General features: G+C 60.6%; 81 protein-coding genes, 1 tRNA gene, 1 other RNA gene and 1 riboswitch (1 of these 84 running past the window's edge). Of the genes, 35 read left to right on the forward strand and 48 right to left on the reverse strand.

Annotated features, from left to right (window positions below):
* Positions 1–416 precede the first annotated feature (416 nt).
* Entirely contained in the window at positions 417–797 is a 381-nt protein-coding gene (locus tag LVD11_RS01450; protein ID WP_237055228.1) for a SirB2 family protein, read from the forward strand.
* A 221-nt stretch (positions 798–1,018) separates the two neighbouring features.
* Entirely contained in the window at positions 1,019–2,044 is a 1,026-nt protein-coding gene (locus tag LVD11_RS01455; protein ID WP_237055230.1) for a zinc-binding alcohol dehydrogenase family protein, read from the forward strand.
* A 79-nt stretch (positions 2,045–2,123) separates the two neighbouring features.
* Here LVD11_RS01455 and LVD11_RS01460 read toward each other — a convergent pair whose 3' ends face one another.
* The 20 genes from LVD11_RS01460 to rlmE all read right to left on the reverse strand — a co-directional run bounded on the left by LVD11_RS01460 (position 2,124) and on the right by rlmE (position 54,328).
* Positions 2,124–7,310, reverse strand: coding sequence for a flagellar motor protein MotB (locus LVD11_RS01460; RefSeq protein WP_237055232.1), 5,187 nt, complete (start codon positions 7,308–7,310; stop codon positions 2,124–2,126).
* A gap of 8 nt (positions 7,311–7,318) precedes the next feature.
* Positions 7,319–17,767: an isopeptide-forming domain-containing fimbrial protein gene (locus LVD11_RS01465; RefSeq protein ID WP_237055235.1), complete on the reverse strand. Its 10,449-nt coding sequence runs from the start codon at positions 17,765–17,767 to the stop codon at positions 7,319–7,321.
* A gap of 431 nt (positions 17,768–18,198) precedes the next feature.
* Complete coding sequence (locus LVD11_RS01470; protein WP_237055232.1) at positions 18,199–23,385, reverse strand: flagellar motor protein MotB; 5,187 nt, start codon at positions 23,383–23,385, stop codon at positions 18,199–18,201.
* Between the two features lie 8 nt (positions 23,386–23,393).
* Positions 23,394–36,380, reverse strand: a complete 12,987-nt coding sequence (locus LVD11_RS01475; protein ID WP_237055237.1) for an isopeptide-forming domain-containing fimbrial protein — start codon at positions 36,378–36,380, stop codon at positions 23,394–23,396.
* Between the two features lie 398 nt (positions 36,381–36,778).
* On the reverse strand, positions 36,779–38,152 hold the full coding sequence (locus tag LVD11_RS01480) for an AgmX/PglI C-terminal domain-containing protein (protein WP_237055239.1): 1,374 nt from the start codon (positions 38,150–38,152) through the stop codon (positions 36,779–36,781).
* A 9-nt stretch (positions 38,153–38,161) separates the two neighbouring features.
* A complete protein-coding gene (locus LVD11_RS01485) occupies positions 38,162–38,656 on the reverse strand; it encodes an ExbD/TolR family protein (protein WP_237055241.1) in 495 nt (164 codons plus the stop codon).
* Between the two features lie 59 nt (positions 38,657–38,715).
* A complete protein-coding gene (locus tag LVD11_RS01490; RefSeq protein ID WP_237055243.1) occupies positions 38,716–39,309 on the reverse strand; it encodes an ExbD/TolR family protein in 594 nt (197 codons plus the stop codon).
* Positions 39,309–40,109 carry a MotA/TolQ/ExbB proton channel family protein gene (locus LVD11_RS01495; RefSeq protein ID WP_237055245.1) on the reverse strand — a complete coding sequence of 267 codons (801 nt, stop codon included), beginning with the start codon at positions 40,107–40,109 and terminating at the stop codon, positions 39,309–39,311. Before LVD11_RS01495 ends, LVD11_RS01490 begins: the two co-directional genes overlap by 1 nt.
* A gap of 86 nt (positions 40,110–40,195) precedes the next feature.
* Entirely contained in the window at positions 40,196–40,510 is a 315-nt protein-coding gene (locus LVD11_RS01500) for a hypothetical protein (protein WP_237055247.1), read from the reverse strand.
* Positions 40,507–41,103, reverse strand: a complete 597-nt coding sequence (locus LVD11_RS01505) for a tetratricopeptide repeat protein (protein ID WP_237055249.1) — start codon at positions 41,101–41,103, stop codon at positions 40,507–40,509. Before LVD11_RS01505 ends, LVD11_RS01500 begins: the two co-directional genes overlap by 4 nt.
* 58 nt (positions 41,104–41,161) lie before the next feature.
* A complete protein-coding gene (locus LVD11_RS01510; protein WP_237055251.1) occupies positions 41,162–44,419 on the reverse strand; it encodes a tetratricopeptide repeat protein in 3,258 nt (1,085 codons plus the stop codon).
* Between the two features lie 41 nt (positions 44,420–44,460).
* Positions 44,461–46,506 (reverse strand): tetratricopeptide repeat protein, encoded by a 2,046-nt coding sequence (locus LVD11_RS01515; RefSeq protein WP_237055253.1) that lies wholly within the window; start codon positions 46,504–46,506, stop codon positions 44,461–44,463.
* Positions 46,507–46,508: 2 nt separating this feature from the next.
* Entirely contained in the window at positions 46,509–47,018 is a 510-nt protein-coding gene (locus LVD11_RS01520; RefSeq protein WP_237055256.1) for a hypothetical protein, read from the reverse strand.
* Between the two features lie 662 nt (positions 47,019–47,680).
* Positions 47,681–47,766, reverse strand: a tRNA-Leu gene (locus LVD11_RS01525).
* Positions 47,767–47,782: 16 nt separating this feature from the next.
* Positions 47,783–48,229 (reverse strand): preprotein translocase subunit SecG, encoded by a 447-nt coding sequence (gene secG / locus LVD11_RS01530; protein WP_237055257.1) that lies wholly within the window; start codon positions 48,227–48,229, stop codon positions 47,783–47,785.
* 76 nt (positions 48,230–48,305) lie between these two features.
* Positions 48,306–49,046 carry a triose-phosphate isomerase gene (gene tpiA / locus LVD11_RS01535; RefSeq protein WP_237055259.1) on the reverse strand — a complete coding sequence of 247 codons (741 nt, stop codon included), beginning with the start codon at positions 49,044–49,046 and terminating at the stop codon, positions 48,306–48,308.
* Positions 49,047–49,152: 106 nt separating this feature from the next.
* Positions 49,153–50,505: a phosphoglucosamine mutase gene (glmM, locus tag LVD11_RS01540; protein WP_237055261.1), complete on the reverse strand. Its 1,353-nt coding sequence runs from the start codon at positions 50,503–50,505 to the stop codon at positions 49,153–49,155.
* A gap of 43 nt (positions 50,506–50,548) precedes the next feature.
* Positions 50,549–51,397: a dihydropteroate synthase gene (gene folP / locus LVD11_RS01545; RefSeq protein ID WP_237055263.1), complete on the reverse strand. Its 849-nt coding sequence runs from the start codon at positions 51,395–51,397 to the stop codon at positions 50,549–50,551.
* A 100-nt stretch (positions 51,398–51,497) separates the two neighbouring features.
* Entirely contained in the window at positions 51,498–53,417 is a 1,920-nt protein-coding gene (gene ftsH / locus LVD11_RS01550) for an ATP-dependent zinc metalloprotease FtsH (protein ID WP_237055266.1), read from the reverse strand.
* Between the two features lie 284 nt (positions 53,418–53,701).
* Complete coding sequence (gene rlmE / locus LVD11_RS01555) at positions 53,702–54,328, reverse strand: 23S rRNA (uridine(2552)-2'-O)-methyltransferase RlmE (protein ID WP_237055269.1); 627 nt, start codon at positions 54,326–54,328, stop codon at positions 53,702–53,704.
* A gap of 147 nt (positions 54,329–54,475) precedes the next feature.
* On the opposite strand from rlmE, the gene yhbY reads away from it, so the two are divergent.
* Positions 54,476–54,778 (forward strand): ribosome assembly RNA-binding protein YhbY, encoded by a 303-nt coding sequence (yhbY, locus tag LVD11_RS01560; protein ID WP_237055271.1) that lies wholly within the window; start codon positions 54,476–54,478, stop codon positions 54,776–54,778.
* A gap of 10 nt (positions 54,779–54,788) precedes the next feature.
* Here yhbY and LVD11_RS01565 read toward each other — a convergent pair whose 3' ends face one another.
* The 10 genes from LVD11_RS01565 to moaA all read right to left on the reverse strand — a co-directional run bounded on the left by LVD11_RS01565 (position 54,789) and on the right by moaA (position 63,634).
* Entirely contained in the window at positions 54,789–55,181 is a 393-nt protein-coding gene (locus LVD11_RS01565; protein ID WP_237055274.1) for an SET domain-containing protein, read from the reverse strand.
* A gap of 2 nt (positions 55,182–55,183) precedes the next feature.
* Complete coding sequence (locus LVD11_RS01570; RefSeq protein WP_237055276.1) at positions 55,184–56,794, reverse strand: S41 family peptidase; 1,611 nt, start codon at positions 56,792–56,794, stop codon at positions 55,184–55,186.
* 52 nt (positions 56,795–56,846) lie between these two features.
* A complete protein-coding gene (pntB, locus tag LVD11_RS01575) occupies positions 56,847–58,235 on the reverse strand; it encodes a Re/Si-specific NAD(P)(+) transhydrogenase subunit beta (RefSeq protein ID WP_237055278.1) in 1,389 nt (462 codons plus the stop codon).
* An 18-nt stretch (positions 58,236–58,253) separates the two neighbouring features.
* The gene (locus tag LVD11_RS01580) at positions 58,254–59,804 is read right to left on the reverse strand and encodes a Re/Si-specific NAD(P)(+) transhydrogenase subunit alpha (RefSeq protein WP_237055280.1); all 1,551 of its coding nucleotides are present in this window, start codon (positions 59,802–59,804) and stop codon (positions 58,254–58,256) included.
* Positions 59,805–60,246: 442 nt separating this feature from the next.
* On the reverse strand, positions 60,247–60,702 hold the full coding sequence (moaE, locus tag LVD11_RS01585; protein ID WP_237055282.1) for a molybdopterin synthase catalytic subunit MoaE: 456 nt from the start codon (positions 60,700–60,702) through the stop codon (positions 60,247–60,249).
* Between the two features lie 2 nt (positions 60,703–60,704).
* A complete protein-coding gene (moaD, locus tag LVD11_RS01590) occupies positions 60,705–60,953 on the reverse strand; it encodes a molybdopterin converting factor subunit 1 (RefSeq protein WP_237055284.1) in 249 nt (82 codons plus the stop codon).
* Complete coding sequence (gene moaC / locus LVD11_RS01595) at positions 60,953–61,462, reverse strand: cyclic pyranopterin monophosphate synthase MoaC (RefSeq protein ID WP_237055286.1); 510 nt, start codon at positions 61,460–61,462, stop codon at positions 60,953–60,955. The genes moaD and moaC overlap by 1 nt, the downstream gene beginning before the upstream one ends.
* A gap of 4 nt (positions 61,463–61,466) precedes the next feature.
* Positions 61,467–62,009, reverse strand: a complete 543-nt coding sequence (gene moaB, locus LVD11_RS01600; RefSeq protein ID WP_237055288.1) for a molybdenum cofactor biosynthesis protein B — start codon at positions 62,007–62,009, stop codon at positions 61,467–61,469.
* Positions 62,002–62,655 carry a molybdenum cofactor guanylyltransferase gene (gene mobA, locus LVD11_RS01605; protein WP_237055290.1) on the reverse strand — a complete coding sequence of 218 codons (654 nt, stop codon included), beginning with the start codon at positions 62,653–62,655 and terminating at the stop codon, positions 62,002–62,004. The genes moaB and mobA overlap by 8 nt, the downstream gene beginning before the upstream one ends.
* Before the next feature lie 10 nt (positions 62,656–62,665).
* Positions 62,666–63,634: a GTP 3',8-cyclase MoaA gene (moaA, locus tag LVD11_RS01610; RefSeq protein WP_237055292.1), complete on the reverse strand. Its 969-nt coding sequence runs from the start codon at positions 63,632–63,634 to the stop codon at positions 62,666–62,668.
* A riboswitch (molybdenum cofactor riboswitch) is annotated at positions 63,623–63,848 on the reverse strand. Its footprint overlaps the gene before it by 12 nt.
* 643 nt (positions 63,849–64,491) lie before the next feature.
* On the opposite strand from moaA, the gene LVD11_RS01615 reads away from it, so the two are divergent.
* From LVD11_RS01615 to LVD11_RS01650, 8 genes are all read left to right on the forward strand, one after another.
* Positions 64,492–65,076 carry an ANTAR domain-containing response regulator gene (locus LVD11_RS01615; protein WP_237055294.1) on the forward strand — a complete coding sequence of 195 codons (585 nt, stop codon included), beginning with the start codon at positions 64,492–64,494 and terminating at the stop codon, positions 65,074–65,076.
* Positions 65,073–66,164: a CmpA/NrtA family ABC transporter substrate-binding protein gene (locus LVD11_RS01620; RefSeq protein WP_237055296.1), complete on the forward strand. Its 1,092-nt coding sequence runs from the start codon at positions 65,073–65,075 to the stop codon at positions 66,162–66,164. The genes LVD11_RS01615 and LVD11_RS01620 overlap by 4 nt, the downstream gene beginning before the upstream one ends.
* A gap of 381 nt (positions 66,165–66,545) precedes the next feature.
* On the forward strand, positions 66,546–69,071 hold the full coding sequence (gene nirB, locus LVD11_RS01625) for a nitrite reductase large subunit NirB (RefSeq protein ID WP_237055298.1): 2,526 nt from the start codon (positions 66,546–66,548) through the stop codon (positions 69,069–69,071).
* Positions 69,072–69,165: 94 nt separating this feature from the next.
* The gene (nirD, locus tag LVD11_RS01630) at positions 69,166–69,561 is read left to right on the forward strand and encodes a nitrite reductase small subunit NirD (protein ID WP_237055301.1); all 396 of its coding nucleotides are present in this window, start codon (positions 69,166–69,168) and stop codon (positions 69,559–69,561) included.
* 2 nt (positions 69,562–69,563) lie between these two features.
* Entirely contained in the window at positions 69,564–72,242 is a 2,679-nt protein-coding gene (locus LVD11_RS01635) for a nitrate reductase (RefSeq protein ID WP_237055303.1), read from the forward strand.
* 85 nt (positions 72,243–72,327) lie between these two features.
* A complete protein-coding gene (moeA, locus tag LVD11_RS01640) occupies positions 72,328–73,584 on the forward strand; it encodes a molybdopterin molybdotransferase MoeA (protein ID WP_237055304.1) in 1,257 nt (418 codons plus the stop codon).
* A gap of 19 nt (positions 73,585–73,603) precedes the next feature.
* Complete coding sequence (locus LVD11_RS01645; protein WP_237055306.1) at positions 73,604–74,014, forward strand: VOC family protein; 411 nt, start codon at positions 73,604–73,606, stop codon at positions 74,012–74,014.
* Positions 74,015–74,120: 106 nt separating this feature from the next.
* On the forward strand, positions 74,121–74,846 hold the full coding sequence (locus tag LVD11_RS01650) for a dienelactone hydrolase family protein (protein WP_237055308.1): 726 nt from the start codon (positions 74,121–74,123) through the stop codon (positions 74,844–74,846).
* Positions 74,847–74,869: 23 nt separating this feature from the next.
* On the opposite strand, the gene soxR is transcribed toward LVD11_RS01650, so the two are convergent.
* Both soxR and LVD11_RS16875 read right to left on the reverse strand, forming a co-directional pair.
* Positions 74,870–75,328: a redox-sensitive transcriptional activator SoxR gene (soxR, locus tag LVD11_RS01655; protein ID WP_237055310.1), complete on the reverse strand. Its 459-nt coding sequence runs from the start codon at positions 75,326–75,328 to the stop codon at positions 74,870–74,872.
* A gap of 298 nt (positions 75,329–75,626) precedes the next feature.
* Complete coding sequence (locus LVD11_RS16875) at positions 75,627–75,755, reverse strand: hypothetical protein (RefSeq protein ID WP_255775199.1); 129 nt, start codon at positions 75,753–75,755, stop codon at positions 75,627–75,629.
* A gap of 15 nt (positions 75,756–75,770) precedes the next feature.
* Here LVD11_RS16875 and LVD11_RS01660 point away from each other — a divergent pair, with 15 nt between their 5' ends.
* The gene (locus LVD11_RS01660) at positions 75,771–76,727 is read left to right on the forward strand and encodes an ABC transporter ATP-binding protein (RefSeq protein WP_237055312.1); all 957 of its coding nucleotides are present in this window, start codon (positions 75,771–75,773) and stop codon (positions 76,725–76,727) included.
* Positions 76,724–77,485, forward strand: a complete 762-nt coding sequence (locus tag LVD11_RS01665; RefSeq protein WP_237055314.1) for an ABC transporter permease — start codon at positions 76,724–76,726, stop codon at positions 77,483–77,485. Before LVD11_RS01660 ends, LVD11_RS01665 begins: the two co-directional genes overlap by 4 nt.
* Before the next feature lie 51 nt (positions 77,486–77,536).
* Here the strand turns inward: LVD11_RS01665 and LVD11_RS01670 are convergent, their stop codons facing one another.
* The 4 genes from LVD11_RS01670 to LVD11_RS01685 are packed head-to-tail and all read right to left on the reverse strand — an operon-like array spanning position 77,537 to position 81,470.
* Positions 77,537–78,448, reverse strand: a complete 912-nt coding sequence (locus LVD11_RS01670) for an MBL fold metallo-hydrolase (protein WP_237055316.1) — start codon at positions 78,446–78,448, stop codon at positions 77,537–77,539.
* Positions 78,441–79,343, reverse strand: coding sequence for a glycerophosphodiester phosphodiesterase family protein (locus LVD11_RS01675; RefSeq protein WP_237055318.1), 903 nt, complete (start codon positions 79,341–79,343; stop codon positions 78,441–78,443). Before LVD11_RS01675 ends, LVD11_RS01670 begins: the two co-directional genes overlap by 8 nt.
* Positions 79,344–79,398: 55 nt before the next feature.
* A complete protein-coding gene (locus LVD11_RS01680; RefSeq protein ID WP_237055319.1) occupies positions 79,399–80,064 on the reverse strand; it encodes a vWA domain-containing protein in 666 nt (221 codons plus the stop codon).
* Complete coding sequence (locus LVD11_RS01685) at positions 80,061–81,470, reverse strand: hypothetical protein (RefSeq protein WP_237055320.1); 1,410 nt, start codon at positions 81,468–81,470, stop codon at positions 80,061–80,063. Before LVD11_RS01685 ends, LVD11_RS01680 begins: the two co-directional genes overlap by 4 nt.
* 641 nt (positions 81,471–82,111) lie before the next feature.
* On the opposite strand from LVD11_RS01685, the gene LVD11_RS01690 reads away from it, so the two are divergent.
* The 9 genes from LVD11_RS01690 to LVD11_RS01730 all read left to right on the forward strand — a co-directional run bounded on the left by LVD11_RS01690 (position 82,112) and on the right by LVD11_RS01730 (position 90,032).
* Complete coding sequence (locus tag LVD11_RS01690) at positions 82,112–82,714, forward strand: helix-turn-helix transcriptional regulator (protein ID WP_237055321.1); 603 nt, start codon at positions 82,112–82,114, stop codon at positions 82,712–82,714.
* Complete coding sequence (locus LVD11_RS01695) at positions 82,711–83,157, forward strand: CsgE family curli-type amyloid fiber assembly protein (RefSeq protein ID WP_237055322.1); 447 nt, start codon at positions 82,711–82,713, stop codon at positions 83,155–83,157. The genes LVD11_RS01690 and LVD11_RS01695 overlap by 4 nt, the downstream gene beginning before the upstream one ends.
* Complete coding sequence (locus tag LVD11_RS01700; protein WP_237055323.1) at positions 83,157–83,576, forward strand: curli assembly protein CsgF; 420 nt, start codon at positions 83,157–83,159, stop codon at positions 83,574–83,576. Before LVD11_RS01695 ends, LVD11_RS01700 begins: the two co-directional genes overlap by 1 nt.
* Before the next feature lie 64 nt (positions 83,577–83,640).
* Positions 83,641–84,510, forward strand: coding sequence for a CsgG/HfaB family protein (locus LVD11_RS01705; RefSeq protein ID WP_237055325.1), 870 nt, complete (start codon positions 83,641–83,643; stop codon positions 84,508–84,510).
* A gap of 46 nt (positions 84,511–84,556) precedes the next feature.
* Complete coding sequence (locus LVD11_RS01710; protein WP_237055326.1) at positions 84,557–85,123, forward strand: hypothetical protein; 567 nt, start codon at positions 84,557–84,559, stop codon at positions 85,121–85,123.
* Positions 85,124–85,151: 28 nt separating this feature from the next.
* The gene (locus LVD11_RS01715) at positions 85,152–86,045 is read left to right on the forward strand and encodes a hypothetical protein (RefSeq protein WP_237055327.1); all 894 of its coding nucleotides are present in this window, start codon (positions 85,152–85,154) and stop codon (positions 86,043–86,045) included.
* A 567-nt stretch (positions 86,046–86,612) separates the two neighbouring features.
* Positions 86,613–87,497 (forward strand): hypothetical protein, encoded by an 885-nt coding sequence (locus tag LVD11_RS01720; protein ID WP_237055328.1) that lies wholly within the window; start codon positions 86,613–86,615, stop codon positions 87,495–87,497.
* Positions 87,498–87,637: 140 nt separating this feature from the next.
* Positions 87,638–88,513 carry a hypothetical protein gene (locus tag LVD11_RS01725; protein ID WP_237055329.1) on the forward strand — a complete coding sequence of 292 codons (876 nt, stop codon included), beginning with the start codon at positions 87,638–87,640 and terminating at the stop codon, positions 88,511–88,513.
* Positions 88,514–89,156: 643 nt separating this feature from the next.
* The gene (locus LVD11_RS01730) at positions 89,157–90,032 is read left to right on the forward strand and encodes a hypothetical protein (protein ID WP_237055330.1); all 876 of its coding nucleotides are present in this window, start codon (positions 89,157–89,159) and stop codon (positions 90,030–90,032) included.
* A 68-nt stretch (positions 90,033–90,100) separates the two neighbouring features.
* Here LVD11_RS01730 and greA read toward each other — a convergent pair whose 3' ends face one another.
* The 6 genes from greA to dapB form a co-directional block, all read right to left on the reverse strand.
* Positions 90,101–90,577: a transcription elongation factor GreA gene (greA, locus tag LVD11_RS01735; protein WP_237055332.1), complete on the reverse strand. Its 477-nt coding sequence runs from the start codon at positions 90,575–90,577 to the stop codon at positions 90,101–90,103.
* Positions 90,578–90,688: 111 nt separating this feature from the next.
* The gene (carB, locus tag LVD11_RS01740; RefSeq protein ID WP_237055333.1) at positions 90,689–93,919 is read right to left on the reverse strand and encodes a carbamoyl-phosphate synthase large subunit; all 3,231 of its coding nucleotides are present in this window, start codon (positions 93,917–93,919) and stop codon (positions 90,689–90,691) included.
* Between the two features lie 99 nt (positions 93,920–94,018).
* Positions 94,019–95,176, reverse strand: a complete 1,158-nt coding sequence (carA, locus tag LVD11_RS01745; RefSeq protein WP_237055789.1) for a glutamine-hydrolyzing carbamoyl-phosphate synthase small subunit — start codon at positions 95,174–95,176, stop codon at positions 94,019–94,021.
* 380 nt (positions 95,177–95,556) lie between these two features.
* The gene (locus LVD11_RS01750) at positions 95,557–96,153 is read right to left on the reverse strand and encodes a YfiR family protein (protein WP_237055334.1); all 597 of its coding nucleotides are present in this window, start codon (positions 96,151–96,153) and stop codon (positions 95,557–95,559) included.
* 186 nt (positions 96,154–96,339) lie between these two features.
* On the reverse strand, positions 96,340–97,764 hold the full coding sequence (gene rimK / locus LVD11_RS01755; protein WP_439651254.1) for a 30S ribosomal protein S6--L-glutamate ligase: 1,425 nt from the start codon (positions 97,762–97,764) through the stop codon (positions 96,340–96,342).
* A gap of 46 nt (positions 97,765–97,810) precedes the next feature.
* A complete protein-coding gene (dapB, locus tag LVD11_RS01765) occupies positions 97,811–98,635 on the reverse strand; it encodes a 4-hydroxy-tetrahydrodipicolinate reductase (protein ID WP_237055335.1) in 825 nt (274 codons plus the stop codon).
* Between the two features lie 108 nt (positions 98,636–98,743).
* On the opposite strand from dapB, the gene LVD11_RS01770 reads away from it, so the two are divergent.
* A complete protein-coding gene (locus LVD11_RS01770) occupies positions 98,744–99,088 on the forward strand; it encodes a TraR/DksA family transcriptional regulator (RefSeq protein ID WP_237055337.1) in 345 nt (114 codons plus the stop codon).
* Between the two features lie 74 nt (positions 99,089–99,162).
* Positions 99,163–99,603: a hypothetical protein gene (locus LVD11_RS01775; RefSeq protein ID WP_237055339.1), complete on the forward strand. Its 441-nt coding sequence runs from the start codon at positions 99,163–99,165 to the stop codon at positions 99,601–99,603.
* A gap of 65 nt (positions 99,604–99,668) precedes the next feature.
* On the opposite strand, the gene dnaJ is transcribed toward LVD11_RS01775, so the two are convergent.
* From dnaJ to grpE, 3 genes are all read right to left on the reverse strand, one after another.
* Positions 99,669–100,793: a molecular chaperone DnaJ gene (gene dnaJ / locus LVD11_RS01780; protein ID WP_237055341.1), complete on the reverse strand. Its 1,125-nt coding sequence runs from the start codon at positions 100,791–100,793 to the stop codon at positions 99,669–99,671.
* 120 nt (positions 100,794–100,913) lie between these two features.
* On the reverse strand, positions 100,914–102,848 hold the full coding sequence (gene dnaK / locus LVD11_RS01785; RefSeq protein WP_237055343.1) for a molecular chaperone DnaK: 1,935 nt from the start codon (positions 102,846–102,848) through the stop codon (positions 100,914–100,916).
* Positions 102,849–103,021: 173 nt separating this feature from the next.
* Complete coding sequence (grpE, locus tag LVD11_RS01790; RefSeq protein ID WP_237055346.1) at positions 103,022–103,669, reverse strand: nucleotide exchange factor GrpE; 648 nt, start codon at positions 103,667–103,669, stop codon at positions 103,022–103,024.
* A 276-nt stretch (positions 103,670–103,945) separates the two neighbouring features.
* On the opposite strand from grpE, the gene recN reads away from it, so the two are divergent.
* Entirely contained in the window at positions 103,946–105,613 is a 1,668-nt protein-coding gene (gene recN / locus LVD11_RS01795; protein ID WP_237055348.1) for a DNA repair protein RecN, read from the forward strand.
* A 139-nt stretch (positions 105,614–105,752) separates the two neighbouring features.
* A complete protein-coding gene (locus LVD11_RS01800; protein WP_237055349.1) occupies positions 105,753–106,346 on the forward strand; it encodes a 1-acyl-sn-glycerol-3-phosphate acyltransferase in 594 nt (197 codons plus the stop codon).
* 71 nt (positions 106,347–106,417) lie between these two features.
* Here the strand turns inward: LVD11_RS01800 and fur are convergent, their stop codons facing one another.
* Complete coding sequence (gene fur, locus LVD11_RS01805; RefSeq protein ID WP_237055350.1) at positions 106,418–106,834, reverse strand: ferric iron uptake transcriptional regulator; 417 nt, start codon at positions 106,832–106,834, stop codon at positions 106,418–106,420.
* A gap of 325 nt (positions 106,835–107,159) precedes the next feature.
* On the opposite strand from fur, the gene LVD11_RS01810 reads away from it, so the two are divergent.
* On the forward strand, positions 107,160–107,507 hold the full coding sequence (locus LVD11_RS01810) for an outer membrane protein assembly factor BamE (protein ID WP_237055351.1): 348 nt from the start codon (positions 107,160–107,162) through the stop codon (positions 107,505–107,507).
* Positions 107,508–107,561: 54 nt separating this feature from the next.
* Here LVD11_RS01810 and LVD11_RS01815 read toward each other — a convergent pair whose 3' ends face one another.
* A complete protein-coding gene (locus LVD11_RS01815; protein ID WP_237055353.1) occupies positions 107,562–107,906 on the reverse strand; it encodes an RnfH family protein in 345 nt (114 codons plus the stop codon).
* Positions 107,903–108,343 carry a type II toxin-antitoxin system RatA family toxin gene (locus LVD11_RS01820; protein ID WP_237055792.1) on the reverse strand — a complete coding sequence of 147 codons (441 nt, stop codon included), beginning with the start codon at positions 108,341–108,343 and terminating at the stop codon, positions 107,903–107,905. Before LVD11_RS01820 ends, LVD11_RS01815 begins: the two co-directional genes overlap by 4 nt.
* Before the next feature lie 188 nt (positions 108,344–108,531).
* On the opposite strand from LVD11_RS01820, the gene LVD11_RS01825 reads away from it, so the two are divergent.
* The 8 genes from LVD11_RS01825 to LVD11_RS01860 form a co-directional block, all read left to right on the forward strand.
* Positions 108,532–109,950: a sodium-dependent transporter gene (locus LVD11_RS01825; protein WP_237055355.1), complete on the forward strand. Its 1,419-nt coding sequence runs from the start codon at positions 108,532–108,534 to the stop codon at positions 109,948–109,950.
* 22 nt (positions 109,951–109,972) lie between these two features.
* Positions 109,973–110,452 (forward strand): SsrA-binding protein SmpB, encoded by a 480-nt coding sequence (smpB, locus tag LVD11_RS01830; protein ID WP_237055357.1) that lies wholly within the window; start codon positions 109,973–109,975, stop codon positions 110,450–110,452.
* Between the two features lie 43 nt (positions 110,453–110,495).
* A complete protein-coding gene (locus LVD11_RS01835; RefSeq protein WP_237055359.1) occupies positions 110,496–111,848 on the forward strand; it encodes a sodium-dependent transporter in 1,353 nt (450 codons plus the stop codon).
* Between the two features lie 133 nt (positions 111,849–111,981).
* Positions 111,982–112,371: a transfer-messenger RNA gene (ssrA, locus tag LVD11_RS01840) on the forward strand.
* 187 nt (positions 112,372–112,558) lie between these two features.
* On the forward strand, positions 112,559–113,794 hold the full coding sequence (locus LVD11_RS01845; protein WP_237055362.1) for a tyrosine-type recombinase/integrase: 1,236 nt from the start codon (positions 112,559–112,561) through the stop codon (positions 113,792–113,794).
* 60 nt (positions 113,795–113,854) lie between these two features.
* The gene (locus LVD11_RS01850) at positions 113,855–114,685 is read left to right on the forward strand and encodes a hypothetical protein (RefSeq protein WP_237055363.1); all 831 of its coding nucleotides are present in this window, start codon (positions 113,855–113,857) and stop codon (positions 114,683–114,685) included.
* 131 nt (positions 114,686–114,816) lie between these two features.
* Positions 114,817–115,038: a helix-turn-helix transcriptional regulator gene (locus LVD11_RS01855; RefSeq protein WP_237055365.1), complete on the forward strand. Its 222-nt coding sequence runs from the start codon at positions 114,817–114,819 to the stop codon at positions 115,036–115,038.
* A 10-nt stretch (positions 115,039–115,048) separates the two neighbouring features.
* Positions 115,049–115,343: the 5' portion of a hypothetical protein gene (locus LVD11_RS01860; RefSeq protein WP_237055367.1), read on the forward strand. The gene runs 62 nt beyond the window's last position; 295 of the gene's 357 nt are visible here — the first part of the coding sequence; it begins with the start codon at positions 115,049–115,051; its stop codon lies off the right edge, out of view.

Consider the following 115,343-nt stretch of genomic DNA (forward strand, 5'->3'; position numbering starts at 1 on the left):
GCAGTCATTGCAGCAGAAGTGGCAGCTCCGTGTCACGGACAGGCGCAGGTAATAAAACCAGCGGCCACAGCTATCTTTTCACATTGAGCGCCTTTCCAGGGTCGGGAAGCCAACGATGTTCCTACGTGACCCTGGCGGCCTTTCCGGCCACGGTTTCCACTTCACCCCGTGGAAACCGCTCGGACTGCGGGTCCCGGTGCCTAGACTGTTGCCAGTGTATCATTGCAACGGCTCGCTGCCCGGCACACCGCAATGAATGGCACGGCCGGTACCGAAGGGGAGCTTGGAGCACAAGAAAGCGAGAAGGCTTCGCTTCTCTGTCAAGAGGCTCCCACACGGGTATAATGGGCGCCAATGTATCATGGCCTGGAGCCCGGAGCTGTCCAGTGCCAAACCGTTCAAAACCTGGCTGACGGATGATTTACACTGCCCTCAAAACACTGCACGTCTCGCTCGCGGTACTGTCTTTCAGCGGCTTCCTGTTACGGACTGGCGGGCAGTTTGCAGGCCAGGCCTGGGCCAGTGGAAAGGCGGCGCGCACCCTGCCCCACATATTCGACACCGCCCTGCTGATTTCAGCGCTTTTTTTGCTGTACGTGCACCAGTGGCTTCCACTGGAGCAACCCTGGCTGAAGGCCAAAATGGGCGGACTGTTGCTTTATATATTCTTCGGCGCCGCCACCCTAAGGGTCGCCCGCGATAACGGACAGCGCCTGCTCGCCGCAGTATGTGCCTGCACAGCATTTGCATACATGGTATCGGTAGCGATCAGTAAATCGCCGCTTCCTTTCGGATAGGGATGCGAATTCGGTAGATCAGCCAGGGCCGCTGCCCGCCTTACGAAGCCCTGCCCGGCTGCCACCGGGCGCTCGCTAACCACTGGAATGCCGGACCTCACGGCGCTAACCTGATGGCTGCCGGACGATGGGCGAGCCAAGGGAGAAGGGCCGACACGGGCCAGTGACTTTCCCTCCCAGCGGCGACCGCCCACATACCAGCCAGAAAGGAAGCAGCGCCAGTGAAAGCGATCGGGTTGTACCAGTACCTGCCAATTGAAAATGAGAAATCACTTGTCGACGTCTACCTGGATCGACCGCGCCCCGGGTCCCGCGATCTGCTGGTCGCGGTACAGGCGATTGCCGTCAACCCGGTGGACACCAAGGTGCGGGCCCCGCAAACAGGGGCCGTGAAACCGTCGGAAACACCGCACATTCTCGGCTGGGACGCCGCCGGGGAGGTGATTGATACCGGCGAGGAAGTGGAGGGCTTCCGCCCCGGGGACCGGGTGTATTACGCCGGCGACATCACCCGGCCCGGCTGCTACAGCGAGATGCACCTGGTGGACGAGCGACTCGCCGGACACCTGCCCGAAACTCTCGACTTCACCTCCGCAGCCGCACTGCCCCTGACCGGCCTGACCGCCTGGGAGGCGCTGTTCGAGCGCCTGGGGATTTCCACCACCGGCGAGGACGCCGGCAAAAGCATCCTGGTCATCGGCGGCGCCGGTGGAGTGGGCTCCATCGCCGTCCAGCTGGCGCGGCACGTAGCCCGCCTGAAGGTAATTGCGTCAGCGTCGCGCACCAAGTCCAGCATCTGGGCCAAGAAACTTGGTGCCCACCATATCGTCAACCATCGTCACGCCCTCGACCGCGAACTGCAGGAACACGGCTTCGATACGGTGGATTACATCCTCTGCCTTAACGACACCGATCAGCACTGGCAGGCAATGGCCAGTGCCGTTGCGCCCCAGGGACATATTTGCAGCATCGTGGACAACCGCGAACCACTGGCCCTCAACCAGCTGAAGCGCAAGAGCGCCAGCTTCGCCTGGGAATTCATGTTCACCCGCTCCATGTACCGCACAGCGGACATGCACCGCCAGGGTCAAATTCTCGGCCGGATAGCACGGCTGGTGGATGAGGGGGTGCTGAAAACGACGGTGAATCAGGTATTGGAGCCAATCAACGCCGCCAACCTGCGCCGGGCCCACGCCCAGATTGAAGCCGGGAGCACCATCGGGAAAATTGTTCTGGCGGGGTGGTAGCCGGGCCAGGCACCCGCGCTTCACTGCAAGTGGCTGGCCAACCAGGGGAAGCAGGGAGGGTCCCGCGGGACCCGCCCCCTCAGAGCTTGCCGATCACGTTGATAAAGAACCCCTGGCTGTCGTAATCCAGTTGCGTCAGGTCATCCGAGAAGTCCGTGAAGTTGTAGCCCGCACCTACCTTCAGGTGCTTGCCAACATGCCGGTAGATTCCCAGCAATGCACCACTGCGACGGTCCTGCGCATCCGGAAGGTCCAGCATCCGGCCCTCGATCAACAGGTCCCACTCGTTCACGAAGTGCCAGTCCGCACGCAACACATACAGGCTCGCACGACTGTCGAAGAACTCCGGCTCCTGCCGGTCCTGGCTCAGCTGGCCCAGACGGTAAGCGTACTTGGCTCCCAGGGTCCAGCGCCGGGTCAGGTCGTAACTCGCGTCCAACGAGAAGATGTGGCTCTTCTGGACATACTCCGCCGCCGTGTTCTCCACCGTTACCTGACCGGCGGTGGGCACGTTGTAGAAGTAGGTGTACTTCAGCAGCGTGTTCAGCCGGTCATTGGCCACCGGACGGTAGGCATAACCCATTACCGCCTCGGTGAACTTGCCGTCGTAGAACTGTCCCTGGGAGCTCTTGCTGTCGGAGTAGTTCAGCTTGCCCACCACGCGCCAGTCCGGGTTGAGCTGGTAGCTGGCATTGTTCTTCAGCAGCCAGGTCTGGCGCTCGGACTCGGTCACCGTATCCGCATCCACCGGGGTTTCCATGGTGTCGGTACGGTATTCCACGGCCGAGGACAGGCGCACAGCCTCGGTGCTGTAACCCACGTTGGCACCCACGGCGCGGCGCTCGGTCTGGGCACCGGTGCGCGGGTCCTCCAGCGTGCCCGCCTCCATGCTGGTGCCGTAATGCCAGCGGTCGCTCGGGGCCAGCTCCATGCCCAGGGCGTGGGTCAGGCCGGTGGAGACATCCCCGTGGGTGTAGCGCTCCTCGCCGTAGACGCTCAGGCTGTCGGAGTAGCGGCTGCGGAAGCCACTGGCCATGTTGCCCTTGCGTGCCCGCACGCCGGTATCGGTGCGCTCGTTGTCGAGGGTGTAGTTCAGGTAGACGTTGGTGCGATCGCTGACCAGGTAATCGGTACCCAGGCGCGCCGCAGTGCCGGTATCCCCCTCGGACAGTTCACTGTCCAGGGTCAGGCGCTCGCTCACGCGGTAGGCGCCGCCGAAGCCGACGCGGTTGTTTTCATCCCGGTTACCGGTCACTTCCATGGTGCGCTGCACGAAGCCGAACGCGCTCCAGTCGGCACCGGAGTTGTAGGCCGCTTCCACCGCCACATCGGTGCGGTCACCCTGGGTCTGGGTCGGCGCCACCACCGGCGAGTAGTCCTCCCGGGTGTCGGCGCGACCACCGGTGGTCACCCGCCATTTTTCGTTGATGCGATACCCCACGGACAGGTCCACAGCGGAGGTCTGCAGGCCGTATTCCTGCTCGCGCTGGTCCGCCTTCACACCCACATCGAAGCGCTCGCCGATGGGCAGGTTGGCACTGGCACCGCTCTGGGTGGTGTCCTGGTTCACCAACTGGCCCGGCGCGGCGAAGCCCGCCTCGCGCTCCTGGTGGTAGAAGGTTCCGGTACCCCGCGCTCCTTCGAACACATCCCCCAGGTGCAGGCTGCCCTCAACCTTGTTGGCGGCAGCCTGGGGGTCCGGGTTCAGCGCGTCGATATCGCTGAAGCCGTCGCTGCCCGACTGGTTGAAGCTGAAGCCGCCATCGAGGGAGGACACGCTGTCGAGGTTGCTGCCCTCGCTGGTGGCGGACTCGATCTTGATCCAGCTGCCGGCGCTGGCCCGCAGGGTCAGGTCAACACCCTGCAGGGAGGACTCGTTGCCCTCTTCATCCTGCTGGGTGCCGCTCACGCCCAGTTTCACGTGGTCCCCCAGCCAGTAGTGGGCACGACCACCCACCGCCAGGGTATCGAGTTCCTCGAAGCCCGGGGTGTATTCGTAGCGGGTCACCAGGTACTGGGGATTGCCGTTGTAGGAACCGTCCTGGATCAGCAGGTTGTCATTGGCAATGGCTGACAGTGGGCGGTTCAGCAGGATACGCCCCTGGATATAGTCCACGTCGTAGTCGATCACCGGGGTCAGGTTCTTGACCCCCAGTACCAGGCCGGAGTCCTTGTCCCGCACCTCGACCCGCACCCGCTCGGAGCCGGCGAGGATATCCTGGTGGCGCAGGAAGTAGAGCGAGCCACCGGTACCGCGGAACTCATCGCGACCGGCGACGGTGCCCGGCTCGGCACTGAAGCCGTCGATCTCGAAGCGTTTCTCGCCGAAGCTGGTGACGTCGTCGGTTTCGTAGTGGGCATTGGCACCGTAGAGCGCGCGGTCGACATGGGCCAGCTCATTGTCGGTGTAGGAGGCCTTGAAGTTACCCCACATGCCGTAGTCATCGTACTTGGACAGCTTGATGTAGAACTTGCCGGAGGTCGGTGCATCTTCCACCACCGTGGAGTCGTCACCGAAGGTCGGGTAATAAAGGTCCGAGTCCAGCCGGCGGAACAGCGCGTCCGGGGACTTCTCCATAAAGTTGGAGAACAGCTCATCCACCGGGCCTTCCTCGGTATCGGCACTGGCGGACAGGTTCCAGCCCTCACCGAAGTCGCCGCTGGTGTAGAACGCCAGGCGGCCGTCGTAACTCACCGAGTTGTCGTAGTGGGTCTCGTCACCGGTGACCAGCGCCGCCGGGCCGTTGGTATCATCGATACCGATGGTCAGGTCGGCAATGCCCACGGTGAACCAGTCGTTGCGGCGGAAGCGCAGGTCGCGCAGGAACAGCTCGCCGTTACCCTGCTCATCCAGTACCGCTACTTCCACGGTGTGCAGGCCGCGGGTAAAGATTTCCTCGGCCACGAACTCGCCGCTGTCACTGACCGGCACCGGGCGCCCCGCCACCCACACGGTGTGGTCTTCGGGGATCTGCGCACCGTTCACCAGCACCGAGTTGCCGTTCAGCGGGATACCCTGCCGGGCCAGGCGGTTTTCACCGTAGCCCACCAGCAGTTCTTCCTCCGGGTCGGCTTCCTGCTGTGGCGGATCCAGCCGGTCCACCAGCCACAGGGTCTGGGGCCGGGTCTCGTCATAACGCCCGTCCTCGTCGTAGACACGCAGCAGGTACTGGAGCTTTTTCAGCGGCGCCTCGAACGCCTCCATGTCGGCACTCCAGGTGCCGCGGCCGTCGACATCCAGCGGCACCACGGCCACCGGCTCGTCACGCACGGACTGCTCTTCCTCGAACACGCGCACTTCCGCGCGCTCGATAAAGGCGGGATAGTTGGTGTAGCTCTTGAACTCGACGCGGCTGTCGTCCACCTCGGTTTCCGGGTCATCGGCGTAGCGCACGGTAGTGGGCCAGGCGCTGACGTTGAGCCGCGGCGTCATTTTCTGGTTGTCGAAGCGGAACTGGATATTGGCCTGTTCCAGCGCCAGGTCGGTACAGCGCTGCAGGTCCGCAGAGTTACGATAGGGATCGTACTCGGGGCTGCCGTCGACGGTGATGCGCATCAGGTTGAGGGCGTACGGGTTGTTGGCCTGCGCCTCGCGGTCGATACGCTCGATGGCCAGGCGATCCTGTTCCGCCAACACCGCCAGCTCGTCGTAGAGCACCTGCACTTCCACACGGGCGCCACCCATCTCAATAAAGCCGGTGGACACCACATCGTCGGACTGCACGTAGCCGCGCCCCTCGAACGCCACCTGTTCACCGGTGAGGCCGAGGCGCTGCTGCACCTGCTCCATCACCCGCCGCGCGCGGGCACGGGACAGGCCCACGTCATCGCCATAGACCATCGCCTCACGGCGCTCCATGCGCTCGTTATCGGTGTAACCAACGAAGCTGACACGCACATTGGCCTTGTCGGCCACCTCGCCCATCACACTGCGGATCGCCGCCAGCTGGCCGTCGGAGATCACCGGGTCGCCCTGCTCGAAGCGGATCGTGGGCAGTGTGGTATTGGGGGACTCGTGGGCAATGGTGATGGTCTCGGCGCCGGCATTCTCCGGGCAGGCCTGGATGCCGTCACCGGTGGTTTCCATCAGGTCGTCGTACCAGAACTCCACTTCCACCCGGCGGTTCAGGGCACGGCCCTTGGCGGTATCGTTGGCGGCAACTGGCTGACTGGCGCCCTTGCCGGTGAAGGTCACCGCGTAACCGGGCAGGCCCAGCGCATCGCGCACCGCCAGCGCCACCCGTCGCGCTTCCGCCTGCGACAGGGCCATCTGGTTTTCATAAAGTGCCGCCGGGCCTTCCGGCAGGGCCTGGCCGTCGGTGTGACCGACAAAGTGCACAACCAGGTTCTTGCGGTCGGCCATCTGCGCGCGCACTTCGCGGATACGGCGCACAAACGCCTCGGGCAGGTCCACCTGGCCCGGCTCCCAGCGCAGCGGCGAGACCAGGTTCTTGATGCGCGCACGCTGGTCGCTGCCGTCGGCGTAACGCAGCCGGCACACGGTCTCCTGACGGCACACCTTGATGCGGTTCAGGTCCAGCGCCTGGGCGCGGGCCATTTCCGCCTGCGCCGCTTCGTCCAGCTCGTCGTAGGACAGACGCACTTCCACCCGGCGGTTCTGCGCCCGCCCCACACTGGTGATGTTTTCCACTGCCGGCTCGGCATCGCCAAGGCCTTCATAACTGACCGCGTCCTCCGGCAGGTCCAGTGACAGCTGCATAAACTCCGCCACCAACCTCGCCCGCGCGCGGGACAGCTCCTCCTTGTCCAGGTACTCCGCCAGTTCCTGCTGGCTCAGCGAGCCGGCATCGGTATGACCGACAAAGTGCAGGCGCAGGTTGTGGACCTCGCCGAGGGTATCGAGCTTCTCACGGAGAGCGGCAACCGCTTCCTCGCCGACTTCGTCATCGACGTTTTCATACACCAGCGGGCCGATCACATTTTCCTCGACCACCGGCTCCATCGCCTCCACGAACATCGAGGCATCCTGCACCCACTGGCGCCGGGGCTGCCCCAGCGTCATGGTCTCGGTATTGTTGCCCACCGGCTGCTCGGTGTACTCCGCGGTGCTTTCCACATCCGTGGTCAGGCCCGGAACCTGTTTCCACACTTCCCACCAGGCCGGTTCGGTCACCGGTGCAGGCTCCACGGCCGGTTGCACTTCCCCGGCGCTGTCCTGCGCCTGCAGCGGGATCGTCGCCAGCGCGGCAAAGGCCAGTGCCAGCGGGCGCAACGGAAGGCCGGCCCCTGCGCTTTTCTTATTCATAGAGGACATTACTCCCATCCTCCTGTTCCCTCGCCTTTGCCCGGGGGCGCACCGCGCCGCCAGAATACCTCGGTTTCAATGGTCAGTTCGTAGTCGCCGTACTCGGCCGCCCACGCCTCGGCCACCTGCGCCTTGATCGCCTGCAGGCGACGCTCTACCAGCGCGGGATCCTCGTTCTCGGCCAGGTAGGACAGGCGTAGCACCGATGGCGCCTCTGCCAGTTTTTCCAGCAGCAGTTCCGTGCGCGAGTGCCACTGCGGGCGCAGCTCGGTGGTCTGCGGCTCGAACACCGCCTCGGCCAGGTCCAGGCGCACTACCCGGTGCAGGCTGGTGCCGAAGTTGAACTTGATCATCTTGCCCCGCGTGGCGCGCTGCACCCGCGGGTTCTCTGTCGTGAGACGATAACCGCTCGGCAGGCTCCGATCGTCGAGCTTCAGCACAAAGTTGGAACCGCGATCCTGGTTCGGCACCACCGCACAGGTGATATGGAAGCGGCCGTGGGCATCGGTGGTGGCATTGAGGCCGGTGGCCGTCACCACCCGTGCACCGGGTACACCGCCCTCACCGGCATCCTGGTAGCCGTTCATGTTCTTGTCGTCGTATACCTTGCCGATCACATCGGTACAGTCGAAGGTCGGGTCGGGGATCACCCGCACCGTGGCCGAGGCCTCGCCGGACAACTGCTGGCCGGACAGGCCATTGAACAGCCGCGCCCGGTTGACGTACTCGCCCTCGCCCACACCGGAACCAACCACCAGTAACAGCTTGGCCGTACGGGTCTGCTCCGGATCCACACGCAGGCCAGACCAGCTGAGCTGCAGCCCGTTAACCTCCGGCTCAATCGCCTCGCCATCGACGCGGGCCGACCCGGCGATGTACTTGAAGCCCGCCGGGAAGAAGTCCACCAGCTGCAGGTCCGTCAGCGGCACCCCGGTGGTGTTGCTGAAGGTGATGGTGTACGGCACCAGCTGGCTGCGGGTGACGTTCAGCATCGCCGCCGTCTTGGTGATCGACACGGCACCTTCCAGCTGCGGGTCGATCGCGATGTGGTTGTTGAACAGCTGGCTCTCACCCGGGATGCGGTTGTCGTCCAGCGTCAGGCGCAGGTAGTAGTCCGTCTCCGGGCTGCGTGCATCGATATCCAGCGCTGGCAGTGCCGCCGAGGCCTGCGCCTCACAGTAATCCGCCGTACCCGGAATGGTGTCCGCACCACTACCCAGGCAGGCCGCCACATCGAAGCCCGCGGTGTCCACATTGGTCTGCGGCGGGATGATCGCCGACTCGCCGGCAACATAGCCATCCCCCGGCATCTCCACCTGGATCAGGTAGTCGGCATTCGCCGGGCAACCGGCACTGCTGAAGTTCAGGTCAAACTTGTAGTAACCACCGGACAGGGTCACCTGGCCCTGCTGTTTCGGGTCGTCGAAGCAGCTGTCCGGAAGTTCCGCCCCTGAAGAGGCGCGCAGCATGGTAACCACGGCACCGGACACTGGCACACGCAGCACGGAATCGTAGATCACCCCGTTAGGTGTCAGCGGCAGGTTGAGGTCCTGGGGGCTGGAACCGGATGCCACAAAAATCTCGCTGATCTGCTGGGGACCGTCGGTGAAGTCCGAGTCCGCATTGCCCAGCGAAGCGGTATTGGAACCTGCATTGGGAGCTATGTAACGGAGTTCATAGCCGCTACCGTCGATATCGTTGGGTACCAGGCCACTGAGCTGGAAATAGCCATCCTCATCACTCTGCACAGTCTCCAGCAGGGCATTGTTCCGGTAGAGCTCTACCGTCCAGTTAGGCAACAGCTCTTCGTCGGTATCGGGCTCCCCGTCAAAGTCCACATCCCGCCAGAGGTAACCTGCAAGGTTCGCCGTTCCAGGCGTACCACCGACATCGATCGCGGCACTGGCTTCCTCGCGACTGGCGGGATCATTCCACTCCACGAAAGCGGTGTTGAGGACCGTGCTGCCGATCTCCAGCTCCGCACCCAGCTGGGCGCGGAAACGCAGGATCGCAGAGTCGCCCGCCGCCAGATCACCGTAGGCGGTGCCGAAATCGGCGGTGATTACAGAACCATTCACACTGATACCCGCAGCCTGTCCATCCAGTGCTGCGGAACCTTCAACATAGGTGAGTACGCCGTCGCCCGCTGCCAACAGGTCATCGGTGATGACGACATTGCTGGCCGGTACCGTACTGATATTGGTCACACGCACCAGGTACTCGAGCGTGGCGCCGGCCTCGGCGGCACCGCCACCGACCACGGCGACTTCCTTGGTGATGGACAGCTGCTGCGCATCTCCAACCACTATCTCGGTGGGCTGGGCACCGTTGGAGGGACTCCCATCGGCGTCGGTCAGTGTAAGCGGCAGGTCATCGGCGGTGACCTCGCCCTGGTTACTGATGACCGTCCCTGCCGGGGTACCGCCATTAACGGTCACATCGAAGGTCACGGTAACCGTCTCATCCACGGCGAGAACTGCCCCATCGGAGGGCAGCGCCACCCCGCCGGCCAGCGGCAGCGTTGTCGCCAGCGGATCCACCTGAACGGCATTGACTTCAAGGGAACCCGTCACGTAAGTGGTATTGGCCGGCAGTTCATCCGTCAACACGACACCGGTCGCATCCACGCCGCCGATATTGGTGACGGTGATGGTATAGGTCAGGGTGTCGAGCGGATCGAGGATTCCCGCCGTAGTGAGATCCTCCGAAATGGCTACAGTCTTCTGGGTGCGCAGCGACGCAACCTGGCCAACTGCGTCGACAGTGGGGTCATCCACGGTAGTGGTGGACGGGTCGTCGGACGGGGTTTCCGACGACGAGCCGCTCCCCGCACCTCCGCCGTTGAGGAAACCCTGGTTGGAAATCAGGGTACCCTCGTTGACGTCATTGATGATCACATCGAAGGTGACCACTGCCGCACCATTACCGGAGCCGGTGGGGTCTGCCAGCAACACGCCGTCCGCCTCGCCGGGGGAACTGACGGGCATTCCGGCGGCCAGTGCCGTGGTGCCGCCCGCATCTGCCACCACGGCCCCGTTCAGGGTGGTGGAGCCGGCGACATAGGTTGTGTTGGCCGGCACCTGGTCGCGCAGCACCATATCGATGGCGTCCTCGCCACCGATATTGGTCACGGTGAGCGTGTAGCGCAGGGTTTCGCCCGGCAGCAGTACCTCCGGGTCTGCGGTGAGATCCTGCGAGGTTTTTTCCACCTCGAACAATGGCTCAGAACTGATCAGGGTTTCGGTCGGATCCTCGGTGCCACCAATCGCGGGGTCATCGCTCACACCGAAGACCTCGCCAGAAAGGCTCAACTCTGCCTGGTTCAGCACCACGGTGCCGCTGGTGATTACCGGCGCGAGGGTGGCCTCAAAAACCACGGTCACCGTGTCATTGGCCTGGCCGGCAGCATCGATCTGCAGGTTGTTGACTTCCAGCAGCCCGGTACCCTTGGCCCCGCCATCAGCGGTGACAGTTATCGCACCGCTTGATGTCTGTGCATTGCTAATGGAATTCGGCTCAAACATCGCCGTCGCATTGAGGCGATCCAGTTCATCCACAAGGGTGAAATCGCTCAGCGGCACATCACTGATGTTCTGGATCTCGAGCGTATATCGCAGTGTGTCGCCGGGACTGGCGGTAGCACCAGACTGGCCGGTAGTCACATTGAACACCGTCTTGCGGGTCTCCAGCACCGCCCCTTCGACGACAATTTCGTGGCTGTCTTCGTGGTCCACCACACCCGGCGTACCGTCGGTAAGCTGGCGCTGGTAGGCGAAGCGCTCGGAAGAGGATGCGCCGGCACTGAACCACTGGGTGGCGCCGGCAATATTCACCAGGGTACTGTTGTGAATGTTGTCTTCATCCAGGGCCACCTGGTAAGCCAGGGTCAGTCGATCTCCAGGCGCCAGGGCGTCATCGGTTTGCAGCGTCGCGGAGAACTCACAGGTCGGGGTACCGGCCGCAAAGTTCACGGCAAAATCACCCGCCGCCAGGGCAATGGTAGACCCATCCGCTTTCTGGATTGCCGCCGTCTGGATGACGGGCTGGGTATCGCACATGCCACCCGGAGTCGGGTTGGGCAGCCAGTCGGTCAGGGTCACGTTCCATGCGCTGGACGCACCGGTGTTCTCCACGGTCAGGGTGAAGTTTTCCGGTGTGCTGACACTGATCGATGGGGGACCGGTCTTTTCCACCACCAGTTCCGGGTGAACGATGGTCACCGGGTTCGCATCCGCGCCGGTGCTGGCATCGTCACCCAGGCGCGCGGAGCCATTGTCGTAGTCGTACCACGCGTGGTTTACAAACGGTTCGGTGCGGGCCTGGTTGGTTGCGCTATTCAGTACTTCGACGGTAACCAGGACCTCGACCTGCTCTCCGGCAGCAATATCAATACCACCACTGTTATCAACGAGCACCAGGCTGTCAGCGGTGCCGGTATTGGTGAGGGCGACACCCCCCAGGGTAGCGGAAACGAAGCCCAGGTCGACACCGGTTGCCGACAGGTCATCATGAACGCGTACATCCTGCAGCGCCACATCGACCGGGACCTCAGGTACGGTAATCGTGTAAGTCAGCTGTTCACCGATGGCGACGGTATCCTGGGCCGTGGACTTGCCCAGCACGCCCGGCACCGGTGTGGTCAGATCGAATGTCGCCACCTCGGAGGGGCCGTACTCCTCGCGCCAGCCCACGCTGCTGTTGGCCGGCGGCAGGGCATTATCGAAGGAATAATAACGCTGTACCTGTGCGGTGTTGGTGAGTGTGATACCCGCACCCAGGTCGCTGTCACCCGTCACCTCGTAGACTACGCGCAGGGTCTCGCCCGGGTTGATCGCAGCGTTGGTCGCCGGGTCGAAGTCCCAGGTCACCGCGCCTGTGGCCGGGTCAAACGTCGGCGTCACCGCAACGTTCGTACCGCTACCGACCAGCGTCGCACTGACGGCCGTGACGCCGCCCTGGCGCAGGCCCACCGGCAGCGTGTCAACCAACACCGTGTCGTAAGCCGGTGCGGCGCCGTTGTTGGTGATATCGACGGTATAGGTGGCGGTCTCGCCAGCCTGGATGACGGTGTCGCCGTCAACGGAGGTCACCCCGGCTTTGCTCACTGCCAGCAACGGCTGCAGCGCGCTCACTGTCTCACTGGCGGTCAGCGGGGCTGCCGGGACACCGCCCACCGGATAGTTCAGGGTCACGGTATTTGTCAGTGACTGGGTGGTGGGCTCCTGGCTCAGCACATCGCCGTTCTGTACCCGCGCGCGGTAGACGATCGTCAGGTAGTCGTTGGCGGGGTCCCCGTCCACTGGGTTGGTCACCTCGTCCAGCGTCCAGGTCACCGTGCGCAGGTCCGCGCTTACATCGGGTGCGGGCAAGGTCGCGGGCGACGTGCCGAAGTAGTCGGCGCTGACCATCTCCACAAAAGCCATGCCCTCAGGGAGGCTGTCACTGAGTACCAGGTCGTTGTGGGTGCCTTCCACCAGGGCCAGCGTCAGGGCATATTCGACGGTGTCACCCACACGGAGATTGCCATCGCCGTTCCAGCTGTCGCCGGTGGCTGCCTTGGTCAGGTCGATGCTGTAGTCGACCCCCAGACCGCTCTGTGCCCCGGTGCAATAGATGTTGGGTGCAGTGATATTCGGGCAGCCGTCCCCTGTGCGCTCGCGATTGCCCGCGAAGGTACCATCCAGCGAGGTCCAGTCTGCCAACGCACTGTTGACGATATCCTGCGCGGTGATGGTATCCACGGTCACCCGGTAGGTCAGCTCCAGCACACTGCCCGCCGGAATCGCCAGTGAGGTATCACCGTTCTCCCGGCCCCAGGTAAGTGTGTCCCCGCTAACCTGCGGTGCACTGTTGAAGCCGGCCACCGCGCCGCCATCGAGGGTTACACTGACAGAGCCATCGATAAAGCTCAGCTCCGCCGGCAGCGTGTCGGCGATATTGGTATCGAAGGCCGTTGAAGTCCCGCTATTGGTGAGGGTCAGGGTGTATTCGAGCTCGTCGCCACTCGCCGCCGGCTGGCCGGGATTGGTGATGTTGGCGACGTCCTTCGCCATCGCCAGGTCCGGCTCCACCACGGTGAACTCCACCGGGGTGCTGCTGCCCCCATCGACCTCCACGCCTCCCGACTGGTAGGTGTAGGAGGCAGAATTGCCTACCGGCGCGATACCGGCATTGACGTTCTGGGTGTTCGCCACCCAGGTGGTGAGGGTGATCACCGCCTGCTGGCCGGCGGGAATGGCGCCGATGGCCCAACTCAGTTCCTGGCCGTTCTGGCTGGGAGCGACACCGAGCGCGCTGCCATCCAGTGCCACGGTGGCATCGACATACTGCAGTGCCGGATCGAGCAGGTCGGTGACGGTCACCCCGCTCAGCTCCGCGTTCACCGGCGTGCCCGGTACGGTGATGGTATACACCACTTCCTCGCCGATGGTCGCCTCGGATACCGACACGGATTTGGTGGGGGCTGCCACCTCGAAGCTGTTGGTCATCCATACGCTGTCGGACGCCACCGGATTGATGGCGATGTACTCGCGCGCATTGGCACTGTCCAGGGTCTCCCGCGACCAGTAGGCGTCGAGGCTGGCCATGTTGGACCAGACCTGGTCCGGTGCGAGATCGGTATGGAAGCCGGTGCTGTAGCCTACCGTCACACAGCTGGATGCCTCCAGCGGGACATCCAGCGTAAATACCATGCTGCCATCCCGGGCGGCGGGTGCGGTGTAGGTGTAATCAGCTGCAGCCAGGGCCGCGCCATCAATGGCCACGGTCACGCTATTGATGGATGTTTCATCCAGCTCCGCCGGCAGGTCGTCGGCCAGTTGTACTCCATAGGCCGGAGCATCGCCGACGTTACAGGCCTGCAGGGTGAAATCCATGGTGTCGTTGGCAAGATCCACCACGTAGGCCGTGGCCGCTGACTGGCCATCGCCAATGGTGGCACCATCATCCGGCACCACTACCCCGGTTTTCGTGAGTTCGGTGATCTGCGGCTGCAGCACTTCCACACTGGCCCCGTCGGGCGCGGTCGTAGTGACAGTCCCATCGGCGAAGGTGTAGCCGAGGGTAGCCTGGTTGTTGAGGATGGCGCTGGTCGGCGTCGGCGCCGGCTCCTCCGCGGCACCGTGCTGCACCCGCGCGCGATACACGATCACGAACTGGTCATCGGACGGATCATTGTTCGCGGTGTTGGTGATATCACCGAGGATCCAGGTCAGGGTGCCGGTCTGGTCCGCCGAGGGAACATCAGTTGCCGGGATGTCCGCATGACTGAACACACCGTTGCTCGTATACGGGGCACTGGTAACGCCGTTGATGCTGACCACCTCGACAAATGCGAGGCCCGGGTCCAGGACATCGGTAACGGTCACATCCCGTGTCACCCCCTCAGGCAGGGTCAGGGTCAGCTGGTAGGTGATGGTGTCACCGGCACGGGCATTGGTATCGGCGGTGGTGGCGATGCCGCTGTTCCAGGTGTCATCGACCACCGTCTTGGCAATGCTGGTGGTGTCGATGCTGCCCAGGGTGCTGCTTGCGGTGATGAAGTAATCGTTCAGCGACGTCTCGTTCGGGGCGCCACTGCCGGTCCGCTCCTCGATATCGGCACCGTCGAGGGAGGTCCAGTCGACCAGTACGCTATTCACCAGGTCACTACCGTCGACGCCACTGACATTGACCCGGTAGACCAGTGTCAGGGTTTCGCCCACCGGAACATCCAGATTCTGGTCCCCGTTGACGCGCCCCCAGGTCAGCACGCTGCCACTGATCCCGGGATCTACAGATGTCGTGGTGCCGCCGAGGGTAATCTGGGCGGACCCCGATTCCGGTGCCAGCCCCGCGGGCAGGATGTCAGTGATGGATACGTCGTGGGCCGTCGAGCTGCCTACGTTCGCCAGCTCAATGGTGTATTCGAGCGTATCGCCGCCTTGCGCAGGGGTGCTGCCGCCACGGGTGACATTGGTCACTGTCTTGAGGGCAGTCAGGTCGGGCTCCACGATCGTCACGGCGGGTGCCGAGTCTTCTGTCCCGGCATTGTCAGTCTGGGGGCCACCCTGGGTGCGGCTGTACGTGTAACTGGCCGTATTGACGAAGGGCGCGGACGTTTCCTGGTTGTCGATCTGGTTGTTCAGCCGCACCTGCAGTGTGACCAGCGCTTGCTCGTTTGCGGGTATATCGAGCCCGGTCACGGTCTCTTCCAGCACCAGGTCGGTGGCAGTGCCGGTGTTGGCAAGGGGATAGGTGGTACCGCCGACAAGGGCGGTGGCCCCGATGAACTCGAGGTTGGGCGGCAGGCTATCGAGCACATGCACATCATACAGCGGTGCGCCGACAAGGGTGCTCGGGACGGTGATGGTATATTCAAACACCTCACCAATGGCGACGCTGGTGTCCGCCGGGCCGTCCTTGATCAGTCGGCCGGGTGAAATGATGGTGATATCGGTCGGGTTCGCCGTTTCCCCCTGGGGATCCGCCTGGTTGACCACACCATCTGCATCGTTGGGATCATCACTGACCGCGGACAGGGAATTCCCGCCGGTATCTGCGTCTGCGGCTTCCAGCTGGGCCTGGTTACTGACCACCTCGCCATTCGTCAGCGAGCCCAGCGTATTTACCTCAAAAGCCACCTCGATAGACGAGAGCGTGGTGCCGGGAAGCACATCCAGATCCCCGGTGATGGAGAGCAGGCCCGAGCCATCAAAAGCACAGGTGGCAGCGGCGGGACAGGTGGCCTGGTCGACGGTAGCGGAAGCCAGGTCAAACTTGGTCGGGTCCAGCTGGTCCGTGATCTGCGCGTTATAAATATCCTGGTCCAGGTTAAACAACCGCAACCGGTAGCGCAGCCGGTCACCGGGCGCAGCGGTCACCGTCGGGGTTTCTCCGGTGGTGACGTTACTGACGGTCTTCTCGAAGTAGTAACCGGACAGGGCGGCCTCAATCGTTGCCGCATCCTGTTCGTCATCGGTGCCCACGGTGCCATCAGTGCGCTGCCCCACATAACCGACGCGACTGCTATTGGCCGTTGAATCGTTGTACCAGGCGACCGCCGCGGCAACATTTGTCAGCTGGTCCCCGTTCGCAGGCGGGTCGCCCGCCGGCGAGTCCAGCTGGCTGCTGTAGGTAATCGCCAGTATTTCGTTCGGCGCCAGCCCACCCGCCGGATCCAGCAACTCCAGGGTCAGGAGGCCGGACGCCGGATCGTAACCTACCAGGTAGTCGGTGCTCTCTGTCAGCGCGACACCGGCCTTGGTCACCGTAATAGGTGCTGTTGTTGGATCGAACTCCCGCATTCCGAGCGGCAGCTCGTCTTCTACTGCGATATTCCAGGCCGGTGCACCGCCAACGTTCTGCACGTTCAGGGTGAATTCCGGCGTATCCGCAAAGTTGACCGCTGTGGCGCTGGTACTCTTGTTCATCACCAGCTCAGGACTGGAGATGCTCAGCAACTGGGCGATACCGTTTTCACCCGGCAGCGGATCGTACCGGGTACCGTCAATCACCCGGGCAAACTCCCACTCCGCAACGTTGGTAAACGGCTTGCCGATCTCATTGATCCCGGATTCATCCAGCACCACTTCGATTTCGAAGTGCACCTGGGCGCCCGCAGGCAGCAGGGAGGGATTGCGGATCTCGAAAGTCAGTACGCCCGGGTCATTGGGGTTGCCGCTGTTGCTGACGGAATAGTCCCCTGGTGACATCTCTGTCGTGGCACCGGTCGTATCTTCGTAATAAGCCCTGATATCCAGCAGGCTCAGGTCCACACCCAGGGTGCCGATAGACAGGTCATCCCAGATTCTGATGGAATCGATATCATTCAGTGAACCGGCCGTCTCCAGGACTGTGCCATTAACGGGATCATAGAGCACCGGCACATCGAGGGTGTAGACGAATGGAACCCCAATAGTGACCGATGAAATCGGGTTACCGTTCAGGTCCTCGGCCTGTTTCTCGATCTTCTCTACTGGAATCACGAGATTCTGGCACCCCTCGCGAACAGAGCTGAAGTCCGAACCGTTCACCGCCCACACGGAGACGCTGCCGTCGACATTGGCACAGGCGAAGTTGCCCCCGTAGCAGACACTGTCGAAAACGACCAGGGTGCCGGCAGGGGCGCCGGCAAAGTTCAGGGTCGAATTCAGCGGGGTATCGCAACTGAAGTTCTTGATTGTGCAGGAGCGATCGATGGAAAGCTGATCGTCCGGCGCCATGGTGCGGTTGGTGCCGTCCGTAGTGGTTTCAAAGGGGCCATCGATTACACAGCCTTCAGGGGTGCCCGGGCTGCCAGGCACCGTCTCGAAATCCGATACCTTGAATGAATCTGCCAACACCACCTGGCTGAAAGGCAGGGACACCAGCATAGCCAGCATCAGGGGCGAGCCGACACGCGACAGCAAGGAGCTGCAACTGCGGAAAAACCCTGCAAGCCCTTTATTCAGAGATTTCAGTCCCATTACTTCTGACATCATCGTTTCTTTCAGCCGCCACTGGAGTGTCTACTTTTTGCCCGCCCGCTCCCTGCAAAGGAAATTGGACGGACACTGCCCGGTTTTCGGACATTATCGGGGGAAGAAAAAACTGGCCGTGAAACAGGTCTAAATTACCCCGCCCAAGACAAATTTTTTTGAGGATTGCCAAGCAGTTCTCAAAGACACTTCAGGCGCTTTCTTAAGGAAACAAAGGCCTCAGGGCGAACAAAACTTATCCATTGCGAACAAGATTCATACGACCTCACAGGAAAGGAACCTGAAACCAGGTTTGCCTCCTGGCAGGAAGGGACAAGAAGGAATGAAGGTAACCCGATTCCAGGAGCTACGGGAAGGCGTAGCGTGAACGAGAAAAGCTGGTAGCCTGGCCAACCAGGGGAAGCAGGGAGGGTCCCGCGGGACCCGCCCCCTCAGAGCTTGCCGATCACGTTGATAAAGAACCCCTGGCTGTCGTAATCCAGTTGCGTCAGGTCATCCGAGAAGTCCGTGAAGTTGTAGCCCGCACCTACCTTCAGGTGCTTGCCAACATGCCGGTAGATTCCCAGCAATGCACCACTGCGACGGTCCTGCGCATCCGGAAGGTCCAGCATCCGGCCCTCGATCAACAGGTCCCACTCGTTCACGAAGTGCCAGTCCGCACGCAACACATACAGGCTCGCACGACTGTCGAAGAACTCCGGCTCCTGCCGGTCCTGGCTCAGCTGGCCCAGACGGTAAGCGTACTTGGCTCCCAGGGTCCAGCGCCGGGTCAGGTCGTAACTCGCGTCCAACGAGAAGATGTGGCTCTTCTGGACATACTCCGCCGCCGTGTTCTCCACCGTTACCTGACCGGCGGTGGGCACGTTGTAGAAGTAGGTGTACTTCAGCAGCGTGTTCAGCCGGTCATTGGCCACCGGACGGTAGGCATAACCCATTACCGCCTCGGTGAACTTGCCGTCGTAGAACTGTCCCTGGGAGCTCTTGCTGTCGGAGTAGTTCAGCTTGCCCACCACGCGCCAGTCCGGGTTGAGCTGGTAGCTGGCATTGTTCTTCAGCAGCCAGGTCTGGCGCTCGGACTCGGTCACCGTATCCGCATCCACCGGGGTTTCCATGGTGTCGGTACGGTATTCCACGGCCGAGGACAGGCGCACAGCCTCGGTGCTGTAACCCACGTTGGCACCCACGGCGCGGCGCTCGGTCTGGGCACCGGTGCGCGGGTCCTCCAGCGTGCCCGCCTCCATGCTGGTGCCGTAATGCCAGCGGTCGCTCGGGGCCAGCTCCATGCCCAGGGCGTGGGTCAGGCCGGTGGAGACATCCCCGTGGGTGTAGCGCTCCTCGCCGTAGACGCTCAGGCTGTCGGAGTAGCGGCTGCGGAAGCCACTGGCCATGTTGCCCTTGCGTGCCCGCACGCCGGTATCGGTGCGCTCGTTGTCGAGGGTGTAGTTCAGGTAGACGTTGGTGCGATCGCTGACCAGGTAATCGGTACCCAGGCGCGCCGCAGTGCCGGTATCCCCCTCGGACAGTTCACTGTCCAGGGTCAGGCGCTCGCTCACGCGGTAGGCGCCGCCGAAGCCGACGCGGTTGTTTTCATCCCGGTTACCGGTCACTTCCATGGTGCGCTGCACGAAGCCGAACGCGCTCCAGTCGGCACCGGAGTTGTAGGCCGCTTCCACCGCCACATCGGTGCGGTCACCCTGGGTCTGGGTCGGCGCCACCACCGGCGAGTAGTCCTCCCGGGTGTCGGCGCGACCACCGGTGGTCACCCGCCATTTTTCGTTGATGCGATACCCCACGGACAGGTCCACAGCGGAGGTCTGCAGGCCGTATTCCTGCTCGCGCTGGTCCGCCTTCACACCCACATCGAAGCGCTCGCCGATGGGCAGGTTGGCACTGGCACCGCTCTGGGTGGTGTCCTGGTTCACCAACTGGCCCGGCGCGGCGAAGCCCGCCTCGCGCTCCTGGTGGTAGAAGGTTCCGGTACCCCGCGCTCCTTCGAACACATCCCCCAGGTGCAGGCTGCCCTCAACCTTGTTGGCGGCAGCCTGGGGGTCCGGGTTCAGCGCGTCGATATCGCTGAAGCCGTCGCTGCCCGACTGGTTGAAGCTGAAGCCGCCATCGAGGGAGGACACGCTGTCGAGGTTGCTGCCCTCGCTGGTGGCGGACTCGATCTTGATCCAGCTGCCGGCGCTGGCCCGCAGGGTCAGGTCAACACCCTGCAGGGAGGACTCGTTGCCCTCTTCATCCTGCTGGGTGCCGCTCACGCCCAGTTTCACGTGGTCCCCCAGCCAGTAGTGGGCACGACCACCCACCGCCAGGGTATCGAGTTCCTCGAAGCCCGGGGTGTATTCGTAGCGGGTCACCAGGTACTGGGGATTGCCGTTGTAGGAACCGTCCTGGATCAGCAGGTTGTCATTGGCAATGGCTGACAGTGGGCGGTTCAGCAGGATACGCCCCTGGATATAGTCCACGTCGTAGTCGATCACCGGGGTCAGGTTCTTGACCCCCAGTACCAGGCCGGAGTCCTTGTCCCGCACCTCGACCCGCACCCGCTCGGAGCCGGCGAGGATATCCTGGTGGCGCAGGAAGTAGAGCGAGCCACCGGTACCGCGGAACTCATCGCGACCGGCGACGGTGCCCGGCTCGGCACTGAAGCCGTCGATCTCGAAGCGTTTCTCGCCGAAGCTGGTGACGTCGTCGGTTTCGTAGTGGGCATTGGCACCGTAGAGCGCGCGGTCGACATGGGCCAGCTCATTGTCGGTGTAGGAGGCCTTGAAGTTACCCCACATGCCGTAGTCATCGTACTTGGACAGCTTGATGTAGAACTTGCCGGAGGTCGGTGCATCTTCCACCACCGTGGAGTCGTCACCGAAGGTCGGGTAATAAAGGTCCGAGTCCAGCCGGCGGAACAGCGCGTCCGGGGACTTCTCCATAAAGTTGGAGAACAGCTCATCCACCGGGCCTTCCTCGGTATCGGCACTGGCGGACAGGTTCCAGCCCTCACCGAAGTCGCCGCTGGTGTAGAACGCCAGGCGGCCGTCGTAACTCACCGAGTTGTCGTAGTGGGTCTCGTCACCGGTGACCAGCGCCGCCGGGCCGTTGGTATCATCGATACCGATGGTCAGGTCGGCAATGCCCACGGTGAACCAGTCGTTGCGGCGGAAGCGCAGGTCGCGCAGGAACAGCTCGCCGTTACCCTGCTCATCCAGTACCGCTACTTCCACGGTGTGCAGGCCGCGGGTAAAGATTTCCTCGGCCACGAACTCGCCGCTGTCACTGACCGGCACCGGGCGCCCCGCCACCCACACGGTGTGGTCTTCGGGGATCTGCGCACCGTTCACCAGCACCGAGTTGCCGTTCAGCGGGATACCCTGCCGGGCCAGGCGGTTTTCACCGTAGCCCACCAGCAGTTCTTCCTCCGGGTCGGCTTCCTGCTGTGGCGGATCCAGCCGGTCCACCAGCCACAGGGTCTGGGGCCGGGTCTCGTCATAACGCCCGTCCTCGTCGTAGACACGCAGCAGGTACTGGAGCTTTTTCAGCGGCGCCTCGAACGCCTCCATGTCGGCACTCCAGGTGCCGCGGCCGTCGACATCCAGCGGCACCACGGCCACCGGCTCGTCACGCACGGACTGCTCTTCCTCGAACACGCGCACTTCCGCGCGCTCGATAAAGGCGGGATAGTTGGTGTAGCTCTTGAACTCGACGCGGCTGTCGTCCACCTCGGTTTCCGGGTCATCGGCGTAGCGCACGGTAGTGGGCCAGGCGCTGACGTTGAGCCGCGGCGTCATTTTCTGGTTGTCGAAGCGGAACTGGATATTGGCCTGTTCCAGCGCCAGGTCGGTACAGCGCTGCAGGTCCGCAGAGTTACGATAGGGATCGTACTCGGGGCTGCCGTCGACGGTGATGCGCATCAGGTTGAGGGCGTACGGGTTGTTGGCCTGCGCCTCGCGGTCGATACGCTCGATGGCCAGGCGATCCTGTTCCGCCAACACCGCCAGCTCGTCGTAGAGCACCTGCACTTCCACACGGGCGCCACCCATCTCAATAAAGCCGGTGGACACCACATCGTCGGACTGCACGTAGCCGCGCCCCTCGAACGCCACCTGTTCACCGGTGAGGCCGAGGCGCTGCTGCACCTGCTCCATCACCCGCCGCGCGCGGGCACGGGACAGGCCCACGTCATCGCCATAGACCATCGCCTCACGGCGCTCCATGCGCTCGTTATCGGTGTAACCAACGAAGCTGACACGCACATTGGCCTTGTCGGCCACCTCGCCCATCACACTGCGGATCGCCGCCAGCTGGCCGTCGGAGATCACCGGGTCGCCCTGCTCGAAGCGGATCGTGGGCAGTGTGGTATTGGGGGACTCGTGGGCAATGGTGATGGTCTCGGCGCCGGCATTCTCCGGGCAGGCCTGGATGCCGTCACCGGTGGTTTCCATCAGGTCGTCGTACCAGAACTCCACTTCCACCCGGCGGTTCAGGGCACGGCCCTTGGCGGTATCGTTGGCGGCAACTGGCTGACTGGCGCCCTTGCCGGTGAAGGTCACCGCGTAACCGGGCAGGCCCAGCGCATCGCGCACCGCCAGCGCCACCCGTCGCGCTTCCGCCTGCGACAGGGCCATCTGGTTTTCATAAAGTGCCGCCGGGCCTTCCGGCAGGGCCTGGCCGTCGGTGTGACCGACAAAGTGCACAACCAGGTTCTTGCGGTCGGCCATCTGCGCGCGCACTTCGCGGATACGGCGCACAAACGCCTCGGGCAGGTCCACCTGGCCCGGCTCCCAGCGCAGCGGCGAGACCAGGTTCTTGATGCGCGCACGCTGGTCGCTGCCGTCGGCGTAACGCAGCCGGCACACGGTCTCCTGACGGCACACCTTGATGCGGTTCAGGTCCAGCGCCTGGGCGCGGGCCATTTCCGCCTGCGCCGCTTCGTCCAGCTCGTCGTAGGACAGACGCACTTCCACCCGGCGGTTCTGCGCCCGCCCCACACTGGTGATGTTTTCCACTGCCGGCTCGGCATCGCCAAGGCCTTCATAACTGACCGCGTCCTCCGGCAGGTCCAGTGACAGCTGCATAAACTCCGCCACCAACCTCGCCCGCGCGCGGGACAGCTCCTCCTTGTCCAGGTACTCCGCCAGTTCCTGCTGGCTCAGCGAGCCGGCATCGGTATGACCGACAAAGTGCAGGCGCAGGTTGTGGACCTCGCCGAGGGTATCGAGCTTCTCACGGAGAGCGGCAACCGCTTCCTCGCCGACTTCGTCATCGACGTTTTCATACACCAGCGGGCCGATCACATTTTCCTCGACCACCGGCTCCATCGCCTCCACGAACATCGAGGCATCCTGCACCCACTGGCGCCGGGGCTGCCCCAGCGTCATGGTCTCGGTATTGTTGCCCACCGGCTGCTCGGTGTACTCCGCGGTGCTTTCCACATCCGTGGTCAGGCCCGGAACCTGTTTCCACACTTCCCACCAGGCCGGTTCGGTCACCGGTGCAGGCTCCACGGCCGGTTGCACTTCCCCGGCGCTGTCCTGCGCCTGCAGCGGGATCGTCGCCAGCGCGGCAAAGGCCAGTGCCAGCGGGCGCAACGGAAGGCCGGCCCCTGCGCTTTTCTTATTCATAGAGGACATTACTCCCATCCTCCTGTTCCCTCGCCTTTGCCCGGGGGCGCACCGCGCCGCCAGAATACCTCGGTTTCAATGGTCAGTTCGTAGTCGCCGTACTCGGCCGCCCACGCCTCGGCCACCTGCGCCTTGATCGCCTGCAGGCGACGCTCTACCAGCGCGGGATCCTCGTTCTCGGCCAGGTAGGACAGGCGTAGCACCGATGGCGCCTCTGCCAGTTTTTCCAGCAGCAGTTCCGTGCGCGAGTGCCACTGCGGGCGCAGCTCGGTGGTCTGCGGCTCGAACACCGCCTCGGCCAGGTCCAGGCGCACTACCCGGTGCAGGCTGGTGCCGAAGTTGAACTTGATCATCTTGCCCCGCGTGGCGCGCTGCACCCGCGGGTTCTCTGTCGTGAGACGATAACCGCTCGGCAGGCTCCGATCGTCGAGCTTCAGCACAAAGTTGGAACCGCGATCCTGGTTCGGCACCACCGCACAGGTGATATGGAAGCGGCCGTGGGCATCGGTGGTGGCATTGAGGCCGGTGGCCGTCACCACCCGTGCACCGGGTACACCGCCCTCACCGGCATCCTGGTAGCCGTTCATGTTCTTGTCGTCGTATACCTTGCCGATCACATCGGTACAGTCGAAGGTCGGGTCGGGGATCACCCGCACCGTGGCCGAGGCCTCGCCGGACAACTGCTGGCCGGACAGGCCATTGAACAGCCGCGCCCGGTTGACGTACTCGCCCTCGCCCACACCGGAACCAACCACCAGTAACAGCTTGGCCGTACGGGTCTGCTCCGGATCCACACGCAGGCCAGACCAGCTGAGCTGCAGCCCGTTAACCTCCGGCTCAATCGCCTCGCCATCGACGCGGGCCGACCCGGCGATGTACTTGAAGCCCGCCGGGAAGAAGTCCACCAGCTGCAGGTCCGTCAGCGGCACCCCGGTGGTGTTGCTGAAGGTGATGGTGTACGGCACCAGCTGGCTGCGGGTGACGTTCAGCATCGCCGCCGTCTTGGTGATCGACACGGCACCTTCCAGCTGCGGGTCGATCGCGATGTGGTTGTTGAACAGCTGGCTCTCACCCGGGATGCGGTTGTCGTCCAGCGTCAGGCGCAGGTAGTAGTCCGTCTCCGGGCTGCGTGCATCGATATCCAGCGCTGGCAGTGCCGCCGAGGCCTGCGCCTCACAGTAATCCGCCGTACCCGGAATGGTGTCCGCACCACTACCCAGGCAGGCCGCCACATCGAAGCCCGCGGTGTCCACATTGGTCTGCGGCGGGATGATCGCCGACTCGCCGGCAACATAGCCATCCCCCGGCATCTCCACCTGGATCAGGTAGTCGGCATTCGCCGGGCAACCGGCACTGCTGAAGTTCAGGTCAAACTTGTAGTAACCACCGGACAGGGTCACCTGGCCCTGCTGTTTCGGGTCGTCGAAGCAGCTGTCCGGAAGTTCCGCCCCTGAAGAGGCGCGCAGCATGGTAACCACGGCACCGGACACTGGCACACGCAGCACGGAATCGTAGATCACCCCGTTAGGTGTCAGCGGCAGGTTGAGGTCCTGGGGGCTGGAACCGGATGCCACAAAAATCTCGCTGATCTGCTGGGGACCGTCGGTGAAGTCCGAGTCCGCATTGCCCAGCGAAGCGGTATTGGAACCTGCATTGGGAGCTATGTAGCGGAGCTCATAACCGGCACCGCCGGCGCCATTGGGCACCAGGCCATCAAATATGAAGAATCCATCTTCATCGCTTTGCAGTGTCTCCTGCATGGCGTCATTGAAATAGAGCTCCACTGTCCAGCCGGGCAACAATGGCTCTTCGGCATCCCGCTGGCCATTGAAATTGGTATCGCGCCACAGGTAGCCGGCAAGGTTGGCGATTCCCGGCGTGCCGCCCACATCGATGGTTACACTGGCCTGCTCGGCCAAAGCAGGATCATTCCAGTTCACCATGGCGGTATTCACAACCGTGTAACCGGTTTCGAGTTCTGCCCCCAGATCTGCCTGGAAGCGCAGCGTCGCGGAATCACCAGCCGCGAGGTCGCCGGAGGTTGCACCAAAGTCGGCGGTGATAACGGAACCATTCACGGAGATGCCCGCCGGCTGGCCATTGAGCAAGGCGGAGTCCGCAACGTAAGTCAGCACACCCTCACCTGCTGTGAGCAGGTCATCGGCAATGACCACGTGGCTTGCCGGAACCGCGCTTATATTGGTCACGCGCACCAGGTACTCCAGCCTCGCCCCGGCTTCGGCCGCGCCGCCACCCACCACGGCGACTTCCTTGGTGATCGAGAGCTGCTGCGCATCCCCCACCACCACATCAGTCGGCTGGGCGCCGTTGGTCGGGTTACCATCGGCGTCAGTCAATGTCCCTGGCAGTTCCACCGTGGCTACGCTGCCCTGGTTACGGATCACGGTCCCTGTCGCGGTACCGACATCGACCGTCACATCAAAGACGATGGTGGCAGCCTGCCCGGAGCTGATCACGCCCTCGGCCACACCGGGCAGGGGCGGGGTCAGGTCTCTTGAGGAAATTGGCAGGCCTGTGGCCAGACGCGCTTCACCGCCAACGTTGTCGCTAACCACAATGCCATTCAGCGTGGTGCTGCCGGCCACGTAGGTGGTATTGGCCGGGATCAGGTCAGTCAGCTCGGCTTCGGTGGCATCCACGCCGCCTATGTTCTTGACGGTAATGGTGTAGCGCAGTGAATCTCCGGGATCGACAATACCCGCAGTGAGATTATCTTCCGAGATTGCCACACTCTTCTGCACCACCAAGAGTGGCACATCACCGACAATATCGATTGTCGGGTCCAGCGGTGCATCGGTGCCTGGATCATCGGAAGGCACCTCCTCGAAGGCACCGCTGGCAGCACCCTCGCCATTCAGGAAACCCTGGTTGGAGATGATGGTGCCGTCATTGACGTCATTGATGATCACGTCAAAGGTGATTAACGCTTCACCAGCGCCAGATCCGGTCGGGTCGGCAAGCAACGTCCCCTCCCCCGATCCCGGCGAAGCGACCGACATCCCGAGTGCCAGGGGCGAGGAGCCGCTCACATCTGCTGCCGCCGCGCCGTTCAGTGTGGTGGAATTCGCCACATAAGTAGTGTTGGCAGGCACCTGGTCCCGCAACAGTGCCTCGCCGGTATCCTCGTCGCCGGTATTCCGCACCCGCAGGGTGTAGCGCAAGGTATCTCCGGCCAGCAGTAGGTCTGCATCACCGCTGATATCCACTGAGGTTTTCTCAACCACCAGGTCCGGAGCGGATTCGATCACTACCCGGGTCGGATCCTCGTCACCCGCTACGTTGGGATCATCCGTGCCGTTCACATTCGGGTCATCACTGTCGACCGGTTCCTGCCCCGGCAGCAGTGCCCGGGCCTGGTTCAGTACCTCTGTGCCATTGTCGATAACTGGAGCCAGGCTTACCTGGTAAACCACTTCGACCTGGTCTGCACCGGACCCCTGCGCGCCCAACACCAGGTCGCGCAGGTCCAGCATGCCGCTGCCTGCAGAACCACCTGCAGCACTGGTATTGGACGTATCCGCTCCTGCGGGGAAGCTGACCAGTTTCAGGGAACCCGCTTGGTACCGCGCGTTCGCATTGAGCCGATCCAGGTCGTCAGTGATTCCTACCTCACTGATATCCAGGCCACCGAGGTTGCGCAAAACCAGTGTGTACTGCAGTACATCGCCAGGATTCGCCGTGACAGCAGGACTCTCACCACGGGTAATATTCTCCACCACCTTGGCAAAGGCCACATTAGGCACCGCGGCAACAGTGGTGAATGCATCCTCATGATCCAGTAGACCGGGAGTTCCGTCAGTGGGGGCCGGCCGGGTGTACTCACGCGCATCCGGGGCGGCACTGTCCCAGCTGTACCAGCGCTCAACGCCGGCGACATTAACCAGGTCGGCACCATCCTGCGTATCGGCATCCAGGAATACGCCATAGCTCAAGCGCAGGTGGTGATTCGCTGGCACCATTGCATTGCTGCCAGCCGTGGCAATGGTCAATACACAGGTCGCCTCGTCAAAGGCCGTAGTGAAGTCAGTACCTGGGGCCAGCGAGACCAGCGGGCTGCCACCGGCATCCACAATTTCCGCCACGACGTTTTCCGGTGGCGTCTCGCACATACCGCCCGGATCCGGGCTCGGCAGAATATCGGTGATATTGATACCCCAGGCCGGGCCGGTCCCGGCATTGTGCACATCGAGCACGAAAGTCCCCGGCAGGCCTGACTGCACACTGGCCGGGCCCGACTTGTCCAGTGTCAGTGCAGTGGGCTCGACCACTGTCATTTCGGCGGTGGTGTTACCACCACCGGTGCCCTGCCCCGCGGCAGCGTTGTCGTTCTCGAAGTTATAGCGATAAGTGGCGCTATTGGTGAAGGCCAGGCCATCCACATTGGGTGGGCTGCTGTCGCGCAGGCGCACGATCACATCGATGACTGCAGTCTCGTTGGCCGGCACATCGATACCGTTGGCGATATCCTCGATCACCAGGTCAGTTGCCGAGCCGGTATTCACCGGCGAGAAATTCGCGCTGCCAGACACCTTCACTGCCTCGACAAATACCAGGTCCGCTGAAGAAGCACCCAGGTCCAGGAGCACCCGCACGTCGTTCAGGGCGGCGCCCTGGCCGGTACCCGGGATAGTGACCCGATAGGCAAAAGGCTCACCAATCGAGGCATTCGGCTGGGTGTTCTCGATCAGCAGGTCCTCGGCACTGGGAGTATTGAACTGGATGCCGACAGGTGCGGTGGGACCGTAATCCTCGCGCATGTCGACATCAACTGACAGTCCGGACAGAACCGGCAGCTCATCATCATCCAGCGAGTAATACACCTCGGCGTAAGCCCCATTCTGGATCGACAACCCGGCACCCAGGTTGCCATCTGCCTCCACCCGATAGGTTATCTGCAGTGATTCACCGGGTGCGATGGCATAACCGGAGCCTTCGCCAAAGTCCCAGGTTACTTCACCGGTAGCGGCATCATAGGCAGGCGCCAGGTTAGCGGCGGCGGCTCCATTTACACTGGTTGACTGCACGGTGACACCACCCTGCCGCAGCCCCACCGGGATAAGGTCCCGGAAGACCAGGTCATAGGCTGGCGCTGAGCCGTTATTGGTGACGGTAGCGGTATAGTCGACGGTGTCGCCGGGCGCCAGGGTGGCACCATCGGCCGGGCTGGAGGTAACAGCCACAGCCAGGTCCGGCTGCAGCAGGTCCAGTGTTTCACCGTCGGTGAGGCTATCGCTGCCACCAGTGATATCACGGGTAAAGTCGACGTTGTTGTCGAGCGGCGTGCTATTGGCCGGCCAGGGATGAACGTCCTGGTTCAGCACCCGCGCACGGTAGCGGATGACGAATTCATCATTGGCTGCATCGTTATCACCGGCATTTACCAGGTCCGCGACATTCCAGCTAACGGTGGTCGGGCCGGCCAGGGGATCGCCGCTCTGGACCGGCTCGCCGATATCGCTATGGCTGAAGGGCGCAGCCGCAGCAAACGGTGCACTGGTATCACCATTCACCGCCAGGGTGCCGGCGAACACCATGCCCTGTGGCAGGGTATCAGTGAGTACGGCATTCGGGTGACTACCCTCCTGCAGGCTGACGCGCAACTCATACTCCGCCAGGTCACCCACACGCAGCTGGCTGTCGGCGGCGTTGAAACTGTCACTGATGCGGTTCTTGGCAAGCAAGCTGTCATTGGCGGCGGGAAGGCTGGCCAGCTCACCACCGATTAAGTAATCATTCAGCGCCGGGGAACCAGTGCCATTGCGCTCATAGGGCCCGCTGTTATCGTCGTCGAGGCTGGTCCATTCGATGCGGCTGGTGCTGGTGAGGTCAGCCAGCGCGAGAACGGAATCCGTCACCCGTACATCATAGAACAGCTGTGCGGTCGAACCGGAAGCGATATCCAGGTCGCTGTTGCCCGGATCCCAGGTAAGCTGCTGGGGCACAGCGACTCCGTCACCGGTCACCACCGGATCGGCCAGGCCTGCACCGGCAAAAGAGGCAGAGCCACTGACATACTCCAGGCCCGGGGACAGCTGCTCGCTTACCCGCAGGTCCAGTGCATCGGCGCTGTTTGCACCACCCGCTTCGCTGATATCGAGTGTCAGCCGCAGGATATCACCGGCATCCGGCGCGCTGCCGGGACTGGTCTGGTTGCCGATGTTTTTTGCCAGCGCCAGTGCCGGCTCGATGATGGTGAGCGAACTCGAATTTCCTGCACCACCATCAATGGCGGGACCACCATCGAACTCGGCATAGGTATAACTGGCCACGTTTTGGAAGCTGTATCCGGCCTGGGCGGTGCTGTTATTGGCCACCCGGGCGCGAATCTCAATCTGGGCCTGTGTCCCGGCGGGCAACAGGCCAATTCGCAGGTCCAGGCGATTGCCGCTGGTATTGCTGTCATCCAGAGCCAAACCGTTGCCGCTGATTTCAGTAACGCTGGTGATTTCCAGCGCGGGATCCAGGGTATCGGTAATCACCAGGTCATAAATGGCCGAGGCACTGTCGCTGGCCGGCACCAACAGCTGGTATACAACCTCTTCGCCCACCACCGCAGTGCCGTCTCCCGGCTGCAGCAGGATTTTCTGCAGCGGGTCCACACTCGTGGGAGCAGTATTCATCTGGTAGGGCAAGGGTACAACCACCGGGCTGTACTGCTGCGCATTGCGGGGCGGCAGGGACCAGTATTCATCCACCGTAAAGGTATTGATCCAGTTCTGCCCACCGCCCACATCGGGATAGAAACCGATATCGTAGTCAATCTCCAGGCACTGCCCCGGGTCGACGGCGGTATCCAGTGCGAAGATCATGTCATCGCCCCGTGCAGCCGGGGCGGTATAACTGTAATCGGCGGGATCGAGAGATATACCAGCGATGCGCAGATCCAGGTTTTCGATCGAGGCCTCGTCCATCTCCATCGGCAGATCGTCAGTCAACTGCAGGCCATAAGCCGGTGCGTCACCGGCATTACACGCCCGCAGCTGGAACCGCATGACTTCGTTGGCCAGGTCCATAACCACGTATGGGCTACTGCGCCCATCGCGATCAATCTTTTCCAGGCTATCAAGCAGGGGCTGCACCACCGTAACCGTGGCGCTGCTCTCGAGCCGTGGGTCGCTCGCCGGCGGGTTGCCGCTTGCGTCGGTGTAGGTCAGGCTCGCGGTATTGGTCAGTGGGGTGCTGGCCGCATGCGGGATACCATTGTTCTCGGTGACACGTGCCACATACTCGATTACCAGAGGAGTCGCGGTACCCAGCTCCCGCGTGATATCCCCCAGGTTCCATTCGAGTGTCCCTGTAGCACCGGGCGCGGGAACTGCTGCAGCGGGGATATCGGTATAACTGTAACCACCTCCGGCACTGTACGGGGCCGTATCGTCACCGTTGATGGTAAAGGATTCCAGGGTGAGTCCTGCGGGCAGGACGTCCGTAACGCTCACCGCATTGGTTGTACCGGGCTGAGCATTTACCTGAAGCTGATAAGTCGCAGTATCCCCCACCCGCAGGATGCTGTCGGCGGGATCATCGTAGCTGTCGGCGACTACCCGTTTTTCCAGGCCGGTATTGTCTTCAGTATTGAGCGGGGCTTCGGCCGGACCCGCACAGTAATCGTTGGGAGCACTGGTAATCGGGCAACCAATGCCGTGGCGCTCGTAAACCGTGTCGTTGGACTCGCTGTCATCGAGCGATGTCCAGTCCAGCAGGACACTGTTGACCACCGGTTGGCCAAAGACAGACTCCACAGTGGCCCGGTACGTCAGCTGCAGGGTGCTGCCAAGCGGCAGGTCGAGGCTATTGTCACCGTTATCACGGCCCCAGTTGAGTGGGCCACCGGGCGCACCCGCAGGCACGGGCTCGAAGCCAGCTACCGGATTGCCATCGACAGTGGCCGTGGGTGTGAAGCTGCCATCAAGCTGGACTTCCGGCGGCAGATCGTCGACCAGATTGAGGTCAAATGCATCCGCCGTCGATTCACTGTGGGTTACGGTAACGACATACTCCAGCACATCGCCGCCCTGTGCCAGGCCGGGGGCGCCAGTGGTATTGGTCACGGTCTTGGTGATCACAAGCCGCGGCTCGACCGCAGTAACAACCGGGGTATTGTCCGCAAGGTTTCGGGTTGCCCCAGTTTCACCATCCAGGTAAGTCAGGTTGGCGGAATTCTGCAGCGAGTCCCCCGCATCGGCGGAGACGATCTCGTTATCGACCCGGGCGAAATAAGTAATGCGAATGGCCGGTTCAATGGCGTTACCCGCTGTATCATTTTCACTCCCGGTCTCAACCTCGCCGATATCCCAGGTGACATTGCCAGAGGAATTATTACCAGGATGGCTGTTGAATGCGGCCTCTGCCGGTGCCTGCCCGTTGATTGCGTCAATCCCGACAAATTCGTAAGCAATGTCATAATCGGCATTGTGTGTCAGCACATAGCTTGCCGAGCCTGTGCCCAACTGATCCGTCAGCGTGACGCTTTCACTGATCCCTTCCGGAAAGCGCACCTCAACCTGGAACTGTTTGTGAGCCCCGATCGTCGGAACGACTGTGGGGGAAAGATCGGACTTGGACAATACCAGTTGCGGCACCTCAGCCTGAGCTGCGGCGGTGGTTTCATGGTCATTGGTCACATCGCCGGCATTGGGCAGAACGCCGATTCGCATACCGTCGGCGGCACCATCCTCGCCAATTTGACCAGCCGGGTTCAGCGCGACATTCCTCGACGGCAGTGACTGCCAGCGACCCTCGGCGGTGTTGTCGAGAATTTCATGGGGCGCTACATCCTGTTCGACCTGGATGTCGAATGTGAAGCTCCTGCGCTCCCCGGGAGGGATCGAATAGCCGCCGCTCGCCGGGCTCCAGCTGAATATCGGCGCATTGTTCCCTACCGTTGTGGTGTCAGTGTTCTCGGGCGGATCCGCACCGCCAATATTTCCAAGAAAAATTAGCCTGCTGTCAGTCAGGTCGTCCAGTACCTGGAGGTTATAGGCGGTCGCAGAACCGGTATTTTCTGCAGTGACCGTCACTGTCAGTACATCATCAGCATCGGCTTCCGACACGGAAAAGGACTTGGTCAGTGTGACCGCCGGCTCCAGGATCTCTACTTCGTGGGCCGCAAACGGAACGACCACCAGGTTTCCTGCCCGGTCGATATAGCGCGCGTCTGCTACCGTGCCACTACCGCCGTTGACCAGGACATCGCCATCATTCGTAAACTGGCTATTTTCGATACGGGCGACGAATTCAATCTGGAAATCAAACAGGCTACCGGAAACCATCGTCACTTCCTGGTCTCCGAAATCCCACTCCACATAGTCGTTGCTGCCGGTGCTGGTACAGGTGGGCGTAATCTCCCCCCCGGGAATAAAGCCCGCCACATCGTATGGGGCGGCATCCAGGTCAACAACCGGAGCATCAACACAGCGCATCCCGGCTGGCAGCTCATCCCGAATAATAAAGTTACGTAATTTGGCGGCGGGAACCTGCGTAGTCAGCTGGTAGTGGATTTCCTCGCCGACAACCGCAGTATCTCGTCCGGACCCACTTGCCGCACTGTTTGAGAGCGCCAGCGCTGCCTTGGGTTGCGCCTGGACTTCGATAATGCGCATCTGCGCCTCGGCGTCGGCAGAGCGATAGTGGCGGGCACGACCGATCTCCGGTGTGCCATCGGCAAGGCCGTCATTGTCAGAGTCACTATCGATCCCTGGAACATTCTGATTCCCTGAATCCCCTTCCAGGCTGTCGTAACGGGCAAAAAACGTGTTGGTAAACAGCTGCTGTGGCGCCACGGTCGGGTGTGGCTTCACCCGGTAGTAAAGGTCTATGGACTCACCCGGGTTCAGGCGCTCCAGGGCCGCGGACTGGTTGTAAGAGAAAGTGATTACCGCCGGGCTACCGTTCTCTGCGCAATGCACGGCTGGGTCATAGTCATCCTGGTTTGCTGCCAGGCCTACCAGGCCATCGTCGCCGCCAATTGTCTCGGCAACACCATCCCCATCGTTGTCCAGTCCATCGGCATCCAGCCCCTCGACACACATCTGGCCAGAGCCATCAAGCGTGTCGGTAATAACCAGATCGTACGCGGGCGCACGATCAACGCCATTATCGGCGGCCCGGTTGGTCACTCTAAGTCGGAAAATATAGGTTTGGTCCCGGTGCCCCTCATCTGTCAGGTCGACAAAGTTACTGCAGCCGGTCCCGAGGCCATATAGTGCCTCGTTACAGACTTGCTTCTCTACCTCGAGGAACGGTTCGGTAACGGTCAGGTCTACTCGCCAGTCCGCCTCGGGCGGATATCCGGGAATATCTACTGGGACGCCCGTTGCGTTATCCACCACAACGGTTTCTTGCACGCCCTCGGTTTCGAAAACCGCGGCAAAGGCTGCGCGCCCGAAATCTGTGCTCTCAGCGCCATGCTGGTTTGGCGTAGAGACCGAATCAACCGGATCGTTGAGTATACGGGTGGTCAGGTCGTTCAGGAACCACCGATCACGCTGGTCGACTACTCCGTCAACCTGCCACAAAGGGTCGGTCTCACTCAATTCCACATTGAGTCCACCGAGTTCATTGATGTTATTGCTGGCCCGAAGATCGACGCAACGGGACGCCACATCCGGCAGCGACACATCGCTGCACGCCAGGGGGCTATCTGAGATGTATCCCTGGCCATCGGGCAAGTCATCTCCGAAGGAGACATTGTTGACTTCAATCAGGGTATAGCCTGGCGTCTCAAACCCGAACCAGCCACCAGCCTGCAACTCCACCCTGCAGTCCTCACCGATGATGACGTCCTCATTGGCAAAGCCGGCCTCGTTCAGTTCGGTACACTGGCCCCTTACTTTCTTCACCAGGTTAAAGCCCAGTACCCGCGCACGAATACCATCCAGGGAGTAGTTATTTGCCTGTTGCCGGGAAGGGGTTGTACCGGGGTCTCCGTTCAGGTCTGCGGGGTCGGGAAAATCCAGAGATGTGCCATTACTCAGCGTGATCTCACCGATCAGGTCGGCGCGGAAGGTGAGGTCATCCTCCGTCGCAGCGTGATTTTTTTCAACCTGGAAAATAATACGCTCGGTACTCCCCGGTTGAATCACACCCAGCTCCTCCGCAGTACAACGGTAAACAGAAGCAGACTCCGGGACATAGTCCGGGTCATTCCACACTGGATGTGCGGGCGGGAAACCTACAGCACTGCAGTTCCTGTCATTACCCAATACTGTCATCGCCTGGCCGAATGAAACGTAAACGAAGTAATCATCGGCCTGGTGGCCACCATTATTGGTGATATCAACCGTCAGCGGTGAGGTCCCGCTGTCACGCACAATGTACAGGGGATAGACCGTCGTGATGTCCAGATCCTCCGGATCCGGCGTGACAGCGTCCGTTTCGACCTGAGCACGAGTGGTACCGGTGCAGAAATCGCTGAAGCTCGCAGTCAGCGTATTCGGTTCGGCAAGCGTTATATTGCTGTTGGGGTCAGTGTTATCACCGGCAGTTTCCTCGTCGACATCGAGGTTGGCGACTTTGTCGAAGAAATCGGGTTCCGTCGTCACGATCCGGAACCGGATCACGACTTCATCCCCATGACGCAGCATATGTTGCTGGTCCGGGTAATCCGGGTTGGTAGTACTGCTCAGGAGACGGAATTCGGGGGCGTTGTTTCGCAGCGGGTCGGACTCCCACCGGTTCCAGGTCGACCCGACTCGCCATTCAAGGGTATCGACCATACCGGCGAAAGTAGCTGCGTATCTGCCCGCATGTCCAACCCCCCTGTTGATAGCGATAATCCGCGGAGTGTAGCTGGTATCGACCACATACTCGGCAGGCAGGTCATTTATGAAATCAATATCCCGCACCGATCCACCGGTAAGATTACGGATCGTCAGGGTCACATAGCCACTTGTTCCCAGTGGCTGGGCAGTATTTGTACCGGTAATCTGCCGGATAATCGTCAGGTCGCCGGAGGAAACCGAGCGCATTTGGGCGGTGGCGCTGTAAGGTCCACCACCGGAAGATGTCTGGCTAATACCACCGATACCGGTGCTGCCGTCAATCTCGCAACCCCACTCAAAATCATTGACAGTATTGGTGCCATTGCTGCAGGAGGTATTTACCTTACCAACGATGTAGACGTTCAGGCTACTCCCGGCGCTAACGTCAATCGCGGCTCCATTGGCATCACTACCACCATTGGCAAAAGGCGTATCCAACGCAAAGTCACTGATGGTGTTCGAGGCAACCTCACACCCGGGAGCGGAGCCTGCACCGTTATTGTTGGCAATGGCAAGCGCGGCGCCCTCTGTCGGGCATACATGGGTGATATCCATATTGGGGTTGGACATCAGATCATCAAACCGCACATCCTGCATATCCCCATCGCCGGCATTACGGATGTTCACACGCCAGACAACATCATCGTTGATGTTGCCGTATACGGTATTAGTGTAATTGGCCTGCGCCGCGTCTATATTCCTGCCTCGCTTTATCAACTGGGGAACAGGTTCGCGCAGGTCCAGCTCAATGATGTCCCGATCGGTTTCACGCGGAAAGGAACAGTAATCGAACGAAGCCTCTGCTCCGATGAAACGATTGGCAGTAACGATGTCCTCTTCCAGGTTATCCCGACTTCGGACACCGAAAGTAATCGTCATGCTGCTGCCCTCATCGCGCGAGGCCAGCGCAGACAGGTCAGAGGCATCCCAGGTCAGCGTGTTGCCTGCGACCGTCGGCTCACCAAGGACCAGCCCACTGCTGACCGACGTTGACCCGGGAATATATTCGAGGCCGCTGGCACCAAGGTTTTCAGTTACCACCAGGTTTTCGATGTGCTGGTTAAAGCCCCGAATACCACTGGGCACGTTGATCTCAATGGTCACCTGCCCATCGCCACAGAGCGTACACCAGCTCTGGGAAAAGCGATGCTCCACGACATTGAAACCTGCCGGATTATCCGGGCTGTTGACGGGGCAGTTGTGGTCAGCCATGGCGCGCTCAGCAGGAAGCGTCACACTCAGGCACGCCAGGAATATACCGGCACATACATTCTTGAGTAAGTCTTGACCCGCCACATCAAACAACATCGGAATCCCTTCAAAGCCAAAAAAAATCGCTTTCCATCCGCACACCCAACAGGTGCGGAAGCCGGGCTCGCCCTGCCCAGAGCGCGCACTCTATCTACAGGGGAACCACCGGGCCGTGAAGCAGGTCTAAATAAAATTTTGTGGAATTTTTTTTGGTATCTTTGCCACGCAGTTCTCACATGGATGCGCGCAACATATAGGGAAGGCAAGAAAAGGAACAGGATGGGAAGTAAAAAGAGGGGCCGGCAAGAGCCGGCCCGCAACGCTCCCCCCCACATAAGAGGAGGGAAGCGTTGGCAGGGTTACCCTGCCGGCAGGAAGTCGATCGGGTACAGGATGGTGATTGTCGGCACCCCGGCCTTGGGACCGAAGTTAAACCGCTTCACCCGCGCCGTGATCTTGCTGTTGAGCGCCGGGGAATCCATATCACTGGATTCGACACTCACCGCAGATACGGAGCCGTCCGGCTCGATCGTCAGTTTCAGGACCATCTTGCCCTGCAGAGCCGGATTCTTGCGCAGCTCCCGGTTATAGATTCGGTAGAGGGCGGCCTTGTAACGGTCAAAGACAATCTGGATTTCCTCATCCGTACGGGACGGGCCTGTGCCATCGCTGAGAGGTCTCTCCTCTCCCGCGAAGTCACCCTCACTACCGATGGAACTCTCCACCCGCGAGAAGGCCACGCCCTCCATTGACGATCCGGTTCCACCAACGTTGCGGCTGATATTGGCACTGGCGATACCACCGCTATCAGATTTCGCCGCCGCGGTAATAAGGGAACGCTGACTGCTGTTCTCTTTCTTACCCGCTGTACTGAGCTGGGTTCGCTCACCCAGGCGATTGTCCAGGTCATCCTCGATCAGGTCCTGGAAATTGTCCTTGAATGCCAGTACCCCAGAGCGTTCGGCCTTTTTCCTGGCCTGCTTCTTCTCCGCTTTGGTCGGCTTGGGCTCTTCCTTGGCCACCTTCTGCTTCTTGGGCTCGGGCTTCTTCTCTTCCTTCTTCTTTGGCTGCTCCGGCTCGGGCGGCGGCTTGGGTTTCTTTTTCTTCTCAATCACGAGCTTCGCCAGGCGCTCGGGAATCTCGACCACTTCATCCTCCGGCTCGGGAACCGTCCACATAGGTATGGTATACCCAAGGAACAAAGCCAGGAGAAGGGCTACCAGCACACAACGACGGAAGCGGCGATCGTCCTCACTCGCCGTATGCCATGGCATGACCGGCACACGACTGTCAGACAGTTCAAGCTCACGGGTGACCTCGAACTCAAATTGCTTGTCTTCTTCCGCACGACGGAGCTGCTCGGCACGCTCGTCGAGATGCAGGATCTCCTCTTCGTCGTGCTCGATTTTCTCCTGCACCCGCCGCCGACGCTCCTCGAGCATCTCGACGTTGGTATGATAGACATCAACCTTGCGCCGGGCGCGCTCGACGACCGCTCGGGAGGCACTCTCGCTGTAATCGTTATCCCAGAACAGCGTCGCCTTCCCTATCTCATCAAGTCGGGCGAGCTTTGCAGTGATATCAGCCAATAACTGGTGCTGCTCAGATTCAGCGGACAGGTCGGCAAGCTTCGCCTCTATCTGGCGTTGCTCATCCTGAAGTCCGCTAATCCGCTGGCGAATCTCTTCCAGCTCGCCGCTGATCGCCTGCTTTTGTTGGTCTAAATTACTCACGAACTTCCACTAACCCTGAGATGCTTTCTGAATAACCGCCAGAGAAATCCGTGTATAGCCGGCCTCGGTACAACTGGACATGACCTTCTTCAACAGGTTGAAGGGGATGCCCCGGTCCGCGAGGATATTGACTTCCGGAGGCTCTGCCGCTGCTTGCTCAGTGGCTTCCGCCACTGCCTCGCCACTTTCTCCCTGTGCCTTCTGCGCCTCAGCCTGTGCGACACTCAGGGCTTTATCCATTTCCGCTACCATCGCCTCCTTGATGGCCTCGACAACGGTCGACTCACTCTGGACCAGATCCTCGGTGCTCATCACCGGCTTGGACTCAACCAGCACCTCCTGATCAGTCACCATCAGGGTGACGGTCTCGCGCGGCTTTGACTCAACCACTGAGTCAGGCAGTGTAATCACCTTCGGCGGATCCAGGGCCTCGTTACTCGATGTATTGGTCAGCAGGAAAAACACCAGGATGGTAAAAACGTCCATCAGTGATGTCAGGTTCATTCCCGGTGCCTTCCGGCGACGGCTCCGGGACATGCGTTTCATGCGTCGGCTTTCATGTCTCACGGCGCATCTCCTATTGAAATATCCGGAAACAGCTCAACCCGTTCCACCGATTCCGGATCATCAGGGTCGCTACCTTCGCGACGCACTTCCGCACCGCGAACGGTATCCATCACCCCAACCAGGTACTCATAGGCGATATCCTGCTCCATGAGGATCATCGCATCGGTTTTTTCCGGGTAGTTACCTTTTACTTTCAGCAGGAATTCACTGAGTTTTGCCAGATCGTAGATCTCTTCGGTCTGGCGCAGTTCTGCATCACCCTGCTCCAGGTCCTCACCGGAGACTGCGGTTGGCGCGCTGTTGTCAGCCGCCGATTCTCCGTCCTGGTTCAGGTTGGGGAACCGCGCGATGACCTGTTCGCCATCACTGATTTCCAGGCGATCCTTCCGCACTACCACTTCTACTGTCACAACAGGGTCGTCCGGCGCACCGCCGCCGGCCCCGGACGGCATGTTGAGCTCCATAACAGTGACGCGGGAGAAGACCGCCGACACCAAAAGGAACGGTACCAGCACCACCATCAGGTTGAGGAAGGCGGTAATGTCCAGTTCCGGAGCTTCTTTGTTTCTCCCGTGGCGCCCTCTTCTCATTACGCTTTTTCCACTTCCGCTACATCTTCTTGCTCTTCGGTCTTGACTGTTGCGTCCTCAGCACTGGAAGGCTCACCAGTGTCTGCAGCTGCGCTTTCCTCCTCAGCATTGACAGAATCCTCAGGGGAATCGGCCGTCTTCTCTTCGCTTTTCACCTCACCGCGACGGCGGGTGGAGATGGAAATAATGTTCAGCGCCTTAACGGATACCATTTCCAGGCTATCGACAATTTCACCGGTAAGGGAATTCAGCAGGGCATGGACGATCAGCAGGGTAATACCGACCATCAGGCCGAAGGCGGTGGTATTCATCGCCACGGAGATACTGGCAGAAAGCAGGTCTGCCTTTTCCGCCGGGTTTGCATTTGCTACCGCAGTAAAGGCTTCGATCAAGCCCATGATGGTACCCAGCAGGCCCAGCAGCGTAGCGATATTGGAAAACAGCGCCACGTACGGGGTACGTTTTTCCAGCTGTGGAATGATTTCCATCATGCTCTCTTCCATCGCGATTTCGATATCTTCACGACGGCGGACGGCCCCCTGGCGCGCAAGCCCCATCGACAGAAGCTTGCTCACGCCGGAGTCATCCTGTTTGACCAGGTTTCGGGCGCGATCAAAGTCACCGGAGGCCAGGACGGGCTGCACCTTGTCCCACATCGCGCGATTGGTGTGCCGCTCGTATACAAGGCGGATATAGCGCTCAACGGCCACCGCGGCCCCCAGCGCGAAGACCACGAGAATGGGGTACATAAATGCACCACCAGTCTGGAAGAACGCGATTACGCTGTTGAAAAAGTCCATCACTAACCCTCTTGAAAATACTGCGGTAAGCTTCGATTTTAATTTAATGGAAAGACTGACAGGCGTTCCGTGCTTATCAGGCTATTTTATTCGTCGGAAAGACTGAGCTCGTAAAACTCGAGTTCGCGCGTAAACACTTCCTTGTCCAGCGGCTTCAGGCTGTCGTCCATCAGGCTGGAAACCAACTCGGTCTCCACACCCACTTCTGAGTTCTTCCAGGGCACAATGTACAGAGACTTGGGGGCCTCTTTGTTACCGATAATGGAAATACCGGAGAGCTCTTTCACCTCCGTATCTACTTTTTTCCCGGACTGCTGCTCCTGCGCGGTTACTGGTCCGGCCAGCACGCAAGTCAGGCCCATCGGGAAAAAGCACCGGAAAAGGAATTTGTTGGAAATCATCGTCCAGCCCTCCGCTTGAGGTCCGCCATCCAGATGGTCACTTCCTGATCATCCGGATTTAATTTCAGGTATTGGTCGAATTGTGCCAGAGCACACTGGAGATCTTGCAGATAGAGATCACACAAAATGCCTAAATTTTTAACTAACGGGCTGTACTCCGGATTGCTGGAGATAGCGTCGGTGTAGATTTTGCGGGCCTCTTCAAAGCGGCCCTGCTTGCGATAGAGGACTGCCAGCTCATTATTGGCCGTTGGATGAACGGGATCGATTTCCAGTGCCTTAAGGAAGGATTCTTCCGCGTGCTTTTGATCACCACTTTTATAGTAAGCGATGCCCAGATTTACATAGGGAGCAGGAAGCCTTTGCTCCCGCTCGACAACGTCATTAAGAAGCGAGATCGCCTGCTGGTATTCCCCGGCATGGAGCAACTGCAGAGATTCTTCAAAATCCCGGCTGACACCACCGGCAACCCGCACCTTTGTGTAATCGGCAACCTTGCCGGTCTTGGCAGGCCCGCCAGCACAGGCCCCCAGAAAAATCACCAGCCCGATACATAGGGCGCGGGCTGCCGCTTTGCCTGACAGTTTCCACATGGTTACCTTACCTCCCCCTCGCGCCGGTGAAGCCGGCGGCCTGTGGCCCCAACAGCCATCATGACTCACGATCATCGGTCTGCGTGCCGGTCTCATCCCCGGCAGATCGGGCCACGTCTTTGTTCGCGGCCGGCGACTCTTCGCCATCAGTCCCCTCCTGATCAGGAGAGGGCTGCGTGAACTTAGTAGCTGAACCATCACCGGTGGTCGCGGTTTCTCCCTCCGCCAGCTCCGGCGCGGGTATTTCCGGAATGGGTACAATCGTCGGCAGGTAGTCCCCGGCTTCTTCCGGTCGCGCATAACGCGCCGGCACCAGAGTCGCAAGCTGCTCGATACTCTGTTCCACCCAGGTGTTGTAGATTCCCATTCCCAGGAGCTCCACGTTCTTTTCGTGGACGGAGATACCTTTCTCCTCAAACGGATAAATCTGCTCTTCCAGGGCCAGCTCGTACTCTTCCAGTTCCAGCGGCGAGAGATTGGTTGGTCGCTCCGACTCTTTTAACGCCTTGCTGAAATGCAGGTAGATCTCACCGAGGTAGAAGGTGGCTGCCGCCGTAACATCCGCCACCTGATAGTCAATCAGGTCGGAATAGGCAGAGATAGCCGCCTTCATGCGGATGCGCTTCTGGTTCAGGTTCTGCTCGATCGGCGCTACCAGCCTGATCTGGGTGAAGGCGTCATATTTTGGCTCGGCAATGACCAGCGCAGCGTTACCGGCCAGGTAGCGCGTCCGGTCATTACGCTGACTGCCGCCCTGCGCTTCAATCCTCACCATCTGACGCAATTCATCCATGTATGCAGACTGGTTTCCCGCAGCCTTGTGCAGGTCCGCGATCTTCTGGCGTGTTTCAAGCGCCGGTTCCATTGGTGAGGGGAAGAGCTGTACATAACGTCGCAGTACTTCCAGAGCCTTATCATCACGCTTCGCGGCACTGTACAGGTCCGCAGCCTGGTTGAGAGCCTCGCGGCGAACATCCTCGTCTTCGGATTCGCGTTCGATACGCTCGAATTCCGCTGCCGCCAGCATCAGCTGGCCGCTTTCCTGGTACACGACTGCCAGCTTCTTGGTCACTTCCTTGATCAGCTCGTGCTGCGGGAAATGCTGCCGGAACCCTTTCAGCACTGCAGCGGCCTGCATCCAGTCTTCCAGGACAATCAGGGAGGCAGCCGCATCATACTCAGCGGTGGCCAGGATAGTGGCCCCCGGCGCGGCCTTGCGGATGCGCAGGAAGTGTCCCGCGGCCGTCTTGTGATCATCCTGCTTTCGTGCCAGGTCACCTTGCTGGTAGATCGAGGCCGCAAGGTTATCGATATAACCGGCGCGATCTTCTGAATCCGGCGGGGTAAGCGTGAGCACCTGCTTATAAGCGGCCTCAGCCTCAGCAAACGCAGCGGTTTCGAACGATGCGTGACCGACTGCCAACCAGGCCGACTGGCGGATTTCCCGCTTGGCTTGCGGGAACCGCTCCAGCAGCAGCCGCCCCTGCTCGATCGTCTGGGCGTAGTCCTCGAGGCTGTACAGGTCCTCCACCGCACCGACCATTACCTGGGCGGCATCCTTGTGTTTCGGGAAGGTCTCGGCGAACTTGAGGGACGAGCGAATAATTTCCCGCTTGAATGGCGCCTGCTGCGCCGGCGGTGCATCCTTCAGCTTGTTGGCGAGGTGCTCGCGATAGGCATATACAGCTGCGTAACCCGCCTCACTGGATCGCTTGTGTGTCGGGTAGTCGTAGGCTGTCCGTTCATACTCTACGCCGGCCTGGCGGAAGTCGCGGTTCTCTAGCAGCAGGCCTGCCAGCTGGAAGTTAATCTCAGGCGCCTTGGGTTTGTCGCTGAAAGACTTCAGGTAGCTGCGATACCAGTGGATAGCCTCACGGTAATGCTCTGCCTTTTTATCCTTGAGCCGCTTGTTCTGGTAAGCGGCATGATAATGCCCCGCCAGGTCAATCAGGTTGGCCTGCAGGAACTCAACGACCTCACCGTATTCATTGATATCGAATACCGTCCAGTATTCCGCTTCCAGTGCGTAGGTGTTGGCGAAGCTTTTCTTTGACTCCAGTACAAGGCGTGGGAAGCCACCCTTCTGGTAGATCTCAATGACCCGGATAGAGAAGTCCGGCGCAACCCGGTGCAGCGGATTCCTCTCCACAAAGGTGTTGTAAGCTAGCGCGGCATCCTGGTAACGACGTTTGTCGAGGTAGTACTCACCGAGCTGGCTGTAGACATAGGACTCGTAATCCCGGGCGCCTTTGCGCTCGAAGTAGTCGACGATGGCTTCAGCACCACCGAGATAGGAAAAACTGAGGCTGACGACACGGAAGGTGTCCTCGATATGCTTGCGCTCAACGTCGTTGGCCTCCTGCTCGAAGTCATACCCCTGTGACACCTTGTAGTCGAGCATGGCGATGAAGTCATCCAGGCCGCGCTCATACAGCTCCTGCTTAAAGAAGGCCCAGCCCCGCTTGTAGAGCGAAATCTCGTAGAAGCTCGACGCCTCACCCATGGCGATAACCTTGGCATAGGACTCTTCGGCATCCAGGTATTTCTTGCGGGTAAAGTAGTACTCACCCAGGCGGAAATAGGCTTCGTCGGCATGGCGGGACTGCGGGTACTTCGCAACCATCTGGCGCAGGACATCCACCGCCTCATCGATCTGCCCGGTCTCTTCATAGGCCCGGGACAGCTGGTACATCACCTGGTCATTGCGCTCGTAGTGCGGGTACTTCTCCAGCAACTGCTTGTACAGGCCAATAGCCTCGATGGCATTGGCTGCCAGCACTGCGTCCGGGTTATCACCGGGCACGGCCACCGCCGAGTTATCGGTGGCAATTTCCACGCCGGCACTGGCACGGGCCTCAAAAGCCTGGTCTGACTCCCCGCTCCGCGAGGCGATACCCGATGCCTTCGCCGGTGCACTTGAGGCCGCCGGAGCTGTTCCTGTGTCCGGCGCCATCAGGCGACCGCCCTCGCGGCGACCTTTCGCATCGATAGAAACTGCCGCGCCACTGCCGGAACCGCCCGAGGCCGCGATGTCCTCGCCGAGCGAGCGCGCCTCGGCACGGTGCGCCTGCTTGATCTTCAGGTCCGCAATCCGCCGGATCGCTTCCGGGGTAAAGGCGGTTTCCGGGGTTTCCTGCAGGTACTTCTGGTAACTGGCCAGGGCTTTTTCCAGGCTGCCTTCGATCCTCTCTTCCTTGATTTCGATATCGACATCTTGCAGGCTGCCAATGGTCTGGCTGTCGTTGACCGCGCAGCCGCCCAGCAATGCCAGCAGCATTGCTGCACCGGTGGTGCCAGCGAACTGTCTCGCGCGCATAGCCGCTACGACCGGCCTCATTTTCAAAACGTTCGCTTCCTTCACTGGGCAGCCTCCCCGTCCGTGGACGCGGGCTCAAGCTCCGGCGGGGTATCCTGGGGCAGCGGTTCACCATCGATGGGTTGTTCCGTGGCCTCTTCCTGCATGGACTGACCAGCCTGCTCAGCCTCGTACTGCTCGATCAGACGCTGGTCTTCACGCTGCTCCTGCAGCTCATTCGCACGGTCATAACTGTCTGCCAGGGCAAATCTCGCCTTGATCTGGTACTCCTCCAGCTGGGCGCGACGGCCCTCCAGCTGATTGATGGCCATCTGCTCGAGCATGGTGCCCTGGCGGGCCATCAACTGTTCGATCCGAGGTTGCACCCGCTCGATTCGTGCCCGCAATGATGAGATCTGCTTGTCATAGCCCACATAACTGTGGGTGGCAGCCTGGCGACTGCGGACGTAAGAGTTGTATACGACCTGAAGCTTCTCGATCTCGGTATTGAGCTTCTGCAGGTTCTTGTAGGCCTCGGTCAGGCGCGCGTCGTACTCTGTCGCAAGGCGCCATTCCAGTACCCCTTCGAGGCGCGCAACACGGTCCTCGGTTTCCTCACTCGCAAGTGACGGTTGCCGGTCAAGTGTTGCCCGGATTTGCTGTAAGCGGAGCAGGCTTTTGCGCTCCGGGGTTTTGGCCAGGAACTCCGGTCGACGACTTACCAGCATCTGGTCGATACGCTTGGCAAAACTATCGCGCTGCTCGATTCGCAGCTTGATCCGCGCGTCCAGCGCGCGAAACTTCTCGTCCAGGCCCGGCAGCAGCGGCTCGTAATAGCCCCGGCGCAGCGCAATAATATCCTCGTATGCCGACAGGCTTTGCAGCCACTTTTCATTGCGCTCAAACAGATCGTTCAGATCCCGGTAGTTGCGCAGGAACTCCTGGTAGTCATTTGAGGCCATCAAGTCGAGCAGGTAGTGGGTCTCCGGTGCACCGGGAATGCTGCGCAGCGTCACTACCCAGTTCTTCACCTGGTCGGCCTCCTTGCGGCGAAGGGCCTCGAGAAACTTGCCAGAGCGAATACTTTTGATTGACTGGGTGAGGGTATCGATCTGGTTGCCGAAAATATCCAGCGCATAACCGTAATTGACGGCCGCCGTGCTGTGCACATCCAGCTTGCCGTAAGCGAAGGGCACCGCGAGAAGCGCCTCATGAACCGCGGCGTCGGTTTTTTTCCGCTTTTGCAGAATCTTCCAGGGCACAAGTGCACGATCATAGCGTCCCGCACGCGCCTCGACCCAGCCGGCCCCCAGCAGAGCCCGGTTGGAGAATGGGCCATCCAGGTGAACCCGGTCGAAGTAGGGGCGTGCCCGCTCGAGCTCTCCCGCCTCCATCAGACGGGAACCCAGCATCAGGTTGGTCTTGTCGTAGAGCGCCTGCTTGGCGCTGTCGGGACTGCGTCGCTTGCCAAGTGCGGTCAACTCAGCGATACCGTCAGCCTGCTCCCCGGCCTTCAGGAGGGCGATGCCCAGGTTATACTCAACAAAACCAGCGAGCCCCTCCTCTCCTTTAAGGTCCTCAAGCAGTTCCACCGCCTCGGAGAAGCGGCCAAGCTCCATGTACACCCGGGCCCGCAGGAAACGCTCTTTTGCCCGCACCCGCTCAGGGACACGTCCCTCGATCATCTGCAGTGCGTGCAGGGCATTTCGCGGCTGCTGCTTATGATAATGAATGCGGGCGAGCCGGTAGGCGGCCTCATTCCGCACCGGTTGTGGCACATCGGCTTCCAGTACTGCCTTGATCGCGCGCCCCGCTTCCTGGTGCATCCGGTAGGAAAGCTCCAGGTCCCCCACTGAGAACTCAGCCTGCCCATAGTGGGCCGTAAAGGGGTCCAGCTCGGGCTGGTCGAGTCGACGATACTGATCGAGCTCAGTGTCCAGGTCGACGATTGCGTCGAAATAGTGATCCTGGTAGGCCTCATACATGGCCGCACCGAAGAACAGGTCTTTCAGCTCATCCTGGGATCGATCGATGGCAATTGCGGCGGGGGCAACCGCCAGCGACGCAAGGGCAGCGCCGATCAGGGTCGGTACCAGACGGGGAAACATGCTTACCAGTCCTTGAAGTTGACCGCGGACTCGGAACCAGCAATCTTGATCTCGACAAACTTGGGACCGACCTCTTTCTCGACTGCGTAGCTCGCCTCACCGGTCACTTCACGGCCGGAGCTCGTCTTGCCGATAAACCGGACCTGCAGGGGATGGCTCCCCGACTGGACATTGGCAACGTGGATCTTCTGGACACCCCCCTTCTGCAGGGCTTCTATCTCCCGGAAGGTATAGAGGTGATGCGCAACCACCTCCCCGCCAAGCTTCAGCTCTACGGATTCAAGGTTGAAGTTTCGCGGCTCCGCCATGGAGACAAAGAAGGAGGCCTGGGTATTGGAGGGGAAAAGCAGCTTTTCCTCGAGCTGGGAGAGTTCTGCCGTGAGGTTGATCACATCTTTCTTCACGTCCTGGATCTGCTCATCCAGCCCGCGGATATCGTCCCGGCTAACTTCCTGGGCATACCCGACTGACGCCAGCAGCATGAAGACTGTCAATTTAAGAATTCTGCTCATGATACCTACCTCTGACCCTACCGCTGACAACGAGCGTCGGTGATGTCGCGGCCTGACTGTAGCCGCTGGAACCCCCAGAGAATAAGGGGGCAATCGGTCAGCGAGATTGTATGGCAATCGGGGGGCGGGCAAATGTGAGGCAGGTCAAATCTCGGATATTCAGGCCATGGAGCGGCCCCGGCCCGCGCATTGGCTCACACTACGGCGCGTGGCGAGAGGAAAAACCGGGATATTTTCCACTCCAGGCTTATGCGTCGGCAGAAAGTGTTACGGGTCACATTGCAGCCGGACCCCGCATTCATTACGGCACAGGCGGAAAGGCGGAAATGCATCCAGCCCGATCATGAAGATCGAAATTGCTCACGGCAAACCCGCGCCCACCGGCAAGCCGTCTTCTGGATACCGGCAGAGCATGTGGCCAGAGCGGACGCCTGGCCTTCCGCATGCGCCAGCTCACATGAGCGCCCCACCTCCAATGAGAGTGTCGCCCGGCACCGCAGCCCGCGGGCGCGAGAGACAAAGCGCTTGAGGCAATCAGGCCCAATCGGGAACCGCGCCCCCGCAGCGCACGCACTTCAACCCGCCACCGCCGCATGCAGAACAAAAAAAACCCCGCAGTGCGGGGCTTTTCTGATGCTGCCAGATCTCTCTGGTCTTTAATGTGGTGCCCAGGGCGGGACTTGAACCCGCACGGCCATAGGCCACTACCCCCTCAAGATAGCGTGTCTACCAATTCCACCACCTGGGCAAAAAAATCAATACTCTTACTGCTGCGGGCCTTCTTCGCCTTCCGCCTGCGGAACCTCATCGGCGGCCTCACCAGACTCCTGCGGGATCTCTCCTGCCGAAGGCACTTCACCTGCATCGTCGGACTCCACCTGCGGCACATCGCTCTCCATCTGCGGGAGATCATCGGCCGGTTCCGGCTGCTCAACTGCTGCCGGGACCTCGGGCAGGTCGGCATCAACGTTGGCTTCTGAAGCCTGCTTGGCCAGAACTGCCAGGCCGACACTCGTCACGAAGAACACCGTTGCCATGATGGCTGTCAGGCGGGAAAAGAAGTTTCCACTACCCTGGCTACCAAATACCGTCTGAGATGCGCCGGCACCGAAAGAGGCTCCAGCCTCGGCACCTTTACCCTGCTGGAGCAGGATCAGGCCGATGATGCTCAGCGCAGTCAGGACGTGAAAGATTAAAACCAATTTTTCCATTTTCAGGAAACCCACTGTTCGGGCGCCAGGCCCAATTATTCAATATTCTGCATTTCGCCGCCAGTGAACGGGGTTATTATCCCGCCGCCCGGCAAATGCTAACAAATTCTTTCGCATCGAGTGAGGCACCACCAACCAGCGCGCCGTCGATGTCCTGCTGTGTAAACAGCGCTTCGGCATTGCCACTCTTGACACTGCCACCATAGAGCAACGGGGTATCCCCGCCTGCCTCACCCAGGCGCTCCCGGATAAAGCGATGCACTTCCTGAGCCTGCTCCGGAGCGGCAGTCTTGCCGGTTCCGATTGCCCAGACTGGCTCATAAGCGACTACCGCGCCACGCCAGGCCTCAACACCCAGACAGTCCGCGACCGCCTGCAGCTGCCCGCTGATCACTTCCAGCGTGCGCCCGGCTTCGCGCTCTTCCAGGGTCTCACCGACACACAGCACCGGGACCAGACCAGCCTTCTTCACTGCGGCAAATTTCCTTGCCACAAGCTCACTGGTTTCCCCGTACAGACTGCGACGCTCGGAGTGCCCGACTATGACGTACCGGACACCACAATCAACCAGCATGTCCGCAGACACCTCACCGGTAAATGCGCCCCCCTCTTCCGCACAGACGCTCTGTGCGCCAAGAGCCAACTGCCCGAAGCCCGCCTGCTCCACACGGCCCGCCACCAGAGAGAGGTACGGGAAAGGCGGACAAATCGCCACATCCGCAGCCACGCCGGTCAGATCCAGCGCCGAGAAAAAGGCCTCCGCAAACGCGCGGTCGCCATGCATTTTCCAATTGGCTATTACCAGCGAACTCGGCATGTGTGCTCCTTCAAGGGGCGCAAATCTTAGCGATATTGCCGCCAACATACAACCTAAATATAACGGTGATTTTCCCGGCCCATGTCGCTCAGCGGCCGGGATCAGCTCAGCTGTTGCCTACCCGTTGTACCACTTCAGCAATACGCGCCGCCAGCTGTTCAACCTGGGCCCGCTTCTCGCCCTCAACCATGACCCTGATCAGCGGTTCGGTGCCGGAGGGGCGCAGCAGCACGCGTCCCCGACCGGCCAGTTCGGCTTCCACCTCAGTGACGGCCGTGCGAACATCCTCGTGCTCCAGCACCCCATCACGATGGACCAGCCGCACATTGATCATATGCTGCGGGAGCATTTTCATGCGGGCCTTCAGCTGATCCAGCGGCTCACCAAAATCGGTAATGGCGCGCAGGGCCTGCAGTGCTGAAATCACGCCATCACCAGTGGTGGTGGAGTCAGCACAGATGATATGACCAGAGGATTCTCCCCCCAGCTTCCAGTCGTTTGCCTGCATTTTCTCCAGGACATAGCGGTCACCGACCTTGGCCCGCTCAAACGGGATCTCACGCTCGCGCAGGGCCAGCTCAAACCCGTAATTGCTCATCTGGGTGCCCACGACACCACTGCAACCGCCGAGGAACTGCTGGCGGTGCATGGCGATCAGGAACAGCAACTGGTCCCCATCCACCAGCTCGCCGTTGCGATCCGCGAACAACACCCGGTCACCGTCACCATCAAAGGCGATACCGAGATCGGCGCCGTGCTCCCGGACCGCCTCCAGCATCAGGGCGGGCCTGGTGGAACCGCAGTCGAGGTTGATGTTGTGACCGTCAGGGCTGACGCCCACCGCGACCACTTCGGCACCCAGCTCGCGAAACACCTTGGGGGCGATATGGTAGGTGGCACCATTGGCGCAATCGAGCACGATTTTCAGGCCCTCCAGGGAGAAGCCCCAGGGAGTCGAAGCCTTACAGAATTCAATATAACGCGCGGCAGCGTCATCGATGCGCCAGGCCTTACCCAGGTCCGCTGCGGTCTCCATGGGCAGGTCAAGTGCGGCCTCGATATCCAGCTCCACTTGATCCGGAAGTTTACTGCCGTCAGCACTAAAGAACTTGATGCCATTATCCTGGTAAGGATTGTGAGAGGCACTGATGACGATACCCGCCTGCGCGTGGAATGTGCGGGTAAGGTAAGCGATTGCCGGGGTTGGCATGGGCCCCAGCAGGCCCACGTCAACGCCTGCATTGATCAGGCCCGCCTCAAGTGCGGCCTCGAACATATAACCCGAGATGCGGGTATCTTTGCCAATCAGGATACTGCGGTGCCCGCCCCGCTTTGCCCCGGGCAACTGCCCGAGCACCTTGCCGGCGGCATAGCCCAGACGAAGCATAAAGTCCGGCGTGATGGGCCCCTCTCCCACATGCCCGCGAATACCGTCGGTACCAAAATATTTCCTCGTCATTGAAAACTTCTCTTCTTCCTAATTCATCTCAAGCTGGCCCAGGTTACTGTCCAGGGCAATCCACCAGCTGCTGTAAACACAACACATCTACAGTGGCGGCCACGTCATGCACACGCAGAATTTGTGCGCCGCGCTGCGCGGCCAACATGGCCAGCGCCAGGCTTCCGGGTAGTCGCTCGCCCACCTCTCGACCCAACAGGCGCCCGATCATGGACTTCCTCGACAGCCCCGCGAGGACCGGGATTCCGGCCGGAGCCAACTGGTCGAGCCCCCGCAGCAATGCGAGATTGTGCTCATCGGTCTTACCGAAGCCGAAGCCGGGGTCCAGCACCAGGCGACTGCGGGGTATCCCCGCCCCCTCGCAAGCCTGCACCCGCGAGCGCAAGTAAACACCGACTTCACTCACCACATCGCGGTACTCCGGCCGCTGCTGCATGCTACCGGGCTGGCCCTGCATATGCATCAGGCATACCGGCAACCCGGTAGCTGCTGCCGCCGCGAGTGCACCGGGGCGCGCGAGGGCGCGCACATCATTGATCATCCCGGCACCGGCGGCTGCTGACTCAGACATGACCGCGGGCGTGCTTGTATCCACGGAGATCAGCGCCCCGAGCCTGGAACTGATCGCCTCCACAAGGGGCACGACCCGCTCCAACTCCTGCTGCTCACTGACGGGTTCAGCACCTGGCCGGGTGGATTCACCGCCGATATCAATAATGGCGGCACCCTCCTCCAGCATTTGCTCGGCACGGGACAGTGCAACTCCCAGGTCGAGCCGGCCTGATCGATAGTAGCTCCCGCCGTCCGAGAAAGAATCCGGCGTTGTATTCAACACCCCCATCACCTGCGGACGGGACAGGTCCAGGACCTGCCCTGCACACTCAAGCTGCATGCTCCCCCCAGTTGTCGTTGCGCGGGCCCTGCCGCCCGCCGTCACCAGTCACCATAAAAAAAACCAGGGCGAACCCTGGTTTTCGCAACCTCAAGAGACCTCAGTGTCCGTTCAGTGGGCCACCGACAGGGTTACCCTCATCGGCACCGGATGGATCGCGGTTCGCCTCGGTATCGCCGGTCTGGCCACTGCCGCCGGAGCCAAAATCATTGTCGTGCCAATCCCGGGGCGGGCGCACCTTGCGCCGTGCCATCAGGTCATCCACCTGCTCTGCGTCCAGCGTTTCATATTCCATCAAGGCATCTTTCATTGCCTCGAGGATATCGCGATTCTCCTCCAGGAGCTTGTTGGCACGGTCATAGCAATCATCGATGATACGACGCACTTCGGCATCGATCTCGTTGGAGGTCTTGCCCGAGACCGGGTTGCCTGCACCGGGCTGGCCACTCTCATCCTCGCCATAGTGCAGCGGACCCAGCTTCTCGGACAGGCCCCACTTGGTAACCATATTGCGGGCCAGCTCAGTGGCGCGCTCGATATCATTGGAGGCCCCGGTGGTGACACCGTCGGCACCCAGGGTCATCTCTTCAGCAATTCGACCGCCGAACAGGGAGCACAACTGCGACTCGATGGCGCGCCTGGAAATGCTGTACTTGTCTTCCTCCGGCAGGAACTGGGTCACCCCCAGCGCCCGGCCGCGGGGAATGATCGTGACCTTATGTACCGGGTCGTGCTCAGGCACCAGGCGACCGATAATGGCGTGCCCGGCCTCATGGTAAGCCGTGTTCACCTTCTCCTTTTCACTCATCACCATGGACTTGCGCTCGGCGCCCATCATGATCTTGTCGCGGGCGCGCTCGAACTCTTCCATGGTCACGGTGCGACGGTTGGCACGGGCCGCGAACAGGGCCGCCTCATTGACCAGGTTCGCCAGGTCGGCACCGGAGAAACCGGGGGTACCGCGGGCGATGGTCTGTGCGGAGACGGTATCGGCTACGGGCACCTTGCGCATATGGACCTTCAGGATCTGCTCACGGCCACGGATGTCCGGCAGGCCCACGAACACCTGGCGGTCAAACCGGCCGGGGCGCAACAGTGCATGGTCCAGCACGTCGGGACGGTTGGTGGCGGCGATCACGATTACGCCTTCATTGCCTTCGAAGCCATCCATTTCCACCAGCAGCTGGTTCAGGGTCTGTTCGCGCTCGTCGTGGCCCCCGCCGACACCGGCGCCACGATGGCGGCCCACGGCATCAATCTCGTCAATGAAGATAATGCAGGGGGCCTGCTTCTTGGCCTGTTCGAACATGTCCCGCACCCGTGAGGCGCCCACACCTACAAACATCTCGACGAAGTCAGAACCGGAGATGGAGAAGAATGGCACCTTGGCCTCGCCGGCAATGGCCTTGGCCAGTAGCGTCTTACCGGTACCGGGCGGTCCCGCCATCAGCACCCCACGGGGAATGGCGCCACCCAGGCGTTGGAATTTGGTGGGGTCGCGCAGGAATTCCACCAACTCCTGCACATCTTCCTTGGCTTCATCCACGCCCGCCACGTCGGCGAAAGTGGTCTTGATCTGGTCCTCGCCCAGCAGGCGGGCCTTGCTCTTGCCAAATGCCATGGGTCCGGACCGCCCCCCGGCGCCCCCCTGCATTTGCCGCATAAAGAACATGAACACGGCAATGATGATCAGGATGGGGAAACTGGCCACCAGCAGTTGCTGCCAGATACTGGGAGACTCCGGCTCGCGGCCGACGAACTTCACGTCGTTGCGCACCAGTTCATTGGTGAGCTCATTGTCAATGATCTGCGGCTGGATGGTCTTGAAGCGCTTGCCATCGGCCAGCTCACCGGTAATAACGAGGCCATCAACGACCACGCTCTCCACCTGGCCGGCCTGCACATCGCGCACAAACTCTGAGTAGCTGAGGGACTCATCCCTGGACTGGGGCTTGAAGTTCTGGAACACCATCAACAGCACCGCTGCGATGATCAGCCACAGTACAAGGTTCTTTGCCATATCATTCAAAGGGATCACCCTCTTGCTTTACTAATCCTGCCTCCGCACGGGTCTGGCTGACCCGCCGGGCTCAATCCCGGGTCCGGCGCTCGCTGCTGGCCGGGGCCGCACTCTCCAACGTCCAGAGGGCCGCCCTTATTCACCACACCAGTATAGGTATGATAAGCGCGTTGACCGAGTGTTCCGCAGCACACCGTACAAGGTCCCGCTTATACCACAGACGGGGCACCCTAAAGAAGGGACTGGCTGGTCAGAAGCCTTTTAAGCGTCCTTCTTCAGCCCCGTTACCGATCTCCCTTGAAGCCCCGGGCCACCACATACACCTCCCGTGACCGGGGGCGTGAGGCGCCGGGCTTCCGGGTGACGACACTGTTGTAGGTAGCTCGCAGGTCACGAATCAGCTCGTCAAAGCCCTCGCCCTGGAACACCTTGGCCACGAATGCCCCACCGGGCTTCAGCACCTGCCGGGCCATATCCACTGCCAGCTCCACCAGATACATGGATGCCGGCTGGTCAACGTTCCGCACTCCACTCATATTGGGGGCCATATCGGAAATCACAAGGTCGGCCTTATCCTCGCCCAGGCGCGCCAGGAGCTCGTTGAGGACCGCCTCCTCAGTAAAGTCCCCCTGGACAAAATCCACTCCCGCGATCGGGTCCATGGGCAGGATGTCCGAGGCGAGCACACGCCCCTTATGACCCACCAGTTCCATGGCTACCTGGGACCAGCCACCCGGCGCAGCACCCAGGTCGACCACGGTCATCCCCGGCTTGATCAGGCGGTCCTTCTTCTGCAGCTCCTGCAGCTTATAACTGGCCCGGGAGCGATAACCCTCCTTCTGGGATTGCTTGACGTAGGGATCATTGAAGTGTTCGCGCAGCCAGCGGTGGCTGCTTTTGGATCGGCCCATCGGTTACAATGCCTGGTATATCAACAGCTTTCGCAGGAGCGGCCCGTGGCCGCGATCACGGGCTTGCTAACCCGGCACCGATCGCGGCCACGGGCCGCTCCTATAATCGGTATCCACAACGGATACCCAGTGGTAATGGAGTATTGTATGCCTTTAACTGCCGAGCGTAAAAAATCCCTGCGCAGCCTGGGCCACAACCTCAAGCCCGTCGTGACTGTGGCGGGCAAGGGGCTGAGTGAAGGCGTGATGGAGGAGATCGACCGGGCCTTGAATGACCACGAGCTGATCAAGGTCAAGCTGATGGTGGCAGACCGCGACCTCCGCCACCAGGTGATCGGCGAACTATGCGAGCAGAGTGGCGCTGAACTGGTCCAGGAGATCGGCAAGATCGCGCTGATTTTCCGGGCGGCCGAAAAACCCAAGGCCCATACCTCTAACCTGCTCCGCTAAACGCCCGCCCCTACTCTGCGGCCTGTTCCGGCACACAGCTGACTGCCGCCAAACGGCGGCGCTCGCCGTCGGGCAGGCGCTGCAACCAACAGTGACCGTCTCCCAGCCACAGACGGAAGCGCACCGGCGGCTGCATTTCCCGCCCCCCCGGATGGGGCTGCTGCAGGCTGCGCGGCGGACTGTGCTCGATAATCAGTAGGCTGCTGTCGGCAAATGCCCGCTCGGAGAGCGTCACCGGCACATCGCCAAGCGCTTCACTGACTGCCTCCTGCAACTCGGCGGTACCGGCCCCGGTCACGGTGGCACGTACCGCCGGCACATCCCCGCCCCGCGCCAGGGGGGAGTTGCAGCCGGCCAGCGCCAGTGCCAGCAGCCCCCCTGTAATGGTGGATGGCTTGCGCATCTTCACATTCCTCCCACAATACGGTTTTCCCGCCACATAGACTTGAACACGCTCTGCCCCGAGCCCTGCAGGCGCATCCCGGAATCGCCCATGCTGGAATAGCCTGAAGCCAGGGACCCACTACAGCTTCCCGTCTCTATATAGTTCAGCGCCGTGGCGAAACGTGCCTCAGAGGGATCACCGAGCGGCCGGGAGAAGTCATCCAGGACGGCGCAACCCGGCACGCCGGCACTGCCGCTGCCATTGGGCACGAAGCCGTCCGAGTACTCGCCAAAGCCCTTGGCGTTCACGCCGGTGAACTGGATGGTGAAATAGGTGGTGCCGCAATTATCCGTGGGATAGAACCCATAGGGTTTACCGCAGGTTTGCCCACCAACCTGAATGACTTCGAAGTCAACTCCGCGCAGGCCGTTGATAATGGCTTCGCTGGCGGAACAGGTAGCGCCGCCGGTGAGCACGAATACCCGCTCCAGCGCCGGGGCAAGGGTTGGTAACGGCTGCCCCTGCGGCAGCTCACCGCCGCTGCCCGTAACGCCGATAAAGGGCATTGGATCCAGCGGCTGGCCGGTGACCGGGTTGGTCTCCGGGTGCTTGTCGTTGAAGACCATCTGCTCGAAAGTCTGCCCGGCGGTGAGCACATCACCGGCGATCATATAGGCCAGCTGGCTGGCCATGGTGAGCAGGCCCCCACCGTTATAACGCAGGTCCAGTACCAGCTCATCAATATTCTGGCCGTCCAGGTATTCCACCGCCTCCACCAGTTGCTTCTCGGCAATGGCGATGTGATCGTTGAACAGCATATAGCCGACACGGCGGCCGAAAGCCGCGTCCTCCACCTTGATGAACTGCACCGGATCCGTCTCGAAGGTGCCCGCAGTCAGGGTAATTGTCCCTACACTGCCATCGACGTACTCGAGCGTGAAGCTATGTTGCGCACCGTCAGTCTCGGGAAACAGCGCCGCATTGAGCGCATTGATACTTGCGTCATCATCGGCATTGACCAGGTCAATACCATCCACCTCAAGCACCCGGGCACCACGTTCGGCCCCCACCGGCTTCCCCGCCTGCTCGGTATAGGCGATGACGACGTGTCGCGGTGGCCGCGTCTCCAGTAACGCCCATTGCAGCCCATAGCCGAGGAACACGCCCGACTGGGACTGGGCAAGCCAATCCTCAGTGGGCAGGTAGAAATGGAAATTGTCCTTGCGGGCACCACTATCTGTGAGTTCATTGGTCACAAGCAGGTCGAAGTATTCCTGGACCCCGAAATCCGCCGGGTCACGATCCTCGATTTCGTCGTACCACAGGTACAGGTCATTGCTCCAGGACCGCAACCAGTTCTTCTCGTCCAGGGCCGTGCCCGCGACATCCGGGAAGCCGGCACCGGACCGCGGCGACTCGCAGCGATTGGCGAAAGTCTCGGCGGGCAGGAAAACACCTGGCTCCCAGGTACTGCTGTTGTCAGTGCTGCCATCAGCTGCAGCCGGCTCGGGAGCGAAAGAATCGCCGCTGCCACCGCTGCTGCCGTTGCCACAGCCACTCGCCAGGCAGACCAGCCCAATAAAAAGGGGCCGGAGTAACCCGGCCCCGATCGAAATACTCGGGATTTGCATTATTCTTATTCGCTCAGTCTGTTATCGCCGGGCGGCCCCGCCGCCCGCTTTTTCAGGACAATTTACCCAATACCGCCTGCAGGCTCTCTTTCGCGTCTCCAAACAGCATTCGGGCATTTTCCTTGTAAAACAGCGGGTTGGCCACACCAGCATAACCGGAGGCCATGGAACGCTTGAGTATCACTACCTTACCGGCTTTCCAGCACTCCAACACCGGCATCCCGGCAATGGGCGACCCGGGCTTTTCCACGGCATCAGGGTTGACCGTGTCGTTGGCACCGATCACCAGCACCAGGTCCGTATCAGGAAAGTCGTCATTAATCTCGTCCATTTCCAGCACGATGTCGTAGGGCACATTGGCCTCGGCCAGCAGCACATTCATATGGCCGGGCAACCGACCCGCAACCGGGTGGATGCCGAACCGGACAGTCTTGCCTTTTCGCCGCAGCTTGTCAGTCAGATCACTTACCGCCTGCTGTGCGTGGGCTACCGCCATCCCGAAGCCGGGCACGATGATAATACTGTCGGCAGCATCCAGGTCGTCCGCCAACTCATCAAAACTGGTTTCCACAGCCTCACCATCGACTTCGTCCCCGGCCATTTCACCACCATCAGAACCGAAACCACCCAGGATCACACTGATAAAGGAACGGTTCATACCGCGGCACATGATGTAGCTTAGGATGGCACCGGAGGAGCCTACCAGCGCGCCCACCACAATCAGCAGGTCATTGCTCAGCATAAAGCCGGTGGCGGCTGCGGCCCAGCCGGAATAGCTGTTGAGCATCGAGATCACCACTGGCATATCCGCGCCACCGATAGCCGCGATCAGGTGTACGCCCAGCAAAAGCGCAATGGATGTCATGATCAGCAGGTTGAGGACGGTGCCGGCACCCAGCTCGGCAGGAATAAACAACCAACCCAGGAAAACGCAGGCCAGTATCGCTGCCAGGTTAAGCCAGTGCCGGGCCGGCAGCATCAGAGGCTTGCCGGAAACAATGCCCTGCAGCTTGCCAAATGCCACCAGTGAGCCGGTGAGTGTGATGGCCCCGATAAAAATGCCCAGGAAAATCTCCGTGTTGTGCACAATATGCTCGGCGCCAGTCAGGTTCAGGCGCGGATCCAGGAAACCGCCCCAGCCGATCAATACGGCAGCCAGGCCGACAAAGCTGTGCAGCAATGCCACCATCTGTGGCATCTGGGTCATGGCCACACGCCGGGCGAGGAAAATACCGATCACCGCCCCCACTGCCATGGCGATGGCCACCATCCAGTAGGCGCCGGTCACGATACCCGCGATGGTGGCAATAATCGCCACCGCCATACCCACCATGCCGTAGATATTGCCCCGCCGAGCGGTCTCGTGACTGGAAAGGCCACCGAGACTCAGGATAAACATCACCGCGGAGAAGAGATAAGCCATCGAAATCATACCGTTCATCGTTATTCTCCTCCCCGATCAACGCCGGAACATTTTCAGCATGCGATAGGTCACAAAAAACCCACCGAAGATATTGATACTGGCCACAAGTACAGCGATGAACGCCAGCAATGTCACCAACCCGGAACCCGTGGCTCCAACCTGCAGCAGGGCCCCCACCACGACAATGCCGGAAATGGCATTGGTCACACTCATCAATGGCGTATGCAGGGCATGGGTCACATTCCAGATAACCTGCCAGCCCACGAAGATCGCCAGTACGAAGACCGTAAAGTGTGAGACAAACTCTGCCGGCGCTACCCTGCCGAGCCACAACAGCAATGTACCGGCGATTGCCCAGAAGGCCAGGATCGCCAACGGCGACTTTTTCTTTTCGCCTTTCTCCTCAGCTTTCGGTTCCGGCTCAGCTTTTTTCTCCGGGGCCGGGGCCGGCTGCGCCGACACCTTGGGTGCGGGCGGCGGCCAGGTGATCTCCCCTTCCCGGACCACGGTCGCCCCGCGAATCACTTCGTCCTCGAAATCGATATTGATCTCGCCGTCCTTTTCCGGCGCCAGCTCGGTAAGCAGGTGGGTAAGGTTTGTGGCGTAGAGTTTCGAAGACTGGGTGGCAGCCCGGCTGGGCAGGTTTGTGTAACCGATAATGGTCACACCGCTTTTCACCACTTTCTCATCTTTTTCCGTGTAGTCGCAGTTGCCACCCATTTCCGCAGCCAGGTCCACAACCACGGAACCCTCCGCCATGCTGTCGACCATATCCGCCAGCCACAGTTTCGGGGCCGGCTTGCCCGGGATAAGCGCGGTGGTGATGACGATATCCACCTCTTTCGCCTGTTCCCGGAACAGCGCCATTTCCGCATCGATAAATGCCTGTGACATTTCCTTGGCATAGCCACCCTGGCCCGAGCCTTCCTCCTCGACTTCCACGGTGAGGAACTCGGCTCCCATTGACTCCACCTGCTCGCGCACTTCCGCGCGAGTATCGAATGCGCGCACCATGGCCCCCATTCCCTTGGCCGTCCCGATAGCGGAAAGCCCGGCCACACCAGCGCCGATCACCAGCACCTTGGCCGGGGGTATTTTGCCCGCAGCGGTAATCTGTCCGGTAAAAAAGCGCCCGAAATTATGTGCAGCCTCGATGACCGCCCGGTAACCGGCGATATTTGCCATGGAACTGAGTGCATCCATTTTCTGGGCACGGGAAATCCGTGGCACAGATTCCACAGCGAGGGCATTAATATTTTTTTCCGCCAGCTTCTTCAGTAGCACTTCGTTTTGCGCCGGCTTGAGGAATGCGACCAGCGTCGCACCAGAGGGAATCAGCTCAATTTCTTCATCGGTGGGTGCCTGGACCTTGAAAACCAGGCCCGCACCCTTCAGGCAGGCCGCTGTGTCTTCCCGGATCTCCGCCCCCGCCTCGCGGTAAACCGCATCGGCAAAGCTCGCCGCGGCCCCGGCTCCTTTTTCGATAACAACAGAAAAACCCAGATCCTGCATTCGGCGCACGCTCTCCGGCGTAGCCGCAACCCGCGCCTCCCCGGGTGCGGATTCTTTTGGTATGGCTATGATCAATGCGTTACTCCCTCTGTCATTGTTATAAACATATCAAGTCGACCTGCTGGCCAGCCGCAGTTTCCATAAATGCTGTCTTACGGGAAACCAACTGGTCCGCTTGAGGACATCGCTGTGGTTGATTCTAACCACGGAGGAAAATTTATGAAAACAAAAGAGACGGAAGCCGGGTATCACTGTGGTCAATAGTCCCCGCGACAAACCAGCATTTTCACCTGTGACTGTCAGAATCAACCATTGCGATTGATATTGATCGACAGCGGCTTTAACAGCACCGAACGACAGGGTGCTGGCCGTAAAAGCAAGAGAGCCCTCACGAAGAAAACAGGGCTTCTGGCAGGCTAAGCTGGCCAGGATGGCATTTATTTCAACACAGGGTGACCGGTGGACACATTGGCACCGACCACCCGTTATGGATATTTATGCCATTAGTGCCATTAATTCATTTCCACTTTTGCAGTGCATCCCGGTCGCTGACGCGCGCCTCCACCCAATGCGCAGTACTGCCGCTGCTTTCCTTCTTCCAGAATGGCGCCTCGGTCTTCAACAGGTCGATAATAAAACCACAACCATCCAGCGCCGACTGCCGGTGGGGCGCGGTGACCCCGACAAACACTATATCTTCGCCGGGCTCCAACTGGCCTACACGATGCAGGATGCGCACGCGCCCCAGGGACCAGCGCTGCAGGGCCTGCTCTCCGATATCCGCCAGCACTTTCTCCGTCATGCCGGGGTAGTGCTCCAGCGTCAATGCCATAACCCGGCCATCGTTATTGAAATCGCGCACCGAGCCAACAAAGATTGCCGTGGCACCATCGGTGCGGTTGGCCGCACGAAGGGATGCATACTCGGCCCCCGTATCAAAGGCACTCTCCTGCACCGCCACCTCCACTGACATTCTCACCCCCCGGTCACTGGCGGGAAGAAGGCGACTTCATCGCCGGGCTGTACCGGGCTGGCATCGGCAGCCAGAGCCTGGTTGACGGCCACCTGCAGGTCCGGGCGCTGCAGTGCCACCTGCCAACGCTCCCCCCGTCGCCCCAGGGCTGCCCGAACCCGGGCAACATCCCGGAGGCCGGCTGCGGGGATTTCAAGCCCGTCGCAGTCGAGCTGCTCACGCAACCCGGCAAAAAAAAGGATACGGATCATCAGTTTTCCTCCGCGGTTGCCGGAGCCGTTGCGGTCCCGGCGCCATGCCAGTGGCCGCGCTTGCCCCCGGCCTTCTCCAGCAAGTGGATATTGCCGATGGTGATAGCGGGATCCACCGCCTTGCACATGTCATAAATGGTCAGCGCCGCCACTGATGCCGCCGTCAGGGCCTCCATTTCCACCCCGGTGCGCCCTGCCAGGCGGCAGAAGCTCTGCACGAGCACCCGGCATTGGTCCGGGTCCAGGGTGAAATCCAGCTGGACCTTGCTAAGCGCCAGCGGGTGGCACAGGGGGATCAGGTCCGCAGTTTTCTTTGCTGCCTGGATACCCGCAATGCGCGCGACCGAGAGTACGTCCCCCTTGCGGTTGTTTCCCTCACTGAGCTGCCGGTAAGCCTGCTCACTCATATGCACTTCAGCGAAAGCCCGGGCGTGTCGCTCAGTAACAGCCTTGTCGGTGACGTCGACCATGCTGGCCTCGCCTTGCTGGTTCAGATGGGTTAATTGCATCGGCCTATCCCCGCAGCAGGTGAGTGACAAAATTACAGGGCCGGTAAGTCGAGTCCAGCTGCCGGCTGAGGATCTGCTCCCAGGCAGTGCGACAGGCACCGGTGGAACCCGGCATACAGCAGACCAACGTGTTATTGGCCAGGCCCGCCAGCGCACGAGACTGGATCGTGGAAGACCCGATTTCCGTATAGGAGACAGCACGGAAAAGCTCACCGAACCCTTCTACCCGCTTGTCGAACAGTGGCTGCAGGGCCTCCGGGGTTGAGTCACGGCCGCTGAAACCGGTACCGCCGGTGGTCAGCACCACCTGTATCGCAGGGTCCGCTATCCACTGGGAAACCTGGGCGCGCAACTGGTAAATATCATCCTGCACGATTTTCCGGTCCATCAGGTTATGGCCTGCAGCCCGCAGCACTTCGGCCAGGTACTGCCCGGAAGTATCCGTATCCTCCGTGCGTGTATCTGACACAGTCAGTACCGCAACGTTGAGTGGTGTGGACACCGCGTCCCGGTCTCCTGTGGTATGTGCCTGGGCGGATTCAGTCATCTGTTTTCTCCAGTGTTGCACCTATCTCCCGGGCTGAAGTATCCCAGCCCCGTAGCAGGCGGTCGAATTCTGCCGGTCGATTGATATTCATTTGCCAGTCACTCCAGCCCACCGCCAACTGCTCGCCACCCAGCTGATGCACCAGCTGCCTGAGGGAAGCGTCCCCCTCCCCAGAAACAACTCGCTTAAGGTAATCGCGCGTGCGGTTATCGACGCGCAACCACAGTGGCAGCCATAGCCCGGCAAAGCAGGTCGCGGGGGCATTCCCGGCCATACCCGAGTGACAGAGCTGCATTAGGGGGGGAATTGCCAGCAGGGGCATATCGACAGGAATGGCGAGGATCGCCATCGTCTGCGCCGTAGCTGCAGCGGTATCCCGCTCGGAGGCAAGGGCTTCGCCAACAGCGTGGAGGCCGCTGACCGGCCCCCGCGAAGTGCCAATATCCGCCAGCCCGCCCGCAGCCGCACCACTGACCCTCGGCGCGAGCCAGCACGCGGACACATGCCGTCGCAACTCCGCCAACAGCCTCAGGGCCCGCTCCAGCAGCGTCTCGCCCCCGGGTAGTTGCAGCGCAGCTTTGTCCCGTCCCATGCGTCGCGAAGCCCCCCCGGCCAGCACGACCGGGCAAATGGTAACGGTATCCACAGCGATCCCCTCAGCCTCCCAGCATAGACAGGTTTCGTGTGGCGCCTACCCTGTCTTGCTGCAGGTAGTGACTCGGCTCCTTTTCGCCGATTGCCCGACGGATTCTCTCCGCGAGGGCAATGCTATTCCCGGTAGTAATCTCGCGATACAGGTCGATACCGTGCTCGGAAAACAGACACAGGTGTAGCCGCCCCTGGGCCGATATGCGCAGCCGGTTACAGCTGTTGCAGAAATCCTCACTATAGGGCGTGATAAAGCCGATGCGGCCAAGATAATCGGGGTGACTGTATTCCCGGGCCGGACCGGCATCCTCGGAACGGGGCACCAACTGCCAGCCATTTTCCACCAGCTCCCGCTCCACTGCCTCCCCACGGACGTGGTTGCTGGCAAAAAAATCGCGGTTGTCCCCGGTGCGCATCAACTCGATAAACCGCAGCGTCACGGGGGTTTCCCGCAACCAATGCAGAAACGCGCGCAGACGCCGGTCAGCTCCACCCTGTAACAGCACCGCATTGACCTTGACTTCCACCCCCAGTGACCGCGCCCGCTCGATTCCCTTTAACACGCGCGGCAGGCAGTCGTGGCCGGTGAATGCGGCGAACTCCCCGGCATCCAGCGTATCGATGCTGATATTCAACTGGTCCAGGCCGGCATCATGCCAGCGGTCAATCACCCGCGGGAGCTTGTAACCATTACTGGTGACGGCAACCCGGTGGATACCCGGTGTGGATTTGCTGGCGGCAATGATTTCCGGAAGGTCCGCACGCAGGGAGGGCTCGCCACCGGTCAGGCGTACTTTCCTGGTGCCGAGGCTGGCAAAGGCGCGCACCACCGTTGCCGCCTCTGCCGGCTTGAGGTGCGGGGCATTGTCCATCGCCCGGTAGCCATCGGGCAGACAATAGCTGCAACGGAAGTTGCAGGCATCAGTGACGGATAGCCGCAGGTAGTAAAACCGGCGGCCGTGGTTATCTGTAAGCATCAAACGCCTTTCCAAGTCAGCGAGCCCGCAGGTATTGCCGGCTCTCGGGAGGCCGGAGGATTTCTCCCGCCGACCCTGGTGACCCAACCGGTCCGGGAATCCGACTGCCGGGGGGCACGGCCCGCCGCTCCTATCCAGGCCCCAGGCCCCTGCGCTTGCTATGGCGCCGGGGCAGGATGGACTTAGAGCGACGGGCTCGGTGTTTGTAGTCTGTATTCGTTGCCTGTCTTGCCCGGGTATTACTCCTGCTTCTTTTTCCTGGGGCCCGGCCATCTGAGGACGGTACCCTGCTCGGTAGCACGCAATGTTTATGCCACAGACTGGGTGAAAGCGGCTAGCCTGGGTGGCGCGCGAATCTTCCTGACAATCCTCTGGTACTCCTACCCAAGCCATCCGCTTCCCTGTGGGTATACGTAGGGAAGGTCCGGGGATATCCGCACCTCGTTCATGGCTCCGCGGTGTCGCCTCCGCTGCCCCAGGAATCATCCAACGGCCGTTTTCGCACCAAAATCAGGCGCTAAAGCTTTCTGGTGAACAAAAATAGCACGGCTTGCTGACTTCAAACCATGGAATCCGGTAGATTTCGCCGACTGGTATGATTCTTGATTACCCCAGAGCAGGCAACGGAGCCCGGTGATAATTCGGTTTATCGCCGGGCTTTTTTGTGGGCGCCAATCCGTGGTCGCAAACATCATCACCGGGAGGACAGGTCACACTCCGCCTCGCGCGGTTCCGGTAAGGAACAGGGCTCCCGGCAACCAGTGAAGCCTCTGGCACCGTGTTTGCAACGGCGTGTTCACAGGAACGCGGAATCGACAAACAGATACCGCCATGACGACAAGATACCAATTGATCCAATGAGCGAGCCCCTTGGCATTATGCTGGTCGATGACCGGCCCGAACGAGCAGAAATGGTCTGCCGGCAACTGCGCGCTGCCGGTTACCGCCTGCTTGTGCACCTGAACAGTGCTGCCGGGCTCCTGCAACAGGTGGACAGTCATCGCCCGGACATCGTGCTGATCGATATCGAGTCACCGGACCGGGACATCCTGGAGAGCCTGTCAATCATCAACCGCCAGAACCCGACACCGGTGGCAATGTTCTCCGCCCGCGGCGGAGCGGACTTCATCGCCAGTGCGGTCGAGGCCGGAGTGAGTGCCTACATGGCAGAGGGGTTGTGTGCTGAGCGGGTTACCCCGGCGATTGAAATTGCCATGGCACAGTTCCGCAGCTACCAGCAACTGCGACTGTCGCTGGAAAAGACCCAGCAACAGTTACAGGAACGCAAGACCATCGAGCGGGCCAAGGGGCTCTTGATGGCGAGAAAAAACCTCAATGAAGAGACGGCTCACAAAACCCTGCGCAACCTGGCCATGAACAGCAACTCCACCATGCTCGTGGTGGCGGAACAGATCATCAACCATTTACAGTCCCAGCCATGACCCCAGCCTCCCCACTGCTATTGGAAAAGCGAAACATCAAGCTGCTGTACCTGCGGCTAACTGACAGCGCCCCCCTGGTGGTGGCCCAGGAACAGGGATTCTTTGCCCGCTTCGGCCTGACGGTGGAACTGCAGCGGGAAACCTCCTGGGCAACATTGCGCGATCGCCTGATCAGCGGCGCCGCCGATGCCGCGGCAATGCTCGCGCCCATGCCTCTGACCCTGGACCAGGCCCTGCCGCACTGCGAGGAGCAACTGCTCACCGGGCTGATCCTGAGCTGCAACGGCAATGCCATCACATTATCGAGCCAGCTATTCGAGGCACTGGGGCTGAATCACGAAAACTGCAACAGCCGCACCACAGGCTCGGCGCTACGAAGTTTCCTGCAGTCGCGACCTGCCTCGGCCCCGCCCCTGAAACTGGCGACCGTATATCCCTACTCCAGCCACACCCTCCAGTTGCGGCACTGGCTGCGACTGGCGGACATCGATCCCGATCACGACCTGCAGCTCCATATCCTGCCGCCGGAACAGATGGTGACATCACTGCAGCGCGGCGATATCGATGGTTACTGCGTGGGCGAACCCTGGAATACCATCGCGGCGCGGCAGGGACTGGGCGTGATCGTAGCGGCCTGTAATGCACTGCTGCCGGCCATGCCAGAAAAAGTCCTCGCGGTTACCTCCGGCTGGCACGAGACCCATCCGCAAACGCACCTGGCACTTCGCGCCTCACTACTGCAGGCCTGCACGTGGCTTGCCGACCGCACCCAGCGTCGTGATGCCGTGGCCTTGATGGCTCAGCAGCATTACCTCGACCTGGACACCGACCACCTGGCGCCGTCGCTGAATGACCAGCTGCACTGGCAGAGCGGACTGCCACCTGCGGCCAACCCCGGCTGGCACCTGTTCGCCCATACCGGCAGCGACTGCGGGCGCCCTACTCGGGCGAAGGCCGAACAACTGCTGGAACTGTGCAACAGGTTCTCACCGCTGCAGACGCAGGCCGGCGACAGCTTCAGAGAAGAACTCTACCAGCAGACGCTGGATTACATCAGTAGCAACCGGGCCCGCTCGCCCCATACATGATATCCCCGGTGGCAGCCATCGTTACACCGGGGCCTTCTTATACGGCCCCAGCCCGCCAGTACGGATCAGCCCTTCTCGCCACCCGCTACACCCGATAATAAATGCCGCTGCTGTGCTGGCCGGCACCCGACAGCACCAACACGGGGCAGTCCCGGGGGTTACGCACCAGTTTGCCGCACAATTTCACGCAGCTCTCCTGCGAAGGCCCCATCGGCCGTGAGAATTAATTTGGCACAATCCTTGAATCTCAAAGGATACAAACTCAGAGAATCCCCACGAGGCAACGGCGCCTGAACCCTTCGGCAGAAGGGGCAGCGACCGTGCCCACATCACCCGTCCCTCCCCCCTGCCGGATCATTCAGATAAAACACGGCAGGAATTATGGTTAAGCAAAAACTGATCGTTATCGGCAACGGCATGGTGGGCCACCACTTTCTCGAGCAGCTGGCCACCCGGCCCGAGCGGGAGCTGTTCGAAGTCACGATTTACTGTGCCGAACCCCGACCCGCCTATGATCGGGTGCACCTGTCCGAGTACTTTGCCGGGCGCACTGCGGACGACCTTGCCCTGGGCAGGGTCGAGCAGTATCGGGACTGGGGCTACGAATTACTGCTGAATGAGACCGCGGTGGCCATCGACCGGGAAAAGCGTCTTGTGACTTCCGCCAGCGGCCAGGAAAGAAGCTACGACCGGTTGGTCCTCGCCACCGGTTCCTACCCGTTTGTTCCCCCCATTCCCGGCCACGAGCACGGAAAGTGCTTTGTCTACCGCACACTCGAGGACCTGGATGCAATCCGGGCCGCCAGCGAAAATGCCCGTACCGGTGTAGTGGTCGGTGGCGGCCTCCTGGGCCTGGAAGCGGCCAATGCACTGAAGGAACTCGGCCTGGAAGCCCACGTGGTTGAATTCGCCAGGGGCTTGATGTCTGTACAGCTGGATGAAGGCGGCTCCGACGTACTGAGAAACAAAATCGAGAGTTTGGGCGTCGCCGTGCACACCGGCACCGCCACCGAGCTGATCGAAGAGTGCGACGGGCGCCTGCGTATGCAGTTCAAGGGGGGCCGGAAACTGTTGACCGACCTGATCGTGTTCTCAGCCGGCATCCGTCCCGAGGACCGGCTGGCACGTACCGCCGGCCTGGAACTGGGGGAACGCGGCGGTATTGTGATAGACGAGGACTGCCGAACGTCCGATGAGGATATTTTTGCGATTGGCGAGTGCGCACTGTATCAAAGCCGGGTTTTCGGCCTGGTAGCTCCCGGCTATACCATGGCTCGCAATGTCGTCGCGCAGCTGTGCGGTGAGAGTGCCAGTTTCACCGGCGCCGACATGAGCACCAAGTTAAAACTGCTCGGCGTCCAGGTTGGGTCCATCGGTGATGCGCACGGCCGCACAGATGGTGCCGCAGCAATCACTTTTGTCGACGAGCAGCACGGCATCTACAAGCGCATGATTACCGATGCTGAGGGTAGCAAACTGTTAGGCGCGGTTCTGGTAGGTGATACCAGCGATTATGATCAGCTGCTGCAATATCACCTTAACGATATCGACCTGCCGGAGCACCCCGAACAGCTGATCCTCCCCGCCGCCGATGGCGAGCCCCCGGCACTGGGCGCCGGGTCCCTGCCCGCCAGCGCCACCATCTGCTCCTGTCACAACGTCAGCAAGGGACAGGTTGTCGACGCGGTACAGGGCGGCTGCTGCACTCTGGGCGAGGTGAAGGATGCCACCCGGGCCTCCACCGGCTGTGGCGGTTGCTCGGCACTGCTGAAAAACATTGTCGACGAGGAGCTGGCAGCGCTCGGCATGGAGGTCAACAACCACCTGTGCCCACACTTCGAGTTCACGCGGCAGGAACTCTTCCATATTGTGCAGGTGGAGGAAATCCGCACTTTCAGCCAATTGCTGGAGCAACATGGTAACGGTCACGGCTGCGAAGTCTGCAAGCCCGCAGTGGCCTCGATTCTTGCCTCCCTGTGGAACGACCATATCCACCGCAGGCCCCACGTCGGCCTCCAGGATACCAATGATACGTTCATGGCCAACATGCAGAAAAATGGCAGCTATTCGGTGGTTCCCCGGGTACCAGGAGGAGAGATCACCCCCGACAAACTGATCGTGCTGGGGCAGGTGGCGAAAAAATACAACCTTTATACGAAGATCACCGGCGGACAGCGGGTCGACCTGTTCGGTGCCCGGCTGGAGCAGTTACCCGACATCTGGCGGGAACTGATCGATGCCGGTTTCGAAACCGGGCACGCCTACGGCAAGTCCCTACGGACAGTGAAATCCTGTGTGGGCAGTACCTGGTGCCGCTTTGGTGTACAGGACAGCGTGGCCATGGCCCTGCATATCGAGAACCGCTACAAGGGCTTGCGCTCACCGCACAAGATCAAGATGGCAGTATCCGGCTGCACCCGCGAATGCGCCGAGGCCCAGAGCAAGGACGTGGGGGTCATCGCCACAGAGAATGGCTGGAACCTGTTTGTCTGCGGCAATGGCGGTATGCGCCCACGCCACGCAGACCTCTTCGCCACTGACCTGGATGACGAGACCCTGATCCGCTATATCGACCGTTTTCTTATGTTTTATGTCCGAACCGCCGACAAACTGCAGCGCACGTCGGTCTGGATGGAAAACCTTGAGGGGGGGCTGGACTACCTGCGCGAGGTTGTCATCGAGGACAAGCTGGGCCTGGGTGAGGAGCTGGAGGCACAGATGGCAAATGTGGTCGGCACCTACCAATGCGAGTGGAAAACTGCCATCAACGATCCGGAGATGCTGAAGCGCTTCCGCCAGTTTGTGAATACCGAAGAGCAGGACGAACGCATTGTTTTTGTCGAGGAGCGGGGCCAGCCACGCCCCGCACGGGAAGCGGAAATAGTGAAGGTTGCCGAGCCCGCCTGACCGGGATATCCCCTGAGCAAACCGCACCAGTATGGCGCAAATAAATTAAATATCGAATTTTGCTGCACAATCATTGCATTCTGGAGTATAAATAATGACTGAAGTTGCCATAAACCCCACTCCGTGGCAGCCGGTTTGCCAGCGATCAGACCTGGTTGCCGAATCCGGAGTGTGCGTTCTCGCAGGCGGTGTTTCTGTCACCGGGCCCTCTACGCCCCGCAGGAGCATCGCCTTATTTTTTATTCCCGATAGCGACCCGCAACTCTACGCTGTTGACAACTGGGACCCGATTGCCGGTGCCGGTGTGATTGCGCGGGGCCTCATCGCAGAAGTGGAGGGTGAACTGACGGTCGCCTCCCCACTCTACAAGCAGCATTTTCGCCTGCGTGACGGACAGTGTCTCGAGGACCCGGAAATCCGCCTCGCCACCTATCCCGCCGCATTTGACGGCGACACTGTCGTCATCATCCCCATGCCGGAACCAACCTGACCATGGCCCTGCGTGAACAGCTCCGCGCACAGCGGACCTGTACCACCTGCCCTTACTGTGGCGTGGGTTGCGGGGTAGCGGCAACCGTCAAGGCGGGCAATGCCGGGACGCGGGCCAGCATCTCAGGTGACGAGCAGCACCCTGCCAATCACGGGCGCCTTTGTGTCAAGGGTTCGGCCCTGGCGGAGACACTGGGTGAGCGGGATCGCCTGCTGCGCCCGCGCCTGCACGGAACAGACTGTGACTGGGATACCGCCATGGCTTTCATGGCAAGCCGCTTTGCCGAGACGATCGCCGCGCACGGCCCGGATTCCGTCGCTTTCTACCTTTCCGGCCAGCTGCTTACCGAGGATTACTATGTTGCCAACAAGCTGATGAAAGGGTTCATTGGCAGTGGCAATGTGGATACAAACTCGCGGCTGTGCATGTCCTCGGCTGTGGCAGCTTACAGGCGCGCACTGGGAGCAGATGCCGTACCCTGTAGTTACGAGGATCTGGAGCAGGCCGAAATGGTGGTGCTTGTGGGCTCCAATGCCGCCTGGACCCACCCGGTACTGTTCCAGCGCATGCAGGCCGCGCAGACAAGGCTGGTGGTCATTGATCCCCGGGGAACCGCCACCAGCGATATGGCGGACATGCACCTGGCGATCGCTCCCGGCAGCGACGCGGCCCTGTTCAACGGGCTGCTGCATTACCTGGCCGAGCGAGGCTGCCTCGATCAGGAATTCATTGAACAACACACCCTTGGCTTCGATGAGGCATTGGCTACAGCCCGACTCTGGCCGCTGGAAAAAGCGGCCCAGGCATGCGGACTCGGGGCCGGGGCATTGCGAGCCTTTTACCAACTGTTCGCCGATTCGGACAGGACAGTCAGTTTTTATTCACAGGGCATCAACCAGTCCAGCAGTGGCACCGACAAGAACAACGCCATCATCAATTGTCACCTGGCCACCGGTCGCATCGGCCGCCCCGGCTGCGGCCCGTTTTCCATTACTGGCCAGCCCAACGCCATGGGAGGCCGTGAAGTGGGCGGGCTCGCCAATATGCTCGCCGCACATATGGATTTCCGCGGTGACCATATCGACCGGGTGGGCCGTTTCTGGCGGACCGGAAATATCGCCCGGAGGCCGGGCCTGAAAGCCGTGGACCTGTTTCGCGCAGTGGAATGCGGTGATATCAAGGCCATCTGGATTATGGCCACCAATCCTGCCGTCAGTATGCCCGATGCTGAACGGGTGACCCGGGCACTCCGGCAATGCCCGCTGGTAGTAGTGTCCGATTGTGTGGACGACACCGATACCGCGCGCTGCGCCGACCTGCTACTCCCGGCCACCGGCTGGGCCGAAAAGGATGGCACCGTGACCAACTCCGAGCGCCGTATTTCCCGCCAGCGCAGCTTCCTGCCACCGCCGGGGGAAGCCCGGCACGACTGGGAGATTATCTGCGACCTGGCAGCACGGCTTGGCCATGGCGACGCCTTCAGCTACCAACACCCGGTAGAAATATTCCGCGAGCACGCGGGCCTGTCCGGTTTTGAAAACGACGGGGAACGGGCCTTCGATATTTCCGGGCTGGCTGGCCTGTCACAGCGCCAGTACGATCAGCTGGTGCCTGTGCAGTGGCCGGTCAACAGCGATCATCCTGACGGCACCGCCCGGCTGTTCACCGACCGGCGTTTTTTCACCAGTTCCGGGCGTGCGCGTTTTGTGGCAATCGAACCCCGGGCACCCGGACAGCGGCGCAGCGAGTCCTTCCCCCTGTGGTTAAATTCGGGGCGCCTGCGGGACCAGTGGCACACCATGACCCGCACCGCGCGCGCGCGGAACCTGCTCGACCATGCCGAGCTGCCGGAACTCCGGCTGAGCCCGGCAGATGCCATTGCCTACCAGGTGGAGGATGGCCAGCTGGTGGAAATCCACAGTGCCCACGGCCGGATGCGCGCCCGCGCGCTGGTAGACCCGTCACAGAGAGTCGGCGAGCTGTTTGCGCCAATTCACTGGAGCGAGAGCCTGGCCGGTCTCAGCCGTGTCAGTGCCCTGGCGGGTGCCGTGACCGACCCCCACTCCGGGCAGCCAGAACTCAAGCAGGTACCGGTACAGCTGCGGCCGCTCGCGGTGAAGGCCTACCTCAGCCTGGTCTGCCCCCGACACACGGCAGCGCGGCTACAGCAGCACCTGGACGAGATGACAGCCTCCTGCGGCCTGCTGCACTGGTACCGGGTCCCCTGCACGGGCGGCTATCGTTACGAGCTTGCCCTGTCCCGTCTCCCGGACTGCCATGACCTGGTCCGACAACTGGTCCCGGGGGGCGCTGAAGAGCTGCACCGGCAACGCCTGCAGCTGCCCCAGGCGGAACGGTGGCTGGTATATTCGGATTCACTGCAGTTGCTGATATTCAGTACCAGTCACTGGCGCCAGCTGCCGGACCGCAGGAACATGGAACAATGGCTGGCGCGACCGCTGCCCGAAAAGCCGGCCCAGTTACTGCGCAACGCTGCTCCGGCAACCAGCATCGTCTGCAGCTGCATGCAGGTATCCCGCAGCCAGATACAGCAGGCCATCGATGCCGGCGCGGCCAGCGTGGAGGAACTGGGGCGTCAACTGGGGTGCGGCACCAATTGCGGCTCCTGCAAACCCGAGCTGGCGGCACTACTGCGCGACCCCGCCCGGGACGTGGCCTGAGCAGCCAATTCTCTTTTATCGATATTCGCGCTATGGTCATGGGAACAACGATATAAAGACGCAAACAGGCAAAGAAAATCTCACTATGACCATCGATACCTGCCTGGCAAAGGACCTGATCACCGTCGAGCAGGCCCGTGAGGCACTACTGCAGGCAATCGCCCCCCTGCAGGAAACCCAGCTCCTGCCACTGGAACAGTGCTGCGGCCGCATCCTGGCGGAACGCGCCACCGCACAGGTTGACCTGCCCCCATGCGACAATTCGGCAATGGACGGCTATGCCCTGTGCGGCCAGGCGGCACACTATGCACTGGTCGGCAGGAGCCTGGCTGGGCATCCCTTTGCCGGCCGCCTGGGTAACGGGGAGTGCGTGCGAATTACCACTGGCGCTGCCCTGCCCCCGGGCGCAGACCGGGTGGTGATGCAGGAGCATAGTGACCTGCATGGTGACACTCTCACCCCTCGCCAGGACACTCCTGCCGGCCAGCACATCCGACGCCGTGGCGAGGATGTTCGCTGCGGGGATAGCCTGGTGGCACCGGGCCGACCTGTCACGGTCCCCGATATCGCCCTGCTGGCCGCGGCCGGCGTGCGGGAACTGGTGGTAATGCGCCCGGTGCGCGCAGCGCTCCTGTCTGTTGGCGACGAACTGCGACCACTGGACACTCCGCCGGCGGACCTCAGCCACGGGGAGATTTATGACAGCAACCGCATCGCGCTGGCCACTGCCCTGCGGGAACTGGGGATCGAGACCGTCGATATCGGCTGCCTCCCGGACAACCCGGGATCCATTCGCGAGGGCCTCGAGAAAGCCCGCGACAGCGCGGATATTGTCATCACCAGCGGCGGTGTGTCGGTGGGGGAGGCAGACTACACTCGCGCGGTGCTGGAAGACCTGGGGCAACTGGACCTGTGGCGACTGGCGATCAAGCCCGGCAAACCCTTTGCCTTTGGGCGGCTGCCAAAAGCCGGGCGGGAAACCCTGTTTTTCGGCCTGCCGGGCAATCCGGTCTCCGCCCTCGTTACGCTCTACCAATTGGTCATACCAGCGCTGGAAAAACTGCGGGGCATTGTCGATGGGGAGCGCACGCCGCCATTCCAGGGCCGGGCGCGTCTGCTCAACCCGATTCGCAAGGCACCCGGACGCACCGATTACCAGCGCGGTTACACATACCGCGACACCGATGGCCTGCAGGTGGTGGAGAGCAGCGGCCTGCAGGGCAGCCATATCCTGTCGGGCTTTTCCCGGGCGAACTGTTTTATCGTGCTCGCCCGGGAAAGTGGCGATCGCGACACCGGGGACTGGGTCACCATCGAGCCGTTCCGGGCGCCACTGGGTTAAGGGGCACGGAGAGGGCGCGATGTTTCGTATCCAGCGTATCGACCATATTGTCCTGCGGGTTTCCGACCTGGATGCGATGCTGGCTTTCTATATCGATGTGCTGGGTTGCAGCCTCGAGCGAGAGGAACTGCAGATCGGTCTCCACCAGCTGCGCGCGGGCAACAGCCTCATCGACCTGGTGCCGGTGGACAGCGAGCTCGGACGTGCCGGAGGCGCAGCGCCGGGGCACGAGGGCCGCAACATGGATCACCTGTGCCTGCATATCGAACCGTTTCATGCCCCCAGCCTGATCCGTTACCTGCGCGCCAGGAATATTGAGGCGGGCCCGGTGGCATCCCGCTACGGCGCCGGAGGCAGAGGGCCGTCAATTTATATTCACGACCCGGAAGGCAACGTCGTTGAGTTGAAGGGATCGCCGTCGGGGAGTTGAGTTTCCGGGATCGGGCCACATATATTCGGGACAACTTACAGATATTCGGGACAACTTACAGAGCATTGCCTGTTCCCTTTACACCCATCGATTGAGGAGAGCCCGTATGCACAGTGAGAGCATCGAGTATGAGGTGAATGGCGAATCATTCACCGGCTATCTGGCCTTTGATGACACTACCAGTGGCAAGCGTCCCGGCATTCTGGTCATCCACGAATGGTGGGGACACAACGAGTTTGTCCGTGAGGAGGCCGACAAACTGGCCGCCGCCGGCTATACCGCCTTCGCCCTGGATATGTTCGGTACTGGCAAGCAGGCAGACAACCCCAACGACGCCGGCGCGTTGATGAATGCCGCGCTCGAGGCACCCGGCGCCATCGAACAGCGTTTTCGCAAGGCGATGGAGATACTACAGCAACATGACACTGTCGATCCCCAACGTATCGCCGCGCAGGGATACTGTTTCGGCGGTGCAGTGGCGCTGAATATGGCCCGCCTGGGGTTGCCGTTGCAGGGCGTGGTCAGTTTTCACGGCGCGCTCGAGAGCGATATCAAGGTGGAGCCCGGCAGCGTCAAGGCGCAATTGCAGGTCTATACCGGCGGCGCCGACGACATGATCCCACCGAAGCAGGTAGCCGCGTTCGTCGAGGAGATGCAGAACGCCGGGGTGAAATTCGAACTCACCAGCTACCCGGGCGTAAAACACGGCTTTACCAACCCGGCGGCCACCGCGCGGGGGGAAAAGTTTGGTATTCCGCTCGCCTATAGCGATGAGGCGCGGCGCGATGCCTGGAACGGCGCCATGGCGTTTTACCATAAGCTGTTCGACTGACAGCGGCCGTTCCCCGGGCCCGCTTACTCCCGCACGAGCAAGCGGGGCCCGGCCCCCTCTTTAGCTGCCTCATCGCCGGGGTTCCACATCGGGCAGGTTTCCAATGACAGGCAGCCACAACCGATACAGCCATCCAGTCGATCCCGCAGGCCCCGCAGCTGCTCAATGCGGCGATCCAGCTCTGCACGCCACTTTGCTGACAGCCGTTGCCAGTCGCGCTTGTTGGGCGTACGCCCGTCCGGCAGCGCATCCAGTGCTGCCCTGATTTCCGCCAGGGAAACTCCCATACTCTGCGCGACCTTGATCACCGCCACCCGTCGCAGGACATCCCGGCCGTAACGGCGCTGGTTGCCGGCGGTGCGCCAGCTCCTGACCAACCCCCGGCTTTCATAGAAATGCAGGGTGGACACCGCCACCCCACTGCGCCGGGCCACCTCCCCGACACCGAGTTCCCGTGCGACGCGCGAGGGCCTGTCTTTCATGGATACTCTCCCGATGGATAGCCAGGCGGCACTTAAAGTTGCCACCCGAAAGCGAACGATATCAAGCGTTGACCTCAAGTTAACTTGAGGTTTTACACTGCTCCCCACCAGATGACAAGGACATGGAGAACAACGATATGATGGAAGGTATGGCTACCTCAAAAGGCCCACACAAACAGGGGCAAAATAGTGCAAAGCGGGATCGCAACGGGATACCGGCAGCACCAGCATCAGACAGGGGAAACAGGGAGGATTCCGGACAGGCAGGGAAGGCTCCGGTAAACTCCCGTGAACGGTTTCAGCGAATCACGGCGGCGATCGGCAAGGCCATATTGCGCCTGACGGTGCGCTGGGCAGCCAGGGCACAGGCGGCCAGCCCGCGCGGGCCCTGGATCCAGAAGTGACGGATCCCAAACAAGCCACCCACAAGCAAGGAGTTTCTGTGGAACCCATTATTACTGCCAGGGGTGTTGGCAAAACCTACCAGGGGGGCTTTACCGCGCTGCGGGATGTCGACCTGGATATACAGCGGGGAGAGATCTTCGCCCTGCTCGGCCCCAATGGTGCAGGCAAGACCACGCTGATCAGTATCATCTGCGGCATCGTCAACCCATCGAGTGGCACGGTACTGGCGGACGGGCACGATATCATCCGCGACTACCGCGCCGCCCGTAGCAAGATCGGGCTGGTTCCGCAGGAGCTTTCCACCGATGCATTCGAGAGTGTCTGGGCTACCGTCAACTTCAGCCGCGGTCTGTTCGGCAAGGCACCCAATCCCGAATATATCGAGAAGCTGCTACGCCAGCTGTCCCTGTGGGAGAAAAAGGACAGCCGAATTATGGCACTGTCCGGCGGCATGAAGCGCCGGGTCATGATCGCCAAAGCACTGTCCCACGAGCCCAAGATCCTGTTTCTCGACGAGCCCACTGCCGGTGTCGATGTGGAGCTGCGCCAGGATATGTGGCAGATGGTACATGGGCTGCGGGAATCCGGGGTGACGATTATCCTCACTACCCATTACATCGAGGAAGCCGAGGAAATGGCCGACCGCGTGGGCGTGATCAACCGGGGGCGCCTGGTGCTGGTGGACGACAAGCGCACCCTGATGCAGAAAATGGGGGAAAAGGAACTGCGGTTGCAACTGGCCCGTCCCATGAATGCACTACCCGAGGCCCTGGCCGGTCTGCGCGTGGAGCTGGGCGACGATGGCCAGCAGCTTATTTACCACTTCGATATCAGGAGTGACGATACCGGCATCACCGAATTCCTGCGCCGGCTCAATGATGCCAATATTGATTTCCGCGACCTCCACACCCGCGAGAGTTCGCTGGAGGAAATTTTCGTCGGACTGGTCAAAGGCGCCCGCGAACAATCGATGGAGGAGGAGTCAAACCCATGAACTGGTATGGAATTCGCGCCATCTACAAGTTCGAAATGGCTCGCACCTGGCGCACCCTGATGCAGAGTATTGCCTCACCGGTGCTGTCGACCTCCCTCTATTTCATCGTGTTCGGCGCGGCGATCGGCTCGCGCATGGGCGAGATTGACGGTGTCAGTTACGGTGCTTTTATCATTCCGGGGCTGATCATGCTGTCGCTCCTGAGTGAGAGCATATCCAACGCCTCTTTCGGGATATTTTTCCCCAAGTTCTCGGGCACCATCTACGAAGTCCTGTCCGCACCGGTCTCGGCATTCGAGGTAGTGGCCGGCTATGTGGGCGCCGCCGCCACCAAGTCGATCATCCTAGGCGGGCTGATCCTGCTCACCGCCCGCTTCTTTGTCGACTATGACATCCTGCACCCAGTCTGGATGTTCGCCTTCCTGGTGCTGACCGCAGTCACTTTCAGCATGTTCGGCTTCATCATTGGTATCTGGGCCGATGACTTCCAGAAACTGCAGATCATACCGCTGATGGTGGTAACCCCACTGACGTTTCTCGGCGGGGCCTTTTACTCCATCAATATGTTGCCGGACTTCTGGCAAAAGGTGACACTGTTCAATCCGGTGGTCTACCTGATCAGCGGTTTTCGCTGGGCCTTCTACGGAGTGGCGGATGTCAACGTGGGTGTCAGCCTGGGCATGACGCTGCTGTTCCTGCTACTGTGCCTGACTGGCATCTGGTGGATATTCCGCACCGGCTACCGAATCAAGAGCTAGATAAAAAATGGCGGCTACTGCCGCCATTTCCCTCGCCAGCAAGCCCCTGCACTACCGCACAAGGGAATCGTAGACGATACCGGTCCAGATACCCGGCTTCATAAACCCCTGCCCGTACTCTGCATCGTATTCCCGGGTCGGCTGCGCAGCGATCACCTCTTCGCGGCTCATCCCCTGGTCCACCAGCGCCTGGATCTGGTCGCGCAGCTGCACCAGCAGGTCCCGCTGGGCTTTCAACTCAGCCTTGTCGCTGAGGGGACCGTGCCCGGGAATGATTCTGGTTTTGTCGTCTGCCAGGGCCAAAACCCTGTCCATCGCGGCCACCACTCCATCCACAGAGCCGCCGGAGGAGAGATCGATAAACGGATAACTTCCGTTGAAGAAAGTGTCGCCCATGTGAATGACATTGGCATTCCTGAAATGCACGATTGAGTCCCCGTCGGTATGCGCCGGATCGACATGCTGCACATGGACGTCATCGCCGTTCCAGTGAAAGGTGGTGGCATCGGTAAAGGTGATCACCGGCAGGGCCTCTACCGGTGACGCAGGCACCTTGCGACCAAATGCCTTCATGAACTGTTCAGTGCTCATACGCTTGCGCACATTCTCATGTGCCACCACCAGGGCGCCCGCCTCACCGAAATTCTCATTGCCGCCGGTATGATCACCATGCCAGTGGGTGTTAACAACGAACCGCACCGGTTTATCGCTGATTTTGTCGATAGCGGCGCGAATGCGTCCTGTCAGTGGCGCATACTGGTCATCGACCATGAAGGTACCGTCCTCACCCGAGAACACCGCAATATTCCCGCCCGCTCCCTGGAGCATGTGAATCTTATCGGTCACCTGCTGGCTGCTGATTTCCACATCGGCAAAACGATCCTGTGCCATTGACACAGGCGCACTGACGCTCACCAGCATGCCGAAAAAACCGGCGGTGGCAACCTTGGCAAATCTACGCATTATTCACCTCCTGCTTGTTATTGGGTTCAGCCCGGTTGAGGTTCCTGAGGATGTCGGGCCGATCGGTGACGATTCCATCCACGCCGAGCCGCGCCAGCGCGGACATCTGCCCGGGCTCGTTGATGGTCCATACCGATACATGCAGCCCCAGGGAAGCGGCGGCCCGCAGGAACCGGGGTCCGATCACTGGCAGGCCGAAATAACGCATGGGCAATTGCATGGTCTGGTAGCGTGGCCGCAGCAGCCTGTGCAGCCCCAGCAGCTGGGCAACGTAAAACAGGAGCGCGTCCCCCAGGGCAGCGCCGGTAGTCACCTCGGGACAGATTCGACGGAATTCATCGATCACGCGCTTGTGAAAGGTCGATACAATCACCCGCCGCTGCTGGCCCGCTTTCCTGATGGCACGGCACATGGCCCGGGCAGCGGCCAGGTCATCGTTTTTCAATTCAATAATCAATGGGATATCGGGTATGGCTTCGAACACTTCGTCGATCGTGGAGATCGCCAGCGGCGCCTCACGATAGGGATAGTGCTCGCCATCACGGGTCCAGTGGATTCCCAGTTGTAGCTGCCGGAGCTCGTCGAGGGTAAAGTCGATCAAGCGGCCGCTGCCACTGGTTGTCCGGTCCAGCTCTGTGTCATGCATTAAGACCAGCCGGCCATCCCTGGTCAGGTTGAGGTCGAGCTCAATGGCGTCCACCCCCAGACGCGCCATCTCGCGCATATAAAGAAGCGTATTGCCGGGGTACAGGCCCTCGCCCCGCTCATCACCGTGGGCAATGACCATAGGGCCGGGGCCATCAGGCAGCTCAACAGTCAACGGGGACGCCGGGTGCCCCCGGGCGTACAGCCAGAGCATCGCCAGCAAGAAAAAAAACAGCAGGTACCAAATCATGGCCGGCAGCAAACTCCCTTACTTCGACAAAGGACAGTCACGGTTTGCGACTGGCTCAGGGCAGGATTGTTTCCAGCTGCCCGAGGTCATTCACCACCTGCCAGGTGCCGCCTGTTTCCTCAACCCGCTGCTGCCACCCGGCGATACGGTCCAGGTATTCGTTCGGATCAACATTGTCGCTGTGCAACTTGGTCACGTTCAGCGCTATCAGCTCAAAGCCCTGCAGGTCCAGCGGCACATCCCGGTTATAGCCCGACTTGATTTCCTCTTTGAGGTCAGAGAAGAGAAGGATGGTCTTGTGCCCCGGGTCCTTTTCATTCAGGAACTCGATCGCCTGCAGTAGCCCGCCGGTAATATCCGTGTATTCAGCCGGCTGTGCGTCGTCAACGAATGCGGCGACGGACTCCTGGAATGCCTGCTTCTGGCGATTGGTGACACTGGGACGGTCATCAAACGTCACCCTGGCATGGATATTTTTCTCACTGAAACTTGCCGTATTGATACTGGCCACCGCAAATGTATCCCCCGGCTGCAGCCTGGCCAGGGTGTAATTGATCACCTGCTGGGCCTTGTCCAGCTCCCGGCTATAGGTACCCGAGGTATCCACCAGCATATAGACACCCCGTTTGTGAGCGTTTGGCTCACCGCAACCGCCCAGCACGACGCTTGTGGCGATGATAAAAAGCGCGACAGCTGCACGCCAGTTCCGTTTCCAGCTCATCCTGCTTCCTCCACGGCCCTGGCACCACGGCCGGATTCGCGCCAGCGCTCGAAACGGGCCTCCAGCCACAGCGGGAAGAAGATGACGATATCGTAGAGCCCGATCAGCATCGCGCTGCAGCGCAGTGAAGCAGTGCCCAGCAGGCGCAGGATCACCGATAGGGTACGCAGGAACAATGCGGTCAGCACCCCGATCACGGTACGCGCTGAGGCGATAAAGTTTTCCAGCGGGATGGCCACGAACGTCAGCGCAAACGGCAGGATGAAGCCAAGGCCCATCTGGGCGGCGGTGGTAATCCAGTAGACATCCCCGGTAGTGGCAGCCACTTCCTCGCCGCGCAACTGGGCACTGACAGCCAGGTCCTCCTGCATCAGGATCTCGCGCATAAATGCCAGGCCAGCCTCCACACAGGCGAGGAAGAACAGCAGCGCGAAAGCCACCCACATCATGCGGGTCCGCAGCTTGTCGTTCAGCGAGCCGATCACCGGGAACAGCCGCGTGATCCGCAGGCACTCCATCAGGAAGAGCCCCATCGTGATTTCAACCAGGATAATCACCAGGGCGGAAATATCGGCCACCTTGAAACTGCCGATATAGCTGGTCCCACCGACCATTTCGGTCATTGGTCGCGCAATCAGGTGAAAGTTGATCAGCGCACCGCCCACGGCAATCACCAGGACAAACGCCGAAATAAAGAACTGGCTCATGGAGGACGAGGAAAGGCGCCGCAGCGCACGGTCGGTTCCCTGCTGAATCTCCTCATAACGACGCATATGGCCGTCGAGGGCGGTCGCACGCCGAATAACCGATTCAACATGCTTGTTTACCCGTCCGAGGCTTTTCAGGATCGAGCGCCAGTGGGGCATCATCCGCTTCAACAGCTGGTGCCGCTCACGGGCCGACTCGCGGTATGCCTCCAGCGCCTTGGCTTCTGACTTGCGCATGGACTGGTGGATGATCTCCAGAACATCCCCCACTACCGGATCCTGTTTTGCGGGGATCTCTGACACCGCCTTGATGGCCTTGGCCCAGTTGGTGGGCTCCGGCGGCACCTCCGCACTGCGTACATAATCTTCGTCAATTGCCGTCAATTGTTCACACAGGCGCCGGTGCAGAGCCGGATACTGCGCCAGCTCGCGCTTCATGGTCGCCTCGATCCGATCGAACTCACGCTCTACATAGCGCTCGGCGGCCTCCTGCCCTGCCGCCAGCAGAACCTCCCGGTTACGCTCCTGCAAGCGCCGCTCGGCACTGGCAACCGCACTTGCGCCCAGGCGCAGGGACTGGTGGAAAAAGCGCCCGAGGGCACTGATCGCCTGGTGCACCGGTCGTCGTGCCACGAACAAGGCCACCAGGACGAGGATGAACCACAACCAGAGCGGAAGACTGTCTGTTATTTCCGTCACTTGCTCTCTCCTGTGTTCGACTGGCTAAAAATTGACCAAAAATGATTGTGGGCCAAGTATCGCCAGGAAGCTCGGTAGACACCTCAGGACGTCAAAATACGACACTTTGACGCCTCGAACCAGTGTCGCAGGTCGCAATACCGCCCGCGGCAGTCAATCAATGTGCACCAACTCACCCACCAGGGGCCCCAACTGCCCCAGATACCTGCTCCCAACCTCCATCGAAGGAAGATAGCCGGCCGGGGTAGCCCACGGAGGTCGTCGGGCAGCCCCTCTCGATTCCCCCGATAACCACCACCTTATTTTCCTGCCGCACCTGACAATAGAAAAAAGCGGCAGAATATCGATTAATGCGCCACTCGAGCAGCAAGAAAAGCTGACGGTTTATGCAGACAGGCAATCTATTACCTTTCTGGCTAACGAATCTGTTTTTAGACCAAAGCATTATTCCACCGTAAGGCAGTGTCACTCGCAAACCGGCAGGCAACGTCTACACTCCATACTAACTTCTCACCCGCTAAGCTTTTTGACCTACTAATTTTTGGTAACGCTCATGCGCGTGATAGGCATCTTCAGGTGCTCAACTTCGCAGTTTGCTGTTGATCACCACGCAAGATAGAAACGGAGTTCAAGGAGAAGTGATGGAAAATTCTGTGCCGGCTCTTTTTTACAGCAACTCCGGCCTGCATGGAGAGCTGCTGTACTCTCTGATTTCCGGATCCATTCCATACCAGTGGGAAAAGGCAGAATTCGGCAAGCAACGTCACTGCCTGCCTTACTACTTTGCCATCGTTTTTGATGGTTCGCAGATTCCCGGCACCCAGCACCAGGGACAAGCCCTCAATTTTTTGTTGACATTGAACCACCCCAAAATCCTGCTGATCAACCACCCACCAAACCTCAGTGATAGCGTGTCAGCACAGATTCGCAGTCGCGGCATCAGGTTCATTTGTGATTCACGCTCTAGCCAGGAGACTCTGGTGGAGCGTCTCCGAGGTTCCCTGCGGGAAGATTACCGCGAAATAACTGGGGCGCCACAGAGCCCTCAACTGACTCGAAGGGAACAGGAAATCCTGGCGCAGTTAACCTCCGGGGAATCGAACAGCGTGATTGCGGCACGGCTGCACCTGAGCGAGCACACCGTTAAGAACCATATTTACAACATATTCCGGAAGATTGGGGTGAAAAACCGGCTCCAGGCCAGCAACTGGGCAAAGCTGCACCTGGAGGGTGAACGAATATGAAGTTAGTGCCGGTGGTACTGACCATCTTCCTGGGCCTCCCGGCGTTGGCACAGGATGACGAGTTGGACGAGACCGTCAGGGCCGGCACCCTGGAAGAATCCGATGGTCGTCTCGAGGATGAAATCAGCGGCTTTAATATTGACCAGACGATCACACGAACGGGCCATGACTTTGCGCGCTACATGAGTGAATACCGGAACTACCATTATCCGGACGCGCAATACAACCTGACCATTCGCGAGCGACCCTCGGCACGATGGGGCAACCTGATCTGGGTAACTTACAACTACAAGGTTGTATACCGGCGCTTCCTCCAGCCAAGCAATGCCGATGTACAAAAGCAGGCCGAACAGGCCGCCATACAAATTCACGAAATGGTGCAGAAGGAAAAGCTGCGCCAGGCACTGGAAGACCACTTTGATTTGGGAAAGGATGAATTCTAATGAAAGCAAAATATCTGTCTTGTTGCTTCCTGGCCCCTGTCCTGACAGCAAGCTTCAGCACCGCCCTGGCCACCGAGTTGATCTACGAGCCGGTCAACCCCAACTTCGGCGGCAATCCATTAAACGGCAGCTACCTGCTGTCAAACGCACAGGCGCAGGATGACAACGAAGATCCGGATCGTCCGGAAGACCTGTACGAACAGCCCAGCGCCCTGGACCGGTTTACAGATTCCCTCGAGACACGACTTCTCAACCAACTATTAACGGATGTCGGCAACGGCAACAGCGGGGAGCTGATTACCGACGACTTTATTGTACAAATTGTCGATACCGACGGTGTCCTGACCGTGCTGGTAACTGACCGGGAAACCGGTGACGTCAGCGAAATCATCGTAAGCGGCCTGAATCCAACAAACTGAGCACTGCCTGGCCCAGTCGTAGATAAATTTAATAATTCGCGATCCTCTACAGGAGAGATGTGCTATGCGAAAAATAATTGGTAAGTATGGCGTGGCGCTATTGGCGCTTGTTACAACTCTCAGTGGCTGCACGCTGGTTAAGGGTACCAGTGACAGCCTGTTTGGACCGGGTCGTCACGATGCCAGCCTGACCCCCAGGCACGCGACGTTCCGGGACCTCCTGAACCTCCCCGCACCAAAAGGAAAAATTCTGGTCGCTGTTTATAACTTTCGCGACCAGACAGGCCAATACAAGCCACAGCCGTCCAGCAGCTTCTCGACCGCCATTACCCAGGGTGGCGCATCGATGCTGATGGATGTGCTAAACCAGTCTGGCTGGTTTATCCCGCTGGAACGGGAGGGACTGCAAAACCTGTTGACCGAGCGAAAGATAATCCGGGCAGCCCAGAACAAGCCGGAAGCACCTGCAAATAATAGCCATCCGCTGCCGAGTCTCGTCGCAGCAAACGTCTTACTGGAGGGCGGGATCGTCGCATATGATACCAACATACGCACCGGCGGTGCCGGCGCTCGCTACTTTGGTATCGGGCTTGACGACCAGTACCGGGTCGACCAGGTCACCGTCAATCTACGGGCAATTGATATCCGCTCCGGTCGCGTACTCCACTCGGTGCTGACCTCAAAAACCGTTTATTCGAAAGCCATCAGCGCCGATGTTTACCGCTTTGTCAGCTTCCGTCGACTACTGGAAATGGAAGCCGGGATGACCCGTAACGAGCCTGCGCAGCTGGCCACACTGTCGGCGATGGAGTCGGCCGTAATCCACCTGATCAGTGAAGGGATCGTGGCCAACTCCTGGGCGCTGCAGAACCCGGATGACATCAACAGCGAGATTCTCCAGTACTACCTGAATGAACCGGTCAGGTTTATGTGACATCCAGGCGGCATGACCGCCTGTTAATCTAAAATGAGATAGACGAATGAAATTTTTCTCCCTGCGGGTAAACCGGCGACCGGCCGGACCACGGGTTCTCTCTTTCGTCCTAACCGGATTACTTTTTGCCAGTGCGGCAATACAGGCCCAGGATCTGCAAGTCGCCGCCGAGTTGCCTACGCAGAGTGAACTGGATACTGCAACGGCCGTTTCCATCGCCAACCTGGCCGTCATTGTCCAGGACGGCAGCCTGAACACTCTGGACGGACGCCAGGTTGGTGTTCTTAATTTTCTCTCGGCCCTGCAGCAGGGCAACCAGAATTTCCTGTCCGTAACCCAGTCCGGCATCGATAATGCGGCGATCATCCGCCAGATTGGTGACCTCAACCTTGCCTACCTCTTGCAGGCAGGTTATGAGAACCTTATTCAACTGGACCAGTTGGGATTTGGGCACCAGGCAGATGTATCCCAGTTCGGCATTCAGAACTCTGCCAACATCGAGCAACTGGGCGCCGCACATAAAGTGGATATCTACCAGAGCGGTAATGGCTTGAGCACCTCTGTGTCCCAGCAGGGAACGTCTATCACTACTGTCGTCAATCAATACAACTGAACGGCTGAATGCAGTCGAGGGTCCCGGAATGACGAATACTCAAGGCCTGATATTTTTTTCAATGACATTGATGACTGCATCTCTGGCCTCGGCGCAGAACAATAGTATCGAACAGGAGCAGGGCGGCTCGGGTAACTTCGCCTCTGCCGAGCAGAGACGCTCCACTGCCAAGGGGAACACCATAACCCAGGACCAGGACGGCGCCTACAACAGCTCCTACGCAGTACAGCAGAGTGAGCAGGGCAGTGAAATCCTTCAGCTCCAGGAGGGCGCTCTCAATCAGGCCTATTCCCTACAGCAATATGGAGACGATAACACCAATACCCAGTTACAGCTGGGTGGGCGCAACAAGGCTATAACCGTGCAACTGGCCAGTTATGGCAGTGACTCGGTCACACGCCAACGTGGGCTGTCTAACAATGGTGAAGTTCGCCAGACCCTGACGGTCCGTAACAGGGCCCAGGTCGACCAGTCCGGGATCCTGCTGGACGCAAGTATCCTGCAGTACAACAGTTACATCAGTATGGCTTTTATCTCCCAGAGCGGCACCGACAATAATGCCGACATCGAGCAGTCCGGAGTGGGCAACAGCGCGCTGGAGAGCCAGGCCGGAGAGTCAAACCTCACTGACACCGGGCAAAACGGATTCTTCAACGATATCGATGTGACCCAGGACGGTATCGCCAACCGGGCCCTGGCTGAACAGGGCGACTGGTACAACAGTGCGGACATCTCCCAGGGCGGGAATTTCAACGCTGTCACCCTGCAGCAGGCTGGCACCTTCGGCCAGGGGGGTAGTCACCTGGCGATCATATCCCAGTCCGGTAACCAGAATAACGTAGGCTTGCTACAGCAGGGATTCTCCGCGACTGCGATCATTACCCAGACCGGTGGGGGCAATACAGTATCACTGTCACAATAACCCACCTTTCCTTTACGCTCCGTTCGATTTTCGGGGGGGCAACGGAATAAGAGCCACGCCAAAATAACGCTCGAGCTGCGCTTGATTCAACCAAAGCGGCCGTTCCCCGATCATACTGCTCAAAAAACGAACTTTCTTCCTAGTCTTTCGACACTTCCCTCCCATAGCGACTTACCCATCGCCCGACAACACTGACAATCAACCGATCACATTTCAGTCAAAAAGATGATTTGCTGATCAACCTTAGTTTTTGCCGTCGCAACAGAGCGGGTACATTTGTCCAGGTTGTTTTGATCGCCAAACTGGCCCCGCAATCGGGACCAGGCATTGGCGGAGCGGCATGAGCTGCCGCGCCAAACGATCGACACAGTACCAAAGCGGATATTAGGAGAGGACCGGTTCGCCTGGCCAGGTGGACTCTTCCGGACCCTACGCAGCGCAATTACAGTGCCAGGCACGTACTGTTGCGAGGACGGTGAAGCAGGACATGGTACGAGGACAGGTACCATCGAAAGTCGGCCATTTTCGTGCCGGTTTTATCAACGTCTGAAGTAAAGGAGCAACTCAATGAAGACGTTTACCCCCATCGCCGCAGCAGTACTTCTCGCCGCCAGCGGCAGTGTTTTCGCAGCCAACAACACCACCATCCAGCAACAAACCGGTGTCGGTAACTTCCAGAGCGCCGTCCAGGTGGGTCCCGGCGTGGACAACAACCTGATCCTGCAGGACCAGCTCGGCTTCTTCAACGTGGAAGTCGCCGTGCAGACCGCAGGCGAGGATTTCAGCGTCATCGACCAGAACCAGGTGGGCGTTGTAAACACCGCTGTTTCCACCCAGGCTGCAGGTGCCCTCAACAGCGCCAGCATCACCCAGGTAGGTGCAGCCAACGTGGGCGTTACCACCCAGGCGGCCTCACTGCTCAGCAGCGCCAATATGCTGCAGGTGGGTCTCGTCAACGTTGGTGTGGTAACTCAGATCCTGAGCCTGCTGAACAGCGCCAGCATCACTCAGGTGGGTGCTGCGAACTTCGGTAACATCCTGCAAACCGTCGCCGCATTTAACAGCGCCGATATCCTCCAGGGTGGCTTCGGAAACTCCGCCAATATCAACCAGTCTTTCGCACTGGCTAACGACGCGGACATCATCCAGTCTGGTTTCTTCAACACTGGCAACATTAACCAGGTGGGGTCTATCGGCAGCTCTGCGTTGAAGGTTCAGGTCGGTGCACTGAACGTCGGGGATATCACGCAAGTAGGTCTCGGCCATGTTGCGGCGGAATTCCAGTTTGGCTTTGCCAATACAGCCAACACCAACCAGTTCGGCGCCTTCCACACTTCCACAACTACCCAGGTTGGTGGCTTCAACTTCCACGACACCACCCAGATCGGCTTCAACGAAACCGCAGTCGCAACCCAGACGGGCTTCGGAAACGTTGGCTTTATTCTCCAGTAAGCGTATCGCTTAAACCGGAGCCCCGGGGGCGGCCAGTATGGCCGCCCCTTTATAGTGAGGCAAGCTGGCCCACAAGGCCAGGAGGTAGAGACCAACCGCCACGAAGAGATCCTTTGAGGTAAGAAGTAGAGGAGCTACCAGTGAAAGTACTTACTCCGATTGCCGCAGCTACGCTCTGTATTGCCAGCGGGCTTGTCCTGGCGGAGAACAACACTGCGATTCTGACACAGAGCGGCATTAACAATAACGCAGTGGCCGACCAGGAAGACGCCGGCGCCTATGGCAATACGATTGACCAGGCGCAGTCCGGCGATATGAACAGCGCTGAAGCCGTCCAACAAAACGAAAGTAACAGTACTATTTACCAGGTCCAAGACGGGGCTCTGAATGAGGCCTACTCATTGCAGCTCGATGGCTCGGGCAATACTACCACCATCTACCAGTCCGGGGCCTTTAATAATGCCTCCACCTGGCAGGTTTCCACCCAGGGTAGTACTGCGGTCATCCGGCAGGGTGGCTTCAACAACGATGCTGAAATCCACCAGTATCTCGGCCAGGGCAATATCGCCGTGATCGAGCAGAGCGGTTACGTCCACGGCGCCTACATCGGGCAGTACACCAGCTACGATTCCGAGGCATACATCCACCAGTCCGGCACAGACAACGAGGCGTATATCCTCCAGAGTGGCACCGGGCACTATGCCGATATCACCCAGGACGGCATTTATAACCAGGCGACGATTAACCAGAGCGACGGTTTCAACGAGGCCGACATTTACCAGAGTGGCTTTGGTAACGATGCCAATATCTTGCAGTCAGGCTGGTACAACCACGCGAGTATAAGCCAGGACGGCTATTACAACGTGGCTGATATAATACAATCAGGTTCCGGGCACCAGGCTATTGTCAACCAGGCCGGTGCAATGAACGAGTCAATAGTCATCCAGAACGGTTACTCGGAAACGGCAATCGTCAACCAGGCCGGCAGCGGCAATACGGCGATTGTATTGCAGTAGGCTTGCCGGCTATCCCGCGGCCTGCACCAGGCCGCGGGCCATTATCGCTCCAGCTGTTACTCTCTCTGCTACCAGAACGCTAGTGAAGACAAGCAGCGCACAGAGTTGTCACTTGCAACGGATGCAATCCAGATCCTGAAAACCCGGTTGTGCATTGCTCTAGCGGGACGCCACCCGCAATTCGGTATCACTGTGCCCGGCACGGAATCCCCAACTGACGATGAAGATCTAAGTCCCCGGGACCCGAAAATGGGGGAAATACAGCGTGTCGCGTGCTTACTCCAAAACTCAAACTTTCTTCCCGGTGGATTCCGTACTTCTCTCCTATGGCGTGGCTCCGCGCCAGCAACAACACTTCATACACCAGAGATCAAATATCGACCAATTCATTGAAGAATCGAGTAGTACTTTCCAATGAATCAAGATCTTCAGAATTCACCGCATCCTGATTTTCCTATCCTACGCGTTCACGTTGCCGAACCCGCATCGAGCCCGATATTCAGCCCAGGCCCGCCTCCTAAATGGAAAGGGATAGCCAGAGGCTGCCACCCGATATGGTACTAACCTAGGTGCCATCCTGTCCGGCGTGTCAAATGCCGGTATTCCTAAACGTCAGTAGTTCAATGCAGTAATGGAGAAACTCATGAAGACGTTAACCCCGATCGCCGCCGCACTCGTGTTTGCCATCAGCGGCTCTGCCTTCGCCGCCGGTAATACTACCAACCAGAATCAGTCAGGAGTCGGCAACAACGCTGTCGCCACCCAGACCGGTCCCCTGACGGTGAACAACACGATCACGCAGGACCAGTCCGGCTTTTTCAACAATGCCACGGCGACCCAGTCTGTGCAGTTCAACAGCTCTATCACCCAGGTACAGGATGGCGCCCTGAACAATGCCGCCGCATTCCAGACCTTCGGCGCCGGTAACTCCGCCAATAGCGTGCAGAGTGGCCTGCTCAACAATTCGCTGACAGTTCAGTCTCTCCAGTTGGGCAGCAACTCCATGCACATGCAACAAGGGGCTCTCAACAGTGCGACCACAGTGCAGACCCTGGGTATTGGCAACAGCGCCAATATTAACCAGTCCGGCCTGCTAAACTCGGCTTCCGTGACCCAGGTATTCAGCTTCTTCAACAGCGCCAATATCAACCAGAGCGGTATCCTGAACAACGCCGACGCGCTACAGAGCGGGCTTGGCCATACCTCGAACATGACCCAGAACGGTATCCTCAACGATGCCGATACCCGTCAGTTCGGTTTCGGTAACGATGCGACCATCGCGCAGAGCGGCCTCGCCAACGAGGCAGATATTTCTCAGGCAGGCTTCAACAACGCTGCCTTTGAAAGACAGGTTGGTATCGCCAACGACGTATACGTTGGGCAGATTGGTGCCGGCCACCTGGCAATCACTTCACAGACAGGTCTCGGCAATAACGCACTGGTCGGTCAGTTTGGCTTGAACGAGTTCGCTCGTGTCACCCAGATTGGTGCCTTCAACAACGCTATTGTCTTCCAGTAAGATAAGCACACTCCCAAATAAAAAGGGCGGCCCGAAAGCCGCCCTTTTTTGTTTTTCCGTTCAATACATCAAATATGCTCGACGGATTCGATCTCGTACTCCACGGCACCGGAAGGGGTCTGCACCTCGACAACATCCCCCACTTCCTTGCCGATCAGGGCCCGGGCAATCGGGGAATTGACCGAAATTTTCTTAACTTTTACGTCCGCTTCATCATCGCCGACGATGCGGTAAGTCACTTCCTCATCGGTTTCCATGTGGATGATGGTCACCGTGGTGCCGAAAATCACCTTGTCGCTGGGCTCAATGGCTTTAACATCGATGACCTGCGCGTGCGACAACTTGGCCTCGATTTCCTGGATACGTCCCTCGATAAAACCCTGTTTCTCGCGGGCCGCGTGGTACTCGGCGTTTTCCTTCAGGTCGCCATGTTCACGGGCCTCGGCAATCGCCTGGACCACGGCGGGGCGCTCTACCTTCTTCAGGTTTTCCAGTTCAGCGCGCAGGGCTTCGGCGCCCTCGACAGTCATTGGTACCCGGTTCAAGTTGGGACCTCCAATTTTTATTACTAGAGAACCGGGCCTCCCCTGGGGGAAGCCCGGTCGGTATATCGCTGTTTGGTTTTGGCCGGCGGCCGCTCCTGGGCAGTGCCGGGTTTATTTCGGCAGCTTAACCACCCGCTGGTGCAGGTCCTGCAACCGGCGTACCTGGAGCGGCTCACCCTGCTGCATAGCCAACGACATAGCCTTGGCCGCCGCCAGGGTGGTGGTGTAACACACCTGGTGATTTTCCGCACTGCGACGGATATCCGCTGAGTCTCGGATCGCCTGGCGTCCCTCAGTGGTATTCACCACCAGGGCAATCTCGTCGTTCTTGATCATATCGACGATATGGGGCCGGCCCTCGCTCATCTTGTTCACGGTTGTAACCGGAATATCGCTGTCTTGCAATACTTTCGCCGTGCCGCGGGAAGCCACCAGCTCAAAGCCAAGCCCGACCAGGTCCCGCGCCACGTTGACCGCGGCTTCCTTGTCAAAGTCACGTACCGAGATGAAGACCTTGCCCGATTCGGGCAGCGTGTCACCGGCGGCCAGCAGCCCCTTGTCAAAGGCCTCTGCAAAGGTGGCGCCGACGCCCATCACCTCGCCGGTGGATTTCATCTCCGGGCCGAGGATCGGATCCACTTTCGGGAACTTGTTGAACGGGAAGACGGATTCCTTCACGGAGAAGTAGTCCGGCACGATTTCCTTGGTAAAGCCCTGGTCTGCCAGGCTGATCCCGGCCTGGCAGCGCGCGGCCACCTTGGCCAGCGAGGTACCGATGCACTTGGAGACAAACGGCACTGTTCGTGAAGCTCGGGGGTTTACCTCGATCACGTAGATCTCGTTGTCCTGCCAGGCCAGCTGGGTATTCATCAGGCCGACAACGCCCAGCTCCCGGGCCATGGCCTTGACCTGCTCGCGCATCTCGTCCTGCACCTCGGCCGGCAGGTCGTAGGGCGGCAGGGAGCAGGCAGAGTCACCGGAGTGCACACCGCACTGCTCGATATGCTGCATGATACCGCCGATCACCACATCCTGGCCGTCGGACACCGCGTCGATATCCACTTCGACGGCGGCATTGAGGAAGTGATCCAGCAGAACCGGCGAGTCGTCGGATACCTGTACCGCTTCCTTCATATAGTTGAGCAGCTCGTCTTCCTTGTAGACGATCTCCATCGCCCGGCCACCCAGTACATAGGAGGGGCGCACGACCAGCGGGTAACCCACGTCCTTGGCAGCCTGGATGGCTTCGGAGACGGAGCGCACGATGGCATTCTTGGGCTGCTTCAGCCCCAGGCGCATGATCATCTGCTGGAAGCGCTCGCGGTCCTCGGCGCGGTCGATCTGCTCGGGGGTGGTGCCGATAATCGGCACCCCTTCCGCTGCCAGGTAGCGCGCCAGTTTCAGCGGGGTCTGGCCGCCGAACTGCACGATCACACCCTCCGGCTTTTCCTTGGCCACGATCTCCAGTACATCCTCCAGGGTCACCGGCTCGAAATAGAGACGGTCAGAGGTGTCGTAATCGGTGGAGACAGTTTCGGGGTTACAGTTGACCATGATGGTCTCGTAACCGTCCTCGCGCATGGCCAGTGCGGCGTGCACGCAGCAGTAATCGAACTCGATGCCCTGGCCGATACGGTTCGGGCCACCACCCAGCACCATGATTTTCTTGCGGTCGGACGGGTTCGCCTCGCACTCCTCGTCATAGGTGGAGTACATGTAAGCGGTGGAGGTGGCGAATTCTGCCGCACAGGTATCCACGCGCTTGTAGGACGGGAACACTCCCAGCTTGTGGCGGAACTCGCGCACGGTTCTCTGGCTCACACCCAGCAACTTGGCAAGGCGCATGTCGGAGAAGCCCTTGCGCTTCAGGAAGCGCATATATTCAGTGGTCAGGGCGGACGTGGGCAGGGCCTTGAGCGGCTCCTCGATCCTGATCAGTTCCTCGATCTGCACCAGGAACCAGGGGTCGATGCCCGAGAGTTCGTAAACCTCCTCGACCGTCATGCCCATGCGGAAGGCATCGCCCACATACCAGATACGCTCGGCACCGGGAACGGACAGCTCGCGACGCAGCCGCTCCTGCGCCCCTTCCTCGTTCGGGTCAATCTTGCTCTCGAGGCCAAAACTGCCCACTTCCAGCCCGCGCAGTGCTTTCTGCATGGATTCCTGGAAAGTGCGGCCGATCGCCATCACCTCGCCCACGGATTTCATCTGTGTGGTCAGGCGTGCGTCTGCCTCACCGAATTTCTCGAAGGTGAAGCGCGGGATCTTGGTAACCACATAGTCGATGCTGGGCTCAAACGAGGCCGGGGTCGCACCACCGGTAATCTCGTTCTGCAGCTCGTCGAGGGTGTAGCCCACCGCCAGCTTGGCCGCCACCTTGGCGATCGGGAATCCGGTCGCCTTGGAGGCCAGGGCCGAGGAGCGGGACACCCGCGGGTTCATCTCGATGATCACCATGCGCCCGGTGTTCGGGCAGACGCCGAACTGCACGTTGGAACCGCCGGTTTCAACGCCGATCTCGCGCAGCACCGCGAGCGACGCGTTGCGCATCAGCTGGTATTCCTTGTCGGTCAGCGTCTGTGCCGGGGCCACGGTGATGGAGTCACCGGTGTGCACGCCCATGGGGTCAAAGTTCTCGATGGCACAGACAATGATGCAGTTGTCGTTCTTATCGCGAACCACCTCCATCTCGTACTCTTTCCAGCCGAGCAGGGATTCATCGATCAGCAGTTCGTTGGTGGGGGAAAGGTCGAGGCCGCGCTTGCAGATCTCCTCGAACTCGGGCCAGTTGTAAGCCACACCACCACCGGAGCCCCCCATGGTAAAGGACGGGCGAATGATCACCGGGAAACCGAACTCCTCCGGCACCTTCATCGCCTCTTCCATGGAATGGACAATCTTGGCCCGCGGTGTTTCCAGGCCAATGGCACGCATGGCCTTGTCGAACAGGTCGCGGTCCTCGGCTTTCTCGATCGCCTCCTTATCGGCCCCGATCAACTCTACGCCGTACTCTTCCAGCACGCCATGCTTGTCCAGCGCCAGCGCGCAGTTAAGTGCGGTCTGGCCACCCATCGTAGGCAGGATGGCATCAGGCCGCTCCTGCTCAATGATCTTGGCAACATTGCGCCACTCGACCGGCTCGATATAAGTGGCATCGGCCATGGCCGGGTCAGTCATGATGGTTGCCGGGTTAGAGTTCACCAGGATTACCCGGTAGCCCTCTTCCCGCAGCGCCTTACAGGCCTGGGCGCCGGAGTAGTCAAACTCACAGGCCTGCCCGATCACGATCGGACCGGCACCAATAATCAGAATACTTTTGATGTCTGTGCGTTTTGGCATCTTTCTTCCATCTCGCACCGGCCGCACCGGTGGTGGTCAATTCAAAATTCAGTCAGTGCGCTATGCACGTGCCCCGCGGGCGGCCGCAGCCGCCCCTTTTCACGCCTGGCGGCGCGTCTCCATCATTTCGACAAACTGGTCGAACAATGGCGCCACATCGTGCGGCCCGGGACTGGCTTCGGGGTGCCCCTGGAAGCTGAACGCAGGCCGGTCAGTCAGCCGGATTCCCTGGTTGGTATTGTCAAACAGGGACACGTGGGTGATTTCGGCATTCTCCGGCAGCGAATCACCATCAATGGCAAAGCCGTGGTTCTGGGCGGAAATCATCACCCGGCCAGTCTTGAGGCACTTCACCGGGTGGTTGCCACCGTGGTGGCCGAATTTCATTTTTTTCGACTTGCCGCCTACTGCCAGGCCCAGCAGCTGGTGCCCAAGGCAGATGCCGTAAGTGGGGATTCCCGCATCCAGGATCTCGCGGATGGCCTTGATGGCGTAGTCGCAGGGCTCGGGATCGCCGGGCCCGTTGGACAGGAAAACACCATCGGGATTCATTGCCAGCACTTCCGAGGCCGGTGTCTGTGCGGGCACTACGGTCAACTCGCAGCCCCGGTCCACCAGCATGCGCAGGATATTGCGTTTCACGCCGAAGTCGTAAGCCACCACTTTATACGGCTGTGCCGCCGGCGCAGCCTTGTGGCCCTGACCGAGCTCCCAGGTACCCTCATTAAAGCTGTAGGGCTCTTTCGTGGATACCACCTTGGCCAGGTCCATGCCTTTCAGGCCGGCGAATTCGCGCGCCTTGGCCAGGGCTGCGTCCCGGTCGATATTATCGCCGGCGACAATGCAACCGTTCTGGGCACCCTTGTCCCGCAGCAGGCGGGTCAGGCGGCGGGTATCGATATCGGCGATGCCAACCACGTTGCGCTCACGCAGGTAGTTCTCGAGTGACATCTCGTTGCGGAAACTGCTGGCCAGCAACGGCAGGTCGCGAATCACCAGGCCGGTGGCCCAGATATCTGCGGCCTCCTCGTCCTCGCTGTTGGTTCCGGTATTGCCGATATGCGGATACGTCAGGGTGACGATCTGGCGTGCATAGGATGGATCGGTCAGGATCTCCTGGTAACCGGTCATGGAGGTGTTAAACACCACCTCGCCGACGGCGCTGCCGAGAGCGCCAATGGCGCGCCCGTGAAACTCGCTGCCATCTGCGAGTACTAGCAGGGCCGGCGTAGTACTTTCCATCAGGGTGCTGGGCATCTGGGGCTCCGGCGTGGGGACAGCTTTAGTCAACTTGATCTCCAATCTTCAGAACTGCTTCCGGGCGGGATTTGACGTGAGACGCGGTGATACTGCTCCAAGCTGGCCCGGGCGGGCCCGACGGCGCCCGGGTAGCAGCGCTGTCCTTGGAAAGGGCACCCGGGAAGCGGGCCCCTATAAAAAAGCGAGATGAAACTCCTGCTTCATCTCGCTTTTTAGGATTTCTTCACGCGCAGCTCTCACACTGTGGCCGGCGCTCGCCACCGGCATTGATGGGACTGACTGTCCGGCGCGCATCGAGCGCGCGACATGCCCAAACCGGGCGCAGATTCTACTCGAAATGCGTCCGCAACGCCAGTATAAAAATACGCCAGTCCGCCCTAATCCGCTCCGCTGGTCAGCCGGAAGAGGCTACTGCCTATCCTGAGGTCGGAGCGATCAAATACCGTCTTGTTCAGGCGCACGGCCACCTGGGGCCCGCGCCTCACAAACCCGATCATGCCCCCGGCGGCGATAAAGCCCTCGGTATCACTGACCGTGAGCACCGGAAAGAACTCCAGTGCCAGAACCAGCTCGCGCCAGTAGTCCGGCGAGACTCGCCCCAGCACCAGTATCTGGCAGCGGCGCGCCTGCAGCTTCTCGTCCGGCGGCAGCTCCGTGACCTCCACCGGCCGCCCGTCCACCCGGTGGTACTTGAGCTGTTCCGCTAACGGCGCGCGCAGCTCCTGCTGCCCCAGGAGACAGATTCGAAACGGCGCCCCGGTGCCGGTGAAGACCTCGATCGGCCACTGGAGGTGATGGGCGAAATGGATAATATAGTTGATCATCAGGCGCCGGCCGGCCTCGGAGTCCGATAGCCGGGAGGGAGCCGCGGCGGCGCCCGCGGACAGGATTACCAGCAGCAGCAGCAAAAGTAACAGGTGGCCCAGCAGCTGCACTGCCAGGCGCCGGTAGGAAAGGTGGGGATCTCGTTTCATGCCCGCTCACGTGGCGTTATCGGTCTCGGTGGCGCGGAATCACGCCACCTGGCGCCGGGAGCGCTGCAACCCTCGCATCCCCACGCCTCTCAACACCAGATTAGTATCGCGGACAGGGCTTCGCCAAAGAGGCGGGAAGAGGAGTGTGCCGGCAATGCCCGTCCGGGCAGGCAGGGGAGGCAGCCGTCAACCAGCCCCCTCTCCTGCCGTGTCGGCGCCGACGCCATTGACCGGGGCCGAAGGGCGCCATTTCAGCGCCTTTTCAATAGACATGATCATGTTGCCGGCCACGTCCTTGCGGGTGGCACTCTCAATCCCTTCCAGCCCGGGAGATGAATTCACCTCGAGCAGCAAAGGCCCCTTCTTGGAACGGATAATATCGACACCCGCCACTTTCAGGCCCAGTGTTTTGGCTGCTTTTATCGCCAGGCGCTTCTCCTCGGGAGTGACTTTCACCACCGAAGCCGTCCCGCCCTGGTGGATATTGGCGCGAAACTCCCCGGGCGCCGCCTCCCGCTGGATGGAAGCCACCACCTTGTTGTCGATCACGAAGAGGCGCAGGTCCTTGCCCTGGGCCTCGCGGATAAACTCCTGCACCAGCAGGTTGGCCTTGAGGGACTTGAATGCGTTGATCACCGATTCGGCCGCCTTGCGCGTCTCGGCCAGCACCACCCCGCGTCCCTGGCTACCTTCGAGCAACTTCACGATCAGCGGGGCGCCGCCAACCATTTCAATCAGCTCGTTGGTATCCACCGGCGAGTTGGCAAAGCCCGATGTGGGGATATTCAGGGCCGCCTGTTGCAGCAACTGGAGCGAGAACAGCTTATCCCGCGACTGGCTGATGGCTGCCGAGCCATTGAGGGCAAACACCCCGAGACTCTCGAAGTGCCGCGTAAGGGCGCACCCATAAAAGGTCTGGCTCGGGCGGATGCGGGGAATCACCGCGTCCAGGTTGTTGAGAATCCGACCATCCCGGTAATGAACCTCGGGTTCGCTGGGATCCAGCTTCATGTAGCACTGGCGAATGTCCAGGAAGCTCATGCGGTGCCCGCGTTCGGCGCCCGCCTCCATGATCCGCTGGTTGCTGTACAGGTCGGGGTTCGACGCCAGGACCCCGATGCGCAGGCCCGTGCCCGCCATATGGTGCTCGTCCCGGTAGTACTCCTCCAGCTCACTGACCCGCATATCGCCGAGGCAGAAACTCTCGGCCGGATCCACCATCATCCGGCCCATCATCGCCTCGCGGCCCAGGAGCATCCGGTACCCCATGGAGTCCCGGTTGGTCAGCGTCAGCTCGATATCCCAGACACTCCCGCCGATCGAGAGGGAAGTGCGGATCACTGGGCGCTTCTCCGACTCGCCGGAAGAGCTCCGCACCGTGCGCTTGTCCAGTAGGCGCGCCTCACAACGCACGGAGGGGCGGCGCTGGTGCTGCAGCGGATGAGCCTCGAAACTGACCCAGGACTCGCCATCGCGCTTGAAGGTGTGAATGTTATAGGCGTGCAGGCACGAGGTCTTGGCGCCAGAATCAACTCGCGCCTTGATCGCGGGGATTCCCAGTCCGGGGAAACTGCACCACTCCTCGCTGCCAACAATCAGTTTATGTTCCAACGCCAACTCCTATCCCGGTAGCTTCTCAATTTCAGTGCCGGTCAGGTTAACCGACTTTCAGTCCCAGTACATCGCGCATATCGTAATGGCCGGGCGCCCGGCCACCCTCCTGCTGGTCTCCCAGCAACCAGAGCGCTGCGCGTACCGCGCCGCGGGCAAACGACAGGCGACTGCTGGCCCGGTGGCCGATTTCAATGCGCTCACCATCCGCCAGGAACATCACCGAGTGCTCACCCACCACGTCGCCGCCGCGCACGGTGGCAAAACCGATGGTGTCGCGCTCGCGCGCCCCCGTCTGCCCCTCGCGACCATAGACCGCCACCTGCTGCAGGTCGCGCCCCAGCGTGTCGGCGATCACCTCGCCCATGCTCAGGGCAGTGCCGGAAGGGGCGTCTACCTTGTGGCGGTGGTGGGCCTCGACAATCTCGATATCGGCCTCATCTCCCATGACGCGGGCCGCAGTCTCGAGCAGGTTGAAGCAGAGGTTGACGCCGGTGGAAAAGTTGCTGGCCAGGCACAGCGGCACGATTTGCGCGTGCGCCAGCAGGGCGGATTTTTCCTCGTCGCTGAAGCCGGTGGTACCGATCGCGATCGGCTTACCCTGCCCTGTACAGAAAGCCGCGTTGGCCAGGGTTGCAGCCGGGGCGGAAAAATCGATCAGCACATCAAAGTCGGCGGTTTCGAGGCTGTCCGTGATAGGGAGTCCCACCCGACCCAGGCCGGCAACCTCTCCCGCATCGGAACCCACCAGGCTGGACCCGGGGCGCACGATTGCCGCGGACAGCTCCGCGTTGTCCGCCTGCGCCAGCGCCTCTGCCAGCGCACGCCCCATACGCCCTGCAAAACCCGTCACGCCTACCTTGACTGTCATCTTTCCTCCATTTCTGACTGCCGTAATGAAAGACGCGGATTCTACCCCGGCGCCGAAACTTTGCTGTAGTAGTATTGACCTTTATAACAACAAAAATGGATCCAGTGCATGAACGAATCCCAACTCGCAGGATTCCGCCAGCGGCTGCAGACGCTGCAGGAGGAGCTGCAGTCCCTGGAGGAAACGGCGCAACGCGGCAGCCAGACGGTCACCCTGGACCAGTCCAGCGTCGGCCGCCTGTCGCGCATGGAGGCGCTCCAGGCGCAACAGATTGCGCTCGACTCCGAGCGGCGACGCCAGCGATTGCTTCAGGGAATCGCCGGCGCGCTGCGGCGCCTGGATAGCGGCGATTTCGGCTTCTGCTTCGTCTGCGACGAGCTCATCGAGGCAGCCCGGCTGGAGGCCGACCCCACGACCACCCGCTGTATCCGTTGTGCCGATTCACCAGGCTGACTCCCCCGCCTGTGCCCCGCCCTCGACTCCCATGCCATCTAGACTTGTCAGCAGACATTCGGGAGAACACTGCCATGCACCAGCCAGAACCCACCTCACTCAGAAGCTACGCAGGCTCACTGGCCATACTGGCCCTACTGCTGGCGCTGACCGGAGGCTGCGCCCGGGAAGATAAGGGACTGGGCGAGGACTTCTGGGAAAAATACGACGACGTCACCGACTGGGTAACCCTGAAACTCAACCTGACCCCCGAGCAGGAGGAGACAGTCCTGCCTATCCTGCAGGAAAACTTCCGGCGCAAGAAGGAAATGCTGAAGAGCTATGGTTTTCTGTCCGGGGAAGCGCCCGAGCTGACAAAGAAACAGCGGGAGGAAATTGATGCAAAGATGATCGCCATCCGTGCCGAAACCCGCGCGCAGCTGGTGGACATCCTGGACGAGGATCAATTGCAATCCCTGAAGGAACTACAGCTGGAGTACCACGAGGAGTTTCGCCGGCGGCTGGCGGAAATGTGAGCCCCCCCCGGCCTGCATGCATACGCTACGAGCCGGAAGGGGTATCAGTGGCAAGACAGGGGGGCTTAAAGCTTCATATCCCCGAAGAAATTCTTCACGCCCTCGAACCAGCCGGTCTGCCGGGGTGAGTTTTTCTTCTCACTGAGCGTACCGGAGAACTCCTCCAGCAGCTCTTTCTGGCGAGCGCTCAGGTTTACCGGCGTCTCTACCACTACCCGACAGAGCAGGTCGCCCGGGGCACCGCCGCGCACCGGGGTAACACCCTTGCCGCGCAGACGGAACAGCTTGCCGGTCTGGCTCTCTGCCGGGATCTTCAGTTTTACCTTGCCATCGAGCGTCGGCACTTCCATTTCACCGCCCAGGGCCGCGGTGACAAAGCTGATCGGCACCTCGCAGTAGAGGTTTTTGCCGTCGCGCTGGAACAGCTCATGCTCCTTGACCACCACCTGCACATAGAGGTCGCCGGGAGGGCCGCCCTCGGGGCCCGCCTCACCCTCACCGGACAGGCGGATACGGTCGCCGCTGTCGACACCGGGGGGGACTTTCACGGACAGGGTCTTGGTCTCCTCGACCCGGCCCGCACCGTGACAGCTGCCACAGGGGTCAGTGATGATGGTGCCGCGGCCACGGCAATTCGGGCATGTCTGCTGCACGGCGAAAAAGCCCTGCTGCATGCGCACCTGGCCTACCCCGCCACAAGTCCCACAAGTCTGCGGATTCGAGCCGGGCTTCGCCCCGGAGCCGTCACAGGTACTGCAGCCCACCAGCGTTGGCACGCGGATTTTCACGGTGGTGCCGCGTACGGCATCCTCGAGATCCAGCTCCAGGTCGTAACGAAGGTCGGAGCCCCGCTGCGGGCCACCACGGCGGCCACCGCCACCACCAAAGATATCGCCGAAGACGTCGCCAAAGATATCGGAGAACCCGCCGAAGCCACCGGCGCCGCCACCGCCGCCCATCTGGCCTTCCACACCGGCGTGCCCAAACTGGTCATAGGCAGCTTTCTTCTCCGGGTCGGACAGGACCTCGTAGGCCTCGTTGGCCTCTTTAAACTTGTTCTCCGCCTCTTTGTCGTCGGGATTCCGGTCCGGGTGGAATTTCATCGCCACCCGCCGATAGGCCCTCTTCAGGTCTTTATCAGAGGCGTCCCGATCGACACCAAGGACTTCGTAATAATCGCGCTTCGACATAAAAAGTATGTTCTGTCTTAACTGACTGAGGCGCGGCGGCCTGTTCCATGGAATTGCCGCCACGCCTCGAAGGTTTGTCTTTGCATGGGCGACCCATTGCCGCCCGTGCACAAGGAGGGCTTACTTGTCCTCTTTCTTCTCTTCCTTCACTTCCTCGAACTCCGCGTCCACTGCGTCGTCACCACCGGCCTGCTGGCCACCCTGTTCGGCTTCCGCGGCGCCCTCGGCAGCCTGCGCCTGCTCGGCATACATCTTTTGCGCCAGCGGGCCGGAGGCCTCGGTCAGCTTGTTGGTGGCCGCTTCCATGGCGTCCTTGTCGTTGCCCTTCACGGCTTCCTCGGCCTCTGAGATGGCTGCCTCGATTGCAGACTTCTCTTCGGCAGTGGCCTTGTCGCCAGCCTCTTCCAGGGTCTTCTTGGTGGCGGAGATCATGCCGTCGAGGGTATTGCGGGTGGTCACCAGCTCCTCGAACTGCTTGTCCGCCTCGGCATTGGCCTCGGCGTCCTGCACCATCTTGTCGATCTCTTCCTCGCTCAGGCCGGAGGAAGCCTTGATCACAATGGACTGCTCCTTGCCGGTGGCCTTGTCCTTCGCGTGTACGTGCAGGATGCCGTTGGCATCGATATCGAAGGCGACCTCGATCTGCGGCACACCGCGCGGCGCCGGCGGGATGTCGGCCAGGTCAAAGCGGCCCAGGGACTTGTTCTCGGACGCCTGCTTGCGCTCGCCCTGTACCACGTGGATGGTCACCGCCGTCTGGTTGTCGTCGGCGGTGGAGAACACCTGCGACTTCTTGGTCGGGATGGTGGTGTTCTTCTCGATCAGCGGGGTTGCCACGCCACCCATGGTCTCGATACCCAGGGTCAGCGGGGTAACGTCCAGCAGCAGTACGTCTTTCACGTCACCGGCCAGTACCGCACCCTGGATCGCAGCGCCCATGGCCACCGCCTCGTCCGGGTTGACGTCCTTGCGCGGCTCCTTGCCGAAGAACTCGGTAACCTTTTTCTGCACCAGCGGCATACGGGTCTGGCCGCCCACCAGGATCACCTCGTCCACACCGGAGGCCGCCAGGTCGGCATCCGCCAGGGCGGTCTTGACCGGACCCAGGGAGCGCTCTACCAGCTCTTCCACCAGGCTTTCCAGCTTGGCGCGGGTCAGCTTCACCACCAGGTGCTTGGGACCGGAGGCATCCGCGGTGATATACGGCAGGTTCACCTCAGTCTGCTGGCTGGAGGACAGCTCGATCTTCGCTTTCTCGGCCGCTTCCTTCAGGCGCTGCATGGCCAGTGGGTCGCCCTTCAGGTCGATGCCCTGGTCCTTCTTGAACTGCTCTGCCAGATAGTCGATCAGGCGCAGGTCGAAGTCCTCACCGCCGAGGAAGGTATCGCCGTTGGTGGACAGCACCTCGAACTGCTTCTCGCCGTCAACATCGGCAATCTCGATGATGGAGATATCGAAGGTACCACCACCCAGGTCGTATACCGCCACGGTGCGGTCGCCGCCCTGCTTGTCCAGGCCATAGGCCAGCGCAGCGGCAGTGGGCTCGTTGATGATGCGCTTCACGTCCAGGCCGGCAATGCGACCGGCGTCCTTGGTGGCCTGGCGCTGGGAATCGTTGAAGTAAGCCGGTACGGTGATCACCGCAGCGTCGACGGTCTCACCGAGGAAGTCCTCGGCGGTCTTCTTCATTTTCTTCAGCACTTCGGCGGAAACCTGCGGCGGCGCCTTCTTGTCGCCCTTCACTTCTACCCAGGCGTCACCGTTGTCGGCCTCGACGATGCTGTAGGGCACCATCTTGATGTCCTTCTGCACCACGTCATCCTTGAACTTGCGGCCGATCAGGCGCTTGACCGCATACAGGGTGTTCTGCGGGTTGGTAACCGCCTGGCGCTTGGCAGACTGGCCCACCAGGATCTCGTTGTCATCGGTGAACGCCACGATGGACGGGGTTGTGCGATCGCCCTCCGCGTTCTCGATCACGCGCGCCTTGTCACCATCCAGGACTGCCACACAGCTGTTGGTGGTACCCAGGTCGATGCCGATAATTTTTCCCATAAGTATGTTCCTCACTTTTTGTCGCCTCTCGCCCGCTACCGGGGGAAGCGCAAGTTTTAACTCTGTTGCCAGCTATATTGGTGCCGGCCTTACAATTTCAAGGGGCTTTGTGCCCGATCCTCCAACAGGCCTGCCCGATCCAGCGGGCCACTGCCTCAGTTTGGGGCGCCGACTCAGGTTGGGGACTTGCTCACCACCACCATCGCCGGCCGCAACAGGCGACCATTCAGTACGTAGCCCTTCTGGAATACATCGAGGACGGTATTCGGCTCCACATCCCCATTGGGTACCTGAGTCATGGCCTGGTGCAGCTCCGGGTCGAACGGCTCTCCGGCCGGGTCGATCATTTCCACAGAGTGCTTGGCCAGGGTGTCGACAAAGGACTTGTGGGTCAGCTCGATCCCCTCGATAACTGCCTTGTTGGCCTCGTCCTCGCGGTCGATGCTGGACAGGGCCCGCTCCAGGTTGTCCACTACCGGGAGCAAGTCCTGGAGCATTTTCTCCAGGCCGTACTTGTGCGCCCGCTCCACGTCCTGCTGGGCGCGGCGGCGCGCATTCTGGGCCTCGGCCTGGGCGCGCATGGCGAGATCTTTCTGGATCGCCAGCTGCTCCTGCAGGCCCAGGATTTCCTCTTTCAGTGCTTCGGGGCTCTCGGGCTGCGCGTGCAGGGCCTCCTCTGCCTCATGCTGCTCTTCCGCGGTGGGCTCCTCCACCTCGGCTTCCGCGCGGGCTTCCACGGCTGCCGCTTCCTCGGCGGTCAGCGCCTCGGGATGCGGCGTCCCCTCTTCAATCTGATCTTCTTCGCTGCGCTCTCTGGCCACTGCTCTCTCCGTCGCGTCGACTGTCAGTTGGTTTGATATGTTGTCCGCCGGGCGGACAGTGGAGGTGTATATGGGGCCTTGCCCCTGCAGTTCAAGGGGTTATCGGGGAAACTCGCCACGGGATCGGCACAAGCACCCGCAATATACCCCCGCAGCACCGTACCGGGGACGGTTGACCACTCTCCCCGGCACTGTAATGTCGGGGCTGGGCGGTAGCTACCTGTCGCCAATTACTGTATAAATACACAGATAACAATTGAGCCAGAAGCGATCCCTATGTTGCTGCACCTGTCTATCAGCCAATTCACCCTGGTGGACCAGCTGGAACTGGAGTTTGGCTCCGGGACCAGTACCCTGACCGGCGAAACCGGGGCCGGCAAGTCCATCACCCTCGACGCCCTCGGCCTGGCGCTCGGCGACCGCGGCAATGCCGAGCTGGTCCGCGCCGGGGCGAAACGCGCTGACATTCACGCGACCTTTGATATCGGCGATCACCCCGAGGCTAATGCCTGGCTGGAAGAGCAGGAGCTGGACACCGGGAACGAGGTGATCCTGAGACGCACCATCAGTGCCGATGGCCGCTCCCGGGCCTATATCAATGGCCAGCCGGTGACACTCCTGCAGCTGCGCGCCCTGGGAGAGCAACTGATCGATATCCACAGCCAGCACGAACACCAGTCCCTGCTGAAAAAAGAGACTCACCGCCGCCTGCTGGATGAATTCGCCGGTGCCAGCGACCTGGCCGCCGAAACCCGCATCCGCTTCAAGACCTGGCAGGACCAGTATCGTCGCTACCGCGCCCTGGCAGACAGTGCCGAGGAAACCGAGGCGCGGCGCCAGCTGCTGCAATACCAGCTGGAAGAGCTGGAGCAGCTGGACCTGCAGCCGGATGAGATCGAGCAGCTCGAAAGCGAGCAGCGCCAGCTGGCCAACGCCGGCCAGATCCTCAGTGGCAGTTACCAACTGGCGGCCATGCTCACCGGCGGCGAGGGGGATATCTCGGAGCACCTGCACCGGGCCCTGCAACTACTGACCGCGATGCCGGAGCAGTCTCCGGAAATGACGGAAGTGGCGCAGATGCTCGACAGCGCCCGCATCCAGGTGGACGAGGCCGCCGGCACCCTGTCGCGGCATATCGACCGTTTCGAGATGGATCCCGAACGCCTGGCCGAGGTAGAAGAACGGCTCAGCGCCATCTACCAGGCGGCGCGCAAACACCGTGTACAACCCCCGGAACTCCCGGCACTGCAGGAACAGCTGCAGGCAGAACTGGACGAGATCGGCGCCCCGGATGCCCTGGACCGACTCGAATCCGAATGCCGGGAGCTGGAACAGGCCTATCGTGTCACCGCCGGCAAGCTGGGCGAGCTGCGCGCCGGTGCAGCCGGGGAACTGGCTGCGGCCGTCAATGCACAGCTCGCGGACCTTGCCATGCCCCACGCCCGCGTCGAGCTGGCCCTGCAACCCCAGGACAAGCCCACGGCAACCGGCCTGGAGGAGATTGAGATCCTGATCGCTACCAACCCGGGCCAGCCCGCGCGGCCGCTGGGCAAGATCGCCTCCGGGGGCGAGCTGTCGCGGGTCAGCCTGGCGATACAGGTTGTTACCGCCCAGACCTCCCGTACCCCCACCCTGGTGTTCGACGAGGTGGACGTGGGTATCGGCGGGGCAACCGGCGATGTGGTCGGGCGCCTGCTGCGACAGCTGGGCGAGGGCCGCAATGGCCGCACCGGCCAGGTTATCTGTGTCACCCACCTGGCGCAGGTCGCAGCACGCGCCCATCGCCAGTACCTGGTGGAAAAGCATAGCGACGGCGACGCGGCTTTCGTGGCCCTGCGAGAACTGAAGGGTGACGAGCGACGGGAGGAGATCGCACGCATGCTGGGCGGTGAAACCACCACCCAGTCACTGGCCCATGCCGAGGAAATGCTGTCCCGTGCGTAACCGCATGGCGGACCCGGCCTGCAGTGACTTCCGGGTCGGTTAAATACGGCTGATCTATAATGAAAAATCCGCAATTAACCGGGAATGGCGGCGAAAACGACACTATACTGCCGCGCCAATGTTCAACGCGGCTGATTTTATGCAGAGAACCATTTTCAACACACCGATCGTGACCCCCGTGCTCCGCCAGGTGGCGAAGTTGCTGCTCAAGTTGCACGGCTGGCGTGTCGTCGCCGACCAGTCGGCAATGAAACTGAAGAAATATGTGCTGTTGGGTGCCCCGCATACCAGCAACTGGGACGGTTATTACTTCATCCTGACCGCCCTGAAGCTGGGCGTGGTCCCGCAGTGGATGGGCAAGGACAAGCTGTTCCGCTTTCCGCTGGGGGGCACCATGCGCTGGTTCGGCGGCATCGCCGTGGATCGCAGCAAAGCCAACAACCTGGTGCAGGCCACAGTGGACCAGTTCAACAAGGCGTCATCACTGATTGTTGCCGTGCCGCCAGAGGGCACCCGCGGCCGTGGCGAGCGCTGGAAAACCGGCTTCTACCACATTGCCCGCGGTGCCGGCGTCCCGGTCGTGTGCGGCTTCATCAACTTTGCCAAGAAGGAAGTGGGCCTGGGACCCGCCCTCGAGATGGGGGAAAACCTGGCCGCTGAACTGGCCCGGTTCAAGGACTTTTACGCAGACAAGATCGGCAAGTTTCCGGAGCTCTATACCCCGCCAGCCTGACCGGAAGCGGAGACAGCACGGCCCGCGCTGCGGGCCAGTTACGGGGTTCGCACCCCGCGGGCAACCGGTTGCTACCCCTGGGCTTCCTTCTTCTTTACATACAGCACCAGGCTGTGGCCAGTGAGCTCGTAGCCGTGCTCCTCGGCGATCTGCTGCTGCAGGCGCTCGATTTCCTCGTTATGGAACTCAATCACCTCGCCGCTATCGGTGCAGACCATATGGTCGTGGTGATCGCCCCGGTCCAGCTCGAACACCGAGTGCCCGCCATCGAAGTTGTGGCGCATCACCAGTCCAGCACTTTCGAACTGGGTCAGGACACGATAGACAGTCGCCAGGCCAACATCCTCCCCGGCGTCCAGCAACAACTTGTAGACATCTTCAGCGCTCAGGTGCTGCTCACTGGCGTTCTCAAGCAGCTGCAGGATTTTCACTCGCGGCAGCGTCACTTTGAGGCCGGCCTTGCGCAGTTCCTGGTTTTCGTTCGACATGGATCAGTTTCCCGGGAAAATTCTTCTGTTTCAGCGATACAGCCTGCTGCCGGTCCGGAGGGGACCGGCCTGATCGGGCGCGACATGCGCTCCGGTGTCTGTCAGCTCGCCAACTCTTGCGGTATTATCCACGCCGAGCGTATCCAGCGGAACCCCGGTGCCACCAGGTCCGGGGCCGGCGCGCCTGATCCCTCGGAACAAAAGGGGATTCAGCGCCGGCAACGGGAACTTTCGGCACCGCAGGGCGCCTACCTTTTACTCAGGTGGACAGATCCCGGCCAGGCAAGCCGGTTCCGCCAGCATCGAGATAACAATGGAGCATTGAATGCCAACGACCCTGAAAGCCCTCGCCATCGCCGGTCTCTGTGCACTGATCAGCGCCTGCAGCCTGTTCCAGTTCCCGGGCGTGCACCGGATTGAAGTCCAGCAGGGCAATATCATTACCCAGGAGATGGTGGACCAGCTCAAGCCGGGCATGACCCGTCGGCAGGTGCGCTTTGTGCTGGGCACGCCGCTGCTGGAGGATACCTTCAACGCCAACCGCTGGGACTACGTGAATCGCGTGCGCGACCCGGATGGTGAGGTCGAGCAGAAAAAGCTTTCCGTCTATTTCAATGGCGACCTGCTGATTGCCACCAGTGGCGACTGGCAACCGGCGGGCTGGCCGCAGTAACCCCATTTCCCGGCGGCGCCAACCGCTGCCTCCTGGCGGGGCGCAGCCTGTTGTTCACTCCCCCCTGCCGCCGGCCTCCTGTGCCTTGCGCCTGGCTTTCTCGGCGCGCTGTTTGCGGGCCTCCTTCGGGTCCGCGATCAATGGCCGGTAAATTTCCACCCGGTCGCCCGGCTTCAGTTCGTACTGGTCGGCAACCGCCAGCCCCTTGGTACCGAGGGCCTGGCCGAAAATCCCTAGCCTTGCAGTGGCCGGGTCGATTTCCGGGTATTCTTCCGGCAAGCCGGAGCGCACCAGGGCCTCGGTCGCGGTAGTACCGGGCGGTACCAGCAGGCTGACCAGCCGCTGCTCATGTGGCAGTGCGTAAACCACCTCCACGGCGATCGTCTTGATATCGGTCATTGGGGTTTCCCGTATACGTGCTCGGCGCGTTCGCACATGACCCGCACCATCTGGTTGGCCAACTCGCTGAACAATTTGCCCACAGCCGCCGCCACCAGGCGATTGCGAAGCCGGAACGACAGCGAGAAGCTGACTTTACAGGCGTCGTGCGCCAGCGGCGAGAAGTGCCAGAGCCCTTCAAAGTGCTCAAAAGGCCCGTCCACCAACTCCAGGGTCATGCGCGTTGGCCGCTCAAGCCGGTTGCGGGTGACAAAACTCTGGTGAATACCGGCCCGGCTCAGCTCCAGCCGCGCCTCCAGGGTATTCTCGTCGCTGTGTAAAATTTCAGCAGCCTTGCAACCCGGCAGGAACTGCGGGTAGCGCTCCACATCGTTCACCAGGTCAAACATCTGCTCTGCACTGAACATCACCAGTGCGCTGCGCTCTATCTCTGCCATGCTTTCCAATCGTTCCAATACTGCCGCCCGCATTGCCATTTCCGCGCGGATAGCCGGCAATTTTGCCAGTCGACGCTACTCAAGCAAGTCAATTCCTGCAACAATCGCAGCTTTACCCGACCGGGGCGCCCGGTTGGTCGCCGCAGCCGGCGATGTACAGACAAGAATAACAGGCAAGCGAGAGTACTATGTCCGCAGCAAGAGAGCATTTTGGATCGCGACTGGGGTTTATCCTCGCCGCGGCGGGTTCCGCCGTGGGAATCGGCAACCTGGTGGCCTTCCCGGTCGCCGCCACCAAGAGCGGTGGCGGGGCCTTCCTGCTGGTATACGCCCTGTTCGTATTCCTTATCTGCCTGCCGGTGATGATGGCAGAGCTGGCACTCGGCCGTCAGAGTGACAAGGACCCGGTTGGCGCCTATCGCCAGGTCTCGGGCGGCTCCATCGGCTGGCGCATCCCCGGCTGGTTTGCCCTGATCACGCCTTTCATGATCGCCGTCTTTTACCTGGTCGTTACCGTCTGGGTACTCGGCTACCTGGTGGCGACCCTGGGCGGCAACCTGGACCAGCTGGCTGCCGGGGAGCATTTCGGCCAGTTCATCAATTCCCCGATCGTTTTCGCCTACCTCGTGGTGCTGATGCTGGCCATCAACGGCATCCTCGCCATGGGGGTCAAGGATGGCATCGAGCGCGCCGCCAAGACACTGATGCCGATGCTGTTCGTGATGCTACTGGGCCTGGTGGTATTTGTGCTGACCCAGGAAAACGCCATGCTGGGCGTGAAGTACTACCTGACACCCGACCTGTCCAAGCTCAACGCAGAGGTGGTCAACAATGCCATGGCCCAGGCCTTCTTCTCCCTGTCGCTGGGCATGGGGATCATGATCACCTACGGCTCCTATATGAAGAAGCGCGACTCGATCCCGGGCTCCGCCAAGGCCGTGGCACTGACCGATACCCTGGTGGCGTTCACCGCGGGCCTGCTGATCCTGCCCACCATTTTCCACTTCAACCCGCAGATCGATCCCACCGAACTCAGCGATTCCTCCGCTGGCATGATCTTCCTGTTCCTGCCGAAGATCTTCCTCGCCCTGCAGGAAAGTATCGGCTACTTCGGGGCCAGCGCGTTCGCGGCGGTATTCTTCTTCCTGGTGCTGGTGGCCGCGATCACTTCATTGGTGTCCATTATCGAGGTGCCGGTAGCGACCCTGTGTGACGAGCGCGGCATGGAGCGCAAGAAGGCCATCTACAGCATTGCCGGTGTGCAGTTCATACTCGCCATCGCCTGCGCAGTGTCATTCGGCATGGTAGGCTGGCTCACCGAGTTCATGCAGGTTGCCGGCAATACCGTCTCCTTCTTTGATCTGGTAGAGCTGATCTTCTATTCTACGATCCTGCCATTGAACGGCCTGCTGGTATGCCTCTTCGTGATCTACAAGTGGAAGCGGGCCAATTTCGACCGCGAGCTGCAAGAGGGTGACCCCAGCTTTGCCGGCAGCCTCTCCCAGAAGTACGTCAACTTCTCCCTGGGGACCTTTATCCCCCTGATCCTGTTGCTGGTGTTCATCAACACGGTAGCCGAGAAGTACTTCGGGCACAGTTTTTTCTAGAAACCAAGCATCAGTTGTATTTATGGCCAAAAAGAAAGCCAAAAACGGTTCCAGCACCATCGCCCTCAACAAGCGGGCGCGCCACGATTACTTCATTGAGGAGAAGTTCGAGGCGGGTATGGAGCTGCAGGGCTGGGAAGTAAAGAGCTGTCGCGAGGGCAAGGCCCAGCTGACGGACAGCTACGTCATTTTCAAGAATGGCGAGGCCTGGCTGCTGGGTGCCCGTATCCAGCCACTGCCCAGCGCCTCCACCCATTTCGTCACCGAGCCTGACCGCACGCGCCGCCTGCTGCTCAACAAGCGGGAGCTGGCCAAGCTGATTGCAGCTGTGGACCAGAAGGGCTACGCCGTCGTCTGCACCGCTCTGTACTGGAAGAAGCACCTGATCAAGTGCGAGATTGCCCTCGCCAAGGGTAAGGCCCATCACGACAAGCGCGAAACCGAGAAGAAGCGTGACTGGAACCGCGAGAAACAGCGCCTGATGCGCACCGAACACAAGTAGTAGGGCGCCGGCGCCCGATAGAAAAATAATTATAGGGTTACTCATGAGTGCACCGAGAGGACAATTCAGCTCCAACATCGGCTTCCTGATGGCTGCGGCGGGTTCCGCCGTAGGCCTGGGCAACATCTGGGGATTCCCCACCAAGGCCGCCGACAATGGCGGCGCCGCCTTTGTGGTGGTTTACCTGGTCCTGGCTTTCCTGCTCGCCTACCCGGCCCTGATGGCCGAACTCACTATCGGCCGCCACGCCCGCCGCAATATGGTCCAGGCCCTGCGCGGCGTGGCGATTGGTCCAGTGAGCCGCTTCTTTGCCAACCTGACCGGATTCGGTGGCATCGTGGTGGCCTCCCTGATCCTGAGCTTCTACTCCATCGTCGCCGGCTGGATGTTCGCCCACCTGGTCGAGCCCTTTGCTGAATTATGGGGGGCCAGTGGCACCGCGGAGTGGCTGACCGGCAGCAGCACAGCCCGCAACCTTCTGTTTACCGCCCTGTTCAGCTCCATGACCATGGTGATCATTGCCAGCGGTGTGGAAAAAGGGATTGAGCGCTGGTCCACCCTGCTGATGCCCGCACTGATCATCCTGCTGCTGCTGCTGATCATGTACGTACTGACCCAACCCGGCGCCATGACCGGCCTCGAAGTCTACCTGATGCCGGACTTCAGCCACCTGTCGCCACAGCTGCTGGTGTCCGCCATGGGCCAGGCGTTCTTCTCCCTGTCGCTGGGCGTGGGCACCATGCTGATTTACGGCTCCTACCTGAGCAAGCAGGAGAGCCTGCCGCGGCTGGGGGCCCTGGTAACCCTGATTGACGTGGGCATCGCCTTCACTGCCGGCCTGCTGATCCTGCCGGCCATGTACGTGGCCCAGGAAGCGGGCACCCAGATCTTTTCCGAGAGCGGCGAGCTGATCGCCGGGCCGGGGCTGATCCTGCAGGTACTGCCGGCCCTGTTCGACACCATGGGCACCGCCGGCCTGTTCGTGGCCATCGCCTTCTTCGCCCTGATGACCATCGCTTCGGTGACCTCCTCCATCTCCATGCTGGAAGTGCCCGTTGCCTTCTCCATCGAGAACCTGAAACTCGGGCGCAAGAGGGCGACCATGTTCGTCGGGCTGGTCATCTTCGCCATCAGCAGCCTGATCATCTTCAATTTCGACACCCTGTTCGGGCTGGTGATCAGCATCAGCACCGAGTACGGCCAGCCCCTGCTGGGCGTCTCCCTGTGTATCTTTGCCGGCTGGATCTGGCGCCGTGACCAGCTCCTCACCGAGCTGGAGAAGGGCCACGAGGGCATCGAGAGAACCCTGTTCTGGAAGATCTGGCCCTGGTACGTGCGGATCGTGTGCCCGCTGCTGATTTTGGCCGCCTTCGCCCAATCGGTATTGCTGGGCTGATGACTTTCTGGTCGCGACTGGCCGCCCGTAACTGGCCATCCGCGACCATCTTCACAGTCTGGTCGTGTCGGGGCATATTGTCCGGGAACAAAATCCGGTATACTAAGTCTTAGACCACACAGGGTTTTGCATCGGGGATGACTTGGATTCGACGCCGGTGACGAAACCATGGGTGCATGCCGTGATGGCAGCCAATCACGTAAATCCAAAGCTGCAATCTATTAGTTGCCAACGACGACAACTACGGTGCCCAACTCGCTGCGTAAGCAGCCTGTGAAGCACTAACTAAGGGTTCGTCCCTTAGCAGCCTTCAGCAAGGTTCCAGTACCGCGCTGATGGCTGTCATACAGAACTGGATCGCCCTGAACCGCGCCTGTCGGGGATGGGTTAAAAACTTAACAGGCTCGCCAATTACGTCCTGCCCATCGGGCTGTATGCGGCTAAATCAATAGATGGACCTAAGCATGTAGAGCTCATGGCAGAGTGCTGACGGACGCGGGTTCGACTCCCGCCATCTCCACCAAACAACTGTCTCAGACAGACTCAAGAAGCCCCGGAAGCCCAGTGTTTTCGGGGCTTTTGCTTATCTGGCCTATCCCAGTTAATCTAATTCAACCCGCCCAAATCTAGGAGTTTCTGGACGGGTTATTGGACGGGTTGAGCCCAGCGCCCCCGTCCAACCCGTCCAAATCAGCACGGAAGCCGCAGCCATGCCGCTGTCAGACACCAAGCTACGGGCGCTCAAGCCCCGCGACAGGAAGTACATCGAGGCCGACGAGAAGGGCCTAGCCGTCGAAGTCACCCCCACCGGCGCCAAGCGCTGGGTATTCCGCTTCCGCCTCCACGGCAAGCGCCCGGAGATGGCGCTGGGCCTCTACCCTGATGTGACCCTAAAGCGCGCGCGGGAACTGCGCGACGAGGCCCGTCGCCACGTGGCCGAAGGCGTAGACCCCCGCGACGTCAGGCGCGCCCATAAGGAATCCGCCCTGGAAGCCAACCGGAACAGCTTTGCTGCTGTCAGTCAGGAATGGTTTGCGGCCCGGATGGCCCATCTGTCGAAGTCATCCAGGGACCGGGCAAACCTCGCTCTCGACCGGGACCTGATCCCGTATCTTGGGAAGCGCCCCATTGCTGAGATCGCTCCGCCCGAAGTCCTACGCTGCCTACGCCAGATCGAGAGCCGGGGGACCCTGGAAACCGCCCACCGCGTGAAGCGGGTAGCCAGCCAGGTATTCCGCTTCGCCGTGGCCACCGGGAAAGCCGACCGCGACCCCACCACCGACCTGACAGGCGCCCTCACCCCTACCAAGAAAAAGCACCTGGCCGCGATTACCGATCCTGTGGGGGTGGGCCGCCTCATGGTTGCCATAGATGGGTATCAGGGCACCCCCGTGGTGAGAGCAGCCCTCAAGCTGTCCCCACTGCTGTTCTGCCGCCCCGGCGAGCTACGTAAGCTGGAATGGTCGGAAATCAACTGGGAGGCCCGTCAGGTAGAGATACCCGCCGAGAAAATGAAAATGGGCCAACCGCACATCATTCCACTAGCGGACCAGGCCGTGGCGCTCCTGCGGGACCTGGAGCCCCTCACCGGGCGCAGCAAGTATGTTTTCCCCTCAGCCAGGGGCCGGAGCCGCCCCCTCTCTGACAACGGGGTCAGGACGGCCCTACGCTCACTGGGCTACGACAATGAAACCATGACCGCCCACGGCTTTCGCGCGATGGCCCGCACCCTGCTTGATGAAGTACTGGGCTTCCGAGTGGATTACATCGAGCACCAGCTAGCCCACGAGGTGAAAGATACCCTGGGGCGGGCCTACAACCGCACCAAGCACCTACCTCAACGGGCGGCAATGATGCAGAAGTGGGCGGACTACCTCGACAACCTTCGAGTACAGACGGAGGCCGAAAACGTGATTACAGCCCAATTCGGAACCGTAGGGAACTGAGGATCATTCCTCGCCCTTAGCCTCAGTACGGACTATCGGCAACAACGGAAGGGGGAGAGCATGAAACCAACCAAAAAGCTGCCCATTTGGGTACCACCCGCTATCCGCACCCACTACCAACGCATCACACATGGCAATGACGGGACCACATGGAAAAGCGGACCCTATGGGGGTGGCTGCGGCCTCCTCTTGGAGTACAACCACCCCAAGGAAAAACTAGAACCGGTCATCACCAAGCTATGCCGGGACCCAGAGATGGAGTCGGTGTGGCGCAGGCTCGAGAGATCCTATGGCGACCCTCGCGGCGTTCGTAAAGGCTGGGACGACGGAGTCTTCCGCTGTGTTCTTTGGGCACTCTTTGGTCGCTCCCCTTGGGACAAGTTCGCCAAAGACATAGAGGAGAGACCCAGTGAAATTGCCGATAAGGTCCGTGAACTCTCCGCACTTCTCCGCAAGTACGAAGTGGACGAAACAGCCTGGGACCTCATGGAGCCCTGTGAGTTTGAAGACGCAATTGACCGGCATTACTACACAGCATTCACCCCGGGGTATCAGGATTCCGATATTGATGGCCATCGAGAACCCGGGCTGTTCCTTTGCCAGAACCCCCCGTTTATTTCTGACCTGCTGGAGAGGCTGGGCCAGGCGATTACCGCCAAAAAGAATGACTATGAGGCGGCGATATTCCTGCGCGACAAAGGCCACGGACTGGATTATAGAATCTTCGCCAGCCGGATGTGCACGCACTTCACCAAGCAGCTAGGCGGCCCCCGCTACGACATTGTTGCCACCCTTTCGCGGGTGCTCCTGGGGGTGGCGGTTGATGAGGGAACAGTAAGGGACACGATAAGAAGCGCCCATAAAGACAAGTACCCTGTACCCGAGCGCTAGGAATATCGCCACGTCTAAGCGGCCTGGGGCTAAGCTCAGTGAATTCTTGCTCTTAGCCCCATTACGCCGAGGCCGCCCGTTGTAAAGAATTCGTATTAGCCAACCTTACCCAAACCTGAAAAGGCTAATACATGAAACCAAGCAACCAACTACCCGAAACAATCAACACCGCCGCTATGTACCGGGCACCAGAGTGCGCCCGGCTATTTGGTATCGGCCTTTCCACCTGGTGGCACTGGTGCAAGACCGGCCGCGCTCAACGTGGTATCCGTCTGGGGCCAAAAACCACGGTGTGGGAAGGCTCCTACCTGCTGGAGCTAAAACAGAAGTTAATCGCAGAATCTCAGAACTAAGGGGGCGGCCATGGAAGAAAACAGAACCGCCCCGGCACAGGGCGGCCCTGATACAGCAGATAGCAAGGTCAATATTAGCACTCCGAAAGACCCGACCAAACTGGAGAGAGTTTTGGCTTACCTGGCCAACGGCCGCAGCTTCAACCGCTTTGAGGCAGAACGGGAGGTTAACGACCACTGCCTCCCCAGTACCATGAGCGAGATTAAGCACGGCCTGCGCATTCCCTACCGGGTGAGGTATGAAAGCGTCCCCGGCTGGCACGGCCACCCTACCCGTGTTGCCCGTTATTGGCTGGGGCAGGAAG

Origin of the sequence: Microbulbifer sediminum (assembly GCF_021729035.1) — a bacterium.
Taxonomy (GTDB): domain Bacteria; phylum Pseudomonadota; class Gammaproteobacteria; order Pseudomonadales; family Cellvibrionaceae; genus Microbulbifer; species Microbulbifer sediminum.

Excerpts from the sequence above, each read along its gene's own strand:
- LVD11_RS01450 (WP_237055228.1), top strand. The coding sequence starts at position 417 with ATGATTTACACTGCCCTCAAAACACTGCACGTCTCGCTCGCGGTACTG.
- LVD11_RS01460 (WP_237055232.1), bottom strand. The coding sequence starts at position 7,310 with ATGAATAAGAAAAGCGCAGGGGCCGGCCTTCCGTTGCGCCCGCTGGCA.
- LVD11_RS01465 (WP_237055235.1), bottom strand. The coding sequence starts at position 17,767 with ATGTCAGAAGTAATGGGACTGAAATCTCTGAATAAAGGGCTTGCAGGG.
- LVD11_RS01470 (WP_237055232.1), bottom strand. The coding sequence starts at position 23,385 with ATGAATAAGAAAAGCGCAGGGGCCGGCCTTCCGTTGCGCCCGCTGGCA.
- LVD11_RS01475 (WP_237055237.1), bottom strand. The coding sequence starts at position 36,380 with ATGGCTGACCACAACTGCCCCGTCAACAGCCCGGATAATCCGGCAGGT.
- LVD11_RS01485 (WP_237055241.1), bottom strand. The coding sequence starts at position 38,656 with ATGAACCTGACATCACTGATGGACGTTTTTACCATCCTGGTGTTTTTC.
- LVD11_RS01490 (WP_237055243.1), bottom strand. The coding sequence starts at position 39,309 with ATGAGAAGAGGGCGCCACGGGAGAAACAAAGAAGCTCCGGAACTGGAC.
- LVD11_RS01495 (WP_237055245.1), bottom strand. The coding sequence starts at position 40,109 with ATGGACTTTTTCAACAGCGTAATCGCGTTCTTCCAGACTGGTGGTGCA.
- LVD11_RS01500 (WP_237055247.1), bottom strand. The coding sequence starts at position 40,510 with ATGATTTCCAACAAATTCCTTTTCCGGTGCTTTTTCCCGATGGGCCTG.
- LVD11_RS01505 (WP_237055249.1), bottom strand. The coding sequence starts at position 41,103 with ATGTGGAAACTGTCAGGCAAAGCGGCAGCCCGCGCCCTATGTATCGGG.
- LVD11_RS01510 (WP_237055251.1), bottom strand. The coding sequence starts at position 44,419 with ATGCGCGCGAGACAGTTCGCTGGCACCACCGGTGCAGCAATGCTGCTG.
- LVD11_RS01515 (WP_237055253.1), bottom strand. The coding sequence starts at position 46,506 with ATGTTTCCCCGTCTGGTACCGACCCTGATCGGCGCTGCCCTTGCGTCG.
- LVD11_RS01520 (WP_237055256.1), bottom strand. The coding sequence starts at position 47,018 with ATGAGCAGAATTCTTAAATTGACAGTCTTCATGCTGCTGGCGTCAGTC.
- secG (WP_237055257.1), bottom strand. The coding sequence starts at position 48,229 with ATGGAAAAATTGGTTTTAATCTTTCACGTCCTGACTGCGCTGAGCATC.
- tpiA (WP_237055259.1), bottom strand. The coding sequence starts at position 49,046 with ATGCCGAGTTCGCTGGTAATAGCCAATTGGAAAATGCATGGCGACCGC.
- glmM (WP_237055261.1), bottom strand. The coding sequence starts at position 50,505 with ATGACGAGGAAATATTTTGGTACCGACGGTATTCGCGGGCATGTGGGA.
- folP (WP_237055263.1), bottom strand. The coding sequence starts at position 51,397 with ATGCAGCTTGAGTGTGCAGGGCAGGTCCTGGACCTGTCCCGTCCGCAG.
- ftsH (WP_237055266.1), bottom strand. The coding sequence starts at position 53,417 with ATGGCAAAGAACCTTGTACTGTGGCTGATCATCGCAGCGGTGCTGTTG.
- rlmE (WP_237055269.1), bottom strand. The coding sequence starts at position 54,328 with ATGGGCCGATCCAAAAGCAGCCACCGCTGGCTGCGCGAACACTTCAAT.
- yhbY (WP_237055271.1), top strand. The coding sequence starts at position 54,476 with ATGCCTTTAACTGCCGAGCGTAAAAAATCCCTGCGCAGCCTGGGCCAC.
- LVD11_RS01565 (WP_237055274.1), bottom strand. The coding sequence starts at position 55,181 with ATGCGCAAGCCATCCACCATTACAGGGGGGCTGCTGGCACTGGCGCTG.
- LVD11_RS01570 (WP_237055276.1), bottom strand. The coding sequence starts at position 56,794 with ATGCAAATCCCGAGTATTTCGATCGGGGCCGGGTTACTCCGGCCCCTT.
- pntB (WP_237055278.1), bottom strand. The coding sequence starts at position 58,235 with ATGAACGGTATGATTTCGATGGCTTATCTCTTCTCCGCGGTGATGTTT.
- moaE (WP_237055282.1), bottom strand. The coding sequence starts at position 60,702 with ATGTCAGTGGAGGTGGCGGTGCAGGAGAGTGCCTTTGATACGGGGGCC.
- moaD (WP_237055284.1), bottom strand. The coding sequence starts at position 60,953 with ATGATCCGTATCCTTTTTTTTGCCGGGTTGCGTGAGCAGCTCGACTGC.
- moaC (WP_237055286.1), bottom strand. The coding sequence starts at position 61,462 with ATGCAATTAACCCATCTGAACCAGCAAGGCGAGGCCAGCATGGTCGAC.
- moaB (WP_237055288.1), bottom strand. The coding sequence starts at position 62,009 with ATGACTGAATCCGCCCAGGCACATACCACAGGAGACCGGGACGCGGTG.
- moaA (WP_237055292.1), bottom strand. The coding sequence starts at position 63,634 with ATGCTTACAGATAACCACGGCCGCCGGTTTTACTACCTGCGGCTATCC.
- LVD11_RS01615 (WP_237055294.1), top strand. The coding sequence starts at position 64,492 with ATGAGCGAGCCCCTTGGCATTATGCTGGTCGATGACCGGCCCGAACGA.
- LVD11_RS01620 (WP_237055296.1), top strand. The coding sequence starts at position 65,073 with ATGACCCCAGCCTCCCCACTGCTATTGGAAAAGCGAAACATCAAGCTG.
- nirB (WP_237055298.1), top strand. The coding sequence starts at position 66,546 with ATGGTTAAGCAAAAACTGATCGTTATCGGCAACGGCATGGTGGGCCAC.
- nirD (WP_237055301.1), top strand. The coding sequence starts at position 69,166 with ATGACTGAAGTTGCCATAAACCCCACTCCGTGGCAGCCGGTTTGCCAG.
- LVD11_RS01635 (WP_237055303.1), top strand. The coding sequence starts at position 69,564 with ATGGCCCTGCGTGAACAGCTCCGCGCACAGCGGACCTGTACCACCTGC.
- moeA (WP_237055304.1), top strand. The coding sequence starts at position 72,328 with ATGACCATCGATACCTGCCTGGCAAAGGACCTGATCACCGTCGAGCAG.
- LVD11_RS01645 (WP_237055306.1), top strand. The coding sequence starts at position 73,604 with ATGTTTCGTATCCAGCGTATCGACCATATTGTCCTGCGGGTTTCCGAC.
- LVD11_RS01650 (WP_237055308.1), top strand. The coding sequence starts at position 74,121 with ATGCACAGTGAGAGCATCGAGTATGAGGTGAATGGCGAATCATTCACC.
- soxR (WP_237055310.1), bottom strand. The coding sequence starts at position 75,328 with ATGAAAGACAGGCCCTCGCGCGTCGCACGGGAACTCGGTGTCGGGGAG.
- LVD11_RS01665 (WP_237055314.1), top strand. The coding sequence starts at position 76,724 with ATGAACTGGTATGGAATTCGCGCCATCTACAAGTTCGAAATGGCTCGC.
- LVD11_RS01670 (WP_237055316.1), bottom strand. The coding sequence starts at position 78,448 with ATGCGTAGATTTGCCAAGGTTGCCACCGCCGGTTTTTTCGGCATGCTG.
- LVD11_RS01675 (WP_237055318.1), bottom strand. The coding sequence starts at position 79,343 with ATGATTTGGTACCTGCTGTTTTTTTTCTTGCTGGCGATGCTCTGGCTG.
- LVD11_RS01680 (WP_237055319.1), bottom strand. The coding sequence starts at position 80,064 with ATGAGCTGGAAACGGAACTGGCGTGCAGCTGTCGCGCTTTTTATCATC.
- LVD11_RS01690 (WP_237055321.1), top strand. The coding sequence starts at position 82,112 with ATGGAAAATTCTGTGCCGGCTCTTTTTTACAGCAACTCCGGCCTGCAT.
- LVD11_RS01695 (WP_237055322.1), top strand. The coding sequence starts at position 82,711 with ATGAAGTTAGTGCCGGTGGTACTGACCATCTTCCTGGGCCTCCCGGCG.
- LVD11_RS01700 (WP_237055323.1), top strand. The coding sequence starts at position 83,157 with ATGAAAGCAAAATATCTGTCTTGTTGCTTCCTGGCCCCTGTCCTGACA.
- LVD11_RS01705 (WP_237055325.1), top strand. The coding sequence starts at position 83,641 with ATGCGAAAAATAATTGGTAAGTATGGCGTGGCGCTATTGGCGCTTGTT.
- LVD11_RS01710 (WP_237055326.1), top strand. The coding sequence starts at position 84,557 with ATGAAATTTTTCTCCCTGCGGGTAAACCGGCGACCGGCCGGACCACGG.
- LVD11_RS01715 (WP_237055327.1), top strand. The coding sequence starts at position 85,152 with ATGACGAATACTCAAGGCCTGATATTTTTTTCAATGACATTGATGACT.
- LVD11_RS01720 (WP_237055328.1), top strand. The coding sequence starts at position 86,613 with ATGAAGACGTTTACCCCCATCGCCGCAGCAGTACTTCTCGCCGCCAGC.
- LVD11_RS01730 (WP_237055330.1), top strand. The coding sequence starts at position 89,157 with ATGAAGACGTTAACCCCGATCGCCGCCGCACTCGTGTTTGCCATCAGC.
- carB (WP_237055333.1), bottom strand. The coding sequence starts at position 93,919 with ATGCCAAAACGCACAGACATCAAAAGTATTCTGATTATTGGTGCCGGT.
- carA (WP_237055789.1), bottom strand. The coding sequence starts at position 95,176 with ATGCCCAGCACCCTGATGGAAAGTACTACGCCGGCCCTGCTAGTACTC.
- LVD11_RS01750 (WP_237055334.1), bottom strand. The coding sequence starts at position 96,153 with ATGAAACGAGATCCCCACCTTTCCTACCGGCGCCTGGCAGTGCAGCTG.
- dapB (WP_237055335.1), bottom strand. The coding sequence starts at position 98,635 with ATGACAGTCAAGGTAGGCGTGACGGGTTTTGCAGGGCGTATGGGGCGT.
- LVD11_RS01770 (WP_237055337.1), top strand. The coding sequence starts at position 98,744 with ATGAACGAATCCCAACTCGCAGGATTCCGCCAGCGGCTGCAGACGCTG.
- LVD11_RS01775 (WP_237055339.1), top strand. The coding sequence starts at position 99,163 with ATGCACCAGCCAGAACCCACCTCACTCAGAAGCTACGCAGGCTCACTG.
- dnaJ (WP_237055341.1), bottom strand. The coding sequence starts at position 100,793 with ATGTCGAAGCGCGATTATTACGAAGTCCTTGGTGTCGATCGGGACGCC.
- dnaK (WP_237055343.1), bottom strand. The coding sequence starts at position 102,848 with ATGGGAAAAATTATCGGCATCGACCTGGGTACCACCAACAGCTGTGTG.
- recN (WP_237055348.1), top strand. The coding sequence starts at position 103,946 with ATGTTGCTGCACCTGTCTATCAGCCAATTCACCCTGGTGGACCAGCTG.
- LVD11_RS01800 (WP_237055349.1), top strand. The coding sequence starts at position 105,753 with ATGCAGAGAACCATTTTCAACACACCGATCGTGACCCCCGTGCTCCGC.
- fur (WP_237055350.1), bottom strand. The coding sequence starts at position 106,834 with ATGTCGAACGAAAACCAGGAACTGCGCAAGGCCGGCCTCAAAGTGACG.
- LVD11_RS01810 (WP_237055351.1), top strand. The coding sequence starts at position 107,160 with ATGCCAACGACCCTGAAAGCCCTCGCCATCGCCGGTCTCTGTGCACTG.
- LVD11_RS01815 (WP_237055353.1), bottom strand. The coding sequence starts at position 107,906 with ATGACCGATATCAAGACGATCGCCGTGGAGGTGGTTTACGCACTGCCA.
- LVD11_RS01820 (WP_237055792.1), bottom strand. The coding sequence starts at position 108,343 with ATGGCAGAGATAGAGCGCAGCGCACTGGTGATGTTCAGTGCAGAGCAG.
- LVD11_RS01825 (WP_237055355.1), top strand. The coding sequence starts at position 108,532 with ATGTCCGCAGCAAGAGAGCATTTTGGATCGCGACTGGGGTTTATCCTC.
- smpB (WP_237055357.1), top strand. The coding sequence starts at position 109,973 with ATGGCCAAAAAGAAAGCCAAAAACGGTTCCAGCACCATCGCCCTCAAC.
- LVD11_RS01835 (WP_237055359.1), top strand. The coding sequence starts at position 110,496 with ATGAGTGCACCGAGAGGACAATTCAGCTCCAACATCGGCTTCCTGATG.
- LVD11_RS01845 (WP_237055362.1), top strand. The coding sequence starts at position 112,559 with ATGCCGCTGTCAGACACCAAGCTACGGGCGCTCAAGCCCCGCGACAGG.
- LVD11_RS01850 (WP_237055363.1), top strand. The coding sequence starts at position 113,855 with ATGAAACCAACCAAAAAGCTGCCCATTTGGGTACCACCCGCTATCCGC.
- LVD11_RS01855 (WP_237055365.1), top strand. The coding sequence starts at position 114,817 with ATGAAACCAAGCAACCAACTACCCGAAACAATCAACACCGCCGCTATG.